This window comes from Methylomonas sp. HYX-M1 (assembly GCF_040741385.1).
Taxonomy (GTDB): domain Bacteria; phylum Pseudomonadota; class Gammaproteobacteria; order Methylococcales; family Methylomonadaceae; genus Methylomonas; species Methylomonas rhizoryzae.
On the sequence record NZ_CP160405.1, the window covers coordinates 403216 to 518558 of the forward strand.

A 115343-nucleotide genomic window follows, 5' to 3' on the forward strand; every position below is an offset into this window, starting at 1 on the left:
CGAGGAGCACAACAATTACGGCGTCGACTTCATCGAAGCCACCCGCATCATCAAGCAAAATCTGCCGCACGCCTTGATTTCCGGCGGCGTATCCAATGTGTCGTTCTCGTTCCGCGGCAACAATCCGGTGCGCGAAGCGATCCACGCGGTATTTTTGTACCACGCGGTGCAGGCCGGCATGGATATGGGCATCGTCAACGCCGGCCAGTTGGCGATCTATGAAGACATTCCGCGCGAATTGCGCGATGCGGTCGAGGACGTGATTCTGAACCGCAACCCGGACGGCACCGAAAGATTGTTGGACATCGCCGAGAAATATCGGGGCAGCGGCCAGGCCGCCAAGCAGGAAACCCTGGAATGGCGCGAATGGCCGGTTAACAAACGCCTGGAACACGCGCTGGTCAAAGGTATCGCCGATTTTATCGAGGAAGATACCGAAGCCGCCCGCCTGGAGGCCGAGAAACCCTTGCACGTGATCGAAGGCCCGCTGATGGACGGCATGAACGTGGTCGGCGACTTGTTCGGCGAAGGCAAGATGTTTCTGCCGCAAGTGGTGAAATCGGCGCGGGTGATGAAAAAAGCCGTGGCCTATCTGATGCCGTTCATGGATGCGGAAGTCGACGGCAGCGAACGGCAAACCAACGGCAAGGTGCTGATGGCCACCGTCAAGGGCGACGTGCACGACATCGGCAAAAACATCGTCACCGTGGTGTTGCAATGCAATAACTACGAGGTGATCGACATGGGTGTGATGGTGCCGGCGGAAAATATATTGAAAACCGCCCGCGAGGAAAAGGTCGACGTGATCGGCCTCAGCGGTTTGATCACGCCGTCGCTGGACGAAATGGTACACGTCGCCAAGGAAATGCAGCGCCAAGGTTTTACCATGCCGTTGATGATAGGCGGCGCCACCACCTCGCGCGCCCACACCGCGGTCAAGATCGAACCCAACTATGAACAGCCGACCGTTTATGTCACCGACGCTTCACGCGCGGTCGGTGTGGTCGGCTCGCTGTTGAGCCAGGATTTAAAGGCCGAATTCGTCGCTAAAACCCGCGAGGAGTACGCGCAGGTACGCGAGCGGCACCAAGGCCGGCAAGCAAAAAATCCGCAGCATGCATTGCCGTCCGCACGCAGCAATAAATTCGATTATGCCAGTCATCAACCGGTTAAACCCTGCTTTTTAGGCACTAAGCTGATAGACGACATTTCTCTGGCAAGTTTGGTCGAATACATCGATTGGACGCCGTTTTTCCTGACCTGGGAATTATCGGGGCGTTACCCGGCAATTCTGCAAGACGTCACGGTAGGGGTCGAGGCGACGAAGTTGTTCGAGGACGCACAAGCCATGCTGCACGCCATCGTCGAAGAGCGCTGGTTGGCCGCGAAGGCGGTAATCGGCTTTTTTCCGGTCAATAGCGACGGCGACGACATCGTGCTTTATGCCGACGACAGCCGCACGCAACAGCGTATGTTGTTGCACCATTTGCGCCAACAAAACGTAAAGGCGCCGGGTAAACCGAATTATTGCCTAGCCGATTTTGTTGCTCCGGTTGAAAGCGGAATTGCGGATTATATCGGCGGTTTTGCGGTGACCTCCGGGATAGGCATCGAAAGCAAGCTGCAGGAATTTGCCGAGGACCACGACGATTACAGTGCCATCATGCTGAAAGCGTTGGCAGACCGCTTGGCGGAAGCCTTGGCGGAATACATGCATCGCAAGGTGCGTACCGAATATTGGGGTTACGCCGCGGACGAAAGCTACGATAACGAGGCATTGATTGCCGAGGAATATCGTGGCATTCGGCCGGCACCCGGCTACCCGGCTTGTCCTGACCATACCGAGAAGGCAAAACTGTTCGAATTGTTGGATGCGACTGCTTTGACCGGAATTAGCTTGACGGAAAGTTATGCGATGTATCCGGCGTCGGCGGTCAGCGGCTGGTATTTTGCCCATCCGGACTCCCGATATTTCAACGTCGGCAAAATCGAGGCGGACCAACTGGAAGATTATGCGCGCCGAAAGGGGATGCCGCTTGAGGTTGCCGCTCGTTGGTTGGCGGCACATTTACAGCATTGAGCGATGAAAAGCGTATGCAAACCCGCATAGAACATTTTTTGGAACGCGTGATGTACGCCAGCCGCTGGATCATGGCGCCGGTATTTTTAGGGATGAGCGTGGTGCTGGTGGTGTTGGCGATCAAGTTCTTTCAGGAGTTGTACCACTTCGTGCCGCATATTCTGGAAATAGACGACGGCCAAATTATCCTGCGTTTGCTGACCTTCATCGATTTGGCCTTGGTGGGCAGTTTGACCTTGATCGTCATGTTTAGCGGCTACGAAAACTTCGTTTCGCGCTTGGACATAGGCGCAAATGCGGAAAAACTGGATTGGCTGGGCACGCACGACTACGGTTCGTTGAAATTGAAGGTCGCCACGTCGATAGTGGCTATTTCGTCTATCCGTTTGCTCCGGGTGTTTATGGAAGTCGAACACACCGAAAACGACAAGATGCTGTGGTTTGTCATCATTCATTTAACCTTGGTGGTTTCCGCTTTCATCATGGGCTATTTGGATAGATTGTCCAAACATTGATGATAGAGTTTTTGTTGTTCGGCACCGCGGGTTGCCATTTGTGCGAGGAAGCGGAAGCCGTGTTGGCCGAGCTGGGTTTGGCTTACGCGTGCCGGGAGATTATGGATGACGAGGCGGCGCAGCAGCTCTACGCGCTTCGGATACCGGTGTTATTGCATATCGAAAGCGCCTCGCAATTGGATTGGCCGTTCGATGCGGGACGGGTAACGGCGTTCGTGCGCCGGCACAAGGCATAAAAAAGCCGGTCCGATCATCGGACCGGCTTTAAAGGCCTAAGCGCTTATACGATTAAGCGTCGTAGTTGGCGTTGGCGAATTCCCAGTTTACCAAGGCCCAGAAGGCTTCCATGTATTTCGGACGGGCGTTGCGGTAATCGATGTAGTAAGCGTGTTCCCAAACGTCGCAAGTCAAAATCGGGGTGAGGCCGGAAGTTAACGGGCAACCGGCATTGCTGGTGCTAACCAATTCCAGCGAGCCGTTGGCATTCTTCACCAACCAAGCCCAGCCGGAGCCGAATGTGGTGACCGCGCATTTGGTGAACTCTTCTTTAAATTTTTCGAAAGAGCCGAAGGTACGCTCGATGGCGTTAGCCAATCCACCGGTCGGTTCGCCGCCGCCGTTGGGCGACAAGCAGTTCCAGTAGAAGGTGTGGTTCCACACTTGCGCGGCGTTGTTGAACATGCCGCCTGACGATTTTTTCACGATGTCTTCCAAAGACATGCCTTCGAATTCAGTGCCGGGAACCAAGTTGTTCAGGTTGGTTACGTAGGTTTGGTGGTGTTTTCCGTAGTGGTACTCGATGGTTTCGGGGGAAATGTGCGGAGCCAAGGCGTCGTTTGCGTACGGTAATGCAGGTAATTCGAAAGTCATCTTAATTCTCCAGAGTAAGTGAACAGCAGCCATAGCCCGAGAGAGGGAGCTCACAGGCTAATAACCCAGTATTATAATAAACAATTATGGCAAATCACTATTTTTAGAATGGTAGTTTTCAGCTGGGCGAGGCTGGGCTTACGCTAAAATCCCGGCGCTGTCGGCCTAGCAAGCGCGGTGCTCACGGCGTGGCCGGCTGCGGAATGTTTTTTCGGAATGTAGAGTTTGGAGGGTAGTGATGCGGTATTTACATACCATGGTAAGGGTGAGCGACTTGAGCGAGTCGCTGGATTTTTACTGTAATAAATTGGGCATGCGCGAGATTCGGCGTATGGAAAGCGAGGCGGGCCGCTTTACCTTGGTGTATTTGGCCGCGCCTGCAGACGGCGGCACTGCCGAAGCCGTCCAGGCGCCGCTATTGGAACTGACCTATAATTGGGACCCGGAAGTTTATAGCGGGGGGCGTAACTTCGGGCATTTGGCGTTCGAAGTCGATGACATTTATAAAATATGCCAAGCTTTGCTGGATCAAGGAGTCATCATAAACCGCCCGCCGCGTGACGGCTGGATGGCATTTATTCGTTCGCCGGACGCGATTTCCATTGAGTTGCTGCAAAAGGGCGCGGCGTTGCCGCCGCAAGAACCTTGGTGTTCGATGCCGAACACCGGTAGTTGGTAAGCCGATTTGCCGCCGCTCAGTCTGTATATTCATTTTCCGTGGTGTTTACAAAAATGCCCTTACTGCGATTTCAACTCGCATGCGCTCAAACAAGACTTGCCGGAAGAGCGATACATAGCGGCACTGCTGGATGATTTACGCGTCGAAATAGCGGCTTTGCCGCAGCCGCGGCGCATCGAAAGCATTTTCATGGGCGGCGGTACGCCGAGTTTGTTTTCCGCCGCGGCGCTGGAGCGCTTGCTGAAAGGCGTGAAAGCCTTGGTTGAATTGGCTGACGATTGCGAAATTACCCTGGAGGCCAATCCCGGAACCTTCGAGAGTGCCAAGTTCAGCGCTTACCGGGAATTGGGCATTAACCGCTTGTCGATAGGCATTCAAAGTTTCGACGACGCGCAACTAGCACGGCTGGGACGGGTGCACAATGCGGAGGAAGCTTTCGGTGCAGCACAAATTGCGCGCGACGCGGGGTTCGATAATCTGAATTTGGATTTGATGTTCGGTCTGCCGGAGCAAACCGAGCACAGCGCAATCGCTGACGTGGCAGCGGCGTTGTCGCTAAAACCTACCCATATTTCTTATTACCAGTTAACGCTGGAGCCGAATACTTATTTTCACCGTTATCCGCCGCAATTGCCCGACGACGAAACTATTTTTACGCACCAGCAGCGTTGCCAAGATCTGTTGGCAAAACAGGGTTATAAGCAATACGAAATTTCCGCTTATGCCTTGCCTGGCTTTCAATGCCGGCACAATCGAAATTATTGGCAGTTCGGCGATTATCTGGGCATAGGCGCCGGAGCGCACGGTAAACTCAGTTTGGCGATGCCGGGGCACATTCTGCGCACAACAAAGCCTAAGAATCCCGAGCAATACTGGTTGAACCCCGCGGGCGGCAGTCGAGCGGTGATAGCGCAGGATCAGTTATCCTTGGAGTTCGTGATGAACGCCTTGCGCTTGAAATCCGGATTTAGCTTGGCCGATTTTCAGGCTGCGACCGGCTTAGCGGTGGATGTATTGCAACCCGCATTGGCTCAGTGTCTTGAGGCAGGGTTATTGGCTCGGCATGGAGAGCGCGTGGCATGTTCCGCAGTCGGTTGGAATTTTCTGGATAGCGTGTTGCAGAAATTCCTTCCTTGAAACATGGGTATAATCCCTCGTCGCTTTATTTCAGATCCTTAACTTATGCTTGACTACCAACAACAATTTATCAGTTACGCCTTGCAATGCGGCGTATTGAAATTCGGAGAATTCCAGCTCAAATCCGGGCGAACCAGTCCTTACTTCTTCAATACCGGCTTGTTTAACACCGGCGCTCAGCTGGATCGTTTAGGCCGGTTTTACGCGCAAACTTTGCTGAGTGCGAATGTGGCGGCGGATGTATTGTACGGGCCGGCATACAAAGGCATACCCTTAGTCAGTACGACGGCAATTGCCTACGCCCGTTTGCATCAAGACATTCCCTTTGCCTTCAATCGCAAAGAAGCCAAGGATCACGGCGAAGGCGGCGTGTTGGTCGGCGCGCCGTTACGCGGCAAGGTTTGGATATTGGATGACGTGATTACCGCCGGCACATCGGTGCGCGAGTCGGTCGAGGTGATAGAGGCCGCAGGGGCAAGCGTGGCCGGAGTGGTAATTGCACTGGACAGGCAGGAAAAAGGCCAAAATGAATTTTCCGCGGTCCAAGAAGTTACCCGGCAATTCGGTATTCCGGTTTTGGCCATCATCGGCTTTCAACACATTATCGAGTATATGGAGCAAGAAAGCGGATACGCGGAGCGCTTGCCGGTGATACGCGCATACAGACAACAATACGGTGTGAACTAGCGCGCACGGCGCGACGCTTACGGGCTAGAGTAATTGGTCTACAATTACGCCTTATCTATAACCGCTTGAACTTTGTGAGTACAGTCAGCACATAGGCTTGCCATGAGAAATTTGGATTTTAAAGAACAACTGCACGAATATTCGAATTGGCGCGAACAGCTGATACAGGCGATTGAAATGTATCGGGAGTGGCGGGAGCGTTATAACTTCAGCGACCCGCAAAGCACGGAAGCGATTTTGAGCATTTTGCACGGTTTGCATAACGATAGAGTGACATTAGCGTTCGTCGCCGAATTTTCGCGCGGAAAAACCGAATTGATTAATGCACTGTTTTTTGCCGAAACCGGTGTGCGTTTGTTGCCGTCATCGCCGGGGCGAACCACGATGTGTCCTACCGAATTGTTTTGGGACGAAAGCGGAGGCAGTTACATTCGGCTGTTAAACATAGAGAGCCGCTTGGAAGAAATCACGTTAATGGATTATAAGCGCAACCCCGAGCGCTGGACGCAAGTGGATTTGAATATCGATTCGCCTACCCAAATGCAAGAGGCTTTCAGAGAATTAGTAGCCACCAAACGGGTAACCAAGGAAGTGGCCGATAAACTGGGGTTGTGGAACGAGCGCGAAGCGGCCGAACAGGGTATCGTTAATCCGGAGTCTGTAGAAATTCCGTGTTGGCGGCATGCGCTGATTAGTTTTCCGCATCCTTTGTTGAAAGAGGGCTTGTGTATCCTGGATACGCCGGGCTTGAATGCGTTAGGTACCGAACCGGAGCTGACGCTGAGCATGCTTCCTAGCGCTCAGGCGATTATCTTCGTGCTGGCGGCCGATACCGGGGTTACCAAAAGCGACCTGGAAATGTGGAAAAGCCATGTTTGCGGTTCCCGTGGGCTGCGGCGTCAAGGGTTGGCCGTCGTAATGAACAAGATTGACTCGATGTGGGACGACTTGGCGGGTGATCAAGGCTATCAACTAGCGATAGAAAAGCAAGTGGAAACCTGCGCGACTATTCTGAACATCGAGAAGCAGGTGATCTTTTCGGTATCGGCTAAACAAGCGTTGTTGGCAAAGGTAAAAGGCGACAACGCGTTGTTCGAAAGGAGCCGTTTGCAAAATTTGGAACAGTATTTGTCCGTGGATATTTTGAGCCAGCGCCGCGAGATTCTGCGAGGGGCCATCGAAAAAGATATCGGCTTTTTGGTCAGTGAATCCATTAAACTGATGAATACCAAGCTGGTAAATGCCTCCAAGCAATGGGAGGAATTCAAACAAATGGATTTTGAAAATCAAGAATTGACCGGTAAGTTGATGGCCGAAACGCGGGATAGGCAAAATGCTTATATGGCCAATATCGAAAATTTTCAAGCCAGTCGCAAGGTGTTTGCCGTGCAGGCCAAAATGTTGATCGATTCTTTCTCTAAGGAAAGAGTGGATGAAATCATCGCACGTACCAAAGAAGACATGCGCAAAAGCTTGACTACCTACGGCATGAAGCAAAACATGCGTAAGCTGTTCGACGAATTACGCGATTTGTTGCAGGATTCGGTGGATATTACCGAGGAAACCCGCCGCTTGATCAAGGCTATCCACAAGAAATTCCAAGAGGAATACGGTTTTAAGGAAATCGAGCCGCAGCTGTTTTCCATCAAACAATATCAATTTGAACTGGAACAAATTTTCGACGAAGGTGAAGCGTTTCGAAGCAGTGCCCGCACCACGATGACTGAACAAAATCTGGTGATCAATAAGTTGTATGGGACGTTGATCGCCAAAGCTCGGACGATTTTGCAACAAGCGCATAAAGATGCGGCGGCTTGGAGCAACAGCGTGCTAACGCCGCTGATGCATCAGATTAAGGATCACAAAAAACAAATCGAAAGTCGGTTGGTGATGTTAAGAAAAATCAACGAATCCAAAGGTGCGGTCAGCGAAAGTATCGCGCAATTGGAAGCGGAATTAATGCCGTTGAAACAGCAGCGCCAAGAATTGCTCGCCATCGTGAAAGCGATGCAAATCAATGTTACCGATTCTAACTAAGCTGAGCTAAGCACGACCGGGCTCTCTGTGAACAGACGGCCCGGTCGGTATTACGAAAAATTGCGGCCGTAAAAAATTTCGGCCATTTCGTCCTGCAGCTGTTCCTGAATTTCCTCTTTTTCTTCTTCCGTAAAATTACTTTCTTTTTCGAACAAGTAATTCTCCAGTTCGGTTTCCTTGAGCATCATCTTGGTGTGGAAGATGTTCTCTTGATAGACATTGACGTCTATCATTTGGTATAGCTCTTTGGTGCTTTCGGCGATGTAGTTCTGGATTGAGTTGATTTTGTGGTCGATATAATGCTTTTGCCCGGAAATGTCGCGGGTGAATCCACGCACCCGGTAATCCATGATTACGATGTCGGACTCGAAGCTGTGAATCAAATAATTCAAGGCCTTAAGCGGGGAAATCTGCCCGCAAGTGGACACATCAATGTCGGCGCGGAACGTGCAAATATCGGTATCCGGATGGCTTTCCGGATAGGTGTGCACCGTGATGTGACTTTTGTCCAGGTGCGCCAAAATCGTATCAGGCAAAGGTCCGGGCGATTCCGAGTTCATGCCGGCCGGAATCACCGCGCCTTCGGAAATCAGCATAGTCACGCTGGCGCCTTGCGGGTCGTAGTCTTGATGAGCGATGTTCAGTATCTGCGCGCCGATGATGTTGGCGACGTCTTTCAGTATCTGAGTTAGACGTTTCGCGTTATACGCCTCGTCGATATATTCGATGTAGGCTTTTTCTTGTTCCTTGGGCGCGTAACAAACGTCGTAGATGTTGAAACTCAGGGATTTCGTTAGGTTATTGAAACCGTGTAATTGTAATTTGCTCAACCGATTAACCCTCGATTATTTCGAAATCATGGCTAATTTCCACGCCGGCATGACTTAGCATAATCGACGCCGAACAATACTTTTCCGCGGAAAGTTTGACTGCACGTTCCACGGCCGATACGGAAAGATTTTTGCCGATTACCTTAAAGTGCAAATGAATTTTGCTGAATACGGCAGGCGTTGCGTCGACTCGTTCTGCCGACAATTCGGTGGTGCAGCCGGTAATTTCATGACGGCCTTTCTGCAAAATATCCACGACATCGAATGACGAACAACCGCCTACCCCTAGTAATAGCATTTCCATTGGCCGAACTCCGATATTTCGTCCGCCGTGTTCAGGCGGGCCGTCCATTATGACCGCATGACCGCTGCCGGACTCGCCGACGAACGCCCTGCCGTCAATCCATTTAACCGTTGCTTGCATGTCAATTCCTTAAAACCAAAATATGAGCAAATTTTACAATGATAACAGTTGAACCAACGTTTTTTTTTGCACAAAAGTACAGTTTTTTGATAGGGTAACCCAATCGTTTGGAAAAAATTATTACAACAATGAATCCGCTACCGATGAGAAAAAACCATAAGATTTCCCAAGCTGCGTTGGATGCGTTTTTGCACGTTTGCCACATTCGCAGTTATCCGGCGAAGTTGACCATTGTGCGGCCGGGGGACGTTGGGGACAAACTGCTGTTCGTCGTGGACGGCTCCGTAAGTGTTAGCGTCGAGGACGACGACGGGCACGAACTGATTTTGGCGTATTTGAACAAACATGATTTCGTCGGCGAGATCGGGGTGTTTAAGAATGCCGAAATTCGTAGCGCGTACGTCAAAACCCGGACTAAATCTCAAATGGCCGAAATCGGTTACGACCGTTTTAAAATGCTGTTGAATAACGAGTTGCGGGAGCACGCTGTAGAAATTTTGACGGTTCTCGGCGAACAGTTGTCGACACGGTTATTGATTACCAGCCGTAAGTTCAGAGACTTGGCATTCATGGACGTGGAGGGCCGCATTGCTCGTACTTTACTGGATCTGGCCAAAGAACCCGATGCGATTACTCATCCGGACGGCATGCAGTTGCATATTACCCGGCAGGAAATCGGCCGTATCGTAGGCTGTTCCAGAGAAATGGCGGGTAGGGTTTTGAAAGAGTTGGAAGACAAAGGCTTGATTACTGCGCACGGTAAAACCATTGTTGTTTTCGGGACTCGCTAAACTGTTCGGGAGTCGCTTTCTAGTATCCCGGTTGCCCGCTTTCCCAGGCGTATTTTCAGGTTAACAGCGCTCCGATGCTCTCTGTCTTACCTCTGGGAAGCGCCCGGATTTCGCTTTCCTGATACCAGACGGGCTGTTTCGTTGACGGAAATCGCCGGTTTTCATTTTTGCGCGAATCGGTTTAATCGGATTGGCGTTACCGCATAAATCAAGCGCCAAGAGTCGGATATATCGCCTCGCCGGTCAGAGCTATCTTTAAGACACTATCCAAATGAATAAACCGCAAATTCCGGGGACGGTTTGGGCTTTAGGTTTTGTAAGTTTGCTGATGGATGTTTCGTCGGAAATGATTCACAGCCTGCTGCCCATCTTTATGCTCGGTAGTTTAGGCGCCGGCGCTACGTTGATAGGGCTGGTGGAGGGAGTTGCCGAGGCTACGGCGTTGATCGTCAAAATATTTTCCGGTGCACTCAGCGATTATTTGGGCAAGCGCAAGCTGTTGGCAATCGTCGGATACGGTTTGGGAGCCGCCAGTAAACCTTTGTTTGCACTGGCGCTCAGTAGCCAAACGGTGTTTGTCGCACGGGTGGTCGATCGCCTTGGCAAGGGCATTCGAGGGGCGCCGCGTGATGCTTTAATTGCTGACGTTTCCCCAATCGAAATTCGGGGGGCTGCATTCGGGTTAAGGCAGGCTTTGGATACCATTGGTGCGTTTCTGGGGCCGCTGTTGGCAGTCGGTTTGATGCTGGTATGGGAAAACGATATTCGTGCGGTGTTTTGGGTTGCCGTTGTGCCCGGTGTGTTGTCGGTGTTGTTGTTGTCCGTCGGCGTGAAAGAGCCTGCGATTACGCGAGGCGGGTGCAGGACTAACCCCATTGGCCGGGAGTATTTGGCTAGGTTGAGCGGCGCTTATTGGCGAGTGGTCGCCGTCGGCGTGATTTTCAGTCTTGCCCGGTTCAGCGAGGCGTTTTTAGTCCTGCGCGCACTGCAATGCGGGGTGTCGCCAGCCTATTCGCCGCTAATTATGGTTGCCATGAATCTCGTTTATGCGGCGAGCGCTTATCCTTTCGGCAAGCTTTCCGATAGGCGTAGCGCAACGTATTTGCTCGTCGGCGGCCTTTGGGTATTGATAAGCGCCGATCTGATCTTGGCAATTGCCGATAGCTGGCAAGCTCTAGTCGTCGGCATTGGCTTATGGGGTGTGCATATGGCTATGACCCAGGGATTGTTGGCCAAATTGGTCGCCGATACTGCGCCCGACTATTTACGCGGCACAGCCTACGGTATGTTTAATTTATGCGGCGGGGTTGCGATGTTGCTTGCCAGTGTTCTGGCGGGTGTACTGTGGGATACATTAGGCGCCGGTGCAACGTTCCTGGCGGGGGCGATGTTTTGCGGTTTGGCATTGCTGCTGATCCGGGTAAGTCGCGTGAGCGCTTGACCGGTTGGACCCGGAAGCTGCGGTCTCGCCTCCAAATAGCAAATCGGTTAGAATTCGCGAGGATTTTACGCAACCGGCCGCAATTAGCCGCAAGCGTTAATCCCAATTACTATCCGAAAACAGGGGCTAAATAATGATAAAAACACTGCTGACCGTTTCTATTTCTCTGGCACTTGCCGCGAGTAGCGGTTTTGCAGCTGCGCAAAGTAAAGCGGGCAAGGAAAAAGCCGCTACTTGCGCCGGTTGTCATGGCGAAGACGGTAATAGTCCGATGCCGTCGTTTCCAAAATTGGCAGGGCAGCATCAAGGCTATTTGCTGAAACAATTGCAAGCGTTCAAAAGCGGCACCCGCTTGTCGCCCATGATGGCACCGTTAGCGACCGGTTTAGACGATAAAAGCATGGCGGAAATCGCTAGCTATTATAGCGAGCAGAAAATAGCCGCAAATTCGGCGCCGGTTCTGCCGGTGGATGATGACGACGATTCGAAGCCGGCAAAAACCGAAGCACAAAAGCAGGCAGAATTGGAAGATTTAATTACTCAAGGCAAAGATCTTTATCGAAACGGAAATATAGCCAGAGAAGTATCCGCGTGCGTCGCTTGTCACGGGCCGTATGCGGAAGGTAATAAACCGGCTTCTTTTCCGGCCTTGCATTCGCAACATGCGGAGTATTTGATCAAAACCCTTACCGACTTCAAAACCGGCGCCCGCAGCAACAATCGGGAAAATATGATGCATATGATTGCAACCAAGATGACCAATGAAGACATTAAAGCGGTTGCATACTACATTTCCACCATCAAATAACCCGGATAGTGCAAGCTGGACGCGCTGGAAACGGCCGGTTTGTCATCGATAGACGGGTGCCTGGCGAATGGCTAGGCACCGCTTGCTACAACGTTTTGCTTGGTTAACAGGACGCCGGCTCTAATAGCCTTCGGGAATTATTAGATAGGCGTGCCAACAACGGAGAAAAAATGCTTAGAAAAATTGCTGCAGTGGGTTTGTTGTGTTGTTCGGTTTTAGCGCACGGCGAATTGAATTACGAATCGGTTTCACCGCCTCAACCGGTCCAAAAACCCGATAAAGTGGAAGTGATCGAATTTTTTTGGTACGGCTGCCCGCATTGTTACAGTCTGGAACCGGAAATGAATAAATGGCTGGCCAAAAAGCCGGAGAACGTTAACTTTATCCGGCAGCCTGCGGTATTCAGCGATCTGTGGGCAAAACACGCGAAAGCTTTTTTTACCGCCGAGGCCCTAGGGATAGTGGAGAAAGTGCATGCGGACTTGTTCGATGCCATCCAGAATAAAAAGCAAAAACTGGCTACGGAAGACGAATTGGCCAAATTTTTCGTGGCGCATGGGGTCAAGGACGAGGATTTTCGTGCCGCCTATCACTCTTTTTTGGTCGATGCAAAAATGCGGCAGGCGGAAACCATGGCGGCCCGCTATGGGATAACCGGGGTGCCCGCGCTGATCGTAAACGGCAAGTACCGCGTGACCGCGACTACCGCCAAGTCACAGGAAAACATGTTGAGTGTGACCGATCAATTGATTCAACAGGAATCTCAAGCCAAATAACGGATATCATTAAACTAATTTTAACCGAACAAGCTAAGCGTTTATTCAGCTTGCGGTTTACGTGTTTTACCGAACGAGGTGTCAGAGAGTATGGGTTTGTTCGGCAATAAACACGATGGTGACGATAAGTGGAAGACTAAGTATTTCGACTTGCTGATCGAGCAAGAAAGCTTTGAAAAAGAACAGCAAGGTCTGCGCGATTTGTTCTGCAAAACGCTCGTACGTTTCGCGTTGGCGGTTAAAGGCTTCGATCCCGGTCTGGATCCGCATTTAGAGCGCTTGCGTAAGTCGCTTAAAGCCGGGATAGCCAATCCCTTGTTGCGGCAGGAATTGGAAGCATTTAGCAAGGCCTTGTATTCGCTAAAGGATTTGCAGCAGACTTCTCATCTGGATGCCAGCCTGCTGTTTGAGTACTTGATACAAACCCATGTCGAACTGGAATCGGCATTGCAGCGGATTCAAGCGAATTACCAAAATCGAGAAATTCCTAATCAGCAGCGGTTATTTCTGGCTTTGGCGGACCTGCTTAAGAACGTCAACGCAAGTGAGGCACTGCAAAATGTTATGGCCGACAATCGGACGGTCGGCGAACAGCTGTTAAATTTGCTCGATAACGTGCAGCTGCCGCCGGCCTTCGCGCAGGATGCGGCAAATCTCAGAGTCCGGCTTAACCAACTACAGCCGCTAGCCCCGATATTCGACGACGGCGTGCGTTTGCTGCTTTCCGTCAAGAAACACATTGATGTCGAGCAGCAGGAAATGGCAACTTTTTTGACGCGCTTGACCGATGAATTGACGGATTTGGGCATCAAGACGGCCGGCATGGGGGTTGCCGCGGAAGACTCCTTCATCAAGCACAGCGATTTCAATCGCACCGTGGAGGCGCAAATCGTTGAGTTGCAACAAAACTCCGCGTCGGCTACTCAGCTGGAGCCGTTAAAGCAGTTGATCGAGCTGCGGGTCCACACGCTCAACCAGCAGTTGCAGCAATCTCGGGCTCAGGAAGAGGCGGAAAGAACTAACGCGCAACAGCAGTTGAATGCCTTGGTGCAAAAATTACAGGCCTTGGAAGAGGAAACCTCTGAACTGAGATCGCATTTAGATGTGGCGCAATACAAGGCTACACGGGATCCTTTGACCGAATTGTCCAATCGATTGGCGTTGGACGAACGCTTGGCTAGCGAATTGGCCCGGTGCAAACGTTACGGTGGTGCATTGTCGGTCGCGGTGTTCGATATCGATTATTTCAAAAACATCAACGACACATACGGGCATAAGTCCGGCGATAAGGTGCTGATAATCATAGCCAAGCTGTTGAGTCAGCATTCGCGAGAGACTGATTTCCTGGCCCGATTCGGCGGCGAAGAGTTTGTGATGTTGTTACCGGAAACAGGGGCGGAAGCCGCGTTCGGCGTTGTGGAGAAAATCCGGCAAGTTGTCGAAAACAGCGGTTTCAATGCCGGCGGCAACCGACTCTCGATCACGCTGTCGTGCGGTTTGACGGAATATGTAGCCGGAGACGACAACGAATCTATCTTCTCCCGGGCGGATGCCGCGTTGTACCAAGCCAAACAACAAGGCCGCAATTGCTGCGTGCCGGCTTGATTGATCAGTAGAGCAAACCGCCGCATTAATTCCCCGAGAAAATTGCCAGGCATTTGTAAAAACTCAGATTCTGGCGGCAAAAACCGTATACGGTTTATAATCGTTTGCTTTGAATTCAATATCACACTGGAAGTATCATGCTGGGTAAGCTGGTTAAATGGGTTATCGGTAGCCGGAACGATAGGCTGATTAAGAAAAAGCGCAAGCTGGTCAAGAAAGTCAATGCATTGGCGGCCGAGTATGAAAAGCTCCCCGACGTTGCGCTCAAAGCCAAGACTCAAGAGTTTCGCGACCGCTTAGCCGCCGGCGAAAAGCTCGATAACTTAATTCCGGAAGCTTTTGCGTTAGTCCGGGAAGCCTCCACCCGGGTATTCGGCTTGAGGCATTTCGACGTGCAGTTGATCGGCGGCATGGTGCTGCACGCCGGAAAAATCGCCGAGATGAAAACCGGCGAGGGTAAAACCCTGATGGCTACCTTGGCGGCTTATCTGAATGCCTTGCCGGGCAAGGGCGTACACGTAGTTACCGTGAACGATTATCTGGCTCGCCGCGACGCCGAAACCATGGGGCGGTTGTACGGTTTTTTGGGGCTGACGACCGGCGTGATCGTGAGCGATCTGAATCACGAGCAACGTAAAGCCTCATATGCCGCCGACATCACCTACGGCACCAACAACGAATTCGGCTTCGACTATTTGCGCGATAACATGGCGTTTAGTCTGGAGCAAAAAGTACAGCGCGACTTGCACTTTGCCATTGTCGACGAAGTCGATTCCATTTTGATCGACGAGGCGCGAACTCCGTTGATTATCTCCGGGCAGGCGGAAGGCAGTACCGACATTTACTTGGCCACCGACCGCTTGGTTCCGTATCTAAGCCGGCAGGAAAAAGCCGACGATCCGGAAATGCAGGACAAAATGCCGGGAGATTACTTCATCGACGAAAAATCCCGTCAAGTCCACTTGACTGAATCGGGCTACGAAAAAGTCGAGCACATGCTGGCTGAAGCCGGCTTGATAGCGGAAGGTTCGACCTTATACGATCCGGCCAATATCCGCTTGATGCATTACGTCAATGCGTCGTTACGCGCGCGCTGCTTGTTTCAAAAAGACGTCGATTATGTGGTCCGCAACGACCAAATCATTATCGTTGACGAATTCACCGGCCGCATGATGAGCGGACGGCGTTGGTCCGAGGGCCTGCATCAGGCCATAGAAGCCAAGGAAGGGGTGACCATTCAGAAAGAAAATCAAACCCTGGCCTCGATTACTTTTCAAAACTATTTTCGCTTGTATGAAAAATTGTCCGGCATGACCGGAACCGCCGATACGGAAGCGTTCGAGCTGAATAAGATTTACGGTCTGGAGGTTGTGGTCATTCCCACTCATAGACCGATGATCCGCAAGGATATGGGCGATCTGGTTTATCTATCGGCACGGGAAAAATACGATGCAGTGATTGCCGACATCAAAGATTGTTATCAGCGCGGTCAGCCGGTGTTAGTGGGCACTACGTCCATCGAAAAATCCGAGTTGATTTCGACGTTGTTAAAAAGCCACGGCATCGTCCATGAAGTTTTGAACGCCAAGCAACACGAGCGCGAGGCACACATCATCGCTAACGCCGGGATGCCGGGGGCGGTAACTATCGCAACCAACATGGCCGGCCGGGGTACCGACATCGTACTGGGCGGTAATTTGGCTGCCGAGCTCGACAGTTTGGGCGAACAGGCTTCCGAAGCGGATAAAGAGCGGGTGCGCGGTGCTTGGCTGGATAGGCATCAAGCCGTGCTGGCCGCCGGCGGTTTGCATGTCATCGGTTCCGAGCGCCACGAATCGCGACGTATCGATAATCAGCTGCGCGGTAGGTCCGGCCGGCAAGGCGATCCGGGATCTTCGCGTTTTTATTTGTCGTTGGAAGACGATTTGATGCGGATTTTCGCGTCGGACCGCGTGGTCGGTTTGATGCAAAAATTGGGCATGCAAGAGGGGGAGGCGATCGAGCATCCTTGGGTAACCCGCTCTATCGAAAGCGCTCAGCGCAAGGTGGAGAATCGCAACTTCGATATCCGGAAAGAAATTCTGGCTTACGACGACGTCGCCAACGATCAGCGGAAAGTGGTGTATGCCCAGCGTAACGAGCTGATGGCGGCCGACGATATCAGCGATATTATTTGCGCCATTCGCGCGGATGTTATCAATGACATCGTCAGCCAATTCATTCCGCCGAAGACCATGGAAGAGCAATGGAATATTCAGGGTTTGGAACACTGTTTAAAACAAGACTTGAATCTGTCCTTGCCGTTGGTCGAAATGATGGCCGCCGACAAATCGCTGAATGAAGCTAAGTTGCGTAAGCTTTTGGTGGAAAAATCCGAACAAGATAGTGAGGCTAAAGCCCGAGCAATAGGTGTGGATGTGGTCAGGCATCTGGAGAAAAGCGTGATGTTGCAAGTGCTCGACCATGGTTGGAAAGAGCATCTCGCCGCTATGGATCAATTGCGGCAAGGCATTCATTTACGCGGCTACGGCCAGAAAGATCCTAAGCAGGAATATAAGCGGGAAGCCTTCCAAATGTTCAACAGCTTGTTGGACCATATCAAACAAGAGGCAGTCACTATCCTAGCCAAAATTCAGGTGACGCGCGAGGAAGACGTGCAAGCGATGGACGAGCAGTTGCAAGCGCCGGTGGACATGCATTTCGAGCACGCCGAGGCCCATTCGGCGTTCGAACTCGAACAACCGGCCGAGCAAGACTCGGGGGCGGCCGCAACTGCCGAGTCGCAAACTTATGTACGGCGCGACCCCAAAGTAGGTAGGAACGATCTTTGTCCTTGCGGCTCGGGCATGAAATATAAACATTGTCATGGTAAATTGAACTAAAGTCGGCAAACCCGCTGTTTCTCCGGTATTCAATCGTTGTCGTAGCGGACTTGACCGGTCAGCGAGCCAAGTAACTTGAGTTAGAGGTTTATTGATGCAGGCAAGGAAATGCTGAAGGTACTTGCAGATATTGCCGTAAGCAAAGCTTGTGATTCGATGACTATGTCGGTGCAGCCGATAGGGCTTGCAGCGGTTGATGGATAAATTCGGTCTTTCTAAATTTCTCAAGGGGTTAGATCATGATACACAAAGTCTTCCGTAAGAGTACCCCTAAAGCCGACATTACCCGGTTACCTAAACTGGGGATGGCGGCTGAGCATATCACTTCGGATTTCAAACGTTATTACAGCCATCGGCTAGGCCGGGACGAAAACTGCCGATCCCCGCACTACGCTTACGAAGCGTTGTCTCTGGCGATATGCGACCGTTTGGCGGAGCGCTGGAAAAAAACCTACAACGTTTATCGGGACATCGATTGCAAGAAAGCGTTTTACCTGTCCATGGAGTTTTTGATCGGACGCTCGCTAAGCAATGCCATGTTGAATTTGGGCATGGACGAGGAAGTGATCAAAGCGCTATACGACTTGGGGCTGGACGCCGAAGAGCTATTGGATAGCGAACCGGACGCCGGTTTGGGAAACGGTGGCTTGGGGCGGTTGGCGGCTTGTTTCATAGATAGCTGCGCCAGCTTGCAATTACCGGTTACCGGTTACGGCTTGCGCTACGAGTACGGCATGTTCACTCAGGAAATCGTCAACGGCGAGCAGGTCGAAAAACCCGATCACTGGTTACGCAACGGCAACGTCTGGGAAATCGAACGGCCGGAGTATATGACCCGGGTTAAATTCGGCGGCCGTACTCAAATGCATATCGACGAAAACGGACACAAGCGCAGCAGTTGGGTGGAGACGCATGACGTGCTGGCTATTCCCTACGATACGCCGGTACCGGGCTATAAAAACGGTACCGTCAATACCCTGCGGTTATGGAAGGCAATTGCTACCGAAGAATTTAATTTGCAGGAGTTTAATGCCGGCGATTACGCCGAAGCCGTGGCGCAGAAAAATACGGCGGAAAACATCACCATGGTGCTGTATCCCAACGACGCCAACGAAAACGGCAAAGTGTTGCGGTTAAAGCAGCAATATCTTTTGGCATCGGCGAGTTTGCAGGACGTTATCGCCAACTGGGTGGGGCGGCACGGCCGGGATTTTTCCAAATTTGCGGAGAAAAACTGCTTTCAACTCAACGACACCCATCCCAGCATCGCGGTGGCCGAATTGATGCGGCTATTGGTCGACATTCACGGGCTATCCTGGAACGAAGCGTGGCAGATTACCCGCAATACCATGGCCTATACCAACCATACATTGTTACCGGAAGCTCTGGAAAAATGGTCGGTAAATTTGATGCAAAGTTTGCTGCCGCGCTTGATGGAGATCATATTCGAAATCAACGCGCGCTTCTTGGCGGAGGTTTCGGCGCATTGGCCGGGGGACGGCGCCAGAATCGCCAGAATGTCGCTGATTGAAGAAGGGCATGAAAAAAACGTGCGCATGGCGTATTTGGCTATCGTCGGCAGTTTTTCGGTCAACGGGGTGGCCGAACTGCACTCCAAGTTGTTGAAAGAAGGCTTGTTTAAGGATTTTTATGAGCTTTGGCCGCACAAATTCAATAATAAAACCAATGGGGTTACGCCGCGCCGCTGGCTGGCGGGTTGCAATCCCGAACTTGCGGAACTGATTACCGCGACAATAGGCGATAGATGGATTATCGAGTTGTCGGAACTGGCCAAGCTAAGACCTCATGCCGAAGATCCGGCGTTTAGGGCAACCTGGCGTGAGCTCAATCAGGCCGCCAAGCAACGCTTGGTCGATTACAAACGCACCGAGTTCGACATCGAAATCGACGTGGAGGCCTTGTTCGATGTTCAGGTCAAGCGCATTCACGAATATAAACGGCAAGTATTAAACGTATTGCACGTCATCCATTTATACGACCGCATTAAGCGGGGCGATACGCAAAATTGGGTTAACCGTTGTGTGTTGATCGGCGGTAAAGCCGCCCCCGGTTATGCGATGGCGAAAAAAATTATTAAGTTAATCAATAATATCGCGAATGTCATCAACGGCGATCCGGATGTCGGGAATAAGCTCAAATTAGTGTTTTTACCCAATTACCGGGTTTCGGCCATGGAAAAAATCTGTCCGGGTGCGGATCTGTCCGAACAAATTTCCACCGCCGGGAAAGAGGCTTCCGGCACCGGCAACATGAAGTTCATGATGAACGGCGCACTGACCATCGGCACTTTGGATGGGGCGAACATCGAAATTCGCGATGAGGTTGGGGCGGAGAATTTCTTTTTGTTCGGACTCACGGAAGCCGAGGTGGAAGCATTAAAACCGCATTACAACCCGCAAGCTTATATCGATCAAGATACCGATTTGCAAGGCGTCATGCGCTTGTTGGAGTGCGGCCATTTCAACCAATTTGAGCCCGGCATGTTCGACGACGTGATTGCGTCGATCAAAAACCCGCAAGATCCGTGGATGACTATTGCGGATTTTCGTAGTTATTTGAACGCGCAAAAGCAAGTCGAAGAAGCTTGGCGCGATCAGGAACGCTGGACAAAAATGAGCATTCTGAATACGGCGGCCAGTGGGAAATTTTCGACCGATAGGACTATTTCCGACTACAACAGAGAAATCTGGAAATTGTCGCCGATAGATGTGGAGCAATATTGATACATGTTGGATGTTGTCCTCTATCAGCCGGAAATTCCGGCAAATACCGGCAATATCATTCGATTATGCGCCAATACCGGCGCGCATTTGCATTTGATTCATCCTTTAGGCTTCGAATTGGACGATAAGCGTTTGCGGCGGGCCGGTCTGGACTATCACGAGTGGGTCAACGTCAGGCAGTATGCGTCGTTGCAGGACTACCGGGAAAGGGCCAAGCCCAATCGCTTGTTTGCACTCACGACTAAAGGCAGTACCCAGTACAGTCGGGTAGCGTTTCAGGTCGGAGACGCGCTGTTGTTCGGCCCGGAAACGCGCGGCTTGCCCGCGGATTTTTTGGAGAGTCAGCCGCGTCAGATGAATTTGGTATTGCCGATGCGCAGGGAAAGTAGAAGCTTGAATTTATCCAATACGGTCGCCGTGGTTCTTTACGAGGCTTGGAAACAGCTCGGTTTTCCGGGTGCGCAGGCGATTTAGCATTGAAATGGTCGTTCAAAACCGGCGAACAGCGTTGCTGTAATACGAATTCGCTATGATGCCGGTTTCGTCGACGAATCCGTTAGATTTAGTTGGTTCAGAGAAAGAGGATATTGAATGAAAAAGCAGGTCGCTTTAATTACCGGCATCACCGGTCAGGACGGTTCTTATTTAGCCGAGTTTCTGTTGGAAAAAGGCTACGAGGTGCACGGCATCAAACGCCGGGCATCGCTGTTTAATACCGAGCGGGTAGACCACATTTATCAAGACCCTCATACCACGGATGCCAAATTTCATCTGCATTACGGGGATTTAACCGATAGCTCTAACCTGACGCGCATCCTAAAAGAAACCCAACCCGACGAAGTCTACAACCTGGGTGCCATGAGTCATGTCGCGGTGTCGTTCGAATCTCCGGAATACACGGCGGATGTCGATGCGATAGGGACTTTGCGCTTGCTCGAAGCCATACGCTTTTTAGGGATGGAGAAAACCACTCGCTTTTATCAAGCCTCCACTTCGGAATTGTACGGCCTGGTTCAGGAAATTCCGCAGAAGGAAACCACGCCGTTTTATCCGCGTTCGCCTTACGCTGTTGCGAAATTATATGCGTATTGGATTACCGTCAATTACCGGGAAGCTTACGGCATGTATGCCTGTAACGGCATCTTGTTTAACCACGAATCGCCGCGTCGTGGCGAAACTTTCGTGACGCGCAAGATCACCCGCGGTCTTGCCAATATCGCCATGGGCCTAGAGCAATGCTTGTACATGGGAAATATGGATTCATTGCGTGATTGGGGGCATGCGAAGGACTATGTGCGCATGCAATGGATGATGTTGCAGCAAGAACAGCCGGAAGACTTTGTCATCGCGACCGGCGTGCAATACTCGGTCCGTCAATTTATAGAAATGTCGGCAAGCGAGCTTGGGATTACCTTGCGTTGGGAGGGAAGCGGGGTCGACGAAAAAGGCTATGTCGAAGCGATTAGCGGGGACAAAGCGCCGCACGTTAAAGTCGGGCAAACTATCGTTTCCATTGATCCGCGCTATTTTCGACCGGCCGAAGTCGAAACCTTGTTGGGCGATCCTAGTAAGGCGAAACAACGTTTGGGTTGGGAGCCGCAAATCACCTTGCAAGAGATGGTTAAAGAGATGGTGGCTGCCGATCTGGAGCACGCCAAAAAACACGCACTGTTACAGCATGAAGGCTATAGCGTTGCGGTAAGCAAGGAGTAGCGGATGTCCGACAGGCAAAAGAAGATTTATGTCGCAGGCCATCGTGGGATGGTGGGTTCCGCCATCGTTCGGCAACTTCAGGCGGCTGGTCACGACAATATCGTGGTCAAAACGCATGGCGAATTGGATCTGACCGATCAAGCCGCGGTGAGCGAGTTCATGCAAGCCGAGAGACCGGACCACGTGATTTTGGCGGCAGCCAAAGTGGGCGGCATCCACGCGAATAACCAATATCCGGCTGAATTCATATACCAAAATCTAATGATGGAGGCGAACGTCGTGCACCAGGCATGGCGTTCCGGCTGCACGCAGCTGTTATTTTTAGGCAGTTCTTGTATCTACCCTAAATATGCCGAGCAGCCGATACAGGAGTCGGCTTTGCTTACCGGGGTGCTGGAGCCGACTAACGAACCGTATGCTGTCGCCAAAATTGCCGGTATCAAACTGTGCGAGTCTTACAATCGGCAGTATGCGACCGATTACCGTTCGGTGATGCCGACCAATTTGTACGGCGAGAACGACAATTTTCACTTGGAAAACAGTCACGTCATTCCGGCGATGATCCGTAAGTTTCACGACGCCAAAGTCGCCGGCGCGGCGAGTGTAACGGTTTGGGGTACCGGCGTGGCGATGCGGGAGTTTTTACACGTGGATGATATGGCTGCGGCTTGCCTGCACGTGATGAGTTTGTCCAAAGCAGCTTATCAACAGGTAACTGAGCCGATGTTATCGCATCTGAACGTCGGGACGGGAGTCGATGTTACCATACGCCAATTGGCGGAAACCGTAGGCAAGGTAGTCGGTTTTACCGGCAATATCGAATGGGATAGCAGCAAGCCGGACGGAACGCCGCGTAAATTGATGGACAACAGCAAATTGCGTGCATTGGGCTGGCAACCGAAAATCGAGCTGGAACAAGGCTTAGCCTCGACCTACCAATGGTTCGTCGAACATATAGCGGAAATTAAAAATCAATAAGGCGATTGCCAAGAATCAGGATATTTCTGACGGGAGATTTCCTAAAGCGCTTTACACGATGGTTATGTTTTGAAAGGCCGGTTTGCGAATGTTAGCAAAACTAGGCAGGCCGCAGCCGGTTTACTTATCCGGTTAGAGTGAAAAGTGCAGATCTCAATTTAGATGGGTTGGAGTGATCATTATGCAAATGGAAGCAATAAAGAGTAAGTCCTATACACCCGGACCTAACCCTTTCTGGGTGTTGTCGTTATGGGGCTTAGCCGTACTGTTATTGACTGGCGTGCTATATGATAGCTTGCGCATGATGGTGGAAGTATGGCTCGATACCGAAGAATACAGCCACGGATTTTTCATACCGCTTATTTCGGCGTATCTAATTTGGATGCAGCGCAGGGAACTGGCGTTCGTTAACGGTTTTCGCGAGTCTTCAATCGGATTGGCCCTGTTGTTTTTTGCATTGTTGCTGGGCGTGTTGGGCGGATTGGCAACCATCAAGACCCTGCAGCAATATGGCTTCATCCTAGGCCTTAGCGGATTGTTCGCCGCGGCATTCGGCACGCGCGGCCTGAAAACCGTTTGGGTTGCCTTGTTGTTTTTGTTTTTCATGGTGCCGTTCCCCAGTTTTATACTCAACAACCTGTCGTCCAAGCTGCAGTTGTTGTCTTCCTGGCTAGGCGTGGAATTCATACGCGCATGCGACATCATGGTGTTTCTCGAGGGAAACGTCATCGATCTTGGCGGCTATAAGCTGCAAGTGGTGGAAGCGTGTAGTGGGCTAAGGTATTTGTTTCCGCTGGCCAGCCTGTCTTTTTTGTGCGCCTATTTATTCAAAGGGCCTTTTTGGCAAAAGCTCTTAGTATTTTTATCGTCGATTCCGTTGACGATTTTTATGAACAGCTTCCGTATCGGTGTGATTGGCGTTTTAGTCAATTATTGGGGTACCGAAATGGCCGAAGGCTTCTTACATGATTTCGAAGGCTGGGCGGTATTTTTGCTCTGTATGGTGTTGTTATTCATTGAAATGTGGCTTTTTGCCCGGCTGAACGGCAGTAACACCGCTTTTTCGGAATTGGTCCAGTTGCCGGACGAATGGTTCGACGGCAAAGCGAATTTCAGCGCCGACGTAAAACTCAACCAATCCGTTTTTGCTTGTATAGCCTTGATCGTATTCATGGGGGCTAGCATGCATGCCATGCGCGCCGGCGAGGACATCATTCCGCCCAGAAAAGTTTTTGCAAGTTTTCCGGTTCAATTGGGGCAGTGGCAAGGGCGGCGAGACTACATCGACGGACGCTACCTCAAGGAGTTGAAGTTGACCGATTACGTGGTAATGAATTACGTCAATCCAAGTCAGCGTAGCAATGTGAATTTCTACACCGCTTATTACGAGTCGCAACGAAACGGCGCGGCCATTCATTCTCCGCGCAGTTGCATTCCGGGCGACGGCTGGCAAATTACCGGCTTCGGGCAAAAGGAGTTTTCCGACATTATGTTCCAAGGCCAACCGTTGCGGGTCAATAGAGCCGTTATCGAGAAAGGCGATTATAAACAATTGGTTTATTACTGGTTTCCGCAACGCGGGCGTATGGTTACCAACGAATATCTTGTCAAATGGTATTTGTTTTACGATGCGATTGCCATGCATCGTACCGACGGCGCCTTGGTCAGATTGGTTACCGGGCTGGAACCCGGGCAAGAATTAAAAGAGGCCGATCTTAGACTGCAAAGCTTTTTGAAAGAGTTAGCGCCCGAGCTTGCCGGTTATTTGCCCGGAGCCGAGCCGCAGACGAGTGTAAATTAGCCGGTCGGGGCTGATGGCTGGATTTCCGATTGAGTTCATCTACACTTCGCCATTAGTCTGTCTAGCATTAACGGTAGGGTATCGATGATTGTTTGGTTGTCTTGGGGATGGCGGGCCTCCCTTTTTTTCGGCGCAATGTTGTTTAGCGCACTGCTTAGCGCCGACACGCTGCAAATCAATCCCAATCACCCCGAGCGATATACTGTCGTGAAAGGTGATACCTTGTGGGACGTCTCGGGTAAATTCCTGCAGCATCCCTGGCAATGGCCGCAGTTGTGGCGCAACAATCCGCAGATTAAAGACCCGCATTGGATCTATCCGGGCGATACCTTGTATTTCGCGTACGTCAACGGGGAAGCCACACTCAGTTTTTCACCGAACGGCCAAGACTATAGCGATACGGAACTAGTGCCTCATGTGCGCGAATCGGAGTTGCAGCAAGCGATCCCGATGATTCCGAACGAAGCGATTTCTCAATTTCTGAGTTCGCCTAGAGTAGTCAACGCAGAAGAGCTTGCTTCCTCGCCGTATGTGTTGGAGATTGTGGACGAACATTTGGTCGGCGGTATAGGCGACCGGTTTTACGTGCGGGCGATTGAGCATCCCGAGGGCCTGTCGTATACCGTATTTCGTCCCGGCAAGCCTTACGTAAGCCCGGAAACCCAAGAAATCCTGGGATATGAAGCGCAATACATTGCCGACGCGGTAATTGAGAGGCCTGGCGATCCGGCGACTTTGCGTATCATGAAAGCGGAAATGGAGGTCCAGCGCGGCGACTTGATCATGTTGAGCGCAAATGGGGAAATGGCCTTGAACTATTTTCCTAAGTCCCCGGAAAGTCCGGTTGCGGGAAGCATCATTCAGGTGTTGGGCGGGGTGTCGCGTATCGGTCAGCACGATATCGTGGTCGTAGACAAGGGCTTGCGGGATGGTTTGACTGTCGGTCATACCCTGGAGATATTTCGACGGGGCAAGATAGTGATTGACAGAACCAGGACTAACGAGCCGGAACCGGTTCAGTTGCCGGACGAACAAGCGGGGCTGTTGATGATCTTTAGGCCGTTCGACAAAGTCAGTTATGCATTAGTCATGAAAGCGGCTTCCGCCATCCATGTTTACGACAAAGTAAAAACGCCGTAAGCGCGACGGATTTAAGTTCGGATTAGATTTGTCCGCGCTCGGTAACTCGCAGATACGCTATTGGCTGGCGCTTTCCCGTACGCCGGGATTAGGTCCGCTTACCGCGCAACGCTTACTGGCTCAATTTTCTGTGGAACGAATTTTTAGCGCGTCGTCCGCCGAATTAAAGCAGGCCGGTTGTCCGGATAAATTGGTCGATTCGCTGCAGGCGCTGGAATGGAGTTTAATCGAGCAGGACTTGCTGTGGTTGGCGCAAACGGAAAACCATGTGGTGGTTTTCGACGACCCGGATTATCCGGATTTGCTGAAACAAATCGCCGATCCGCCCTTCGTTTTATACGTTAAAGGAGATCCCCGCTTACTGAATAGGCCACAGATTGCCATGGTGGGGAGCCGAAATCCCTCGGTTCTTGGGGCAAAAATGGCGCAGGAGTTTGCCGGAGCCTTAGTCGCAGCCGGATACGCGATTACCAGCGGCATGGCATTGGGTATAGATGCGGCGAGTCATGTTGCGGCGTTAAACAGCGGAGGAAAAACGTTAGCTGTGGTCGGCACGGGTTTGGACCGCGTGTATCCGGCTAGACACAGGCAGCTGGCGGTTGAGATAGCCGAGACAGGGGCTTTGATTTCGGAGTTTCCGTTAGGCAGCTCTGCTAAAGCCGGACATTTTCCGCGCCGCAATCGCATCATCAGCGGGATGTGTCAAGGTTTGCTGGTTGTGGAAGCCGCCGCCCAAAGCGGCTCCTTGATCACCGCCAGGCTAGCGCTGGAACAGAACCGGGAAGTCTTCGCAATTCCCGGCTCCATTTACAATCCCCTGGCAAAAGGCTGCAACGCGCTGATTCGGCAAGGCGCTAAATTGGTAGAGTCTGTGGACGACATCTTGGAGGAATTAGGGCAATACAATCAATTGCCTAGGTCTAGCGGCGCACAAATAAATCACACTATGCTTGACCTGGAGCAACAAAATCTATTGAATTTGATTCCGTACAGCCCGATAACAGTGGATGAACTGGTTCGAGCAAGCGGTAGCTCGGCGGAAAATGTATCTTCAATGCTGTTGGTTTTGGAGATGCAGGGCTATATTGCTGCCGCGGCTGGTGGTAGTTATTACCGTATTCAATAAAGGCTCCGATGAAAGAAGATATATTTGATGTGTTGATTTATTTATTCGAAAACTATCTGGACGGGGATAGCGAGAGTTATCCCGATACGGACGTGATTGCCAACGAGCTATTGGATGCGGGGTTTCAGCAACCCGATGTCAGCAAGGCTTTTGATTGGCTCGAGTCCTTGGCTGACATTGAAAGTTTGGAGCCTAGAGCACCGTCTTCTTTTCGAATCTTTAGCGCACAAGAACAAAGCGTATTCGATCTGGAATGCCGTAGCTTTCTGTTGTTTTTGGAACATACGGGCATATTAAGCGCGGCTAATCGGGAAATTGCCATAGATAGGGCGATGGCCTTGAAAGAAGAAGGCATTACCCTGGACAAACTCAAATGGTTGGTATTGATGGTGCTTTTGAGTCAGCCTGGCGATAGCGCGGCGTTCTCCCGTATGGAAGATATCGTTTACGATTTAATACCAACTTCTTTGCATTGATTTAAAAGGTGCTATGACTAAAAGCTTGGTCGTTGTCGAATCTCCCGCCAAATGTAAGACGATAGAAAAATACCTGGGTAAAGATTTTCAGGTATTGGCATCCTACGGTCACGTCAGAGATTTAATCCCGAAAGAAGGCGCTGTCGATCCCGAGCATGGCTTTGCCATGAAATATCAGGTCATCGACAGAAATCAACGCCATTTGCAAGAAATCGGCAAAGCACTTAAAGCGGCCGATACTTTGTATCTCGCTACTGACCCAGACCGCGAAGGCGAGGCCATTTCCTGGCATGTGTTCGAGTATTTAAAAGAAAAAAAACTGCTTAAGGATAAACACGTACAGCGCGTCGTGTTTCACGAGATTACCAAGAAGGCGGTGACCGAAGCCATAGAAAACCCAACCGAGCTGTCTACCACCTTGGTGAATGCGCAACAAGCCCGCCGGGCTTTGGATTATTTGGTGGGGTTTAATTTATCGCCCTTGTTGTGGAAAAAAATTCGCCGCGGCTTATCGGCCGGGCGGGTGCAAAGTCCTGCGCTACGGCTTATCGTAGAACGGGAAATGGAAATCGAGGCGTTCAAGACTCGGGAATATTGGTCGCATACTGCGGACGCTGTTGCGCAAGGCCAGCCGTTTAAGGCCAAGCTGACTCATTTCAACGGAGAAAAGCTCGGTCAATTCAGTTTCACCGACGAAGCCAAAGCTTTGGACGTGAAGCAAGCCCTGCTTGAGGCTGGCGACGGAAAGCTGATCGTTGCCAAATTAGAAAAAAAGCAACGCAGCAAACATCCCGCTCCGCCGTTCATCACCTCTACCTTACAGCAGGAAGCCGCCCGTAAACTGGGCTTTACTACCAAGCGCACCATGATGGTTGCTCAGCAACTGTATGAAGGTATCGACTTGGGAGGCGAGACGGTCGGCCTGATTTCCTACATGCGGACCGATTCGGTCAATCTGGCCGACGAAGCCATCAACGATATTCGTGCGCTGATTGCCGAAAAATACGGGTCGAAAAACGTGCCTAAAGAGCCTAGGCACTTCAAAACTAAATCCAAAAATGCGCAAGAAGCGCATGAAGCGATTCGGCCGACTTCGGTCCAGCGTTTGCCTGAACAAGTAAAAGATCGCTTATCCGCCGAACAATTCAAATTGTACGATTTGATTTGGAAGCGCACGGTGGCCTGCCAAATGTTGCACGCTACGTTAAACCTGGTTGCGGTTGATTTGCATTGCGGCAGCGAATTGAACGTATTCAGAGCGACCGGTTCGACTGTGACCCATCCGGGATTCATGACCGTGTATCTGGAAGGGGTGGACGACAGCAAAGACGCGGCCGACGATCAAGACCGGTTGTTGCCGCCGATGGAGGAAGGCAGGCCGGTCGATTTACTGGATATTGTCGCAGCGCAACATTTCACCGAACCGCCACCGCGTTTTAGCGAAGCAAGTTTGGTAAAAGCCCTGGAAGAATACGGTATCGGTCGGCCGTCGACCTATGCGACGATTATCTCGACTTTGCAAAACAGAGAATACGTCACTCTGGAAAACAAACGGTTTTTCCCGACCGATGTCGGTAGGATTGTTAACAAGTTTTTGACCGAACATTTCACTAAATATGTCGACTACGGATTTACTGCCGATTTAGAAGACGAATTGGACGCCGTGGCGCGGGGCGAAAAGGATTGGGTGCCGTTGATGAACGCATTTTGGCAGCCCTTTAATCAGTTGATCGGTGAAAAAGACGAGACCGTGCAACGCAAAGATGTTACGCAAGAACATATCGATGAAAAATGTCCGGAATGTGCTAGCCCATTATCGATAAGGTTAGGACGCAACGGGCGTTTTATCGGTTGTACTAATTATCCGGCCTGCTCTTACACGCGCAATTTAGGTGACGATAATCCCGGTGTCGGTGCGGAGAATGAGGTCGTCGAAGGCAGGGTATGTCCTAAATGTACCTCACCTTTAGTCATTAAGAGTGGACGTTACGGAAAATTCATAGGCTGTAGCGCTTACCCTAAATGCAAACATATCGAGCCCTTAGAGAAGCCGCAGGATACCGAAGTTGAATGCCCGCAATGCGGAAAGGGCTCGATTTTGAAACGCAAGGCCCGTAGCGGCAAGATATTTTATTCGTGCTCCGAATACCCGAAATGCGATTACGCATTATGGGACGCGCCCATCAAAGAAAGTTGTCCGGCCTGTCAATGGCCTATCCTCACCTTGAAAACCACGAAACGGCGCGGCACCGAAAAAGTGTGTCCGCAAAAGGATTGCAAATATGCGACACCGTACGAAGGTGATCCCGCCGACGTAGACGGGCCCAAGGTGAGGTGAGTGTCGGTTAGTCGGTCGGCATCGGGTGTTGATAATCCAACAAGATTTCTTGGCCGACGCTGAGTTTGTGCTTTTCCGCGCTACCGGCTTGTAATTCCAGCATGTAGTTCGCAGGAGTAGGCGACGAGTAAATCGGACAGGGATGCGTGACACAGGGTTGCCGGTTGGGTAACACACCAACGATGATCGCGTCGGCATTCAGAAAGACCACGTCCAACGAAATTAGCGTGTTCTTCATCCATACGCCGATAGCTTGAGGTTCCGGATAGACGAACAACATGCCCCGGTTTTCCGGAAGAACCGGACGAAACATCAGGCCGGCGGCCCGTTGGCTCAGGGTGTCGGCGATGTCGATTTCCACAACATATCCGTCAGGAAGTGCCGCGTGCCCGCGGGCCGTATCCGCATGGCCGCGAGTCGGACAAAACAATCCGAATACTATAAGAAATGTGGCGAATATTCTGGACATGCTAGCCGGGAAATACTCAAGTGAGTTGTTTTTAAGCGGTTGAATTATTATAATTGTCCGCTATTCGATTTTGCGAGCGTGGCGAAATTGGTAGACGCGCTGGATTTAGGTTCCAGTGGCAACCCCGTGAGAGTTCGAGTCTCTCCGCTCGCACCAACTCCTTCCCTGATTCGCAACCACACAGCGTTTTCCACTTGCTAGAATCCCGCTGATAGGTCTCCCCCTAAATTCCACTGTGTATTAACTGAGGTAATGCAATGCAAGTTTCTGTCGAGAAGACATCAGAGTTAAACCGAAAAATGACTGTCAGCGTGTCGGAGGACGTTTTCCAGGAAAAGCTGGAAACACGCTATAGAAAACTGGCCAAGGAAGTTAGAGTCGACGGGTTTCGTCCGGGTAAAGTGCCGACCAGTATGGTCAAAAAGCTGTATGCCGAGCGGGTAAAGCAGGAAGTTGCCGGTGACTTAATTCAATCGACTTATTATCAGGCTTTGCAACAAGAAGCGTTAGTGCCGGCCGGGCAGCCGCATATCACTTCGAGCGATGATGAAAGCGGTTTTCGATACGTAGCAGAATTCGAAGTCTATCCTGAGATCAGCTTGGCTGCGGCGGAAGGATTGGAAATTCAACGCCCGCAAGCTACGGTGACGGATGCGGACATAGACAAAATGATTGAAAGGCTGCGTCAGCAAAGAAAAGCCTGGAATGTGGTCGAGCGCGAATCCCGGGATGGCGACAAAGTGACGATTCACTTTTCCGGCGTTTCGGAAGGGGAAAACTTTACCAACGGTAAAGCCGAAAATTACGTCGTCGAAATTGGTGCCAACCAAATGATTCCGGGGTTCGAGGATGAATTAAAAGGCCTGAGTGCCGGCCAAAGTAAAACTTTTTCCATTACCTTTCCCGAAAAATACAACAGCGAGAAATTGGCTGGAAAATTAGCCGAATTTGAAATCGAAATGGCAAAGGTAGAAGAATCTGTTTTACCGGAAATCGACGCGGAATTTATCAAGTCATACGGAGTAGAAGAAGGCGATGCGGGGTCTTTTCGCAACGACGTGCAAGCCAATATGGAACGCGAGTTGGCGGAAGGGCTGAAGAGCAAACAAAAAAGCGCCGTTTTGGATGCATTGTACGAAAAAGTTCAAATTGCCTTGCCGAACGCTCTTATCGATCAGGAAATTCAGAATTTAATAAAACCGTACGCCGATAGAGCTGCGAAAGCGGGCGTTAAAGTGGAAGATTTGAATTTGCCTACCCAAATGTTTGAAGAACAAGCAAAACGTCGTGTGGCGCTGGGATTGATATTGGGTGAAATCATCCGTGTAAATCAAATCAAGGTGGATGCCGAGAGGGTACGCGCCGTCATTGAGGAGATGGCTAAAAGTTATGAGAGACCTGAAGATGTTATTAACTGGTATTATGCGGACAATAGCCGTTTAAACGATGTTCAGCAGATGGTTTTAGAAGATCAGGCTGTGGACTGGGTCGTCGAGCGTGCTAGAGTCACCGATCTAAGTGTCGGCTTTGATGATGTCATGGACAGACAACAAGCATAGGAATCCCCCCAACATGTCTAATTTTGAAGGTCTGAAACAAATGGCACCGCAAGCCGCCGGCGGCTTGGTGCCTATCGTGGTGGAGCAAACGGCCAGAGGCGAACGGTCGTTTGACATTTATTCGCGACTGTTAAAAGAGCGCGTTATCTTTTTAGTTGGTCAAGTGGAAGATTACATGGCCAATTTGGTAGTGGCGCAATTACTGTTTTTGGAATCGGAAAATCCGGATAAAGATATACATTTGTATATCAATTCGCCGGGCGGTTCGGTCACTGCCGGCATGTCGATTTACGACACCATGCAATTTATTAAGCCCGACGTGAGCACCATGTGCATCGGTCAGGCGGCCAGCATGGGGGCGTTGTTGTTGGCAGGCGGCGCAGCCGGTAAGCGTTACTGTCTGCCGCATTCAAGGGTCATGATTCATCAGCCGCTGGGCGGGTTTCAAGGTCAGGCTTCGGACATTGCCATTCACGCCAAAGAGATATTATCGATTCGCGATAAATTGAACAAAATCCTAGCCCATCATACCGGGCAGCCGTTGGAAAAAATTCAACAAGATACCGATAGGGATAACTTTTTGAGTTCCGAACAAGCGGTTGAATACGGTTTGGTGGACAAAGTGCTATCCAGTAGAAACGGTTAATTCAATATTCGCCGCATGGCGGCGAATTTCTTGGGAATCTCGTTTATTTTTGGTATATCCTTCAGCCATTGAAGCAATGAAATACCTCGGGGTCTGCTCATGAGTAAAGACAAAAAAGGTAAGGACGAGGATAAGCTCCTTTATTGTTCGTTCTGCGGTAAAAGCCAAAACGAAGTCAGAAAATTAATTGCCGGACCGGCTGTTTATGTCTGTGACGAATGCGTGGAGTTGTGTAACGATATCATCCGCGACGAATTGGCCGAAGATGATAAATCGGTTGGACATGGTGCTTTGCCGAAACCGAAAGAAATCAAATTGGAGCTTGATCAATATGTGATTGGTCAGGAAAAAGCCAAGAAGATACTCGCGGTTGCCGTATATAACCATTACAAGCGCTTGCGTAGCAATAGCAAGAAGAGCGACGTCGAACTGGCAAAAAGTAACATCTTGCTGATAGGTCCTACAGGTTCGGGCAAAACCTTGCTAGCGGAAACTTTGGCTCGGTTGTTGGACGTTCCTTTTACCATTGCCGACGCTACTACGTTGACCGAAGCGGGTTATGTGGGCGAAGACGTCGAAAATATCATTCAGAAAATTCTACAAAAATGCGATTACGATGTAGAAAAGGCTGAAACCGGTATCGTATACATCGACGAAATAGACAAGATTTCCCGTAAATCCGATAATCCGTCGATCACGCGAGACGTCTCCGGCGAAGGGGTGCAGCAAGCGTTGTTGAAACTAATCGAAGGTACGGTTGCCTCGGTGCCTCCACAAGGCGGTAGAAAACATCCTCAGCAGGAATTTTTGCAAGTCAATACTGCAAACATTTTGTTTATCGTTGGCGGTGCTTTTGCCGGTTTGGATCGCGTGATCAAAAGCCGTACCGAAAAAGGTGGAATCGGTTTTTCGGCTGAGGTAAAAGCGAAAGACGATACCCAAAATGTCGGTGAAGTATTCGCTGACGTACAGGCCGAAGATTTGATCAAGTACGGTTTGATTCCTGAGTTTGTTGGCCGCTTGCCTGTTGTGGCTACCTTGGAGGAGTTGGACGAACAAGCGCTGGTGCAGATTTTGACCCAGCCTAAAAACGCCTTGATCAAGCAATACAAACATTTGTTCGAAATGGAAGGCGCGGAGCTGGAATTTCGCGATGAGGCGCTAAGCGCAATTGCTCGCAAATCGATGGAACGAAAAACCGGTGCCAGAGGACTGCGCACTATTGTCGAGAATGTGTTATTAGATACTATGTACGAATTGCCATCCAGCGATAACATCGTCAAAGTGGTTATAGACGACAGTGTGATACAGGGTCAATCTGAGCCGATTTTGGTTTATGAGCCGGAAATGAAGCGCGCTTCGTCCGCCGAGTCGTAACGGGACAATCGAATTTTTGTCGAAGGGGCTTGCAAACCAAGCCCCTTTTTTTTGCCTAAAATCTAAATATTCTTGTTTTCTAACAGTTCGTCCTCATATACGATTGCAGGTACCCCTTTTCGCCCACAGGATATGAACTCATGACTCACGAAAACGCCCAAGATGACCTAATACCCGTGCTACCGCTACGCGACGTAGTGGTATACCCGCACATGGTGATTCCTTTGTTTGTTGGACGAGGGATGTCCATTGATGCATTGGATGCAGCGTTGAAACAAGACAAACAAGTATTGCTGATTGCGCAAAAACAAGCGGAGATTGACGAACCTAAATTCGACGACCTTTACAAGGTTGGCACCCTGGCCAACATATTGCAGCTCCTCAAATTGCCGGACGGTACCGTGAAAGTGCTGGTGGAAGGTACGCAACGTTGTTCGGTATTGCAATATCACGAATTCGAAGGCTATTGCGCCGCCAACGTATTGGAATTGAACGACGAAATCAGCATAGACGAGCAAGAGATGGAGGTGTTGCAAAGAACGGCCATTAGTTCGTTCGATCAATACGTCAAATTGAACAACAAAATTCCCCCGGAGGTGTTGAATTCGCTGTCCGGTATCGACGACCCCGGGCGTCTGGCCGATACCATGGCTGCGCATATGGCGTTGAAAGTCGAAGAAAAGCAAAACATGCTGGAAATGGTGGATGTAGCCCGACGTCTGGAAGGCCTAATGACGTTGATGGAAGGCGAAGTGGATATTTTGGAAATGGAAAAGAAAATCCGCAGCCGGGTCAAAAAGCAAATGGAGAAAAATCAGCGCGAATACTATTTGAATGAGCAAATGAAAGCCATTCAAAAAGAGCTGGGCGAAATGGACGAAGCCGGCAATGAAGTCGACGAGTTGGAGAAAAAAATCGAGAATGCCGGGATGTCTGCGGAAGCTAAAACTAAAGCTAGCGCGGAGCTGAACAAACTAAAAATGATGTCGCCGATGTCGGCGGAAGCGACGGTAGTGCGTAATTACATCGATTGGATGGTGAACGTGCCTTGGAAAAAGAAAACCAAAGTGCGTCACGACCTTAAAGCCGCGGAACAGGTTTTGGAATCCGAGCATTTCGGGCTGGAGAAGGTTAAGGAGCGTATTCTCGAGTATTTGGCGGTCCACCAGCGTGTTAAGCAATTGAAAGGCCCTATATTGTGCTTGGTTGGGCCTCCGGGAGTGGGAAAAACGTCATTAGGTCAGTCGATTGCCCGGGCGACTAATCGCAAATACGTACGTATGGCCTTAGGCGGCGTTCGCGACGAGGCTGAGATTCGCGGTCATAGGCGGACATATATAGGTTCCATGCCCGGAAAAATTCTGCAAAATCTTGCTAAGATAAAAACCCGGAATCCGATGTTTTTGTTGGACGAAATCGACAAAATGGCAGCCGATTTTCGCGGCGACCCGGCATCCGCCTTACTGGAGGTTCTGGATCCCGAGCAAAATCATACTTTTTCCGATCACTATCTCGAGGTCGATTTCGACTTGTCCGACGTAATGTTTGTAGCGACGGCGAATACCTTGAACATACCCGCACCGCTGATGGATAGGATGGAAATCATTCGTTTGGCGGGTTATACCGAAGACGAAAAAATCAACATCGCGACTAGGTTCTTGATTCCGAAGCAAATCAAAAACAATGGCTTGAAAGAATCTGAGATCGAAATTACCGAGGTGGCGATCAGGGATATTATCCGCTATTACTCGCGGGAAGCGGGTGTTCGTAGTTTGGAAAGGGAAATCTCTAAAATCTGCCGCAAAGTCGTTAAAGATCTGTTGTTGCAAGCATCGGAAAGTCGAATCGTTATAAATTCGGAAAACCTCGATAAATACCTGGGCGTTAGGCGCTTTACCTACGGTGTCGCCGAAGACAACGACCAAATCGGTCAAGTAACCGGTTTGGCGTGGACCGAAGTCGGTGGGGAATTGTTAACCATCGAAACGGCAGTGATGCCCGGAAAAGGTAAACAGCAAGCGACCGGCAAATTAGGTGACGTGATGAAGGAGTCCATCGATGCGGCGGTCACGGTGGTTAGAAGCCGGGCAAACGTGTTGGGTATCGATAACGAAGTGTTCCAAAAAAACGATATACACATTCACGTTCCGGAAGGGGCGACACCGAAAGACGGACCTAGTGCAGGCATCGGCATGTGTACCGCCATTATCTCGGCGTTAACCAAAATTCCGGTGCGTGCGGATGTGGCAATGACCGGTGAAATCACCCTCAGAGGCGAAGTTTTGCCGATTGGCGGTTTGAAAGAGAAGCTTTTGGCTGCGCATAGGGGGGGGATTCGAACTGTTGTGATTCCTGCGGAAAACGAGAAAGATTTATCCGAAATTCCGGAAAACGTTAAAAGCAATTTGACGATCAAATGCGTCCGTTGGATAGACGAAGTTTTAGAAATTGCCTTGCAACGCTTGCCGGTCCCTATCGTCGTTGATTCGGCTGATAAAGCTGATGCGCCTGCCAAGGGCGATGTCAAGGCGCAGACTGTGGTCGCACATTAATCTTGCAAATTAGCCGCAAGACCTTGGCTGCCGGGGGATTGCGGCTATCTCTGAACTTGACATTGCTTGTTTCCCGTTGATATAAAGGCCTACCTTCCGTGGGGGAGGCTAGGGTAACGAACGGAAGCGGGGGCGAACCTGTCACTGGTATATCGATTCGCTTTTTCGAGCATAATTAGTACAACGACACATCCAAAGGGGAAATAAATGAATAAATCGGAACTGATTGACGCGATTGCGGCAGCATCACAATTGACTAAAGCCGATGCGGGTCGTGCTTTAGACGGTTTTATCAAATCGGTTGAAGAGGCTCTGAAAAAAGGCGATTCGGTGGCTTTGGTAGGCTTCGGAACGTTCGAAGTAAAAGAAAGGGCTGAGCGCAAAGGCCGTAATCCGCAAACCGGGGAAGAAATTACCATCAAGGCTGCAAAAATTCCTTCATTTAAAGCTGGCAAATCTTTAAAAGATGCTGTAAACTAGCGTTTCTTTAGTCGGGTGCTTAGCTCAGCTGGGAGAGCATCGCCCTTACAAGGCGAGGGTCGGGGGTTCGAACCCCTCAGCACCCACCAGACTTAGGAGCGGTAGTTCAGTTGGTTAGAATACCGGCCTGTCACGCCGGGGGTCGCGGGTTCGAGCCCCGTCCGCTCCGCCAAAACAGAAACCTCGGGCCGAATGGCTCGGGGTTTTTTTTTGCGCATTGTTTGCGGTTCGGAACCAAGTTTCACGCTGTTGAAGGACAGAGCTATGCTATTAGAAATTCGAGAAAAAGTGCAGGGTGTATTCGCGACGATCATTCTGGTATTCATTTGTGTACTGTTTGGATTGTGGGGGATACAAAACTACCTAGGCGGGGGAAAAGAGGCGCCGGTGATCATCGTCGGCGATAAGGAGTTTTTTCAACGCGACGTCAACCAAGCGTATCGGCAGTTCGAGCAGAACTTAGCCGGTATGAAGTTCGACGAAGAAACGCTGAAGCAACAGGTTGTAGAAAAATTGATTCGAGACGAAGTGCTGCTGCAATACGCAGAGTCGCAAAAGCTAACGGTGACGGACGATGTTGCTCGGGACTTCGTTCAGTCTTTGGAGTATTTCCAAAAGGACGGGAAATTCGATAAAAGCCAATATCAAACTTTGTTGAACGCGCAAGGCATGTCTTCCGACGAATTCGTCAGGCGCATTAAAAAAGCGTTGATCATGGAGCAGGTACAGCGAGGCATAGTCGATAGCGGTTTTGTGACGCCGGCCGAAATCGAAAGCTTTTTTAAAATTCAAAATCAACAACGCGACGTCGAATATGTGACGTTGCCGTTGAAAGTTGACGCTACGCAACCGACTGAGGAAGACGTTAATGCCTACTATCAACAGCATTTGGATCGCTTTCAAACCGAAGAACAAGTTGCTATTCAATACGTCGAGTTGGCCTTGTCCAAACTGGCTGCCGGCGTCAAGGCAACGGACGACGAGTTAAAAGCGTTCTACGAGGAACAAAAAGCGCAATACACCACGCCGGAACGCCGAAAAATTAGCCACATTCTGTTTGCGTTCGGCAAAGACGGAAACCAGAGCGAAGCGCTGCAACGCGCGCAGCGCGCTAAACAAGAGTTAGCCGGCAAAGACTTTGCTAGCTTGGCTGCCGAAGTATCCGACGATAAGTTGACTGCTAAAAACGGTGGAGACCTTGGGCTTTTTAACGTCGGCGTGATGGAAAAAGACTTTGAAGAAGCGGCTAGTCGCCTAAAGCAAGGCGAAGTTTCCGATCCGGTTAAATCGGCGTTCGGATATCACTTGATTAAGGTAACTGAACTGGTAGCGGGAGAAATAAAGCCGTTTGCCACGGTTAAATCCGAACTATTGCCAGCCTACCAAAAAGCTCAAGCGGAAAGCCGTTATAACGAATTGGCCGAAAAGCTTGCGGAAGTGAGTTATGAAAACCCTGGTAGTCTGGAAGCAGTCGCTCAATTGTTAGGGGTTGAAATTCAAACCACACCTTTGTTTACGCGAGTGCGTGGCGAAGGGATTGCCGCCAATGACAAGGTTAGGCAGGCCGCATTTTCGGAAGACGTGTTGAAAGGCAACAATAGTGAGCCGCTGGAACTGGCAGGCGATCAGGTTGTGGTATTGCGTATGCTGTCGCACAATCCGGCAGCTACCAAGGATCTGAATTCGGTCAAAGATCAGGTCATAGAAGCACTGCTCAACGAGCGCGCGGGCCTACGCGTCACGGAGCTCGCCGATAGCTTGAAAAAGGAGTTGCAATCGGGAAAATCGTTTACGGAAGTTGCGCAGGCTGCGGGATTGACAGTCAAAAAATTATCCAGTGTGACGCGTACGGCTAAAGACATCGATCCTGGCCTTGTGCAAGCCGTGTTTCGTGCAGCAAAACCGCAAGCCAATCAAGCTAGCGTAGTCGTAATAGATAACGTAGGGGGTAGTAAAACGGTCGCCGCCATCAGTCGTGTTATCGAAGGAGCGATGACGGAGGCCGATAAGGCCCAGCAAGCAGGTTTGGCAAAGAACATGGCCGCGGCATTCGGCAGAGCGCAATTCGAAGCAGTTTTGAATCAGCTGGAGACCGAAGCCGACCTTACCGTTGCCAAGCCGTAATCGGCAACGTTTGCTCAACACTGAATGGAAACGATTTTGCGCATGGACGCGCGCACCTAACGCACCTTAAATGTTAGTGGCACCAATTTCTTAAGGTCTGCTCCTTAACTTCCTTCAAAGCGTTTTCATTTTCTTGCTGCGCGGAAATGTGCGTACCGGTTTTGCTGTCGATGTGTATTATTGATAGTCGATGCTCTCACCACTACCGCCTCAATTGACTGGGGCGTTAGCTGCCTTCTTTGGTCTGTAAGATACCGTTCGATTGTTCGCCTTGCGTTGTTTGCCTTTTTAAGTGGGCTCTGTTTCGATGCCGGATTCGAAATGGCTTGTCATAAAAAGGTAATATGGCGTTGTTAGATTTGCAGATCGATTAGGCTGAACCGTAAAATGATTATGTCGAATTTGAATGCCCTGGTTGTGGAAGACGACGATGCCATTCGGGAAATGTTGCTCATGGTATTGGAACAGGCCCAATTGCAGGTTACCGCGGTCGGTAGCGCGGAGCAGGCACTGCAAGCGCTTGCGGAACATAGAGTCGATTTGTTGCTACTGGATTGGATGTTGCCGGGTATCAGCGGAGTGGAGCTGGCTCGTCGCCTGAAACGGGAGCCCGGCTACAAAGACTTGCCGATTATTTTGCTTACCGCGCGGGGAGAGGAAGAAGACAAGATTCGCGGATTGGAAATCGGTGCCGATGATTACGTCACCAAGCCGTTTTCACCTAAGGAGTTGATTGCCAGAATTAAAGCGGTGATGCGGCGCAGCGGTAAGCTGACCGAAACCGGGCAATTGAAGATAGGCGATTTAACGCTGGATGCCGATCAACATCGCTTGACCATTGCCGGAAAGACGGTGGATGTTAGTCCGACCGAGTTTCGGCTTATGCAGTTTTTTATGGCCAATCCCGATAAAGTCTATAGCCGCACCCATTTGCTCGACCAAGTTTGGGGGCGTAGCGTCTACATAGAGGAGCGTACGGTCGATGTGCATATCCGTCGCTTGCGGAAATTACTGGCCGAATTCGGCCGGGAAGATTTGATCCAGACAGTACGCGGATTCGGCTACCGCTTTTCCATTGCGGGGTAACCAATGGGGCGTTGGAAGCGAGAGATAGGGATAGCCATCGCAGTGATGCTGCCGCTTTTGGTATTGGGCTGGTTTATCGGGCACACCAGTCAGATGATGCTGACGGCAACCTGGTTAATGCTGATCAAGCAATGTTTATCGATAAACGAATTGGAGCAGTGGCTGGCACGCGGGAACTTCCGCGACCTTAAAAATCGAAAAGGCATTTGGTCGGACATTTATTACCATTTATGGAAAATCAAAAAAGCTGAGAAAAAGCGTAAAAAGAAATTCGGGCGGGTGATCGACCAATTTCGGACATCTACCGATGCGCTGCCCGATGCGGCCGTGGTGTTGGGCGAGTTTGCCCAAATCGAGTGGACCAATAAGGCGGCGCGCGAAGTGTTAGGTCTTAAGAAATCCGACAAAGGCCAAAGGATTCCTAATTTAATCCGAAGTCCGCAATTCATCCAGTTTCTAAAGTCGGAGGATTATCAACAAAAGATCTGTATCGCCTCGCCGATTAACGACAGCATCATGTTGCAAATCAGTATCGTACCGTACGGCGAAGGCTTGCGGCTGATGTTGGCGCAAGACGTCACGCAAATTAAGAGCATGGAACGCATGCGTACCGATTTCGTTGCCAACGTTTCGCACGAACTGCGTACCCCCATCACGGTATTAAAAGGCTATTTGGAAACGCTGCAGGAGGTGGACGAAATACCGACGCCCGTGGCGCGTTCGTTGGCGCAAATGTCCGCGCAAACCGAACGCATGCAGCATTTGATCGACGATCTGCTAATGCTGACGAAATTGGAAACCAAGCCCAGAAAATCCGAATGCGTCAAGATGCGCGAGCTTTTGGAGCAAATCTGTAAGGAAAGCGATTTATTGGAGAAAGACGAACGCCGCATCGAATTGAAGGTCGATAGCAATGCCGATTTGGCCGGAGACATACAGGAGCTGCAGAGCGCATTTTCCAATTTAATCGTCAATGCGATGAAATATTCGCCGGCGATTTCCCCTGTCAAGGTTACTTGGTTCGCCAGGAGCGACGGGATGTTATGTTTAGAGGTGGAGGACTTTGGCGAAGGTATCCCCGCTCTCGACATCCCGCGCATCACCGAGCGGTTTTACCGGGTAGATGTTAAGCGCAAACACAAGGTGACCGGTACCGGTTTGGGCTTGGCTATCGTTAAACACGTGATGGCGCGCCACGACGGCAAATTGGAAATTGAAAGTCAGTTAGGCAAAGGTAGCCGCTTTCGCTGTTTGTTTCCGGCGCAAAGAGTTTATTGCGCTTGAGCTTCCGCGTTTCCTCAATAATACCGCGTAAATAAAAACGCGCTCGATAGCGCGGCATTTTTTATAATTGCAGCCTTTTTGAAATTCTTGCGAAGAGGCTGAAATGCTTGCCGACACCGTTATCGAATTGTCGCGTTGGCAGTTTGCCGTCACGGCACTATTGCACTTCTTGTTTATACCGTTCACCCTGGTGTTGGCGCTGTTGCTGGCTGTCACCGAAACCTTGGCGGTTTTTAGCGATGCGTCTGCGTACCAACGCACGCTAAGGTTTTGGCGGCACATTTTCGCTATCAATTTCTTGCTGGCTCTCGCCACCCGCTTGTGGGTGTTATGCGAGTTCGGAATGAACGGTTCCTATTTTTCCCATTATGTAGGCGATATCGTGGCCTTGCCGTTGGCGATAGAGGCTTTTACCGGCCTGGCTGCGGGCGTTGCCTTGTTCGTGCCGTATTGTTTTGCCTACCATAAGTTGTCTAAGTTTCAGCGCTGCTCCGCGATTTGCCTGCTGGCGCTGGCGGTACACAGCTCCGCTTATTGGGTGCTGGTTGCCAATGCTTGGTTGCAGCAGCCGATAGCCGCGGCTTTCGATTATCAGTCTTACCGGATGGTGTTGCAGGACGGCCTAGGTATGTTGTTCAACCCGGCAGCGGCGGATACATTTATCCATGTTTTGGCGGCGAGCTATCTGGCCGCCGTAGCGGTGATCTTGGCAGTTAGTGCCCGCCAGTTACGCCAAGATCCGCAGGACTCTGCGGCCCGTTATATGTTTAAGTTGGCAGCCCCGTTCGGGCTCGTTGCCGTTGCGGTTTTGCTGTGGCAGAACGGTTCATCGCCCGACGGTGCTAACTTGGTGCAACGGGCAAAATATTCCGTTTTACAGCAAGCTGCAGACGCAACGCTTTTGACCGATTTTCAAGCGCGCATACGTAGCGGCATGGAAACTTATAATTTGTTGCAGCAACTGCGCGACAGCGATAACGATAAGCAGCTCTTGTCTGACTTCAACGGCCGTCAACAGGATTTGGGTTACGCCTGGTTGTTAAGCTCTTGGCACAAGCCCATAGTTGGTGCTAGCGCGGGGCAGATAGAGTCAGCAGCACAATCCGCGTTGCCGGCGTATCGATTATTATTTTACGGGAGTTATTATTCGATGATCGCCGTTGCATGGCTTAGCGCCGTTTTAATGTTAGCAGCGGTTTGGAAGGCTTTTGCCGGGGCCGGTTTGCCTGCTTGGCTGATCACGTGTTGCTGCTACGGCTGGAGTTTGCCTTGGCTCGCCAGCATATCCGGCTGGTTTTTTGCGCAAGGAGGTTTGCAGCCATGGGTTGTTGCAGGGGTGTTGCCGATCCGGTTGGCAGTGTCTTCGTTAAGCGTTTCCCAATTGGCGGTGAGCAGTGGCGGATTCGTACTGCTATGCGTAATTCTGTTAATGGCCGGACGATATGGCTTGCAGCAAGCCAATCGGCAGGCGGCGACGGAGAGGTCGGTATGACGATGGATCTGGAGTCGTTACGCTTGATCTGGTGGTTAATTTTGGGCGTTGTTGTCGTTGTATTTACCTTGTGCGAAGGTTTAGCCTTGGGCGTGTTTTTGCTTCTACCGCTTGCGAGCCGGCAGCCAAGCCATAGCCGGCAAATGTTGCAGTCGATCGCACCGACCAGCTTGCTCGGCCTGCTTTGGCTATTGGTTTTGTTGGCGACCTTATTTGCCGTATGGCCCATCGTCTACGCAGTGTCCTTGGCCGGTTTTTATACTTTACTGGTTCCCTTGCTTACGGTGCTGTGCGCGCGGACTGCCGCGTTGCCGCTAAGATTGTTTGAATTAGCAGCTTGGGAGAAATATGAAAACCGGATTGCGTTGGCCTGCGGTTACCTGCCGGCGATCACATTAGGAATCATTGCCGGCAATCTGCTGAAAGGTATCCCGTTTCATTTGGAAAGCGATATGCGTATCCTGTTTTTAGGGGATACCATTGGCTTGTGTAATCCGTTTGCGCTGTTAGTGGCGGCTACGTTTACGGCGCTACTCGCTTTCTACGGCAGTTTGTGGGTACAGTTAAATACGGAGGGTCAGCTAAGGCATGAGGTGGCTGCGCTTTCCATGCGTTTGGCGCTGGTGTTTGTCGTGCTGTTCGTGCTGACCGGGTTATGGTTAAGTCATTTGGAAGGCTATCATATTACCTCCGAACTGCTTCCCAACGCAGCGTCCAATCCGTTGGCGAAATTCGTCAAACGCGCAGAAGGCCTGTGGCTGGACAACTACGAACATATCCCGGTTTTGTGGGGGTTGCCGGTATTCGTCGCAGTCGCCGCGCCGGCCGCCGCCGCCCTTGCACTGAGGGGTAAGGCTTATTACGCGATGTTGACGGGCGTGTTGACGGTTGGCGTAGCGGTTTTGACCTTCGGGGTTTCTATGTTTCCGTTTTTGTTGCCGTCGAATATCTCGTTGAATACCTCGCTGAGCATTTGGGACAGTAGTGCCAGCCAAACCAGCGCCGGCTTGTTGCTGCCGGTCGGCTTGATCGCGGTTCCGCTAATAGCCGTTGTTACTCGATGCTTGTTCGGATTTTTTAACCGGCAAGACTTGGCAAAGGATTGATTTTTGCCGCTAGATGCCCCAAGCTAACTCGGCCTGGGGCGTGTATTTGCCATTGACAATAATAATAAGGAAACCCGTATGAAAAAGCTTTTGAATTACGCCTTGATCGGTATCGTTGCCTTGATCCCGGTCGTGGTGATATTGCAAATCGTCTTGTTCGTCAAAGACCGTTTTACCGATTTGTTCCGGTTCGTTTACGGATATTCCGATAATTACTTTATTACTTTTTTGTTGTTCGGCGCTAGCTTCGCCGTTATCACTTATATAGGTCACAGAGTCAGCTTGGGCCGATTCTCGATTATTGCGGCGTTCGAAAAGCTGGTCGAGCGCATTCCGCTATTAAGCACGATATACCGAGTAACCAAGAAGTTGGTGCATATGATTGCCGGCCACGAATTGCAAGAGCCGCGCGAAGTGGTTTATATAGAATATCCGAAAGAAGGTGTGTGGGTGCCGGCTTACGTCACTAATAGAATTCAAGACAGATACATACTTTTCGTGCCGACTTCGCCTAATCCCACATCCGGTTTCGCGGTCATCGTGCACGAATCCAAAGTCATTCGTTCCGAGATGAGCATAGAACAAGTGACCAGTTTTATCATCAGCGTGGGTGCCGATTTCGAGAAACCAAGCGAAGTTGACAAGTTGCCTAAATAGGCTAATCGTGGGCAACTCTTATTTAAAAGATTCCGGCTGCAACTAGTCGGAATCTGTCGTTAACAGTCGTATATCCACCTTGTGAACGTCCTATCGTATTACATCATCCGCGAAGTCACTAAAGGGGCTTTGCTGGCTTTGCTGTTATTGCTTACCTTGTTTAATTTATTCACCTTCAGCGACGAATTGAAGGATTTGGGCAACGGCAACTATGGCTTGAAACAAGTCCTATGGTATTTAGTACTGACCTCTCCCAGGGTGACGTTCGAATTGATTCCGTCTGCGGCTCTACTCGGCAGTTTGTTCGTGGTCGGTGCCATGGCCAACAATCGCGAAATTGTGGCGATGCGGGCAGCCGGGTTTTCTACCTTTTGGATTATTCGTAACATTATGCTGGCCGGCCTGATATTGGTAGTGCTGGCGGTAGCCATCGGCGAATTGGTGGCGCCGGCCAGCGAGCGCACGGCGCAAGTGTTGAAAACCACCGCTCAAAATAATGGTGTGGTGCTACGCTCGCAATACGGGATGTGGTTGCGCGAGGGTAACCGTTTCATCAATGTGCGTAAGATTCTGGACGACGGGTCGTTGGGCGACGTGCGCATATTCGAAATCGACGAGCAGCACCGTTTGATTAGCGCAACCCGCGCCGCGCACGGTATATTTTTAGGCGAGCAACGTTGGACTTTGCAGAATGCGGCGGTTTCGATTTTTAATCCGGACCGCGTCGATGTCAAATCTCAGGCCGAAATGCCGTGGCAATCCGGCATAGATGCCGATTTGCTCAAAGTGGCGGTGGTCAATTCGGACAATTTGTCGTTATACGATCTTTATATGTATATCGATTTTTTGAACGCCAACCAGCAAAAAGCCCAGCGTTACGAACTGGCGTTTTGGAGCCGCTTGATTAATCCTTGGGTAACCTTCGTGATGCTGATGGTCTCGGTGCCTTTGGTGATCGGCATAGGCCGCGGCATAGGCGCCGGAGGGCGCATTACCTTGGGCGTACTCATCGGCATGACTTTCAATATTCTGGACCGCATCGTCGGACACATGGGCTTGATTTACGACGTCAATCCCATGTTGATAGCGGTCATGCCCAGCTTGACGGTGTTTTTGATCGCCACGGCGACCGTGTGGCGTTTAAGTTAACTGGCGAGCCGCCAGGGGTTTGCCGCCGAATGCCTGGTTGCGCCCGGTATATTTGGCTTGATACAGCATGGAATCGGCATGGTCCAGCAGCAATGAAGACGCTTGTTCGGATTGAGGTACTAATGAGGCATAGCCCGCGCTGATTGTAATCCAGCGCGAGACTTTGGACGAGGCGTGCGGGATTTGTTGGGCCTCGATTCGCCGGCATAATTGTTCGGCAATCAGCCACGCGCCGTCGCTGTCTGTTTCCGGAAGTAAGATCACGAACTCTTCCCCGCCGTAACGGGCAACTAAATCGCCGGGCCTGCTGACCAGCATCGATAGCTGCGAAGCGACCCGCTTTAGGCACATATCGCCAGCGCCGTGCCCGTGGAAATCGTTATAACTCTTGAAGTAATCCACGTCCACCATGATCAGCGCCAGCGAAATTTGGTTGCGTTGCGCGCGCCGCCATTCCTGTTCGAGGACTTGATCGAAGCGGCGCCGGTTCGGAATGCCGGTCAAGCCGTCTATCCAGGCCATGCTTTCCAATAAATCGGTCATTTGTTTTAAGCGGATGTAGTTGCGGATCCGCGCTTTGACCACCGGTAAATAAAACGGCTTGGCGATGTAATCCAAAGCGCCGAGATTCAAACCTTTCTCCTCGTCGTGCACGTCGCTCATCGCAGTGACAAAAATGACCGGAATGTCGCAGGTTTTGGGGTCGGTTTTTAAGATGCGGCACACCTCGTAGCCGTCCATGTCGGGCATCATCACGTCCAGCAATATCAAATCCGGAGCGCCTTGTTTGGCAATGGTTTCCAAGGCTGCGGTACCGGTGGCGGCGACCTTGATCCGGTAATCCTGAATCAAATTTTCGGCGAGCACCTGAATATTGGTGGGGGTATCGTCGACGATCAAAATTAACGGTTTAGGTACTTCGGGGTTCATGACGGGTCTCCTGCGCTATGACTCGCTATGACGGATTCTAATTCGTTTAGCGTGTCGGTTGCACGCGGGTAGTCGATATTGCTTACGTGTCTCTCAATTTGCCGCAGCAGCTGATGGGCGTGCGGCGCAGGTAGGGCATGGTGCAATTTGCCGAGCAATTCGTTAGGTACGAAATCGCAGCCTTCCAGTAACTGGCGCAGCTCCCGGGTCAAGGCCCGCGCGGCGGACCAGTCCGTTTGCCGCGCGGGCGGTTGATCGGCAACAACAGGGACGGCATATTGCCGGAGGGTGGTCATTACTTGCTCGAAACAGCGGATAAATTCACTATCGTCGGCGCCGGCGTCGGCGACCAATGCTTGCTCCAGCGCGGCGGCGGCTTGACTGAGCCGGATAGCGCCAACCATCCCGGCAGCGCCTTTAAGCGTATGCAGCGAGGTGAGTGCTTGATCGATTTGGCCTAAAGTGCGTTGTTCTCGTAAACGCCGGGCGAAGTCTGCAAAGCGGTCCGCGAAATGGCTGAGAAAACGACGCAGTTTGGCTTCGTCTTTACCCAGGGTCTCCAAAATATAGGCGCGGTCGAAACCGGGCAAATCCTCGGCGGGTTTGGAAACGGGTTTATAGCTTAGCGGGGCGGGTTTGTGATGCGGTTTTATGCAGCGTATTAACTCGGATAACAATACGTGCGGCAAGATCGGTTTGCCGACGTGGGCGTTCATGCCGGCCGCCAAACAATCGTTGCGGGCCGGCTCTTGCACGGCGGCGGTCATCGCGATAATCGGCAGGTTTTTAAAGCGCGGGTCTTGGCGAATGACGGTAGTGGCTTCGATTCCGCTCATTTCGGGCATTTGCAAATCCATCAGCACTGCGTCGAAATTTCCGCGCCGGACGGCTGCCACTCCTTCCAAGCCATTGTTGGCCACGGTAACGCTAAGCCCGGCGTCGTGCAAATATTCACAGGTGACCATTTGATTGATTTCGTTGTCTTCCACCAAGAGAATCCGCGCCCCGCGGATAGGTGCGGCTAATTCGGCTAAGTTCGGACCGGAATAACCGGTATCGTCGGCGATAATGTGTCCGCCTTGTAGACGGGTCATGGCATCCAGCAAGGTAGAGGGCATAACCGGTTTCAGCAAAATATCGTCCGGCATGGCGTCTCTGGCCGCATTGAGTACATTTTCCCTATTGGCGGCGGTTACCATAATGACCACCGGCGCATGCTGAATTTCGCCGCGTGCGACCATGTCTTTGATTTTACGGTTGACCTCCACGCCGTCCATGCCGGGCATCTTCCAATCGAGTAATACCATCTCGAAATCGCGGCTGTCGTGTTTGGCGTTGCGCAAACGGAGCAAAGCGTCCGGACCGGATGCGACTTCTTCGGCTTCGAAGCCCCAGGATTGTAATATATCCCTTAACATTTGCCGGGACATTTCCAGGTCGTCGACTATCAGTACCCGCAGCGGGCGTAGGTCGGACGATAGTTGTTTGGTGTTCGGCCGCACCTGGCACTTTAAGGTCAGGGTAAATTCGAAAATGCTGCCGATCCCCGGCGTGCTTTGTACGATCAATTGGCCGCCCATCATGTCGACCAGGCGTTTACTGATGGTGAGCCCCAAACCGGTACCCCCGAAACGGCGGGTGATGGAGCCGTCGGCCTGGGTGAACGGTTCGAATAAATGAATGACTTGTTGCGCGGTCATGCCGATGCCGGAGTCGCGTACCGAGAAATGCAGAGTCACTTGGTGGGCATCGAAATCCCGGCGACCGATTTTGACGTGGATTCCGCCGTTTTCGGTAAACTTGACCGCGTTTCCGACTAGGTTGTTCAGCACCTGTCCCAAGCGCAAGGCGTCGCCGATTAGATGGTGCGGTGCGTCCGGATCCAGGTCGAATACCATCTCCAGACCTTTCTCTTCGGCGCGGACGATGAATAGGTTCAGCACGTTTTGCAAGACTTCTTCCAGGTCGAAAGGCTCGGATACCAGTTCCATGCGGTCGGCTTCGACTTTGGAGTAATCCAGAATGTCGTTGGTGATGGCCAGCAAAGCCAGCGACGAGGTATGAATTTTCTGCAGGTAGTCGCGTAATTTTGCCGGTGGATCGTTTTTCAGGGCCAAGTCGGATAAACCGATCAGCGCATTCATCGGGGTGCGAATTTCGTGGCTCATATTAGCCAAGAACATGCTCTTGGCTCGCGAGGCCGCCTCGGCTTGTTCTTTGGCCTGCAGCAGCTCCGAGGTGCGTTGCGCCACTTCTTCTTCCAAGCGGTCGCGATGAGTCGTCAGATCCATGTCGCGCGTTTGAATTTCTTCCAGCATGCTATTGAAGTCCTGTACCAGCGAACCGATTTCGTCGTCACCGTGCCGGCTTACTCGCAAAGTGTAATTTTTTTGTTCGGCGATGGTTCTTGCGGTTTGGGCCAGTTCTTCTATCGGCTTGGAGATGACTCGTTGCAGCCGAACCACCAGTAGGTAGACCAGTAACAACGACGAGCTTGCGGCGGCTAAACCCTTGCTTAAATCGGTGGCTTGATCGTTCCACAATGCCGTGAAGTTGGCCTGGACTAATACGGTGCCTACGCGTTCGGTGTTTTTGACGACAGGGGTGATGAGATCGGCGCGGCGGCTCCAAAAATCGGTGCGTAGTTCGCGCGAGTCGACATGGTAGTCCGGCGGTAAGCCGTAGTCGTGCCGGTTGCGGCTCCAATGCGCCAGAATGCTGTCGTTTTCGGATAGCATCCACGCGGCTTCGATTTCGGGGTGGTCCTTGAGCGATTCCAGTAAGCGTTGCGCTTCGATTTTATCGGAGAATACCAAGGCCGCTTGACCGTTTTGCGCCAACACGTCTCCCAGCCCGGCGATTTCGGTCAAGGTACTCTGGTAGCGGCTGACGGCGGAACTGACCACGATTGCGGACATGCTGACCAACAAGCAAGTCGTGCAGCTGAGCATGATGATGGAGACCAGTTTTGTCTGTAACGACCAGTTGGGAAAGTCCGGTAACAAACGCATCGGTCTATCTCCCATAAACATAAGATGCAATATTCAGCAATTGACCCGGCAGCCTAAGTCCGGCGTTGTTGATCGATTCCAAGTTAACTTCGAACACGACTTTGTTGTCCAGAAAACGCAAGCCGATACCGCCGCCTTTTTCGGCGAAGTCGCTGATGTCCGACAAGGTTAATACCGGGGAATTTGCCAAGGCTTTGAGCAGCGAAACGAAACGGCCGGCTTCCGAATTACCGATGAATACCATGTGGCAACCGGTTAACGATGGGTCGGAAAAGCCGTGGGTTTCGACGGTCATGACATGTTCGCCGGCTTTGCGCCCTTCGAAATCGTGCAAGGCGCCGTCCAGTGCGTCGGCGCCGACTACGCATAGTTTCAGGTTGGCGTCGCTAGGCAGGGCTTCGGCCGGCCATTCGACGAATTTGGCGAAATTGTACAAATAAGCGGCTTTAATTTGGTTTTCGGAAAATCCATTGGCGGCGGCGATTTGCCAGCCGGCTAGGAGGACGAGTAGCCGGCTGCCGTAAAAGGCGACTTGCGCCATGAACCGCAAGCAATATAACCGGCCTAGCAGGCTTGCGTTTGCCGATTTCAACAGATGGCCGGCGCGAACCAGAAGCGAGCTTAATCCTTCATGCTTATTCTGTTGCGCCATGAGCGGGTAATTGCTGATAAGGGTCCGAGCGGCTGAATTAGAAAGTTACTGCAATTAAATCATCGGGACAGATATTAGTGGAATTATCAGCGTAGGTAAAACACTAGAAATAGACGGACGCAAATCGTCCGTCTATAAGAGGTATGGATTAAACGCCGAGTTTTGCCGCGCAACGGCAAAATCCGTTCAACTCTACATAGGCGCTGCCGGTTTGCGCACCGTCTACGCTGCATGCGCCTTCCCAATAGACCGGGCCTATCCATAAGGTGTGCTTGGCGTGTAGCTCTTGATCTTTCAGCAACGGTTGTACCGTAAATTTTTCCCCGCGTACTTCGAGCGCCCAGCCTGACGGATACGTACAGCCGGTGTTGGGGCTGGTCCATTCGCCTAACACCGTGACTTCGAATTCGTGTGCGGCCAGCGTGACGGTGCGGCCTTCGGCGTCGGTAATGGAGCCGGATTTTTCGACCGATGCGTCGTTGCCTTGGAAATCGAACAACATGATTTGCCGGTTGTCGTCCAATTCGAGCGCAAACCATTGCCAGCCTTGATTGATGGCTTGATAAAGTTCGCCGTATTGCCGGTCGAACCAGCTGTTTCCGGTTACTGAAAAGGTTTGGCCTTTGATGCTCAAGCTGCCTTTGGTCGCCATTCTGGGGCGCGAATAATAATAGGTATAACCGCCGAAACGATAGGGATGCGCGTCGCCGCCGTAATGCATGGCGGCCGGCAAATCGGTATCGAGTTGCAAGTCCAGCACATAATCGCCGATTTCGGCGTGCAAACGGTCGTGGCCGCCGCCGCCGACCGCGGTGACTTTGTTGCCGATGCCGGAGCTCAGGTTAAAACCGTTTTTGGTGCGGTCGGGTAAGTGGAATTCCAGAAATTCCTCGAAGCTGAAGGTTTGGCCGGCAACGTCGGTGATGGCTGCCTGCACCAATTGATCGCGCATGATCACAAAACTGTCGAAAGCGAAAAACACGATTTCGAATCCGAACCGGCGTCCGTCTTCGGTATGCAAATGACCGGTCCAGTACCACCATTGCACTTGTTCTTGAGGCAGGAAGGCGTCGTCCGCCGGCAATTCGACCGGACCGATCAGGCCGCGCTTGGGAAGAAACATACAGACGATGACCGCAACCGCCAGTAGCGCCCACGGTAACCAAGCAGGGTTGATCAGAGCGATGATGGCCACGATGCCGCCGACTATCCAGGGCAGTTTTTTCCAGATTTCACGCATTGTTATACCTCGCGGTTTTTTCTTAGGATTAAAATTCCCAGCTGATTTTGCCGTAAATCGATCGCGGTACTTCCAGGGATGTAGCGGGTAGCGAAATAGAGGACGAATCGCGGTATTCCAGATGGGTTGGAGAAAACAGGTTTTGGGCGGTGACCGACAGCTCGAGGCCGGAAACCGGCTGAAAGGCTAGTCTGGCGTCGAACGTGGTATAGGCCGGTACGCTTTGCGTGACCGCGCTCAGCTTGCTGACGTGGCGCAGGGTAAAGTCCAGTTTGGCGTGATCGGCAACGTCTATTTGCCAGCGTAACGAGGCCCGGTGCCGCGGGCTCAGGCCGGCAATGTCCGGGTTATTAACGTCGTATTGACGTTCCATTTTCAGGTGGGTGTAGTAGCCGGTCAAGCGCATCCAGTCCAATGGCGCCCAATCGGCGGAAATTTCTATGCCGCGGGTGGTAACCTCTTGCTCGGAATTGAACCAATGTAACGGCAAGGTGAAGGTCGCCGGGTCGAAGGCGCCGCGCCTGAACATGATTAAATCGGTGTAATGATTGCTGAATGCCGTTATATCGGTGGAAAAATGTTTATACCATTGAGCGCGGTAGCCGATTTCGAAAGCTAACACTTTTTCGGCTTTCAGGTCTGCGGTCGGAAAAGCGCGGACCTGTGCTTGATCGAACGGCGGCGGAGCACCGGTGGGTACGGTGCCCAAAGCGATATTGGCTTGCGATTCGCCCTGGGTTGGGTTGCGCGACGCGCGGGACGCCGAAGCCCACACGCTGTGGTAGCTGTTCGGCGTCCACAGCATGCGGATATTGGGCTGCACCTGGGTATTGCCGAAATGGCTTTCCTCCAGCTTGCTGCCCAAGGTTAGCTTTAATACGTTGTCTATTAAATTGATTTCGTCTTGCAGGAACACGCTGCCGTTGTGATAGCCGAAGTCGCTTTCGGTGTAGGCTATGCCGTTGGTATTGGTTGCCGCATTGTGGATGTAGCGGTAACTGGCGCCCCACATCAGGTCGTGGTCCGGGTTAGGGTGCAGACGGTGCTGAAAGTCGACGTCGAACATATCCTGGGTATCGGACAAAATCGGCGAATTGAAGCTGACCCGGTCGTAATAACTTTGCAGCATGAACTCGGAGCCGTCGTCCAAGTTTCCTTCCCAACGCGCCAGCAGATTGGCGCCGTCCGCTTTGTCGTCGCCGAAATTCAACACATTAAAAGGGGGGGCGACGGTCAAAGGGTAAGTGGTGCGGCCCACGGATTTTCGGTAAACGTCGCCTTGTACGGTAAAGCGATGGTCGTTGGAAATTCTTTGATCGTAGCGGAATCCGCCTTGTGCCGAGCGCCAGTCATCGTGCGCGCGCTGGCCGTCGGCGCCGATGTTGGCGGCGCGTTCGAAGGCTTTGCCGTAAACCCGGTAGCTGCCGTCGTTATCGAGTTGGCCGCCGTGACGAAAGCCGGCGAAGCCTTGTTCCTGGTTGCCGCCGCCGGCAACGAACAAATCGCCTTGGGTGTCTTTGGCTTTTTTGGTAATGATGTTGATGACGCCGTTAACCGCGTTGGCGCCCCACATCACCGCGCCCGGCCCGCGTATGACCTCGATACGTTCTATATCTTCCATCAGCGTGTCCTGCAAATTCCAAAATACCCCGGCAAACAGCGGGGTATACAGGGTGCGGCCGTCCATCAATACCAAGAGTTTGTTGGCGTAGCGGCCGTTGAATCCGCGGGCGGTGATAGCCCAGGAGTTCGCGTCGATTTGGGCGACTTCCAGGCCAGGAGCCAGGCGTAAGGCTTCCGGGATACTGGTGGCGCCGGAGCGGCGAATGTCTTCCTGGCTAATGATGTAAGCGGCTGCGGCGGTGTTGGACAGCGATTGGGTTTTGCGGCTGACCGACGACACTTGCATTTGCATCAAGTCGGTAATGGAAACGTCCTCAATGGCCGCCGGGGTGTCTGCAAAAGCCGCCTGTTCTATGCCAAGCGATAAAACGAAGCAAGGTAGATAGCCGATTAGATTGCGGTACCCGCGTTGGTTAAAAGGAAACTGCTTGCAAAAAACCGGTGGTTTCATAGTCGTTATTTAGTCTGACGCATATCTCGAACGAAGGTGAGATTGTCCGTCGCGTTGCCGAATTCTTAATGAACTATTCAAACTAAAGGGGAAGATTTACAGCATGCTTTTTCCCTTTGCTTGGGTTTGTGCCGAAAGCGCATGTAAGAATAGACAACAAGTCTGAAAAATCTATAGAAAACTATTGACAAATCGTGTTGCAAAGGTGTTTGACTTTCGGCTGCGCTAAAGCGCCTCCCTACGAATTTAGGCGATAAATATCGAATTTTTTCAGGAGGAACAAGTGTTTGTATCCGCCTAAGTTAACGCCGTGTTGGTACGGTAATTTACTTTACCGTTAGGGCCGGTCTCGTACAAACCGCGTCGAGAATGTGTCAAACTGCTTGTCGAGTTAAAAGCAGCCTAAAGGCGGTTGGGGTAGAGAATTTGATGTGCTTGCGTCCGGTAAACATCCATCCAAGTTTTTTTGATGCGCGCGTTTGCGTACCAGGCGTATGACAAGCAGGCGTTCATCCGGCATAGTGCTCTGCCTGCTGGCGCCGGCTGTGGGCTTGTTCGCTTGCGAAGCGGCGGCGGAATGGCACGCCAACGTGAAATTATTGAGCGATTACCTCTATCGCGGTTATTCGAAAAGCCGGGGCAACCCTGTTGCGCAAGCAGGGCTGAATTATTCGGCGGAATCGGGCTGGTATGCCGGCTTAGGCTTGTCGCAAGCACGCTTCGACGATCAGCTTAATCCCGATAGAGCCGAATTGGAATTGACGCCGCAATTGGGTCGGACTGTTCCGGTGACAGACGCATGGCGGGCGGATTTGTCGGTTTTAGGTTATGTGTTCGACAACAAGGTTTTCGGTTTGACCTCCGATTACGCGGAGCTTGCAGCCGGCTTGCATTATCGAGACTGGTTCAGTGCAAGAGCGTCGTTTGCTCCCAATGCCTATAACCGCAGCGTCGAAATCTTTAATTACGAGACGATCGCCCGCTATGATATCCGCGATGATTTACAAGTGTCCGCCGGCTTAGGGTTTCATCAAGCCGGGGCTTTGCTGGGTAAGGATTATTTTTTCTGGAATGCCGGCTTGACTTGGCATCTATCCGCGAATTTAGCGGTCGATATACGTTACGTCGACGTTGCGTTGCAGGACGAACAGCACGCCGACGCGCATTACGACGGTTTTTATCCGCGCGTGCAGGAAAACAAATTTTTGTTTGCGGTCGCGTTGGGATTTTAGCCGCAAATAATTCGCTTCCGGTTTGAACCTTGGGCCCTGTTGCCGGCATTCAGCAGTGATAGCCGTTTACTGGCGAAGAGGATAATGTGTGTGCCCTTGCGATTAGTCTATAACCGAAGCCCGGATATGTTGCTACCGTTGTCACCGGATCACGACGAACACGCCTTGTTGCAACGGATCGTGCAAGGAGACGCGCAGGCGTTCGAGCGGTTTTATACCCTGTACTATCCGCGTTTGTTCCGCTTTATTCTACGGGTTACCCGACAAGCGGACCTCATCGAGGAATTAATCCAGGAAACCTTGTTGTTGGTTTGGGAACAGCCGCAGCGCTTCAACGGCCAAAGCAAGATATCCACGTGGGTGTTGGGTATCGCCTACCGAAAGTCGCTGAAAGCTTTGGCTAAATCGGCCAGACAACATCACGACCTGGATTGGCTGGAATTTAGCGAAACCACGGGAGATCCGCTGGAAAACTTGGCTATCCGTATCGAAACCAGCGATTGGTTGCATCGGGCTTTAGCGTCTTTGTCGGCCGAACAGCGGGCGGTGATCGAATTGACGTTCTATCACGGCTTGTCTTATCTGGAAATCGCCAAGATTTTGGATTGCCCGGAAAATACCGTTAAGACCCGGATGTACCACGCGCGCAAGAAATTACAGGCTTTAGCCGACTCGGAGGGGCAGTAAGCATATGAGTCGAAGTTCGGATACCTTTATGTCGGGGCACCAACAGGTTGTGTTGTTGTTGCCTTGGTACGTCAACCGTAGTTTGGCGGACGCCGAACGGCGGCAAGTCGAGCGGCACGTTAAAGAGTGCGTGCTGTGCCGAAAGGAAATCAGTCGCTTGCAAAATCTGGCAAAACTGGTGCAACAGCCGACGGAACTGGACTTGGCCGCGCGCAATTCCTTCGCGGCGTTGCGCGGCAAATTGCAGGTGCCGGCGGACGCGAATCGGCAAGGTGCCGGTAAGCAAGCGTCTACCGTGCGGTGGCTTAATCGCTCCCGCCTGTACCGTATAGGCGCAGGTCTAGCGGTCGCGGCTTCCTTGTTTTTGGCGTTGTTGCCTGTGCTGCCGCCGCGTCAGCCGGCGGATGTTTACCTGACTTTGGCCTCCCCGCTTAAAGCGTCGTCCGCTCAAGTAAAGCTGAAAGTGGTTTTCTCTCCATCCTTGCCCGACTCGCAAGTGGATGCCGTGCTGCAGCATCTCGGGGCCGTTCGCGTGGGCGAGCCGAACGCGGCCGGCGCGCTGACTGTAGAGCTGAGTCAAGACCCCGGCCAGGCTTTGACATGGTTGCGCGCACGTCCGGACGTGGTATTTGCGGAGTTTGCGGTGCAACCATGACGCTTTGGCGATACCGGTTTTGCTTGCTTTTGAGCCTAGTGCTGGCGGGATGCACCGGCCATCAGGTGGTGCGCTTGAGCGACGTGCCGGCGCACGCAGAGCGCCGGCTGCTGGTGACATTCGTGGACCGCACCATTAATCGTACGTTGTCGGCTAATGCCTTGGACAGCTACGCGTGGCACGCTAGCTACGGGAATTCGGATTGGAGCGAACGCTTGGCCCGGCGCTTGGCGGAACGGCACAAGCTGCAGTTGCTTGCGCAATGGCCGGTGACCGAATTGGGCGTCAGTTGCGTAGTCTACGAAGTGCCTGAAACGGACAACATCGACTTTGCGTTAAAAGAGTTGCAACAAGATAGCGAGGTACAGTCGGTCCAGCGCATGCAGCAGTTCGATGTGCTGGGCGACGAAGCGCCGAAGGCGTACAGTGATCCGTACCTCGGTTTGCAAACCAGCTTTAACGCCTTGGGCATTGCCCATTTGCATAAAGTCACCACCGGCCGGGGAGTACGCATTGCTTTGATCGATACCGGGGTGGATGCGGAGCATCCGGATTTGCGGGGACAAATCGTTCATGCCGAAAATTTGGCGCCTCTGGGTAACGAACAACATGCCGCAGATATGCACGGTACCGCCGTCGCAGGAGTATTGGCTGCGCAGCCGGGCAACGGCGTAGGAATAGTCGGCATTGCGCCCGATGCGCAAATCCTGGCGTTCAGGGCCTGCTGGCCGCAACAAACCGGTAAACTTGCCGCACGCTGCAATAGTTTTACCTTGGCCTTGGCTTTGAATCAGGCCATCCGTATGCATAGCCACATCATCAATTTGAGCCTTAGCGGGCCGCAAGACCCGCTATTGCAATTATTGATAGAAAAAGCGTTGCAACAGGGGATCTCCGTCATCGCTGCGCTACCGGAACAAGATCAGGGCGGTGGTTTTCCGGCTAGCGTACCGGGGGTGTTGGCCGTCGGTTACGGCGACGTCGAGCATAGCGCCGGACTGACGGCGCCGGGCAAAGACATTTTGACGACCTTACCCAACCGGGCCTACGAATTCATGACCGGCAGTTCGTTTGCCGCTCCGCACGTGGCCGGAGTGGCCGCTTTATTGTTGCAACTGCATCCCGATTGGCGAGCGCAGGACATCGGGCGGGTATTGCACGCCAATATGCGCTTAAGCGCCGAGCAACTGAACCGCTTGTTCGATTCGCAAACGTTTATCGCCGAACAGCGCTGAACCAAGCGCTTGCCGTTTTCGGCGAGCGCTCCACGGTGACGGCTATTCGCGGCTATTGTCGCCGTCTTTCAATCCGAAACTTCATCGCAGTTTAATGTTGCTTGATGAACCTTTAGCGATTCTCGGGCATTTACGAACGTTGCAACAACAAAAGCACGGCGTCCGCGGATTTTCTCGAAATGTCCGGCGGCGAGACCATCCACTAAAAGATAAAGGTTCGTACTATGAAACAAACGACAAAATTTAATTTAAGCCTACTGTTGCTCACCTGTGTCGCTTTGGCCAATCCGGCCTACGCCAGAAAAGGAGCGGACGACGTTACCCCGGAAGCGCCGGAATCGGCTGCGGACGATCATGGCGGCGGACACGAAGCCGGCGACGACCACCCGAAAGCGGCAAGCGGTAATGTGCGCAACGCTAAATCAGGCGTGGTAAAAGGCCGGTTTACTTCGCTCATCGACACGGTGACAGTTAAAGGCAGTTTAAAGCACGTGGTTAAAAAAGCCGGCGACAAACAAGATTTCGTCATTAAACTCAAAGTCGGCAAGTCAGGGCCGATTACCGCGGAAAATTTCGATACTGCGGTGGTTAGGGCAATTTTTCCGGACGACAGCGTTTGCGAGTTGGAAGCGGACGATACCGTCGGGCGTTTTTACGAATATGCGTTGAAATTGCGGGTGCGCAAAGGCGAGTTCGACGAAAAGGACGGTTCCTGCGATAGCGCGGCGATTCCGGATTATTCCGGCGGGGCCGTGGTCATCGAATTGGACGAGGACGACGATACCGGTACCGCTAATCAGGCCATCGCTTCCGGCAGCTTTTGATTGCTAACCGGCATAATTGCAGGCCGCCGCCGCCAGTCGCGTCCGGCGGCGGTTGGCCGCTCTTTTATCTCAATGATTTGCGATTTTTATCAGTAACAACAGGACGGTGATGGCCAAAAGAGCGCTTAAACTCTGCCAAAACAGCAGGGGCCTGCGTTCCAATAACGGCGGCCTGACTTTTTGCAGCATGGCTTTGTTGGGTTGCCGCAAATCGAATAAGAATTCCGACAATTCCTCGTAGCGTCGGTAGGGATTGATGTGGACCGCTTTTTTAAGCACCTCGTCTATCCAGGCCGGAATTTCCCGCTTATCGTCCAATACCGTTCGGTAGGTCAGCTTACATTGCGCGGCGCGGGAGGTGCATTTGGCGATGTCCAAGCCGTAAGGCAAGCGTCCCGACAGCATTTGGTAAGCCAGCACCCCTAAGGAAAAAATGTCCGAACGATTGCTGCCGCTCTCGCCGAGAAAATATTCCGGGGCGGTGTATTGCGCGGTACCCAAAATTTCCGTGCGGGTAGCCGGCGCCAGGGCTTCGATTAAACCGGCGACTCGGGTGGAGCCGAAGTCTATGATTTTTATGCTGCCGGTTTTATCGATCATGATGTTTTCCGGGCGAATATCCTGGTGCAGCATTTCCAAACGGTGAAAGGCTTGCAAGCCTTTGCCGATTTGTTCGATGATGGACCTGACGGTCGCCAAATCGGGCTTGGGATTGTCTATCATCCATTGTTTCAGCGTTTGACCGTCGATGAATTCGCTAACCAAATACAAATAATGGGCTTTGCGGGTCTGCGGGCAAGGTTTCAGCACGTGCGGACTGTTGACGCGCCGGGCGATCCAGTCTTCCATTTGAAAACGTTCTAAATAAGCGGCGTCGTGACGCAAGTCGGTGGCCGGGGTTTTGATGACTACCGGTTGCTCGCCGTCCATCGCTAAAAAAACGTGACTGCGGTTGCTGGTGTGCAAGCTGCGGACGATGGTATAGCCGTCGAAGTTCATCCTCGCTTGCAACGGCGGCGGAAACGGTAGTTCGGTTAATTGCCGGTAGGCCTCCGCGGCGTCTTTGTCCGGTAATTCTTCGACCCGGACGATTTGTATGGTCAAGTTATCGTCGCTTTGCCGATGCATGGCTTCGGCGATGATTACAATCGCGGCTGCGTCCAGATCGTTGGCGTATTCCCTCAATGCGTTGACGATAAAACTTTCGGAGGCGAATTCGTAGACGCCGTCGGTCGCTAAAATGAACGTATCGCCCGCTTCCACTCCTAAGGCCTGGTAATCGATTTCCAAGTGCGAGTCCATGCCCAAGGCCCGGCTTAAATAGCTTTGCTGCTGAGATACCCGTAAACGGTGGTCCTGGGTCAGTTGTTCCAAACCAGCGTTTTGCAGCCGGTAAATGCGGGTGTCGCCGACGTGAAACAGGTGGGCGGTAGCGGATTTCAGCACCAAGGCGCTGAAGGTGCAGACGTAGCCGCGCTCGGTATCGTAGCGATATTGGCTTTGCCGGGTATGGGCATACAGCCAGGAGTTGGTCGCGGTCAGCACCCGCTGCGCGGATTTTTTTACCGACCAGGCTTCCGAGGTACAGTAATAGTCCTCCAGAAAGCCGATCACCGCGGCTTTACTGGCTATTTGGCTGACGTCGCTACTGCTGATGCCGTCCGCTAACGCAACGGCTATGCCTTTGCTGCCGAGTTGCGGCTCTTTGGGGGCGTAACAGCCGTAGAAATCTTGATTGACGGGCTTACGGCCTTTGTCGGAATGTTGCCCTATGGAAACGCGCAGTTGCTTAGCCATTGTTTAGGATTCCACCAAAAATAACGTCCTGAAATGCATTCGCCGTGAGGCGAGCTCGGCAATTTCAGGTAGAGAAAATCATCAAGCACGATGCACAGGTTTTCGGGGAAATCGGCGGTGCCTTTTAATTTTGCCGTCACCTTTACCGTTTCCATAAGCTGCTTGGCAATATCGCGCGTATGCAGCCCCACATTCCGGCAGGCTGAGTGGAAAGTCAAAGCGCAAGGACTCAAAAGTCCTTGCGCTGAAACTCTGTCGTGCGGATTAAATTCGTTTGATCGTGGCTTCAACTTTTTTGAGTTCGAGACGTGCCATTGCCAAATTGGCGCGTGAGCGGTCCAGGGCGAGATAAATGAAAATTTCGCGGTTGGATGCCAACGGCCGTAATAAGTGGTACTGGGTTCCTAAGCTGATCAAAATGTCTTCGATGGTGTCGTCGCCTAAATCGATGGCGCTCATGGCTTTGAGTTTTGCTTGTAATACTTCCGTATTGGCGGCCGCAGCAATTTCGACCGGAAAATTTCCGACTACGAAGGATTCGAGCATCATGCCGCTGCTAGAGTCCACTAGTGCGGATGCGATAAAACCGTCCAATTTTTTGAGGGTTTCGACGGTATTTGCCATAAAGATTCTCCTGAGTTTTTGCGGCCGCGGACAGGTTGCCGTCGCCAATGCGGCCGGGATTGGCGATGGGTGCTTAACCGTATTTCATCGTGGTTGCCAGCAAGGCATGCACAAGCTGCATGAGGTCTTCCTGCTTGCGTGCGTCGATCTTGAACACCGGCCACGCATCGCCCCGGTTTTTGAGGTAATGGGTGTATTCGTTTAGCGATGGGTTGGGGCGGATGTCGTTGTGTGTGACTCCGATTACCGCGTGATGCTTCGCCAAGTAAGGCTTGAAGCTATTGAGGTAGTAATCCAGCTCGTTCAAAGAATCGCTTGATTCGTTGCTGACCAAAATGATGAGACCGAGTGCGTTGTTTAGCAGTATCTCGCTCATAAAATCGAACCGGCGTTGTCCCGGTGCGCCGTAAACGTGCAGCTGCGTTTGTGTGTCGATGGCGAGAGAGCCGTAATCCATGGCAACCGTAGTCGATTTTTTTCTGAGTTGAGTATGGTCGCTCGGTGCGGCTTCAGTGGAAATGACGTTGCCGTCGCAAAGTGTCCGGATGGCTGTTGTTTTGCCGGAACCGACGCTGCCGACGATGAGTAGTTTTAGTTTTTCTTTCCAGTTGAATTGAGAGGATGGCCCTTTCGGTTTGCTGTGAGAGGTTTGAAGCCATGGTTGCTTCGATAAATGGGTCGCGATTTCTTTTAGTAAAATCGTAAACTCAAGTGGCGAAGGGAGTTTGCCGTTGGCCGGACGGTGCAGATACCATTTCGCTTCTTTGAAGGGTTGGCTGGAATAGGCGATAAGGTGTTCGCGGGAAAAGCGATGCTCGAAGTCATGCCAAGCTTGCAGGTCCCGGGCATCGGCGGTTGCTATCATCAGGATCTGCGCGTCTTTAAGTTCGTTAACGACTTGCCAGGGTTGTTTCCAATGATGAGCGCGCGCAAAAAAGGCTGTCATGCGGTTGGCTTCCGATTGATTGGCGAATCCGTAGAAGCCGATACGGATAGGTGCGATGAACGGCATCGTCGGATGGAGAGAGGCGTCGTTGGATGAATGGTTCATGTCGAGAGTGGTTGCGTTGCAATTCGAATAGTCGCGCGCAAAATGAGTTTTGAAGGGGGACCTAACGTATTAGCTACTGTTTTGGGTCTGCTACGGGATATTGCTGGAATCTGCTGTGACTGGCGCCATCTTCTTTATGATCCGGTAGCATGTTGGGGGACAAGGCTATCAGAAAATAAAAAAAACGCAGGTAAATATTCAGCATATTTAAAAAAAGCTAGCAATTCAGCGGGAAGCGCAAATCCCTTCCTGCTGTAGAGGGAGCAGCATCTTAGCCGGTCGGGTAGAGACGCTAACGGTTTAGCCCGGATTTTCCCCTGGGCTGTGGCAAGCGGGAAAATCCAAGCCTATCAAAACAGGGATGTGATGTTTGCCAAAATTCTTAGAGTGCTCGTTTGGGCGCGGTTCTCAGGTGAGTGGTGTACAAGGTTAAGCCGGTAAACGCCAAGCCGCCGACTAAATTGCCCAGCACGGTAGGGATTTCGTTCCAAACAAAATAGTCCATGATGGAAAAATTACCGCCCATGATCAGACCTGACGGGAATAAGAACATATTGACGACCGAATGTTCGAAAGTCATGCCGAAGAACAGCATGATAGGCATCCACATCGCGATGACTTTGCCACTGACCGAGGTGGAAATCATCGCGCCGACTACCCCGGTGGACACCATCCAGTTACACAGCATGCCACGGATGAATATCGTCATCCAGCCGGCCAAACCGTATTTGGCGTAGCCTAGGGTTCTGGCTTCGCCTATTCCGGCCAGTTTTTTGCCGACCGCGTCCGGTTCTACCGAGAACCCGTAGGTAAAAACAATGGACATCATCACCGCAACCGTCAATGCGCCGAGAAAATTGCCGACGAAAACCAGGCCCCAGTTGCGCAATATGCCGCCTATGGTAACCCCCGGCCGTTTATCCAGCCATGCCAGTGGGGTCAGCACGAAAACCCCGGTCAACAAATCGAAACCCAGAAGGTACAGCATGGAGAAGCCGACCGGGAACATGATAGCGCCAAAAATGGGCGAGCCGGTTTGCACGGTAATGCTGACGGCAAACACTGCGGCTAAGGCCAGGATGGCACCGGCCATGTAGGCACGGATCACCGTATCTCGGGTGGACATATAAATTTTCGATTCGCCGGCATCGACCATTTTAGTGACGAATTCGGCAGGGACTAAATAAGACATAATTCACCTTAAGTATTAAGTGGGGAGTGCAATGAATTAAGACGTTCACGGGGAAAACGCGCTAATTCCTTGGAAAAACCCGGATATGGGCAAGGATTTCCCTGTTAACGAGCGTTTAGCTCGAATACCTAGGCGGCCTCGCGAAGTTCGAGGCAAAAACAATAGACGAGCAAAAACCGAGCGCTTAACGGTTAAGCGACACTCAACGCCATTGTTGAAGGGAAATGCGATGCGACGTTGCATCGCAAAGATAGCAGCACGCAGCATGCCAATCGCAAAAAAATGAGACAATTCGTAGTTTTTATTCGGCCGTAGTTTGCCGGTACAGCAGGCATTGCACTGAGTTGCGAGGTGTTTGCACTATTTTGGTGCTATTGTCGGCGCGTGCTGCGGTCGGAGCGGAAAGGCGTTGCGAGCCGGTTAACCGGACGCGGCGATGCGGCCGTCGACGATGCGGATTTGCCGCTTGGCCCGTTTGCCCAGCTCAGGATCGTGGGTAATGACGAACAAAGTTACTCCTTGCTCGTTCAACGTTTCCAACAGCCCGACAATCTCTAGGCCCGATTGGCTGTCCAGATTGCCGGTGGGCTCGTCGGCCAACAAAATCGGCGGCCGCATGATCATCGCTCGGGCAATGGCGATGCGTTGCAGTTGTCCGCCGGATAGTTGATTCGGTTTATGATCGGCCCGGTCGGACAAGTTCACGGCAGCTAAGGCTTGGTCGACCTTACGTTGCCGTTCGTTTCTCGAAATCCCGGCTAATAGCAACGGCATTTCGATGTTTTCCGCCGCGGTGAGGCGCGGGATCAAATGGAAAAACTGAAAGACGAAGCCGATGTTGTGGCGGCGGATGCGGGCGAGTTCGTCGTCGCTTTGACGGGTGACGTCGTTGCCGTTCAAGCGATAACTGCCGGATGAAGGTTGATCCAGCAGGGCGATAATGTTCAACAGCGTCGATTTGCCGGACCCCGACGGTCCCATCACCGAAAGGTATTCGCCGGCCGCCACCTGCAAATCGATGCCGTTCAATGCGCGCACCGTTTGTTCGCCGACTTGAAAATGCCGATGAATATTGCACAACTCGATCACGGTTTAACGCTAACCTTGGCGCCTGCCGCCACGCCGTCTTTCCCGATCGACAACACCACTCGCTCGCCGGCGTTCAAGCCGGAAACGATTTCGACGTAACTCCAATTGGACAAGCCCGGCTGAAAGCGGCGCTCGCGTAGCGTGTTGTCGGCCTCTATCAACAATACCCGGTTGTTTTCCAATACCGCTTCGGTCGGCAAGCGGAGTGCGCTGTCTTTTTGCGCGATCAGAACTTCGATGTCGGCGCTGTATCCGGGCAGCAATTCGGTTAAATCTTGCGGGTCTTTCAAGGTGACTTCCACTTCAACCGTGCGGGCCTGCTTTTCCTTTTCCAGCACGTAGGGCGCGATGCGGGTAACCTCGCCGGAGCAGCGTTTATCGGCAAAGGCGTCCAGCGACACGCAAGCCTTCATCCCGGTTTTGATCGCCGCGGCATCGACTTCGTCTATCGGTGCGGAAACCGTCAGACAACTGAGGTCCAATAAATCGATGGGCGGCAAGGTGGGTATGCCGGGCGGCGATGGGGTGACGAATTCGCCCAATTCGGCGTTGACTTTGGCGACTCGTCCGTCGAAAGGCGCCAATACCAAGGTGCGGCGCACCGCCGCTTCGGCAACGGCTAGTTGGGCTTCGGCGACTTCCACCGCCAGATTGGCCGCTCGGCAAGCTGCTTGTTGCGATTTGCTGCCCGTTACCGACTTGTCGACTTGTTCGACCGAAACGATTTGTTTGTGTTGTTGCAGGCGGGATAAGCGAGCCGCTTCGCGTTTTGCGCCGCCGGCCAGTTGGCAGCTTTGTTCTGCGCTGGCGCGTTTGCTTTTGATCTCGACCTTTTGCAATGCTACTTGCGCTTTGAGGTCTTGGTTCCAGACTTCCAGCAATAATTGCCCGCGTTGTACCGAGTCGCTTTCGCGCACGTGCAACGCGGCGACTTGTCCGCCGGTAGCGGGCGCCAAATAGGCCCGTCTACACGCTTTCACGGTCCCGACCCGAGTGTTGGAGACGGTGGCGCGGACTTCTCCTGTGCCGACGTTGTAGGCTTCGACTTCTATCGGCGCAGGCCGTCGGCTGTAAGCGACGGCCGCGGCAATCAGCATCAAAGCTGTAATCAGTAGTACCGGCTGTTTGCGCATGGTTTGCGGATTCGGGGTTGCAATTGCGACTAGGCTAACCCGAAGCGTGCGGTTTATCAAAAAGCAATGACGAAAACTGTAGGGCGCGTGCTGCCGTCAAGCGACGCAGGGTAATGGCGGGCGAGTAATGCGACTAATCCGCCAGCAGAGCCGCAACGGCGCCGATCAACGACAAGCAAGCGGCGGATAAGGATAGCCATTGATGGCGGCGAGCCTGTGTCAGTTCTTGGTGAATAACGCGTAATGCCAGCTGTTCGCCGCGGTCGTATAAGCTGAATACGGCGCTGATGGTCGAAGTGGCGGTTTCGAAATAGTGGCCGGGATCGATGTTGCTGATTGCGTCGCCGATAAACTGCTTCTCGACGGTCTCTAGCAAATGCTGAATGTTGGTGTGTAATTTTACCGACACCGGCTGAAATTCGCCGTCCGCGCTTAAGTAGGTTTTGCTGGCGAAAATACCGGTTTCGGCTCGTTTCAAGGCTTGCCGGATGCGTTTGACCAAAAAGCCGAGCTTGATCCGTTCCGTGGTTTTGCTGCGTCCGGTTGCGGCAATGCCGACACCGATGGCGCGCGCTTGGCCGATGGCTTCCGCGACGTCGGGCAAAAGGTGCCAAATAGTTTCGGTAAAGCTGTAAGGGCAGCTGCTGTCCCGGTGCAGGTGTGCCTGTTCAGCTATATCTTGTAGCAGCTTCAAGATGTCGGCAATCACGATGCAGTGGCGCTCGAAACTGTATTCCTTTCCGGAGCTGCACGCGTTGTTCTGTAAGTCCTGCCAGCTTTGCCGTATGCGGCCGAATGCCGAAGCGTGCTCGCTAAACTCCGCAAGCAGTTCGGCGAGCGTGTCGCTGTTACGGGCTATTTCGGCCTGCAGTGCCGGAATTTTGTATTTGAAGCTTTGGTCGCCGTTCAGGTAACCGCTAACCATACCGCGATGTTGTTGGGCTTGGGTTAACAGTTGTTTCAAGCGGGCGGTCAGTTCGATGCTGCGTTGTTGGCTGCGTAAATTAGCCAGGCGTCCGCAATGGTTTTTGTAGAGCATAGACGCGGCGGCGAGCATCGAGAATGCGAGAAAAGCGGCGAAATAACTGATCATCGGAGTAAGTGTGCGGGTTAATGCATTGCCACCTGAGCCAATCGGGTGAGGTGATTGGCAACCGAGGCCGATTCTTGAGCGGCTATGCTGTTTTGTTCGACCCCGGCGGCGATGGTTTCTATGTTCCGGCCGATTTCCCGGCTGGCTTGCGATTGCTGATCGGTACTGGCCGCAATCGCCGATACGCTCATCAGGGTTTGGTCCGCGTATTCGCAAATGTTGCTTAACGATTGTTCCACGTCTAAGGCGCGGGCAATTCCCTGTTCGGTATGCGTTTGCGTGTTGGTGATGGACTGGGCTGCCAGATGGATTTTTTGCCGGACGGTTTCGGTCGTGCCGGTGATTTCTTCTGCCGATTGTCTTACCCGATAGGCCAAGGAGCGGACTTCGTCGGCTACTACGGCGAAGCCGCGGCCGTATTCGCCGGCGCGGGCGGCCTCGATGGCCGCATTCAATGCCAGCAAATTAGTTTGATCCGAAATATTTTTGATCACTTCCGAGATGTTGGAGACCTGTTGAGACAAGACTTCCAGGGTTTGCATCAGTGTCGCCATATCCTGAATCTCTTGAAACAGTTTGCGCATTTGTCCAATAAAACTGTCTACGGCTTGATGGCCTTCCGAGGATAGTTGGTGTGTCGTGGAGGAAATTTGTTCGGCGTCGCGGCATTGGTCGGCGACGTGTTGAATGCTGGCGGACATCTGTTCTATCGCCGCCGCCATGGTTTCGGTACTCTGTCGCTGGTGTTCAAGTTTCCGGGCGACGGCGCCGGCGCTATGGTCCAACTGCTCGGCCGCGTAGGTTACTTCTTGCATGGAAGCGCGCATGGCTTCCACTTGTCGCCCCAGTTCCAACGCCATGTCGTTAAATGCCGAAAAGGTTTGGCTGGTCTCATCCTGCCCCTGACAGGTCAGCCGGGTATCGAAGCGATTTTGCGCCAATCCCTTTATCGCGGCAGTCAAGGCGTCGTTGTCCCGCTTTAACCCGGAAAATAAACCCGCCAACGCCAGCATCCAGGGGATGTTGCTTACCAGTAGCGTCAAGCCTTCGGCAGTCATCGGAGAATTCAGCAAGCGGGCGGCTGTCAGCGCCGGCGATAAGCAACACAGTGCGAATAGCAACAGAAATTTCTGCCGGTAAGGGAGGGAGTCCAAAAAACGTCTGATCAATCCCATCTATGCAATCTCCGGATGACATGTCAAGCTCGAATGAAAGCAACATATGGGCCAGATGGGAAGGCCTTATTTTCCCGGGGGCAATAAAGCTATTAATGCCATTATGGTGCAGCTTGATCGCTAGTTTGCACTCTTTTGGATAGTTTTTTCGGCAAGGACGGATGGGGAAAATGGCTGTGTCAAAATGGTGCGTGCGGGTGGCTTGACTATGCAGTGACGCTTACGAGTCGGCTAACCAAGCGTCCACTAAATCGGTAAAAATTGCCGGTTCCTCCACGTACAACCAGTGCCCCGTGTTGGCGATGGTTTCAATCCGGGCTAACGGAAAATGCCGAAGGATCGCATCGGGGCGGACATAGGCGGAGCGTTCTCCGGCAATAAACAAGGCGGGGGCGGAATACGCAGCCGCTTCGGGTTCCGGAAAGGCAACGATATTGTGTCCGGTTGCGGCAATGATGTCCAAGTTGATGCGCCAGAAATAGCGTTCGTTTTCGAACAGCAAATTTTGTAACAAAAACTGGCGAAAACCGAGTTCGGGGATTGCACTTTCCAAATGCCGTTCCGCGTCTTTACGGTTGCCCAGGCTATGCAGCGGCAATTGGCGTAGTGCCTGGATCACGGGGTCGAAACTATGCTGATAGCTGACCGGCGAGATGTCGGCGACGATCAAGCGGCGCACTAGATTCGGCCGGTGTAAGGCCAGCCACATCGCGATTTTTCCGCCCATGCTGTGCCCCAAAACATGGGCGCGGTTAAGGTTGCGATTCTCTATGAATGCGGCAACGTCCATTGCCATGCTGGGGTAGTCCATGGCCGCATGGTGCGGCGAGGCGCCATGGTTGCGCATGTCGAGCACGTAGACGCGGCGCTGTGCGGCGAGGCGCTTGGCAACGGAGCGCCAATTGCGCGACGACGCTAAAAAGCCGTGTAAGATGATCAACGGATCGCCCGCCGCGTCGCCGAATTGTTCGTAAGCTAATTCAATGGTTTGCATGATGATCGCTGGGTAATGGCAGTGGGAGGGAGCATTCGGTAGTGGTTACGCGCGCGCATTGTTTGGTTAACAGGTCGTTAAATTTTGCGTCTCGCTTCTATAACGTTGCTTAACTGGCCGATTTGTCCGAGGATTTGGCTCAATTGCCCGGTACTTTCCACCCGAATTTGCATCTGTAAGGTTGCGGATAAGTCTGAGCGGGTTTTCAGCGTGGCCTCGCTGACATGTATCTTGGCTTGTCTCAACAACTGCGATACGTCGCCCAGCAGATGATCGGCTTCCAAAGCCTCAATGATGATGGTTACGGTGTGGTGCGCTTTGTGGTTGCCGCTCCATTCCGCTTCCAGTAAATGCTTGCGCTGTTCGGCGTTCAGCAGGCGAATGTTTTCGCAATCCCGGCGGTGGATGGTGATGCCGCGCCGATGCGAAACGTAGGCGACGATGGGGTCGCCGTTAACCGGGGTACAACAGTGTGCCAAGCTGGTGACGACGTTGTCCAGATCCGCGACGGTTACCGTCGATCGGTCGTTGCGGCGGGGTTGCGCCAATTTAAAAGACAGCGGGGCCAACTCCGGAATTTTCAGCGCGCCGGCTAATTGCCGAGTGTTAATGTCGCCCCGGCCCAAGGCTTGATAAAAATGTTCGGCGTCCGCCATTTTGAAATGCTTGAGCAAATCGGGCAAATCCGGTTGCTTGATGCCTAACCGCTTGCATTCTTTATCCAACAGGGATTTTCCGGCGGCTATGTTTTCGCTGAATTCCTGTTGTTTGAACCAGGCTTTGACTTTGCTGATTGCGCGCGGGGTTTTCAGATAGCCAAGGTTGCTATCCAGCCAGTTGCGATTGGGATGGCCGTTCTTTACCGCGATGATTTCCACTTGCTCGCCCGACTGTAAGGGGTAAGTCAACGGCTTGATGTGGCCGTTGACTTTTGCGCCGCGGCAACTATGACCGACCTCGGTATGGATGGCATAAGCGAAATCCAGAGGTGTGGCGCCTTTCACCAAGTCTATCAACTGGCCGGAGGGGGTCAGCACGAAGACGCGGTCGGAAAACAATTCGGTGCGGAAATTGGCCAGTAAATGGTCGTTATTGCGTTCTTCCAGCAGCATGCGCAACGAGGCGATATTGCGTTCGGAGGCTAGGTTGTGCTTGCCGCCTTCCTTGTAGCGCCAATGCGCGGCCACCCCGAGTTCGGCAAATTCGTGCATGGCTTTGGTGCGAATTTGAATTTCAATGCGGTTGCCTTGTTTGTCCAGCACGACGGTGTGCAAGGATTGATAGCCGTTTTCCTTGGGATTGGCGATGTAATCGTCGAATTCTTTGGGTATGGTTTGCCATTGGCTGTGTGCCACGCCCAATGCGGCGTAGCAATCGGCCAAACTGCCCACTATGACTCTCACGGCCAGCAAATCGTAAAGTTCTTGTATCGGCAGACGTTTGCGCAGCATTTTGCGCCAAATGCTGTAAATGTGCTTAGGTCGGCCGTAGACCTTGGCCTCGATCTGATGCTGGCGTAGCGATGACTCCAGTTCGCTTAAAAATGCTTGAATGCAAGACTCCCGTTGCCCGCGCTTTTCCGCCAACGCCGCAGCGATTTCTTTGTATTGCTCCGGTTTTAAATAGCGAAAAGCCAGATCTTCGAGTTCCCATTTGAATTGGCTGATGCCCAAGCGGTTGGCTAACGGCGCGTAAATGTCCAAAGTTTCGGTGGCGATGAAGCGGCGTACCTGTTCGCTTTCTCTGGCCAGTCCGCGCAGGCGCTGGATGCGATAGGCCAATTTGATCAACACCGCCCGCACGTCGTGCGTCATGGCCAACAGCATGCGGCGCAAAATTTCCGCTTGGTCGGGCTGCTCGGCCATGTCCAATTTATAAATGCTGACGGTGTTTAACCAACGCACGTCTTTAACGAGTTGCGCCACGGTTTGATCGAATTCCGTCTCGATGTCGGCTTCGCTCAACTTGTTTTCCAGCTGCGAATCGCTCAGCAGCGCCGCCAAAATAGTCGGCAAGTCGATGTGGACGGCCGATAAAATCGCGGCAACGTCGATGCCGCGCGGGCGCAAGTTAACATCGGCTGCACTTGCTTCGGTTTGGCCGGTCAAGGCCAAGGCGCGCTTGATTTGTGCGAGGTCGGGGGCGGATAAGTCCGGAAATAAGCGGGTTACGATGTCGGGGATGTGCATGCCGATATTGTAATGCAGGGCATAGTGCTACCGTTGAGAACGGTATCGCTTACAGAAAAAATCGATGCGGATATAAAGTCGCGTAGCCTGCCGGGGCGGCAACGGATGCCGGGTTAAAGGTTTTTTGGCGGTAGTGGAATGTGCGGGGAACGCGCCACGATGGGGAGCATGCGCTCCCCGCTGGATTCATGTTTGGCTTTTAAACAACCGATTAAGAAAATGCGGAATCCACATCGGCATTTGCTTAGACGGCTAATGCGTCATGAAGAAGAGTTGGCGACTTCCACGGTAATCTTTAATTTGGAACCGGGTTTGAGTTCGGAACGGTTTTTCGGCACGTTGTTCCATTTGCGCAGGTCGGTGACGTTGACCTTAAATTTTTTGGATATCTGCGCCAAGCTGTCGCCCGGCTTGACCGTGTAGCTGATGTGTTTGAACGTCGGTCCGGTGGAGGCTACGGCTATCGCGTCGCCGGTTTTCAGGATTTTCAATTTTTGTCCGGCTTTCAGCGGCTTTTTAGCCGAAAGCTTGTTCCAGTTGACTACGTCTTGTTGGTCTACGTTGAATTTTTGCGATACCGCCCATAAGGTGTCGCCCTTTTTAACCGTATACAGTTGTTTATTGGGACGTTCTTTGGCGGCGGTGGCCTGCTGCGCTTCTTGGCCGGTATCTGTAGAGGCGACTTCGGTATCTTCGCGGCCTTTGATGGATTTGAAGGAAACCGGAATCAACAAGGTTTTGCCTTGTTCGACGGCGTTGTCGTCTAAATGGTTGACCTCCTTGATTTGCTGCAAACTGGCGTGGTGGTGTTTGGCAATCGATTTGAGCGATTCTTTTTTTCCGACCGTGTGATATTCCCATTTGATGCGCGCGTCACTGGACAAGCCGGCCAGTTTTTCTTTGAAAGCATCGGCTTTTTCCACCGGTACCAACAAGTGATGAGGGCCGTCGGGGGCGGTGCTCCAGCGGTTGAAGGCCGGGTTCAGTTTCAAGAAGTCTTCGAGCGAGGTTTGCGCCATTTCCGCAGCTTTAGCCAGATCGATTTGCGATTTGACGTCTACCAGCTCGAAATAAGGTGCGTTGGCGATTTGCTGCAAACTCAAGTTGTATTTTTCGGGATTTGCAAAAATTTTTGCTACCGCCAATAAGCGCGGAACATAGGTGGCAGTTTCGTGGTTAAGATCCAAAGACCAAAAGTCGGCGGGTTGGCCGCGGCTAAGGTTTCTCTCCATGGCATGGCGAATATTGCCTTTGCCGGCGTTGTAAGAAGCCAGCGCCAACAGCCAGTCATGGTCGAATTCTTCGCTGAGCTGTTTTAAAAAGGTAGTCGCGGCCTGGGTGGATTCCACGATGTCCCGCCGTCCGTCGTACCAGCTGTTTTGCTCCAAGCCATAGAGTTTTCCGGTCGGCGGGATGAACTGCCATAGACCCGATGCCTTGGCCGGCGATTCCGCATCCGGGCGAAACGCGCTTTCTATGACGGGCAATAATGCCAGTTCGCCGGGAATGTTTTTCGCTTCTATTTCGTTCAATATGAAATACAAGTAAGGTTCGGCACGTTGTTGTACCCTGGCCAGATAATTCGGATTGCGCAGATAAAAGTTTACTTCCCTGTCTATGCGCGAATTTTCGACCTCGGGCAGTGCATACAGCGATAGCATGCGGTCCCAGATAGTGGCATTTTCTTTCGATTCGTCGTCCTTGTCGTCGAAACGCAATTTGCCGTGATGGCTACGAGTAAATACCGAAAACTTACTGGTAGACGTCGGTGTCAATGAGGTTTTGTGACCGGTTTGACTACAGCCGGTAGCCAGTAAAATAGGCAACAGATAGGACAGATGTCGGGCCGATTTTTTCGAAATTGAGCGAGGCATTGTCTTTACTCTTAAAATCAAAAAACTTGATGCTACCATGGCTTACCGGCAAAACACAACAAACCCTACCCTTTCGGGCAGTATTCGATGAAAAGAACATTCCTATTTTCACTTTATCAAACCCCGCGGGGCAAGCTGTTGCAAGCCATGGAGGCCAAGTATATCAAACGCTGCCTTACCGTTAGTTGCAAGCAGAAACAATTGCAAATCGGTGGTTTGGGGTGGGAAGATGAGTTTGTGGATTGCAGTTTGTACAGGAATTACCTGATTTTGGACGGCAAGGCCCTGGGACATGCGGCTGCCCTAAAGGTCAGTGCGAAGTCGTATAGCCTGCCGATTCAATCCGAATCGATGGATTTGGTCATCATCCCGCATATGTTGGAGTTCGACGCTTTTCGATTTCGGACGATGCGCGAGGTACACCGCGTGTTGAAGCCGGGCGGTGAGTTGGTGGTTTTGAATTTCAATCCCTTGAGTTTATATGTCTGGCTGCAGTTCTTTTTGGATAAAAAGTTCCGCGATCCCTGGCGGTCGCATTTCATATCGCGCGGGCGAACCTCGGATTGGCTGAAATTGTTGAATTTCGAATTAATGAATACCGCCGAATTCGGTTTGGATACGTTTACGATTACCATAGGCCGATTTTCCCCAATCAGTAAACGCATGTTTTCCATGGCTTACGGGGTAAAAGCGGTGAAGCGCCAGTATTCCTTGATCCCGCTCGAATCGGTCGCGGCGCCGGTAAACCGTTTGTCGGCGGCCGGGATTGTCGCTAAGGCAGAACCGCAAGTATTTAGAGATTTTTATGAATGACATCGTAACGGTTTACACGGACGGTGCGTGTAAAGGTAACCCCGGTCCCGGCGGCTGGGGTGTTTGTTTGCACTACAAAGACAAAGAAAAGCAGTTGTGCGGCGGGGAGGCCGAAACGACCAATAACCGCATGGAGTTGATGGCGGCGATTCAAGCCTTGGAAGCCTTGAAGCGTCCTTGCGCGGTAAAATTGCACACCGATTCCAAATACGTGTTGCAAGGCATTACGGAATGGATGGTCAACTGGAAAAAACGCGGCTGGAAAACTGCGACCAATAAACCCGTCAAGAACGAAGATTTGTGGCGACGACTGGATAATGCTTTATTGCCGCATGAGGTGGAATGGGTGTGGGTTAAGGGTCATGCCGGCAATGCCGGCAACGAAAAAGCCGACGAATTGGCGAATCGCGGCATTGCCCAAATCAAACAATAACAACAAACGGTCAGGGGGGCGGTATGTTAGGGGTAGTAGCGGCTTTGGCAATCGGATACTGGTTTTACAGCACGGCCGACCGATCCGGCAGGGCGCCGGTATCTTGGGGCATATCCGGCGTGGTGGTGTATTTTCTAGCGGCTTTGATTTGGAGTTTAACGGTGACTCCCGGTATCAAAGACGCGGCTACCCATAACCCGAGCGGCATGCTGATTTTTATCGTGCGTTATGCGTATGTAGGCGTTGGAGTGTTGGCCGCCGCGGCGGTCAATTTGTTGCTAAACAAGGCCGGCGATTGAGCGAATCGCCTAAGGCTTGGTCGGTTTATATCGTGATATGTAGCGACGGTGCTTTATATACCGGCATTAGTACCGACGTGGACCGGCGCTTTCGGCAACACGCGAGCGGCAAGGGGGCAAAATTTTTCAGAACTCGCCGTCCGCTGCGGATTGCCTATATCGAAAACGGCTACGACAAGTCGCAAGCCAGCCGCCGCGAGCGTGCGATCAAGCGGTTAAAGTCGGAACAAAAGCGAAGTTTAATTGCGCAGGCGCCGGTCGCTACTTCAATCGGTATCGCTGGCCGGCGCGATCAGGCATGTTAGGGCAGATTTCCGGCGAAAACTATGTTCACCCAAGCGACCGGTCCAATGGCTGAATAAAATTTCGGCGCGAATCGGGTGAATTCACGCTTGGCCATCGCCTTAATTTTCCACCAAACACAAGCGACGTTCCTTTACGGTTGAACCGTCTATGTTGAACGCGCGTAACTCCAACACGCCTTTGGTGCCCATGGAGATGATTAGATAGAGCGTTTGCGGGTAATTCGCCTGGGCAATGTCGGTGGCTGAGGGTATTGCGGGTGTTTCCGGGTGCGAATGGAAGATGGCGAACAGGGTTTCCTGTTTGTCGCGCATGGCTTTCATTGCCGCGATTTGCTGGCCGGGTTCCATACAATAGCGGTTTTGCGGATGTTCCGCGCTGTTGGCGACCGGATAGCAGCTAACCGGCTTGCCGAAGGCGTTGGCGCCTATCAAACCGCAAATTTCCTGCTGAGGCGAGGCCTGCGCCAAATGCAGCAATTGGTTGGTTAATTTTCGCGGTAGGCAAATTTCTTGTTCGATCATGTAAAGCTCCTTATCCCTGACGTGACGCGCGGGTTGCCGGCTAGGTCGGCATGGTTGCGGATGTTGCGATACCCGTAGTGTTGAAAGAGTTGCCGCACGGCTTCGGCTTGATCGTAACCATGCTCTACCAGTAAATGCCCGCCGGGTTTCAGACGCTGGCCGGCTTGTTCGGCAATTGTGCGGATGTCGCGTAGTCCGTCCTCGCCGCCGATCAGCGCGGATTGAGGTTCAAAGCGCAGGTCGCCGAGCCTTAGATGCGGGTCGCCGGCTGCGATATAAGGCGGATTGCTGACCACAATGTCGAAATCGTAGTCGACAATGTTTTCGAACCAATCCGATTCTAAAAAACGGGCGTTTTCGACCCCGAGGCGGCTGGCGTTTTGTTTGGCTATTGCCAGCGCTTTAGGACTCATGTCGACAGCAAGCACGACACTCTCGGGGCGTTCTGCAGCCAAGCTCAGGGCGATTATGCCGGAACCCGTACCCAGATCGAGCAGTTTGCCTGGCGGTTGCTTGGGTAGGCGCTCCAGCGCCAGTTCCACCAAGAGTTCGGTATCGGGACGGGGAATCAGTACCGCGTCGGTTACCAGAAATTCGCGCGACCAAAACTCTTTGGTTTGGGTCAAATAGGCAACGGGTAGGCCTTGGCGTCTATGTTCGATCAAGTCTAAGAAACATTCGACATCGGCCTGCGCAGGACAATTGTCCGGCCAGGCGCGCAGATAGGAACGTTGCTTTTGCAAGCAAAAGCATAACAACACTTCGGCGTCCAGCTCCGGCGTTTCACTGGTTGGCGCAAGCTGCATCGCGGCCGATTGCAGCAGTACGGTAATGGAAGAGGACATAGTGGCGGCCGCAGACCTCCGTGCCGTGCAATTAGGCATTGCCCAGCTGCGTCAGTAATTCAGCCTGATGTTCGTGGATCAATGGCTGAATCACAGGCTCAAGGTCGCCTTCCATGATGTCTTCCAATTTGTAAAGGGTCAAATTGATGCGGTGGTCGGTCAAACGGCCCTGCGGAAAGTTGTACGTGCGAATCCGCTCCGAGCGGTCTCCGCTGCCGACTTGTAATTTACGGCTTTCGGATTGTTCGGCCTGTTGCTTTTCCTGTTCGGCAGCCAACAGGCGTGCTTGCAACACCGACATGGCTCTGGCCCGATTCTTGTGTTGCGAACGTTCGTCTTGACATTCCACGACTACGCCGGTCGGTATATGGGTGATCCGAATGGCCGAATCGGTCCGGTTGACGTGCTGGCCGCCGGCGCCTGACGCGCGATAGGTGTCTATGCGCAGATCGGCCGGATTGATGTCGATTTCGTCTACGCTGTCGACTTCCGGCATGATGGCCACCGTGCAAGCGGAGGTGTGCACCCGGCCTTGCGATTCGGTTTCCGGAACGCGCTGCACGCGATGGGTGCCGGATTCGAATTTAAGCTGCGAATACACGTTCTGACCGCTGACGCGCATGATGATTTCTTTGTATCCGCCGTGTTCGCCGCGGTTTTCGTTAATGATTTCCACGTTCCAGGCTTTGCGTTCGGCGTAGCGTTGATACATGCGTGCCAAGTCGCCGGAGAAAATTGCAGCTTCGTCGCCGCCGGTGCCGGCGCGAATTTCCAAGAATACGTTGCGGTTGTCGTTTGGATCCTTGGGCAATAGCAAAATTTGTAAGTCTTGTTCGAGTTGTTCCTGCTTTTGCTCCGTCTCTGCCAGTTCTTCCTTGGCCATATCGCGCAGTTCCGGGTCGCTGTCTTTGGCCATTTCCTTGGCGGATTCCGAGTCCGCTTCGTTGTCTTGGTAGGCTTTGTAGCAGGCAACGATGGGCTCCAATTGCGCGTACTCTTGGCTGAGGCTGCGGAATTGGTTTTGGTTGCTTTGCACTTCCGGTTGGGTCAAAAGGGCGGTAATCTCTTCGAAACGTTCGGCTAGATTTTCCAGTTTGGTGCGAATTGAGGGCTTCATTCGGGATTAACGTAATTTGAAAATTTCTCGCGATGCGGCGATTAAGTCGTGGCGCTCATTCGAGCCGGCTTCCCGCAGCTGCGCGCACGGAGTATGTATCAGTTTGTTAGTCAAGCTATGGGCCAGACGTTGCAATACTTCTTCCGCCGAGGCGCCGCCTTGTAATTGCGAGATGGCTTTGGCCAGCACTTCGTCGCGAGTTTGTTCGGCTTGTAAGCGGAAATCGCGTATGGTTTCTTGGGCGCCTTGCGAACGCAGCCAAGCTAAAAAGTGTTCAACCTGAGTGTCTATGATTTCTTCGGCTTGCTCGGCTGCCCGGCGACGCGAATCCATGTTTTGATTGACGGTGTTTTGTAAGTCGTCCACCGTGTACAAATATACGTCGCGCAATTGCTCCACCTCGGCTTCAATGTCGCGCGGCACGGCCAAATCGACCATGAACATCGGCTTGCGTTTGCGTTTTTTCAGCGCGCTTTCCACCCGGCCCTTACCCAAAATCGGCAATTGACTGGCTGTGGAAGAAACGACGATATCGGCTTCGGCCAAATGATCGGGAATTTCGGACAGGGCAATCGCGTATCCGTTAAACTGCATAGCCAGACTGTGGGCTTTGTCGAAGGTTCGGTTAGCGATGATAATCCGGCCTATGCCGTGCTGGAAAAGATGCCGGGCGGTCAGTTCTATGGTTTCTCCGGCACCGATCAGCAATGCGGTTTGATCGCTGAGTTTGTCGAAAATTTGCTGGGCGAGTTGAACTGCGGCGAAGGCGACCGATACCGGGCTGGAGCCGATCGCTGTGTCGGTCCGCACTTTCTTGGCGGCCGAAAACGTATGATGAAACAACTTGCTGAGGTTCTTGCCTAGCGTTCCGGCTTGGTTTGCGGCGTGGTAGGCGGTTTTCATCTGCCCGAGGATTTGCGGTTCTCCCAAAATCATCGAATCCAGTCCGCAAGCTACGCGGAACATATGCCGGATGGATTGGCTGTCTTTGTAGCTGTATAGGTACGGGGTGAATTCCCCAGGTTGGATGAGTTTGGTATCGGCTATCCATGCTATCAAAGGGCTTTGATCTTCACTTTGACTGTGGCAATAAAATTCGGTGCGATTGCAAGTGGAAAGGATCGCGGCCTCGCTGATGTCGCGCACGTTGCGCAACGTTTTTAGGGTGTTGTCCAAGATATCCGCAGGAAACGCCAGGCGTTCGCGAATTGCGACCGGCGCAGTATTGTGGTTGATCCCTAAGGCGAGTAACGTCATCGTTAACAATCTAAGGCATTGTGAAAGTACGCCATTTTAAGTAAAGCGTTGTTTTTATCCAAATCTAATACAAGCTTAAACTGAACTACGAGTATTTTCTGATACTCTATATCTGTAATTTACACGTCGGGATATTTGAATTGCATGAATAAATGGATCGGTATTGCCATGGCTTTGTGTGCGTCGGGCTGTGCTATGGCGCCGGAGACTACGCCGGAAACTGCGACGACGATAAGCTCGCAAGAAGCCTTGGCGGCTAGGCCTAACCAAAACACGGTTATCGACGAAGAAGTTCTCTATTTGCTGATGGCGGCGGAGTTGGCCGGTCAGCGTGATCAGTATGATTTGGCGCTGGATGCTTATTTGCAAGCCGCCAAACGGGTGGAGGATGCGCGCATCGCCGAGCGAGCCGTGCGTATCGGCATGTTTTTAAAAGACGGTAAGCGCACCCGGGAAGCGTTGGATATTTGGTTGTCCAAGGACGAAAAAAATCTGCCGGCCCGAAAGTTTGCCGTGTTGCTTGCGGTAAAAAGCGGCGATAGGGAAAGTGCAGTCGAGAATCTCGATGCTATTTTGTTGGAAGACCCGGCGGGTTTCGAAACCGGCATGTTGGAGATGGTCAAGGGTTTGGAAAAAGAGGGGAGATTGCCCTTCATGGACGACGTGCTCAGTGATCTGGCGTTAGCTCACCCTGACGATACCGGGGTTTTATTTCTGCAAGCCGTAGTCGCCTCCTTGCAAAAAAACAACGAAGTCGCACAGCAAAAAATCGGCCGAGTGCTGGAGTTGCAACCGGATTGGAATAAAGCCATCATTTTTCAAGCGCAACTTGCCGGCCGCTCCGGGGATATGGATAAGGCCCGCGAATATTTGCAGAAGGCTTACAAACAAGCGCCGGACGACAAGCAGCTGCGAAAAATGCTGTTAGAGGTATTGATGAACACCGGGGCGTTCGATGACGCAATTCGCTTATGTCAGGCGTCTTTAGACGAAAACCCGGAGGATGGCGAAATGTTGTTTATGTTGGCCATGATCAGTTTGCAGCAAGCGCAAGTGGATAAGGCTGAAAGCCATTTGGAAAAATTGCTGGGCAATAAAGAGTGGGAGGCTCAGGCCAGCTTTTATTTAGGAAAAATAGAGCTGGATAAACAGCATGCCGATAAGGCCTTGCAATGGTTTGATAGGGCCGGAGCGAAAGGATTCGGATTCGATGCCGATCTGGCGGCTATTTCGCTGTTGTTATCGCAGAAAGACATGGATGAGGTCGAGACTAGAATGGGGCGTTTGAATAGTAAATATCCGGACAAGCATTTGCGCATTTTGCTGATGAAGGCCGAGCTTTACAATCAGACCGGTCGCTATCAAGAAGCTTACGATATGTTAACTGAAGCGTTAAAAGAGGCGCCGGAGTCGCGTGACGTGTTGTATGCCAGAGCTTTAGTGGCTGAAAGACTGGGACGGTTGGATGTGTTGGAGGCGGATTTAGGCAAAATTTTGCAAAGCAATCCGGACGACGTTGGCGCCTTAAATGCAATGGGATATACGCTGACCGATAAAACCGAACGCTATGACGAAGCGGAAAGGCATTTGCAAAAAGCGTTGCACTTGAAGCCGGACGAAGCGGTGATTATAGATAGTTACGGTTGGTTGCAATTCAAGCGCGGAAAATACGAATTGGCGCTGGAATATTTACGCAAGGCCTACGAAAAACAACCGGAAAACGAAATAGCGGCGCACATAGCCGAAGTGTTGTGGGTGATGGGTAAAACGCAAGAGGCGAAAGATTTTTTTATCGGTGTGTTCAAGCGCTTTCCCGACGACGAGTATTTGTTGAATTTTAAGAATCGTTTTCTTCCCGAATAACGATGGCTTATTACTGTTCGGCTTTGGTTTTGCTCGTTTTGTTAACGGCTTGTGCGCCCATGTCGGCGAGTAGGGGCGGTTTGTTGTCTGAGTTTGCAGGGATTTCGGAACGGCATGAAAATTGGGTTTTTCAGGGGCGCTTGGCGGTTGCCGACGATCAGGATTCGGCTTCCATGTCGATAGAATGGCAGCATAACGGTAACAAGGACCAGATTGATTTGTCCGGTCCCTTGTCGCAAGGTCGGGTGATATTGATCGTCACGCCGGAGCAAGTGATCGTCGATGATGGTGAAAGCCGCACCACTTATGACGGTTCTCCCGAAAATGTGATGCGAGAGCAATTCGGCATGGAAATACCAGTGGATTCTTTGCGCTATTGGGTGTTAGGCGGCGCGGATCCTAATCTTCAGGCCGTTTCGCAAGAGGGAGGCTTTTATCAGGCCGGTTGGTTGGTTCGTTATTCGGAGTTGCAAGCGGTAAGCTCAGGTGCGTTACCGCGGAAAATATCGGCGGTTAGGGATAAAACAAGAATAAAGTTGGTTATCGATCAATGGAATCTGCTGTAAACATAAACGATCAGATGGCGGGGTGGGGCTGTAAATGGCCGGCGCCGGCAAAAATCAATCTGATGTTACGCATCACCGGGCGGCGAGCCGATGGTTATCACAATTTGCAAACCGTCTTCCAATTATTGGATTTATGCGATTGGCTAACGTTTTATCCGGATGAAAGCGGGCGGGTCAGATTGCGAACGCCTACGCCTAATGTGCCGGAAACCGAAGATCTCACTGTGCGAGCCGCGCAATTGTTAAAATCGCACACCGCTTGTCGGCACGGGGTAGTTATCGAACTTGAGAAGCATCTACCAATGGGTGGCGGTTTGGGCGGCGGAAGTTCCGACGCAGCCACCGTGCTGGTAGTTTTGAACCGATTGTGGGGGGTGAATTTGCCGCAGGAAGAGTTGCAGGCGTTGGGTTTGCAGCTTGGGGCGGATGTGCCTATCTTCGTGTACGGTCATTCGGCCTGGGCGGAAGGGGTTGGAGAAAAGTTGGCTTATATCGATGTCCCCGAAAAGTGGATGGTCATCATAAAGCCGGATTGTCATGTCAATACGGGGCAAATTTTTTCCGCAGAAGAGTTGACAAGAAATAGTAATTCAATCACAATGCAGGACTTCATTGCAGGGGATGAATGCAATGATTGCACTGCGGTAGTGAGCAAGCTGTATCCTCCTGTTCAAAGTGCAATCGATGCTCTGTCCGTATATTCGAAGGCAAGACTAACAGGGACTGGAGCTTGCGTTTTTGCATTGTTCGACACGGAGCATGATGCAAGAGCGGCTTGTCAATCCCTTAGTAAAGATTGGTCTGTCTTCTTGGCAAAAGGGATGAATCAATCATTGCTTTATAAGCAATTAGGACAGGGAAATGTTGAGTTCAGTAATTGGGCTGTCGCCAAGCGGTAAGGCACGGGGTTTTGATCCCCGCATACCTAGGTTCGAATCCTAGCAGCCCAGCCACATCATCTTAGCTTATATCCTCGAGGTCCTTTGAATGCGCGATGCTTCGATTATGGTATTTTCGGGTAATGCCAATAGGGCACTGTCCGAAGGTATTGTTAGGAAGCTGAATATGCGTTTGGGCATGGCCACGGTAGGTCGTTTCAGTGATGGCGAGATCTTTGTAGAAATCGAGGAAAACGTTCGCGGACGGGATGTGTTCGTGGTGCAGCCGACATGCACGCCTACGAACGAAAATTTAATGGAACTATTGGTCATGATCGATGCTTTGCGTAGGGCATCGGCAGCGAGAATTACCGCTGTTATTCCGTATTACGGATATGCGCGCCAAGACAGGCGTTCACGTTCGGCCAGGGTGCCTATCACGGCGCGGTTGGTGGCGGATATGATCGGGCATGCCGGTGCGGATAGGGCTTTGACCGTAGATTTGCATGCCGATCAGATACAAGGTTTTTTCGGTATTCCGGTCGACAATGTGTATGCTTCGCCCATTTTGTTGGGTGACGTGTGGAAGCAAGAATACGAGAATTTAATCGTCGTCTCCCCGGATGTGGGCGGAGTTGTAAGGGCACGCGCGTTAGCGAAGCGTCTTGGGGATGCTGACTTGGCCATTATCGATAAGCGCAGGCCTAGGCCGAATGTGTCTGAGATTATGCACATCATCGGCGACGTCGTTGGCAGAACGTGCGTCATGGTCGATGATCTAGTCGACACCGCCGGTACGCTTTGCCATGCAGCCGCAGCGCTGAAAAAGCATGGTGCGGTCAAGGTAGTGGCGTATTGTACGCATCCGGTGCTTTCCGGGAAGGCTGCCGAGAACGTGCGGAATTCCGTATTGGACGAGCTGGTAGTGACTGATACTATCCCGTTGACGGATGAATTGAAAGCAATCGGCAAAATTCGACAGTTGAGCGTTGCTGAAATGTTGGCTGAAACGATAAGGCGGATTGCGGTGGGCGAGTCTGTAAGCTCGCTTTACGTAGATTAAGTAACGTTTAGAGAGTGCTGGTAAAGCAGATTTTGGAGAATTAAACATGGCTAACGTATTTGAGTTTGTTGCAGAGGTACGCGGTGCGGCCGGCACAAGAGCGGCGAAAGCGATTCGTCGTCAAGGCAAAGTTCCTGCAGTGCTTTACGGCGGGACAGCAGTACCGGAAATGTTAACTTTAGATCACAATGATCTTTTAAAACACTTGGTTCACGAAGCGGTTTATTCGCACGTTTTAGATATAAAGGTCGATGGACGTACCGAGAAAGCCGTTCTCAAACAAATTCAGCGCCACCCTGCAAAGCCGCAGATTCTGCATATCGATTTCATGCGTGTCGACGAGACGCACAAATTGAAAGTCAGAGTGCCTTTGCATTTTGTCAATGAATCGACTTCAGTCGGGGTCAAAAAAGGCGGGGTGATTAACCATGCAATGGTCGATGTCGAGGTGGTCTGTATGCCATCCGCTTTACCCGAATTCATTGAAGTCGATTTGGCTAACGTTGACTTGGGTGAAACCGTGCACTTGTCTAATTTGGTGTTGCCGGCTGGCGTAGAGATTCCCGAGTTGCAGCACGGTCCGGAGCACGATCATCCGGTTGTGCAGGTTGCGAAAGGCAGAGGCGGCTCTGACGAGGGTGTTCAAGCCTAGAAGCGGATCCTCTGCATGATTAAGTTGATTGTGGGACTGGGAAATCCCGGCCCCCAATACCAAAAGACCCGGCATAATGCCGGGTTTCTTTTTTTGGACCACCTGCTTTCTACGTCATGCGGTAAATGGAGTCATAACGCCCAATTCTCGGGTGATGTCGCAACCTACCTTGGTTTCGGCTGTAATGTGTTATTACTGAAACCTATGACTTTCATGAATAAAAGCGGAATTTCCGTTACGAAAATGCTGCATTACTACAAACTGAAACCGGAAGAATTGTTGGTGGTACACGATGAATTAGAGTTGGCGGAAGGCTTGGTGAGGTTAAAGCGGGACGGCGGGCATGCCGGTCACAACGGTCTAAGAGATATAATTGCTCATCTGAATACCAGGGATTTTTTCCGGCTTAGGGTTGGAATCGGTAGGCCAAATTCCGGTGCCAATATCGCCGATTACGTTTTGTCGAAGCCTTCTAGTCAGGCACTAGAGGCTTTCGATGAATTATTTGCTAGGCTTGCGGCCGAAATTTCCAGTTTGGTTTCAGTGGATATCAATACGATTAATACGAAATTTGGCTCGTAAGCAACTCGCAATGAGTTGAAGCAGGTGTTGATGTTTCCCGGAAATTTGACAGCACTAATAGGTTGTATCCATTGTAATGGTCTCTGCGCTGTACGCGGAAAACCCTTCAAATCCGTTCTATCTACCTGCGCATTCCTTTTAATGCTGTGAAACTTCTAGTTTAATTCGAGGGGTGCAATAAAAAAGGGGCGCTACTTGCGCCCCTTTTTTTGCGAAAACGTCTATCGCAGCTCAACGGATTACAGGAAGTTTGCCAGCTTGGCGAATCCTTCTTTAGCGGCTTTCAGTTCTTGTTCAGCACCGGCTAAGTCGGATTTTTTAGAAGCCAATCTAGCGGCTTTCAAACGTTGTCTCACTTTGTCGCGCTCGAATTCGAATTTATAGTTGGCACTGGCTTCGCCCGCCAATTCGTTAATTTCCGAAATTTTTGAAGTCAATTCTTGGGCGTTTCCGGCGGCAACAGAAGCCAAGGCTTCTTGAATTTTAGCATCGACTTCTTTCAAGACTTCAGGAGCTTTACGCTTGGCGCCTTCCGCGAAGGCGGAGCTATTGAAACCCAGCAAAGTGAACAACAATGCGAAAGCAATAATAATTTTTTTGGTCATAATATTCCTAAGGTGTTTTTAAAGAAATTGTCTTAATGACTAAGGTGATATCAAGATTCGGGACAATAATGCGATTGGTAATATAGAGGTGGTCGAAACTGCGCCTTTGCAATTTGCCATCTACACGTGATTAATACCCCGAGCGCCTTACCCTCGGGAGGAGGGGCTTGATCACGCCGCTATCGAAACAGTAGTCGTGTAAAGCGAAAGAATTATACCAGACAACAGTGCCGGGTATGTTTCAAGCGCGTGACAAAACTTGCCGCAGTCATATGGAAGGCAGGCGTAATTTTCCGTACCTGCGGGTTTTCCAGCAAACAATCCTGTCGTGTTCCAACTGATCAAATTAAGCCGTGCTCGGCAAAGGAAAACGGTGCTCCGTCCCCGACGATAAAATGGTCCAGCACGCGAATGTCGAACAATTCTAAGGCTTGTTTCAGCCGGTCGGTTATGTGTCGGTCCGCCTGACTGGGTTCGTTGATGCCGGATGGGTGATTGTGCGCAAAAATGACGGCAGCCGCGTGGCAGCTCAAGGCTTTTTTAACCACTTCGCGCGGGTAAACGCTCGCATTGTCGATGGTGCCTCTAAACATTTCCTCCCATTGAATGACGCGGTGTTGGCTATCCAAAAATAGGCATGCGAAAACTTCGTAGCTATAGTTGCGCAATTGGGCGTGTAGATAGGCGCGAGTTGCATCAGGGCTGGTCAACGCGTTGCCGCGGGTAATCGTTTCCGCGAAATAGCGGCGCGCCATTTCTAAGACGGCTTGCAATTGTGCGTATTTTGCATCGCCTAGTCCGTGACATTGACAAAAACGTTCATGTTCAGCGGCCAATAGAGCTTGCAAGGAACCGAATTCTTGCAAAAGCGATCGTGCCATTTCTACGGCGGATGTTCCGGCGGTGCCGGTACGCAAAAAAATCGCCAATAGTTCGGCGTCAGTTAGAGAATTCGCGCCTTTGCGCATCAACTTCTCTCTGGGGCGTTCATCGGCGGGCCATTCTTTAATGCTCATAGCTACTCCTGCTGGCGCGACGATATAAAAATAGAAGGATGTAAATGAATTTGCCATAATTTGCAATTAACTACGGAGGCTGGTCATTAGTTCTAAAAATATATTGCTTGGAGTGTGTGGCGGTATCGCAGCGTATAAGTCCGCCGAATTGATTCGCTTGTTGCGCAAGCGCGGCTATGCGGTCAAAGTGGTGATGAGCGCGAACGCAGGTGCGTTTATCACGCCGCTGACGTTGCAGGCGTTAAGCGGACAGCCGGTTCATAATGAGCTGTTCGATCCGGCACAGGAGCGGGCCATGGGGCATATCGATCTGGCTCGCTGGGCGGATTTGTTGCTGATTGCACCTGCCAGTGCCGATACTCTTGCAAAAATGGCTCACGGTATTGCCGACGATTTACTGTCCACGATTTATCTTGCTGCCGAATCTCGGGTTATTGCGGCGCCGGCTATGAACCAAGCGATGTGGAATAAAGCAGTTACGCAAGAAAACATTGACACATTGCGACGGCACGGGGTCCAGCTAGTGGGGCCGGAACCCGGCGAGCAAGCTTGCGGAGAAACCGGATTCGGCCGTATGAGCGAGCCCGAGCGGATTGTCGAATGTGTAGAGGCTGCGTGCGTTAGCGACCGGTCGCTGGCAGGGGTTAAAGTTGTGATTAGCGCCGGACCGACCCGCGAGCCCCTGGATCCGGTGCGATTCATCAGCAACCGTAGCTCCGGAAAAATGGGTTATGCCTTAGCGGAAGCGGCTGCGGCCATGGGCGGGGAAGTGGTTTTAGTCAGTGGCCCGGTGCAATTGCCGCCGCCGAAATCGCTACGTTTGGTGCCAGTCGAATCGGCGTTGGAGATGTACGATGCGGTGCTGCGCGAGGTCGGATGCGCTCATCTCTATATCGGCGCCGCTGCGGTGGCCGATTATCGGCCTGTGGCTGTAGCCCCTGCTAAAATCAAGAAGCAGCAAGAGGTCGGCAGCATAGCGTTAGTGCAAAACCCGGATATTATTTCCGCAGTAACGGCATTGCCGGCCAAGCCCTTTGTCGTCGGTTTCGCTGCGGAAACCGACGATCTGGAAGCCTATGCGCTAGACAAGTTACAGCAAAAAAATTTGGACATGATTGCTGCCAATTGGGTAGGGCGCAACGAAGGCGGATTCGACAGCGATCACAATGCGCTGCAAGTATACTGGCGCGGGGGGAGCAGGCTGTTGCCGCTGGCGACCAAGCGTTGTTTGGCGAAACAGCTTTTAAGATTAATCGAAGAGAAGATGCATGAAAAAAATCCGCTTGAAAATCCTTGACGCTAGGCTAGGCCGCGAAATTCCCCTGCCTAGTTACGCTACGGTAGGATCTGCGGGAATGGATTTACGCGCATGTCTGGACCAAGACATCGTCATAGCGGCGGGAGAAACGGTTTTAATTCCGACCGGACTGGCCGTGCATATAGCGGACCCTGGGCTAGCTGCGGTCTTATTGCCGCGCTCAGGCTTAGGGCATAAGCACGGCATAGTGCTAGGTAATTTGGTGGGATTGATCGATTCGGATTATCAGGGGCAAATCTTTGTGTCTTGTTGGAATCGTAGCGAACAGGCATTTACGGTACAGATCGGCGAACGCATCGCCCAAATGGTGTTTGTGCCTGTCGTGCAAGCCGAGTTCGACTATGTCGAAGAATTCGACGTGAGCAGTCGCGCTAGCGGCGGTTTCGGTCACAGCGGGCGGCACTGACCTTTAAAAGGTGACATATGGGCCGGGTTTTTACCGTAATTGCTTCACTGGCTGCGCTAATGGTGGTATTGGCGGGCGGGGTTTCGCATTGGTTTTCCTCTCTTAAAGTCGATACGGCGAAAGAGGCGGCCGCGATGACGGTCGCAGCCAGTTTGGCCGGCGCACTTTCGCAACAGTTGGAGGCGTTGCAGCAAAGCGTGGACGGAGTGGCGCAGCTGCCTCAAGTCCTGCAGGCGTTTGCCGGCCAATCTCCGCAACAATTGGAGCAAACGGCGAACGATTTGCAAACCGCCATCCCTTTTAACTTGCGCTTGCGATTACTGTTGCCGAATGTCAACACATTAGATCAAGCGCATAATCCGCCTATGAGTTTTGGCGACTTGGATATGGTTAGAGCAAGCTTAGTCGCTAAGCAAAAGCCGGTGATCCAAGGAGAGGCCGGGCAGCGCCATTTGGCTTTTACCAGTGCGGTTCGCGACGGCGATAAGGTAGTCGGAGTCGTATTGGCGAGTTTGAATGCCAATATCCCGCAAAATTTTTTGGCAAAAATCCCCTATACCGGCGGCAAATTAACGTTGAGGCAAGAACAGCTGACGCTTGCTTCGGTGGGTGATTTAGCGGATGACGAACAGGACATAGAGCCACAATCGATTTCGATTCCCAACAGCCGTTGGACGATAGACGTGCAGGTACAGGTAAAATCCGATATAGCCGACACGGGGTTATCGTTCGCGATTATTTGCCTGCCGGCATTGCTTGCTTGCTTGGGGTTTTTTATGGGCTATAGAAAGCTTTCGGATAGTCTGCGTCAGGACCAAAGTAGTATTCTTAAAGCGGCAAAAGACATGATGCAAGGCAAGATCGCCGGCAATTACCCGATGCAATTGCCGGAAATGCAGCCCATCATCACGGCTATCGCTCAATTCAAGCGGGTTTTGGATCAAGAACAGGCGGTTGCCGGCAAAAGCCCCGTATTGGTCGAAGACGAGGATTTTTTCGACGAGTCCTTCGATATGGATTTTTTGGAGCCTATCGGTGAAAAGCCGCAACCGTTGCAAACTCCGGAAGTATTAACTTCCGTGCCGATCAGCATGCCGGATTTAACGATTCCGCTGCCCGTCGCGCAGGCAAAAGAGGCGCGAGCTATCGGCGGTCAAGGAATGGATGTGGTCGAATCGTTTTTGCCCCCCGACCAATTCGAGCAATTGGCGAAATCCGTTACCCCTCGGACGGCGGAAACGACGGTAACCGAAAACATCCCCCCTAGTAACGACCGATATGCGAACTATTTCCGATTTGGCCGTGTGGTGGGGCAACATTTCCCCACAGATTTTTGCTTTGCAATCGGTCAGGCCTTCGCCAGCGAGGCGAAGGCCCACAACGTTAATACTATCGTTTTGGCGCGCGATAGCCGGGAAACCAGTCAGGCGTTGGTGGAGGAGTTGACGAAGGGCCTATTGTCGGCAGGATGCGACGTATTGAATATCGGCATGGTGCCGACGCCGATATTGGCGTTTGTCGGCCACCATACTGACGGCCGTAGTGCGGTGATGGTTTCCGGTGGAAATTTGCCGGCGGCGTATAACGGCTTGAAAATGATCTTGTCCGGCGAGCCCGGATCGCAGAAGTTAACGGAGCGTTTGCAAGCTAGGATGCGGTCGGGCGATATCTCGCGAGGTGTTAGCGGGTCGGTAGAAAAGAACGGTTTATTCATTAACGAATACATCGGCATCATCTCCGAAGACATCCATATCGTTCGACCTATGACGGTCGTATTGAATGCCGGTAGCGATGTAGTCGGGCAAATAGCGCCACTATTGCTGCGCACCATCGGTTGCGATGTGATAGAGCTCGGCGACGGCCGGATTTTCGATCCGGCCGAGCCGGCTGCTTTCGAGGCTTTAAGTAAAGCGGTTGTCCTCAATAAGGCCGACGTTGGATTGGCTTTCGGCGGTGATGGGGACACTCTGGTGGCGGCAGTCGATTCCGCCGGGGAAATCCGTTGGCCGGATGCTTTGTTGATGTTATTTGCAGCCGACGTATTGGCAGTAAAACCGGGCAGTGCCGTGGTATTGGATTCGGCTTGTTCCAGGCATTTGGCGCACTACATCACGCGCAAGGGCGGACAGCCGGTGTTGTCCGCCGAGGGTATTCCCGGATTTTTCTCCGCGGTCAAACAACACGGCGCCGCATTGGCCGGAGACTTTGCCGGGCATTTCGTATTTAACGATCGCTGGCTGAATTTCAGCGATGCGCTGTACGCCGCTGTCCGATTGGTGGAGATTCTTTCCTCGGACTCGCGGGTCAGCACCGAGCTGTTCGCCGCACTACCGCATGGCGTGGCAACGCCGGAATGGCAGATTTCGGTAACGCCCGGAACGCTGGAGCCGCTATTGGCCGCGATGCGCTCGACCGGCACGGCCGACGGTAGCTTAGTCGATGCGGACGGCGTGCGGGTGGAGTTTGCGGATGGCTGGTGGTGTCTGCGTCCGGGATTACTCGATTCGGTCTTGGGTCTTCGTTTCGAGGCCGATAGTGCGGCGGCGTTATCGCGTATTCAAACCCTATTTAAACAACAATTGCTGAATATCAGACCCGATATCAGCTTGCCTTTTTAGCGCTGTTACACATGAAAGAAAAAACCGCTCACCAAATCGCTCACGTATTAATCGAGGCTCTGCCTTATATTCAAAAATTTAAAGGTAAGACTGTCGTCATCAAATACGGCGGTAATGCGATGATAGACGAAGGCTTAAAACACAGTTTCGCTCGCGATATCGTGTTGATGAAGCTGGTCGGCATCAACCCGATTGTCGTGCACGGCGGCGGCCCGCAAATCGGCGAGTTGCTAAAACGCTTGGGCAAAACCTCGGAATTCGTCGACGGTATGCGGGTTACCGATAGCGAGACCATGGATGTGGTCGAGATGGTCTTGGGCGGTTTGGTTAACAAGGAAATCGTTAATTTGATCAATATGCATGGCGGTAAAGCGGTCGGTTTGACCGGAAAGGACGGCAATTTCATCCATGCCCGCAAAATCAATATTACCAAAGCGGGTGCGTCGCTGGACGATGCGCCGGAAATTATCGATTTAGGTCATGTCGGCGAAGTCGGCAGCATCGATCCTGCCGTGGTGGAAATGCTGGGCAACAGCGATTTTATTCCCGTCATCGCGCCGATTGGCGTGGGCAACGACGGCCATTCTTATAACATCAACGCCGATTTGGTCGCAGGAAAGGTGGCGGAGGTGCTAAGGGCCGAAAAGCTGATGCTGCTGACTAACATTCCGGGCATACTGGATAAAGACGGCAAGTTGCTGACCGGTTTGCGTTTAACCGACATCGATAATTTAATCGCCGACGGTACGATTTACGGCGGGATGCTTCCTAAAACCCGTTGCGCGACCGATGCGTTAAAAGGCGGGGTGAACAGCGTGCACATTATCGATGGACGCATAGAGCATTCGGTACTGTTGGAATTATTTACCGATCAAGGTATCGGCACCTTGTTGCTGCGTAGATAAGCGCAGTTGTATATAGCCCACGAAGTTCTTGCGAATGGTTTGCGCCCTATCGCTGGCGCAAAGTTCTTTGCCGACCGTGGAGTTTTTACAGCGGACATCCAGAAAAATTTGCGGTTTGTCGGGTTCTTGTCCCAATCGGGATACGGACAAGCCAATGTCGTTGTCATTGATAGGGGGAGCCGACATGATTAATAGCTCGGTATCGACATCGGGACCGGTCGTTGCAAATTCGCGGACAAACTGACCGGCGATTGCCCAGGCGTTCTCGCATATTTCGGTGTTCTCGCAGCTGAAAAGCCCGAGTTCGTCGTTGCTGTGTACTGCGGCGTTTGCAGCGTCGTTGACTCCGCCGCTTTCCGAGCGCGTGAGTATTTCAAAGCGGGCGATGTCGGCGCGGAATTCTTTTTCAGCCGCTTGCCTGTCTACGGCATGCCTTTGCAAATCCAGGTCGGCTTGCTTGATTTGTTGTTCGGTCGAGGCGATATCGGCGATTAATTTTTCCGGGATCGTCCGCCCGTTGCGTTCGTTTTCCGCTGCTTGCTGCTGTTGCTGAAGCAGTTGTTGTTCCAGTCGCTGTTTATTACCTTCTAATACGCGTTGTTTGCCGTCCATTAACGCCATTTTGTTTTCGAAAGCGCGGTTTATATCGTCCAAGGTACGGTAAGTGGCCAACAGTACCTTGTCGCTAGCCGCCTGTTTTTCGATGAGTTTGTTTTGCTCTCGGCGTAAGCTCTGCAAGCGCTGTTGCTGGGAAAGTTCTTCCGCCGATTTGGCTTTGTCTACGGAATCCAGGATGCGGGCATCCTGGTTTAAGGTTTCCCGTTTATGTTTGACTTGATCGGGCGGTACTTGGTCGGAAAAATACACGTTGCCGTTTTCGTCGACCCAGCGATACATTTTTTTTGCATACGCGGCGGGTGCGGCGACGAGCCAATAAGCTACCGCTAGCGGCAGCAACCAGACCAGCTTGCCAGAACGTACACTCATCGCCGGGATTTAGCTCAACATGCCGGCCAATTCCTGCAACGGCGGCAGCAGCATCATTTTGGCAAGCTGCAGCAGCACTAATGCGACCAGCGGCGATAAATCGATGCCTCCTAAATCAGGAATCATGCGGCGGCAGATCGACAATACCGGTTCGGTCAAACTGTACAGCAAAGACGCTGCGCCGCTGTAGCTCATGGGCGCGAACCAGCTCAGTATCGCACCGGCAAAAATGGCGTACACGAAAATGTCCAGCAACATTTTCAACAAGGCCGTGAATGACAGCACCGTCAGGGCGGCTATGCCTATGCCTACGCCTTTGATGGACAAAATCGCTAGATTGGCCAAGAGTTGCAACAGCAGGGCCAGCAATAAACAGGAGGTGTCGATGCGGCCTACCGCCGGCACGAAGCGGCGGATGATGCGAAGCGGCGGGTGGGTGATTTTGACCAAGAATTGCGAGACCGGGTTGTAAAAATCCGCCCGCGTCCATTGAAACAAAAATCGTAACATTACCGCCAAGATATACAGCGAGGTGATGGTGTCGATTAAAAACACCAGCGGATCGGTCATATAGTTGGATCCCATTTATTCGGCTCCCAGTTGTTTGGACATTTCTATAGAACGATCGCGGGCCGCCTGCAAGGCCTTAGCGACCAAGGCTTCGAAGCCGTTTTGCTGAAACGTTTCGATTGCTTGCTGTGTGGTTCCACCCGGAGAAGTCACTCTTAGCCGCAGTTCGGCGGGCGATTCGCTGGATTCCAAGGCTATTTTAGCCGCACCCAATGCGGTTTGCTGAGTCAACAAGCGCGCGGCTTTTTCGTCCAATCCCATGGATATTGCTGCGGCTTCCATGGCTTCCATCAACAAGAAAAAGTAAGCCGGGCCGCTACCCGATACTGCGGTAACGGCATCCATCTGACTTTCGTCGGCCACCCACAAAGTTAAGCCGACCGCGCGCAGGATGTTTTCGGCCAGATCTTTTTGTTCGTCGCTGACGTTCGGGTTAGCGTGCAGCGCGGTGGCACCGGTTAAGACTAATGCCGGAGTGTTAGGCATGCAGCGCACTATGGCGGTCGAATGTCCCAACCAATGCGCCAAGCTGGCTTGCGAAATGCCGGCGGCTATCGAAACCACCAGCGAATGCCGTTGTTGGACCAGGGGAGCAATTTGCAGGGCAACATCGCGCAATATTTGCGGTTTCACGGCCAGAACAATGACGTCGGCTGCTTGCACGATAGCGTTGTTGTCGGCCGAGACATTCACTTTCAAGCGTTGTTGATGTTCTTCCAATAGGAGGGGGGCTGGGTCGGACACCCAAAGCTGTTGAGGGGAGTGGCCGCTGGCAATCAAACCGCTCAGCAAACTACTAGCCATGTTGCCGCCGCCGATAAATCCGATCGTTCGAGTTTTCATAACTTATCGTTCTGAATCCATTGGTTAATAATTAAAGTTGACGCATTTTACATGACTATAGCGTCGCGCCGTTAAATCTAAAGGCCGGCGCCGTCGGCCTGCAAATGCTGCGGGCGAATCCCGCCCAGCCATAGCGCGGCAGCGTAGACTCCCATCGCGATGCCGACGGTGCCGGACAGATGCAAAGCGCGTTGTGCGGCGGACCAATCATGCCAGACGGGCAGTTTGACAAAATACATCAAAAACAGTGCCATCGCCGTGCTGGCAAACGCTATTCTCAATCCGAAGCTTTGCCAGCCGGGGCGCGGGCGATAGACGCCTTGCCGGTATAGGGTAAAAAACAATAATCCGGCGTTGAGATAGGCCGCTAAGGTTGCCGCCCAAGCAATGCCGGCGTGCGCGAAAGGCCAAGCCAACATTACGGATAGCACCGCGTTGCCTATGATCGAATAGAGGCCGAAGCGCACGGGAGAGCGGGTATCCAGACGGGAAGTAAAGCCGGGTATGAAAACCTTGATTAAGGTGAATGCCAACAATCCGAACGCGAAGGCAATTAAACTTTCACTGGCCATCAACACGTCGTGGCGATCGAATTCGCGATATTCGAATAGCGTTGATAGCAGTGGATCGGCTAACAGCACTAAGCCCAATGTCGCCGGTACACCGACCAACAACACAATTTTTAGGCCCCAATCCAAGGACGCGGAAAATGCGACCGGATCTTCCGCGGCATGATTGTTCGATAGGCTGGGCAAAATAACGGTTGCGACGGCAACGCCTAAAATGCCCTGGGGGAATTCGACCAGCCGTTCGGAATAATATAGCCAAGATACGCTGCCGGTTTCCAAGCATGAAGCGACTAAGGTGCCGAAAATTTGATTCAATTGGGTGACCGAGATGCCGAAAATTGCCGGCAGCATCAAATGCAGCAGGCGGCGTACCTCGGGGTCGCTTGCACCCCAGCGTAAGCGCGGCAGTAGGTTTAAGGCATGCAAGGCAGGCAGTTGCAGCGCAAGTTGCAACACGCCGGCTATCACAATACCCCATGCCAGTGCAGTGACAGGCTCTCGGCACAGCGGCGCAAGCCAAAGCGCCGCGGCGATCAAACAAATATTCAAGACGACGGGGGTAATCGCGGGTAAGGCAAAACGGCCTTTTGCGTTTAACAAGGCTCCGGCCAAGCCGGTCAAGCTGATGAAAAATAAGTAAGGAAACGAAATTCGCAGCAGTTGCACCGCCAAATCGAATTCGCCGTCTGCGTTTAAAAAGCCCGGGGCCAGTAGTGTTACCAAGGCCGGGGCGGCGAGCATGCCTACCAATGTCAATAGCAATAACAAGGCCGTTAGCGTGCCGGCGGCGTTGTCGATAAAACGTTTTTGCGAGAGGGAGTCGGCCTTTTGCTGTTGCTCCGCAAGCAGCGGGATTAGCGCATGGGAATACGCGCCTTCGGTATAAAGACGGCGCAGTAAGTTGGGTATCTTGAACGCGGCAAAAAATGCGTCGGTGGCGGCGCTGACGCCGAAAATATTAGCAATCAACATGTCGCGTACGAATCCTAAAATCCGCGACAGCAAGGACATGCTGCTGACCGTCGCAGTCGATCGATAAAGTTGTTTGCTCAAGCAGGCTCCGTTGAGTCGCGATTATCCGGTGGCGATAAAAATTTGACAATCATAGCATCCAAAAAGATAATACGCCGTTTTCTAATTACTCGAATAATCTGATCCCTTATGGCTAATTCACCACAAGCTAGAAAAAGAGCGCGTCAGGCAGAGAACAGCCGTATTCGCAATGCCGGGCAGCGCAGCAACCTTCGCACCTTTATCAAAAAAGTAATCGCTGCAGTTAGAGCGGGCGACAAGGACCAAGCGCAAGCGGCCTTTAAAGCAGCTGTGCCGGTGATAGACTCCGCAGTGAACAAAGGCTTGATTCATAAAAATAAAGCGGCTCGCAGTAAAAGCCGGTTGAACAGCAGGCTGCGGGCAATGGCTTAAGGCTTATTGTTTGAAAGAATAATTTGCGAGGCTGGCGCCTTAAAACGCCAGCCTTTTTTATGCGCCGAATTCACGATTGTTGCGGGCTTCCGGCGGCTTCGCGATAATAAAACGCCCATTGCCGGACATGCAGATGCTTACGTATCGGTGACTTTATGACCGAGACGCATAAGGCGATAGAAAACAGACACCACACTGCGCAATATTCGTTCGGGTTGTCAGTGGTCAGATCTGAAATCAGCGGACCCAGCAAATAATGAAATCCGACGAAACGCCAAGAGCCGTAAAGTATCGGCAGGTAAAACGCGGCAGCGATATAAGCTAAGGCGTGTAAACCCCAATCGAAGCCGAACAGCCAAGCTATCGGTTCCGACAATAAGCCGTTCAGCGGCATTTGCCAAGCAATATGCCAGTTGCCGGATACCGAACATATTTCCGGTCCGCAAAACCCCTCCACGCCCTCGGCACAGGCGCCGGCCCAGGCAAACGGAAACATCTTGATGATAATTGCCAGGGCGCTAATGGCGCATATGCCGTATACCGTGATGCGGATTTTGTGTTTTACACTTTCCGGTATGAAATACATCGCCACCATATTGACGAAGAACGGTTGAAACGCGATATGCAGGTAGCCCAATAACGTGAGCACCTGATTGTTGGGATTGTCGCAAACATCGATATAAATATACGTTATGGCCTGTAATAACTCCATCAATGCGAAATACGTCAGCGGTAACCATAATTCCCTGGATTCGCCTTTGTAAGCCACATAGACGGCAGTTGTCAGACCGGCGGCGGCCAGCACGCCGGACGCTTCTCCACTCCAACACATTGCATTACCCTCTGTAATTGTTATGATTTCGATGCGGGTAAACCCCGCAGCTAAACATTATTACATAGGCAATATTGCATTTTAATGGCCGGGATCAAGCCGGTTTGCGTTGAAATTTCGGGCGACGCAATACGATAGTTGCCCGGCGGCGAGGGAAATTTGTTGCAGCGGTATGCGGTTTAGACCGCCATGGTGGCGGTTAGCGGTGAATGGTGGGTATAGCCTTGTAAAACGAAATCGTTCGGTTCTATGCGCTCCAGCCACTCGGGTTCGTAGCGTCGTGTTTCGCGGTAAGCCGGTATCCTGGCGGTAAGCGCAAGCTGGGGTAGCGGTAAAGGCGCTCTGGACAGCTGAGTTTGCAGCATGTCCAGATGGTTTTCGTAAATGTGGGCGTCGCCGATGAAATAGTTAAACCAGCGCGGCGTATAGCCGGTCAAGTGGCCGACCAAATGCAATAGGGCTGCGCCTTCGGCTAAGTTAAAGGGGGCGCCGAGACCGATGTCGTTGGAGCGAACGTAAAGGCACAGCGAAATCTCCTGCTTCACCGTGTTGACCAAAAATTGATACAGCAAATGGCACGGCGGCAGTGCCATTTCGTCCAGCTGGGCCCAGTTCCAGCCATGAAACAGGATGCGCCGATTTCCCGGGTCGCTCATGATGGTGTCCAAGCAAACGCGTAATTGGTCGATCGCCTTATAAAGTAATAGACCGGGTTCGCCGTTATCTTCCACTTCGCCCAGAATGCGATAGCCGAGAGTTTGCGCGTATTCGACCTGCTTGTCGCTTTGCGGGCTAGCGGATTTGATAAGCTTATAAGCGGGCCATTGCCGCCACTGCACGCCGTAAATCGGCCCCAAGTCGTCCGGTTGCAACCGATAGGGGTTGGCCAACCATTGGCTGTTCTCGTTAGCGTTTTGGTCCCATACTTTGCTGCCCAAGGCCCGAAAATCGGCGGCATTGCGGGATGCACGCAAAAATCCGACCATCTCTGCCATTGCCGATTTGAACGCCAATTTTTTAGTGGTGATCGCCGGAAAACCTTGTTGCAAATCGAAGCGCAACATGGCGCCCGGCAGGCTGCAAGTGCGTATGCCGGTGCGATTTTGCTGCCAAGTGCCGTGATCGAGAATTTGTTGAACCAAGTCAAGGTATTGGCGCATGTTGGCAGGGGGCGAGGAAAGATGCGAAATGATTGGGAAAAGTGGCTAAACAACCGGTCGGGCGTATTACCACATTAAATCGTCGGGGACTTGGTAGGCCGCGTAGGGGTCTTCTTCCGAATGGTCATGTTGAGAAGCATCGTTTAGTACCAGTACACAGGCGGCGTCGCGCGACTGAATTTTGCGGGCGATTTCGGCCGGAACGATCTCGTAGCGCTGGTCCACGTTGACAATTCCCGCTCTGCCGTTGGCCAGAGCACTTCTAAGTTTTTCGTCGACTAATACCGTTTTGACTTTGTTTTGATGGTTGAATTGATAGCTCAGGCCGTCGGCCGTTTGCGAAATACGATTCAGATCGACGATTTGCTTGATTTGCGCAGCCAAGGCTTTTTGCTCTTCCGCCAGTTTACGTTGTAAGTTTAGTTCCCGGTCGCGTTCGGCTTGCTGTTGGCGAGTCTGCTCCGCGCTTAATTTAACCTCGTCGACCCACTCGACACCGGTGTTGCGTTGCAGTTTCTGTTGCTTGCGTTTTTCGGCTTTGACTTGTTTGGCTTGATTGCTGTTGGCCAAGCCGGCTTTCAGTAATTGCTCTTGTAAAGAATGGAGTTGCGTTTTTTTCATGATACTAGCCTGCCGGTGCGAAGCAAGGAGGGTAAGGATTCCTGTAGTCTGATCAGTCCGGGGTAGGGGTGGCTGTCAACGGCCTAAAATTTTACCACTGGCGTATTGTTGCCACCACGATAAGGGGCGAATTACCGGCTGCGGGCAACTGTCGTAACCTTGATATTCGATGTCGCGAAACACCTCGTGGCGCAGCCATTGATACGCTTGCGGCGCACTGATTTTTAGTCTTTCCGGAATCAGGATGTATTGGGCGACTAATTCCGCCAGCTTTTCCTGAACGCTTCCGTCATAGCGGCCGGCGTTGACTTCGTGCAGGTACTCGAACGCTTCGAACCACTTGGAGGGCCACAGGGCCAATTGAGCTGCGGAAACGATTTGCATGATTTGTTGGTCGTTGGACATCTTGTGGTACTTGTAGAAAAAGTACAAGTCGTCCGTGCCGTTCCAGAAATGAAAATTGTCTATGGTATGGGCGATTTCGTGTACCGCGATAGGCAGGCGAAAGTCGACCAGATATTCGGCGTTTATGTCGCGGTATACCGTACCTTCTTTACCTTTGTCGAAGGCGGAGACCGTGAAAACGATCAGGTTTTGCCCACTGAATACTTGGGCTACGGTCTGTGAACGAAAGCCTATGCCGGGTACCAGAGTTAAGGGGTGAGTGTAATCCTGCCAGATGCTGGTGTCGTAATCGTCCTGATAGGCTTCCCGAATCAAGTTTTGTACTGCGCGTGGTTTATCGGCGATTTCCTGCGCCAGTTTGTCGATGGGTTTGGCTTTGCTGATGCTTTGCCGTAAAAATCCCGGAATTTTGCGGACGGCTTTTTCGAATGCGCGAATATGATCCTCGCTGAAGCGTTTGATTTGATAGCGGTAGTCTTCGCTATGTTTCACGATGGTTTTGGTATCGTAAAACAAGGCTAAGGCCCGTAATGCCGCATCGGTATCGCCCCAATATTTTTCCAGGACACATAAATCCGGCGATTCGTTGGATTGGCAGTCGGCGCGGTAATCGGCCAAATCCTCCAGATGCTGAGGATTTTTATGGTCGGTCAGAACCGCTACCGCTTGCGCGCGCAGATGCGGACGGCCGCGTTCGTAAAACTGCAGCGAGGCGCGTAAAACCGAAGGCGGCAGAAAGGCCTGTTCGCTGGTCGCGCATAACAGCTGGTTGTCTTTAGACAGCGTGAAAAAACGGTTTTGGAACAGGGTTTCGGCTTGGTCTTGCGCCAAAGCCGCTCCATTCAGCAGCCCAACAGCGGCCGACAGGAGGATGAGATGTTTCAAGCGTTATTTATCCATGCCCATGGCATCCCAGGCTTCTTCCATCATGGTTCTTTCCTTGTAATCGACTGTGGGTGCGCCGTTGGGATAATTCAGTTTATAAATGCGCTCGGCGTCGGCGGCCAGATCGTTGAGGCCTAAGCTTCGGTAGCCTTCCTGCATGATTTCCAAGGCATGCGGAACCGCCGGGGTGCGTTGATATTCCTTGATGATGTGATTCGCCCGGTCCACTGCGGCGACGTAAGCCTTGCGGCGCATGTAAAAATCCGCCACGTGCAGCTCGTACATCGCCATGTTGTTGCGTAAGGCGACCATCCTTAGGCGGGCGTCCGGCACGTATTTGCTGTTAGGAAAGCGTTGTATCAGTTCCTGGAAATTGTCGAAAGCGTCTTTGGCATTGCCCGGGTCGCGCTGAGTGGAATCGGTCGGCATAAATCGGTCGATAAAGCCGATGTCGCGGTTGTAATTGATCAAGCCTTTCAGATAATAAGCGTAATCGACGTGAGGATTGCGCGGATGGACTTTGATGAAGCGGTCCGCGGCCGCCAATGCGGCTTCCGGCTCGTCGTTTTTATAATAAGCGTAGGCGATGTTCAATTGCGCCTGAGCGGCGTAATCGCCGAACGGATAACGGGCCTCTAAGGCTTCGTACAGTTTGATGGCTTTCTGGAAGTTTTTCTCTTCCAACGCCGCTTTGGCTTGTTGGTGAAATTTCGCGTCGTCCCAGCCCACGTACTCGTCTTGTTGTTCCGAACCGTCCCGTTTGCCGCCGCCAAAGAGTTCGCATCCGGACAGAAAACAGCTCAAACTGACGAGAATGACGGTTTGTACTAAAAGTAATCGCATAGAAAATACAACACGTTGTAATATTGCAAGATTTTGCAGCAGGTTCGGACAGAATCAAAGGCTGCGAGTATAACGTAAAAAACCATTATGACGACATTAATAGCAACAGTTCCCGAAGAGTTGGCAGGCATGCGCTTGGACCAAGGTTTGGCGGAAATCTTTCCCGATTATTCGCGCAGCAAGTTGCAAACCTGGATCAAGGCCGGCCGGGTATTGGTGGACGGCGAGCAAATGCAAGCGCGCCACAAATTGGACGGCGGTGAGGAAATCGAACTGGATGCCGAAGCCGAACAGGTTGTGGAATACGACGCGGAAGACATTCCGCTGGACATCGTTTACGAAGACGATGCGTTGTTGATCGTCAACAAGCCGGCCGGATTGGTCGTACATCCCGCGGTCGGCAATTGGCACGGCACTTTGGTGAATGCATTGCTCCATCACCAGCCGGCGTTGGATACCTTGCCGCGAGCCGGAATTGTGCATCGGATCGATAAAGAGACCAGCGGCTTGTTGATGGTTGCCAAAACCTTGGCTGCGCATACCAGCCTGGTCGAACAATTGCAGGAGCGGGCGATTGAGCGCGAATATTTGGCATTGGTGAAAGGCTGGATGACCGCGGGCGGTACCGTGGACGAACCGATAGGCCGGCATCCGACGGATCGTAAGCGCAACACGGTGCGACGGGACGGCAAAGAAGCGATTACCCATTACCGATTGGAGCAGCGTTTCAAACGTCATACGTTGATTCGGGTGAAATTGGAAACCGGGCGTACCCACCAAATTCGGGTGCATATGGCGCACATCAATTACCCTTTGGTTGGCGATCCGGTATACGGTGGCCGATTTCAAATGCCGGCCGATTGCAGCCCGGCCTTGGCGGAAGCGCTGCGCAATTTCAAGCGGCAAGCGCTGCATGCGGCCAAGTTAGGCTTGGAGCATCCGGAAACCGGCGAATATATGGAATGGGAACAAGCCATGCCGGACGACATGCGGTATTTGCTTGAGGTATTGACCGAAAATGAATTGGATCCGACCTGACTGGCCGCTACCGTCGACGGTGCAGGCCGCCACGACTTTGCGGGACGGCGGCGTAAGTCTGGGGTGCTACGCTAGTCTGAATCCGGCCGATCATGTCGGCGATAATCCCGAACATGTCGCTCGCAATCGTGAATTGATCCGAGAGGGGCTTGGTTTGCCCGGTGAACCGGTTTGGTTACAGCAAGTGCACGGCGTTCGGGTTGTGAAAGCGGATCAAACCATTGGATTGGAATGTGCCGACGCCAGCTATACCGACCGGGCCGGGGTGGTTTGCGCGGTTTTGACCGCCGATTGTCTGCCGGTGTTGTTTTGCGGCGACCGGGGCGAGGTGATTGCCGCCGCTCATGCCGGTTGGCGGGGCTTGCAAGCAGGCGTGATCGGGCAAACCTTGCTGGCCATGCAGTGCCGGGACGTCTCGGTGTGGCTGGGGCCGGCGATAGGGCCAGCGCATTTCGAAGTCGGCGACGAGGTTAGAACGGCGTTTGTCGACAGCGATCCCGTGCATTCGGCGGCGTTTCGCGCGGTAGCACCGGGTAAATGGTTGGCAGACCTCTACGGTTTGGCGAGACAGCAGTTGCGGGCGCTCGGTGTCGATGCGGTATACGGCGGAGGGGATTGCACGGTGGCGGACGGCAGTCGATTTTTCTCCTACCGCCGGGACGGTACGCGTACCGGGCGTATGGCTAGTCTGATTTGGAGAAATTGATTTTGGATGTTTTGTTACTGATCGTTATTTTTACCGCGATTGGCGGATTGCTCAGCGTATTGGCAGCCGGGGTGTTTTTGCTGTTGCCGGAACATTACCGGGAAAGTGCGTTGCCGCACGGGATCAGTTTCGCGATCGGCGCGTTACTCGCCGGCGCCTTTTGCGGGTTAATCCCGCATGCATTCGAGGATGTGGCGGCCAGCGATATTCCGGTTTTGTCGGCCACTTTGATGGCCGGCATTTTGGTTTTCTTTGTTTTAGAAAAGTTGCTGGTTTGGCGGCACTGCCATGCGCACGCCTGTGAAATGCACGGAGAGGATGCGCATCATAGCCACAATAGCGCTGAGAACAGCCATCAGCACGGGCGGCGGGCTGCCGGTACCTTCATTATTTTAGGCGACGGCATTCATAACTTCGTGGACGGTATTTTGGTCGGTGCCGCGTTCCTGACCGACGTGCATTTGGGAATGGTGACCAGTTTGGCGGTGGCTGCCCATGAGATTCCGCAAGAAGTCGGCGATTTCGCCATATTGCTGCATAGCGGTTACGAAAGGCGCAAGGCCTTGTTATATAACGTGCTGGCTAGTTTGACCACGGTTGCGGGCGGGGTTCTGGCGTATTTCGGTTTAGGTGACATGCAAGCGTCATTGCCGTACTTTCTGGTTTTGGCGGCATCCAGTTTTATTTATATCGCCGTCGCCGACTTGATTCCGTCATTGCATGTTAAAACCGATATCAAAACCTCTTTGCAGCAAATAGGGTTTATTTTGGCCGGCGTCGCTCTCATCGTCAGTATGCAACATTTGGCGCACCGTTACGAAGCGGCCGATTACCGGGCGATTGGCGCGATCGAGAAGTAGCTTGGCGCTTAGTGCCACAGGCCGCCGATCCGCCAGCGGGGAGGGGTTGTGCAATGGCGGCCCAGCAGTTCTAGCGGAATCCCGGTTTCGTGCGGCCAGAGCTCGGCGTGTTGGGCCCGGGCGTATCGGGTCAGTCGTTCGATGCGCGCTTCAGTGGCTGGGTGGCTTCTAAGCCAAGACGGTTCGGGATTTCCCCAACCGGGCAATAGCACCGACAGCCACGAGCGTTGGGCGCGCTCTATCTTTGCCAGCGCAGAGGCCAACCCCATGGGGTCGCCGGTGAGGCTGGCCGACTTCAGGTCGGCGTCGAACTCCCGGACGCGGGATAAGCCTAGTTGCGTCAATAAAGCCAAATGTGGAGAAAAAACCAACAGTAATATGGCTAGCGGGTTGATATTCACGCTGTAGCCTTCTGTTAGCAGCAACGGCAGGGACAGCATAATTAGAATCTGGCCTACACCCGAAAACAAATTAGTCAAGCGGCTGATGTAATCGGCCAGTCCCATTACTTTCAAGTCTCCGTTGGCGATATGGCTGATTTCGTGGCCCAATACGCCGGCGAGTTCCCTTTGGGTTAGCTGGCTCAATAAGCCGTCGGTCAGGGCGATGGCGGAATGCTTGCGGTTTCCGACCGCGAATGCATTGATCACTGCGCTAGGTAGGTAGTACAGCACCGGCGTCGCCGGTAGCTCGGCGCGTTGGGCCAAGCCGTAAACCATTTGCCATAGCAACGGGGCTTGATCCGGATAAATCGGCCGGGCGCGATATAAGCGCAAGGTTAGCCGCCACGCCGCAACCGGCTCGAACAGCAGGGCGAAACCGGCACCGAATAAAGCGGTCCAGAAGCCGAGTTCGCCTAAGATCAAACTGCCGGTCAGGCCGCTGATGGCCAACAGCAAGGCCATCAGCAACACGGTTTGTAGCCGGTTGCTCCAGGCGTGTTGCTGGGCAAATTCGCGGCTCACGTTACCTCCTGGGCTAGTTGCCGGGCTGCAAGGTGACGGTGAGCTCTGTAGCCGTACCGTCGCGTAACACTGTCACGTGGACTGTGTCGCCGACTTGTCGTTCGTCCAAAATGCTTAATAGCTCATTGGTGGAATTCACCGGTTTGGCGTCTATGGCGGTAATGATGTCGCCGGGGATAATGCCGGTATCGTTCACGCTAGCGCCGAGTAGGCCGGCTTTCTCCGCCGCTGATCCGGGTTGTACACGTAATATCACAACCCCGTTTACCCCCAACGCTTGAACCAGACGTTCGTTCAATGGTTGATTAATTTCTATGCCCAGAGTCGGCCGAATGTATCGGCCATTTTTGATGATTTCGGGTACGACTCTGGCGACGGTATTTACCGGCACAGCAAAGCCAATGCCTGCGGAGGCACCGCTCGGGCTATAAATTGCTGTGTTGATGCCGATCAGGCGGCCGGCGGAATCCAATAGCGGCCCGCCGGAGTTGCCCGGATTGATTGCGGCGTCGGTTTGAATCAAGTGTTCCACCGCAGGCCCTTCGCCGCCGCCCAGCGATCTATCCAGGGCCGAAACGATGCCGGTGGTCAGCGTCCAGTCCAAACCGAAGGGGTTGCCGATGGCGAAGACTTTTTGCCCTACCTTTAAATCATGGCTGCTGCCGATAGGAACCGGCGGCGGGCGCTTGAATCCGACTCCGATTTTAAGGACAGCGATGTCGTGTACTTGGCTGGCCCCTACCAGCGCGGCTTTGTAGTCGCGGCCGTCCGCTAATTTGACGGTGGCTTCGTTGGCGCCGGCGATCACGTGAAAATTGGTTACGACGTGGCCCGCTTCGTCCCAAATAAAACCGGAGCCCGAGCCTTTGGGCACGCTGAAGACGTCGCGGGTCCAAATGTTTTGAACCAGCGATGCGGTGGTAATGAATACGACCGTATCGCGCGACTTTTCGAACAATTCGATGGTGCTTTTCTCGTCTGCCGCCAAATCGCCTCTGGCCGTTACCGTGCGGACCGGGGTCGACGTCGGCGTGAAAGCCGCTTCCAGCGCCGGTAACCATTTCCACAACACGATCAAGCCCGCGAGCACCAGTCCGAGTGTGACGATTCTTTGCGTAGTGGGGTCGGTGGATTGAGGGATTGGCATGCTGAATCTCTAGCAGTGAAGACGAGCGGGAGCGGTTAAAGGCCGGCGGCTGATTGACCAAACCGCCGCCGGCGCGCTGGGATTACATGGCGGATTGCAGGTAGTTTTGTATGCCGATTTGTTCGATCAGGCCTAATTGGGTCTCTAACCAGTCGACATGTTCCTCCTCGCTTTCCAAAATATGCTCGAACAATTCGCGGGTGATGAAATCGTTGATCGATTCGCAATAGGCGATGGCTTCCCTCAGTAGTGGTAGGGCTATATGCTCCAGTTTCAAGTCGCATTCCAGCATTTCTTTGGGATTTTCGCCGATCAATAATTTACCCAGGCTTTGCAGGTTGGGCAGGCCTTCTAAAAATAAAATACGTTCGATGATTTTATCGGCGTGCTTCATCTCGTCGATAGATTCGTGATACACCTTCTCGTTGAGTTTGTGATAGCCCCAGTTTTTGTACATGCGGGCATGTAAAAAATATTGGTTGATTGCGGTAAGTTCGTTTTCCAATACTTGGTTCAGATATTCGATGACTTTTTTGTCGCCTTGCATGGGGGGATCTCCTTAAACGGGTTTGACAGGAATAGTTTAGTCGGACTGGCAAGTGGTGAACACGTTATCACAGTCGCAAGCAGTTAACTACCGAATGCTCGCGGACCTCAGGGTAGAGAACACGCTGAACGTCACGGACTTGCGATACCGGCTTTGCCAGGTTTTTATGGTTGCTCCGCACGTGGAGGCCGTATCCAGTTCGTTAGAAGTGTGTTGTTGGCTTGCCGGCTACATCAGCGGCACTATTTGCGGCAACAAATGGCCGTTGGTAGCGAGTATTTGTTTCGGATACACGCCCGGCACACCGCCGAAATCGGTAACCGTTCCGCCGGCTTCCATGACTATCAGCGCTCCGGCTGCCACGTCGTACAGATTTAATTCCTGTTCCCAGTAAGCATCCACTTGACCGTCGGCCACGGTACATAAATCCAGCGCGGCCGAGCCGAAACGACGTTGCCCGGTAGTCACTTGGGCGATTCGACAAAACCTGGCCAAATTATTGGCATCCAGATAGTCCCGCAAACAAGCGAAACCGGTAGAAACCATGCTGTCGGCCAAATTGACCTCCGTGGACACCGTGATCGGCCGTGCGTTTTTCCATGCGCCTTTGCCTTTTTCCGCGCAGTAATAATCGTCTAAGGCCGGGCCGTAAACGGCCCCCATCACCAGATCGCCGGCCAGTTCCAAAGCGACGCTAATACCCCAGAAATACTGACCTTTAGCGAAAGAATGCGTACCGTCGATAGGATCGACAATCCAGCGGTTCAGTTGATTGGCCGACTGGCCGCTTTCTTCCCCCCAAAACCCGTATTCGGGACATAATTCCGTGAGAGATTGCTTCAGAAAGTTTTCGACCGCGACGTCCGCTACGGTCACCAGATCTCTGGCGCTTTTTTTGTTTACCGCCAGTTGAGCGACATTTCCAAAATGCTCCATCGCCAAGCTGCCTGCTTGGCGAACGATATTTTCCAACGAATTCAAGCTTATCGGCATGTTGCTTCCTTAAGGTTATGCGGTTGCGGCGCAATCTCGGCAATCGAGACTTGCCGAGATTGGAATTTCGGCAGCAGAGGGCACAGGTCTTGGCGGCATGGGTTGCACGGATTTATCTGTACCTGTGTCCTCCGACAGAGACGGCGCTGCCGAATATCAAGGTGCGGAGAGTAATCAGGGCGTTACAAGTTGTGGTATCCGGTTTCCTCGTGCAAGCCGATGTCGAGGCCTTCGACTTCGATATCTTCGCTGACCCGCAAACCTATGGCCATATCGATCACTTTAAGTGCTAAATAGCTGAATACAGCGCTCCACGCCGCTGTAGCCAATACCGCTAAAGCTTGCACCCCGACTTGTTCTTGCATGCTAATGCCGGCAAGACCCAAGCCGCCCAAGCTGTCGGCGGCAAAAACACCGGTCAATATCGAGCCTATGCAGCCGCCGACGCCGTGCACCGGAAAGACGTCCAAGGAATCGTCGATTTTCAAACGGCGCTTAACGTATTGCGTGGCGTAAAAACATACCGTACCGGCGATGATGCCGATTACCAAGCCACCGAACGGGCCAACGAATCCGGACGCCGGGGTGATCGTCCCCAGGCCGGCCACCATCCCGGTAACGATGCCTAACACGCTGGGTTTGCCGAAGCGTAGCCACTCGATAGACATCCATGTCAACGAGCCTGCCGCGGCCGCGATGTGGGTAACGGCGATAGCCATACCGGCATTGCCGTTGGACGTCAAGGCGCTGCCGCCGTTGAAGCCGAACCAACCGAACCACAGCATACCGGCGCCGGTCACCACCATGGTCATGTTGTGCGGAGGCATGGCCGTCGTCGGAAAGCCGCGTCTTGGACCCATGACCAAAGCGGCGACCAAAGCGGCGACGCCGGCATTCACGTGAATGACGATTCCGCCGGCAAAATCTTTGGCTCCAAGTTGGGCCAGCCAGCCGCCGCCCCATAGCCAATGGCAAACCGGGGTGTATACCAAAATCAACCATAATGCGCTAAACCACAACATCGAAGAAAACTTCATGCGCTCGGCAAAACCGCCGACGATCAGCGCGGGCGTGATAATCGCAAAGGTCATCTGAAACATGAAATATACGGTTTCAGGAATATCGCCTGTCAGAGAGGCAGTGCCCATGTCCGGCACGAACATTTTTTCCGCTCCGCCGATAAAACCTTGCCAGTCTCCACCGTCGGCGAAAATAAAGCTGTAAGCGCCTGCCAACCAGAGGATGGATACCAAGCAGGTAATGGAAAAGCATTGCATTAATACGGACAAAACGTTTTTGCTGCGTACCAAACCGCCGTAAAACAGCGACAAGCCGGGTATTGTCATGAACAACACCAGGGCGGTAGAGGTTAACACCCAGGCCGTATTTGCTTGATTGAGGGTGGCCGCCATTGCTGAATTCGGCAGCAAGAAAGCCGGTAAAGCCGGCAATACGATTTTTATTATTCTTGTCATGGTGGTGATTGGTGGATGGTTAGCATGATTATTGCCGCCGATTAAAACAACAAAATCGCCTGGGCCTTACGGCCCGGCGATTTTGTGGTGATCGAAACGGCTGCGTTAGCGCTAAATAGCGTCCGGCCCGGTTTCTCCGGTACGGATACGGATAACTTGTTCCAGGTTGGTTACGAATATTTTGCCGTCGCCGATTTTCCCGGTGTTGGCGGATTTGACGATAGCTTCGACCGCTTGGTCAACGATGGCTTCCGTTACAGCGATTTCCAGTTTGACCTTAGGTAGAAAATCGACCACGTATTCGGCCCCCCTATAAAGTTCCGTATGCCCTTTTTGCCGGCCGAAACCTTTAACTTCCGTGGCGGTTACCCCGGCTACACCGATATCCGACAACGCTTCGCGTACATCGTCCAATTTAAACGGCTTGATAATCGCGGTTATTAATTTCATCGCTTCCCCAAAAAATGAATTGTAAAAATGCCACTTATCGGCTTGATTTTAGTACTAGATGATAACGTAGAGATAGCAATCAAACAGAAAGTAGGCACGCTATCAAAACTTATGGGAATGATAAAAAATTCTAGGTCAACATACAATTTTAGTTGCGGAAACAATGTCTAGTGAGATTCGGCAATCCGGAGCGGACCTCCCCAGTGAGGCGGTCCGCTTTACAGTGTTTAAAATTGCTGCAACTAGAGGTTGTATGAGGATTCGCCGTGCGTGGTTATATCCAGGCCCTCGCGCTCGGAAGCCTCGTCGACGCGCAAACCCAGCATGATGTCGGTGAGTTTGAAGGCTAAAAACGATACGCCTCCCGACCATACAATCGCCGTCATCACGCCCCATGTCTGACTGCCCAATTGTGCAGCCATGTCGTACTCGGCGACAGAGTTGGATACATAATCCCATACGCCTGAGCCGCCAAGAGCCGGACTCGCTACGATTGCGGTTCCCAGTGCGCCTATGATGCCGCCTATGCCGTGGACGCCAAAGGCATCCAAGCTGTCGTCATATCCTAAAGAGTGTTTCAATCCGCTTACGGCCCAGAAACAAACAGCCCCGGCTATCAAACCCAAGAAGATTGAGCCCATTGGTCCGGCCCATCCGCACGCCGGCGTGATGGCTACTAAACCGGCGATTGCACCGGAAGTGGCGCCCAGCATGCTGGGTTTGCCGCGGGCCATCCATTCCACGCCCATCCAGCCCAGTGTGGCGGCGGCGGCGGCCAGCATGGTGTTTAGAAAAACCATGGCTCCCAGTCCGTTTGCTTCCAGGTTTGAACCCGCGTTGAATCCAAACCAGCCGACCCACAGCAAAGAAGCTCCCACCAAGTTTAAGGTCAAGCTATGCGGAGCAATAAACTCCTTGCCGTAGCCAATGCGCTTGCCGATCATTAAGCAGCCAACCAGACCGGCGATGCCGGCGTTAATGTGGACTACGGTGCCGCCGGCGAAATCCAGTGCGCCTTTTTGAAATAGGAAGCCTGCGGTACTTGCTGCGGCATCCGCGGCCGCTTGATCGGTATAGGCGTCCGGACCGGCCCAATACCAAACCATGTGAGCCATGGGTAAATAGCAAAATGTAAACCAGAGGACGGTAAACATTAGAACTGCCGAGAATTTAACCCTTTCGGCAAAAGCGCCAACAATCAATGCAGGCGTTATGGCCGAAAAAGTCAATTGGAATGCAATGTAAACATATTCGGGGACGTACACGCCCTTGCTAAAAGTGGCGGCAAGAGACTCGGGTGTGACGCCGCTTAAAAATGCCTTACTAAAACCGCCAAAAAAAGCATTTCCTTCCGTAAATGCGACGCTGTAGCCGTAGGTTGCCCACAAAATGGCAGACAAAGAAAAAATTACGAATACTTGCATCAGTATCGAAAGCATATTTTTTGCCCGTACCATGCCTCCGTAAAACAGCGCCAGCCCCGGAATGACCATCAGAGTAACCAGCAAAGTCGATACCAGCATCCAAGCGGTATCGCCTTTATCAACTGTTTGCTCTGCAACTTCCTGGGCATAGCTAACCCCGCAAAACCCCGCAAGCACGAGCGACGCAACAGTTAGGTAAATTTGTTTCATTGTTTTATCCTCGCTAATGGTTTAAAGGGCTTCTTCGCCGGATTCGCCGGTTCTAATTCGCACAACCTGCTCCAAATTGGCGACAAAAATCTTGCCATCGCCGATTTTTCCGGTATTGGCCACTTTGACTATGGCTTCTACCGCTTGATCGACCAGATTATCCGCTACGGCTACTTCGATTTTTGCCTTGGGCAGGAAGTCCACGACGTATTCCGCGCCACGATATAATTCGGTATGGCCTTTTTGACGCCCAAAACCCTTTACTTCAGTCACGGTAACACCCGATACACCAATGTCGGACAGTGCTTCGCGCACATCGTCCAGCTTAAATGGCTTTACTACCGCTGTTATAAGTTTCATAAATGCATACCTCTTAAGTTCATGGCCAAATTACCCCTGGGGTTTCGTAAATAACGCTATTCTCAAAAGCAAAGAGCATACCAGTATTGAAGCAGCTGTTTTATAAAGGCTTTTGTCTGGGAGGTTCAGAATTTTCCATTTCAAAGCACCAAAATGGTACGTTTTGCTTTATTTTGGAGCTAGTGTCCGGGTTTTGTGCTCAAGCACTGTTGTTTTTTGTCGTTTTTAGGCTAATTTGCTTAAAATTCTTGTTGCGCAACAACAAAAAATTGGTTTTTAGCAACAAAAGTGGTGCACTTGATGCACTAAGTTTGTGCGATCAGAATGGATTGAGTAGGGCTTATATCTTCAAGCTATTGATAAATATAGTCTTTGTCTTTGGCATGGTAAATGCTGCGTTTATGGGTGAGCATTTACCGGAGAAAATTATGATAAAACCACCTATTACCTTTCCCCGCACATATCTGGCAATCGCATTAACGCTAGCGGCAAATACCGTTTATGCCGGCGATAATTGGATGGAGGCTCCGGGTCTTCTGGGCGCGTTGGGCGCGGATCCGAATGAGCTCGGTTTCATGAAAAACAACAATCTGAAATTCGGCGGCTGGGTTAACAGCAGTATCAGTGCAAACATGAGCGGCAGCCACAGCGATGGTTTCAACGGACCGATCACGTTTAACGATCGCACCGGCGAAGTGCAGATGAATCAGCTGTATTTGTATTTCCAAAAAGAAGTGAATGTAAGCGGCGATCAATTTGATTTTGGCGGTCGGTTCGACTTCATGTACGGTACCGACGCCATTTTCACCCAAGCCTACGGTAACGCTTATGTGAACCGCGGTAACTGGGACTTGCACATCAACGGCCGCGACGAGCGCTTTTACGGCATTGCGTTTCCGCAAGCCTACGCCGAATTCAATTTGCCGATAGGTACCGGGGTTGACGTAAAAGTCGGACACTTTTACACCATCATCGGCTACGAAGTCGTAACCTCGCCGGACAACTTCTTCATCACCAAGCCCTACACCATGCAGTACGGCGAGCCTTTCACCCACACCGGTATCTTGGCCAACTACTCGATAGACGATAATTGGAACATCTCCGCTGGCGCGGTAACCGGCAGCAATACCGGCGGTTGGGACGGCAACTTCGATCGTGGCTTGGGCAACTGGGCATTCTTGGGCGGCGTAACCTGGACCAGCAACGACGCGGGAACGTCTTTGGCGGTTACCTCTACCGCAGGCGAAGTGGCGGAGAATAACAGCGGTGCTTGGAATATGTACAGTGTTGTCGGCAAACACGATTTCAAGGACAACCTGCATTACATCATCCAGCACGATCATGGTTTTGCCGATAACGTAGGGGCTTTGTCCGACAATGGCGACGCCGAATGGTACGGCATCAACAACTATCTGATTTACGACGTCAACGACAAGCTGTCCGCCGGTTTACGGGCGGAATGGTTCCGCGACCATAACGGTTATCGCATCAACGGACCCGGCCGCTGTTTTGCGGCTGCGGGAAACATCGGCAGCAATTATGCCTGCCCCAACGCTACCAGCTACCCGCTTGCCGGTAGCAGTTATTATGGTATTACTGCAGGGTTGAGCTATAAACCGATGGCGTGGTTGAATCTACGTCCTAACGTTCGCTATGACTTTACCGACGACGTCAAAGCTTTCGACAACGGCAACGGCCGTAACCAGCTTCTGGTTACCGCCGATTTCATCGTTACATTCTAATTAGCCCGCCGCTTTAGAAATCAAACCAAGCCTCCCGTTCGGTCAGCCGAGCTGGAGGCATTGATTTCTATAGCTCTTTCCACTGATTGGTGCTATCGTAAGCATCGTTTTTTAACCATCACTAATAATTAAACCAGTAGGAGATTTTGGCCGATGTCAGTAGATAGCGCACTCAAACTTATGCAAGAAAACGACGTGAAATTCGTTGATTTTCGTTTTTGCGACTCCCGCGGCAAAGAGCAACACGTGACTTTTCCTGCTCACGCCGTAGACGCAGACACTTTTGAAGAAGGCAAAATGTTCGACGGTTCTTCCGTTGCCGGTTGGAAACACATCAACGAATCCGACATGATTCTGATGCCGGACGCCAGCACCGCTAAAATCGATCCATTCTTCGACGACAAAACAATGATTTTGCGCTGCGACATCATTGAGCCCAAAGACATGCAGGGCTACGGTCGCGATCCGCGCTCCATCGCCAAACGCGCCGAAGCCTACATGCAATCTACCGGTATTGCCGACACCGCCCTGTTCGGCCCCGAAAACGAATTCTTTATTTTCGACGACGTACGTTGGAGTGCCAGCATGGGTGGTTGCTCTTACCAAGTCGACTCCGAAGAAGCCGGTTGGAACTCCGAAAAAGTCTACGAAAACGGCAACATTGGCCACCGTCCGGGCGTAAAAGGCGGTTATTTTCCCGTTCCGCCGGTCGACTCTTTTCAGGACATGCGTTCAGCGATGTGCTTGGTCTTGGGCGAAATGGGACAAACCGTTGAAGTGCATCACCACGAGGTGGCGACTGCCGGCCAATGCGAAATCGGCTCCAGATTCAACACCTTGGTTAAAAAAGCCGACGAAGTATTGGAATTGAAATACGTCATCGCCAATATCGCGCACGCTTACGGCAAAACCGCTACCTTTATGCCGAAACCTTTGGTCGGCGACAACGGCAACGGCATGCACGTGCACCAATCTCTGTCCAAAGGCGGCGTCAATCTGTTCTCGGGCAATCTGTACGGTGGCTTGTCCGAAACCGCTCTGTACTATATCGGCGGCATTATTAAACACGCCAAAGCGATCAACGCCTTGACCAACGCCTCCACCAACAGTTACAAGCGCTTGGTACCGGGGTTCGAAGCACCGGTAATGTTGGCTTACTCAGCGCGTAACCGCTCTGCGTCCATCCGTATTCCTTACGTCACCAACCCGAAAGCGCGGCGTATCGAAGTGCGCTTCCCGGATTCGACCGCCAACCCATACTTGGCTTTCTCTGCCATGTTGATGGCCGGCTTAGACGGTATTCAAAACAAAATCCATCCGGGCGACGCGATGGACAAAGATTTGTACGACCTACCGCCGGAAGAGGAAAAAGCCATTCCGCAGGTATGCTTCTCGCTGGACGAAGCCTTGAAAGCCTTGGATGCGGACCGCGAGTTTTTGACCCGCGGCGGTGTATTCACCGACGATGCCATCGACGGCTATATCGATCTGAAATCGCAAGACGTACAGCGTTTACGCATGAGCACTCATCCGATTGAGTTCGACATGTACTACAGCCTGTAACCGCCTCCATCTAGCCTTAATACGTTAGAGGTTGAAAACCCCGCAAGCCTTCTAGGCTTTGCGGGGTTTTTTGTGCGGGAGTTTAGGCCTTTCTTCACTTAAGGGAGCGTGGTCCCTTGCTTATAAGGCGTCGTTTATCGTGATGTTTACTGCTCGGGTGGCCGAACGATAGGAGGTTGCTCGAAATAAGCGAGTAGAAAATCGATGAAACTGGTCAATTTAGCCGGATAAAAACGCCGTTGTAGGTAGGTTGCGTATATGGAAACTGCTGGTCGGCGGTAGGCTCGCAGTATTTCGACCAACTCGCCGTTGTCCAGATACGATACTACCGACAAGCGCGGCGCTTGTACTATGCCCATGCCCAAGGCTGCAGCTTGACATAGGGCGCGGCCGTTATTGGAGGCCAATAGCCATTGCGTTTTAACCCGACGAGTTTCGCCGGCTACGTCGAAAAGCCAGAAATCCCCGTGCGGGGTGTCCAGGTAATGCAAGCATTGGTGTTTGGTTAATTCATCTATGCTGGTCGGTTCTCCTTTCAACTTAAGATAAGCCGGCGAGGCGAAGGTGCATAACTCTGTTTCGGCAATCTTGCGTGCTACGACGCCCGGGTCCAGTTTGTCGGTTACCAAAAGAGAAACATCGAAGCTGCCGTCGCGTAGATTGGGTGGCTTGTTATCCAGCGTCATTAAGATACTGACATCCGGATAACGGCGTAGATAATGTTCGATAGCAGGCACCATGTAAATGCCGCCGAAGTCGATAGGTGCGCTGATTTTGAGTTGGCCGCTGATTCTTTCTCCCAGACGTGCGGTTGAGGCTTCCAATTCCGCCAAATCTTCCAACAGTTGCTTTCCGCGGTTGTAAAAGGCTTCGCCGGCACTGGTCAAACTGAGGCTGCGGGTGGTTCGGTTTAACAAGACCACACCTAGCGAAGCCTCCAATTGTGCGATGTATTTGCTGATCATCATCGTGGAGACTTTCAACTCTTTGGCTACAGCAGAAAATGTGCCTAGCTCGACTATGCGGCAGAAAACGTGCATGTTGTTGAATTTGTCCATGTTAATAATATAAACCAAAAGTTTATATTTTATAAACCTTGTCGTGTCTTTAAACCAAAATAAAGTATGTATAAAATCTGCGTCGGAGATAGTCCTTACTACGTCCGGCAGTAATATTGGGAGCCGGACGCTTTTTCACACCAGGGGATAATAATTATGAGCAAGATACTGAACGAAGTATTAATGGCGAACCGTGAGTACGTAGCTGGGTTCAACAAAGGCGACTTGGCAATGCCTCCGGCACGTCAATTTGCTATTTTGACTTGTATGGATGCACGATTGGACCCGGCAAAATATGCCGGGCTATCCGAAGGAGATGCTCACGTCATTCGAAATGCCGGCGGCCGTGCCAGCGACGATGCAATCCGTTCGTTGGTGATTTCATATAAATTGCTGGGGACCAAGGAGTGGTTCGTCATTCACCATACTGATTGCGGCATGGAAACCTTCACGAATGAAATCATGGGCGACTTATTGGCTAGCAGTTTGAAGACCGCCAGTATCGATGCGTCCGGCTGGCACGACGGTGGGGAAGGCCCGGGTTCCACGGACGGTAAGTTTATCAACTGGTTGACAATCAAAAATCAAGCGCAGAGTGTATTGGAAGATGTAAAGCGGATCAAAGCGCATCCCCTTGTGCCGGCTAACATTCCGGTATATGGCTATGTATACGACGTTAAAACCGGTAGCTTGATAGAAGTGCCGGAAGCTAGCGCAGCTGGCGCAGCCGGGTAAGGAAGATAAGCGAAACCGGTTTAAGATCGGTTTCGCGCTTTCAGCTGTCAAACATCGAAGCTGAACAAGTCGAACTGGTGAGGCGCAGAATCGTGGTGTTCGTTGCCATGGCGGTTGATGCCGTTCTCCAGCTCCCGTTGCAGCCAATGCATGAGTACCTCGATAACATAACTTTGTTCGTCGGTGTTTAAGGCGGATCCGCAAGCGATGCCATGCCATTTTTGTAAACAGCCGCGGCAACAACAGGCAGTAGCATG

The 115343-nt window shown here is 52.1% G+C and carries 106 protein-coding genes and 4 tRNA genes (2 of these 110 only partly in view); 64 read left to right on the forward strand and 46 right to left on the reverse strand.

Features of this window, described 5'->3' with window-relative positions; all coding sequences use genetic code 11:
• The 3 genes in view from metH to AB0A83_RS01805 are tightly spaced (at most 26 nt apart) and all read left to right on the forward strand, a layout consistent with a single transcriptional unit that may run on beyond the window.
• Nucleotides 1–2080, forward strand: the 3' portion of a protein-coding gene (metH, locus tag AB0A83_RS01795; RefSeq protein WP_367155283.1) for a methionine synthase. Its footprint begins 1592 nt before the window's first position; the window shows 2080 of its 3672 coding nt (coding positions 1593–3672); its start codon lies beyond the left edge, outside the window; its stop codon occupies nt 2078–2080.
• 26 nt (nt 2081–2106) lie between these two features.
• Complete coding sequence (locus AB0A83_RS01800) at nt 2107–2595, forward strand: TIGR00645 family protein (RefSeq protein ID WP_150051730.1); 489 nt, start codon at nt 2107–2109, stop codon at nt 2593–2595.
• Nucleotides 2595–2831 (forward strand): glutaredoxin family protein, encoded by a 237-nt coding sequence (locus AB0A83_RS01805; RefSeq protein WP_190303222.1) that lies wholly within the window; start codon nt 2595–2597, stop codon nt 2829–2831. The genes AB0A83_RS01800 and AB0A83_RS01805 overlap by 1 nt, the downstream gene beginning before the upstream one ends.
• A gap of 52 nt (nt 2832–2883) precedes the next feature.
• On the opposite strand, the gene sodB is transcribed toward AB0A83_RS01805, so the two are convergent.
• Complete coding sequence (sodB, locus tag AB0A83_RS01810; protein WP_150046267.1) at nt 2884–3465, reverse strand: superoxide dismutase [Fe]; 582 nt, start codon at nt 3463–3465, stop codon at nt 2884–2886.
• A gap of 238 nt (nt 3466–3703) precedes the next feature.
• Here sodB and AB0A83_RS01815 point away from each other — a divergent pair, with 238 nt between their 5' ends.
• From AB0A83_RS01815 to AB0A83_RS01830, 4 genes are all read left to right on the forward strand, one after another.
• Complete coding sequence (locus AB0A83_RS01815; RefSeq protein WP_150046268.1) at nt 3704–4144, forward strand: VOC family protein; 441 nt, start codon at nt 3704–3706, stop codon at nt 4142–4144.
• Nucleotides 4145–4150: 6 nt separating this feature from the next.
• Nucleotides 4151–5281, forward strand: coding sequence for a radical SAM family heme chaperone HemW (gene hemW, locus AB0A83_RS01820; protein WP_367155284.1), 1131 nt, complete (start codon nt 4151–4153; stop codon nt 5279–5281).
• Between the two features lie 45 nt (nt 5282–5326).
• Nucleotides 5327–5968 (forward strand): orotate phosphoribosyltransferase, encoded by a 642-nt coding sequence (pyrE, locus tag AB0A83_RS01825; protein ID WP_150046270.1) that lies wholly within the window; start codon nt 5327–5329, stop codon nt 5966–5968.
• Nucleotides 5969–6070: 102 nt separating this feature from the next.
• Nucleotides 6071–8005: a dynamin family protein gene (locus AB0A83_RS01830; RefSeq protein WP_150046271.1), complete on the forward strand. Its 1935-nt coding sequence runs from the start codon at nt 6071–6073 to the stop codon at nt 8003–8005.
• 50 nt (nt 8006–8055) lie between these two features.
• Here AB0A83_RS01830 and speD read toward each other — a convergent pair whose 3' ends face one another.
• Nucleotides 8056–8835, reverse strand: coding sequence for an adenosylmethionine decarboxylase (gene speD / locus AB0A83_RS01835; RefSeq protein WP_150046272.1), 780 nt, complete (start codon nt 8833–8835; stop codon nt 8056–8058).
• A gap of 4 nt (nt 8836–8839) precedes the next feature.
• Complete coding sequence (locus AB0A83_RS01840; protein ID WP_150046273.1) at nt 8840–9259, reverse strand: OsmC family protein; 420 nt, start codon at nt 9257–9259, stop codon at nt 8840–8842.
• A 143-nt stretch (nt 9260–9402) separates the two neighbouring features.
• Here AB0A83_RS01840 and crp point away from each other — a divergent pair, with 143 nt between their 5' ends.
• From crp to topA, 15 genes are all read left to right on the forward strand, one after another.
• Nucleotides 9403–10050: a cAMP-activated global transcriptional regulator CRP gene (gene crp, locus AB0A83_RS01845; RefSeq protein ID WP_150046274.1), complete on the forward strand. Its 648-nt coding sequence runs from the start codon at nt 9403–9405 to the stop codon at nt 10048–10050.
• Nucleotides 10051–10321: 271 nt separating this feature from the next.
• Complete coding sequence (locus tag AB0A83_RS01850) at nt 10322–11491, forward strand: MFS transporter (RefSeq protein WP_150046275.1); 1170 nt, start codon at nt 10322–10324, stop codon at nt 11489–11491.
• A 133-nt stretch (nt 11492–11624) separates the two neighbouring features.
• Nucleotides 11625–12299 carry a cytochrome c gene (locus AB0A83_RS01855; RefSeq protein WP_367155285.1) on the forward strand — a complete coding sequence of 225 codons (675 nt, stop codon included), beginning with the start codon at nt 11625–11627 and terminating at the stop codon, nt 12297–12299.
• Nucleotides 12300–12469: 170 nt separating this feature from the next.
• A complete protein-coding gene (locus tag AB0A83_RS01860; protein WP_367155286.1) occupies nt 12470–13075 on the forward strand; it encodes a thiol:disulfide interchange protein DsbA/DsbL in 606 nt (201 codons plus the stop codon).
• A 90-nt stretch (nt 13076–13165) separates the two neighbouring features.
• The gene (locus AB0A83_RS01865) at nt 13166–14680 is read left to right on the forward strand and encodes a GGDEF domain-containing protein (RefSeq protein ID WP_150046278.1); all 1515 of its coding nucleotides are present in this window, start codon (nt 13166–13168) and stop codon (nt 14678–14680) included.
• A gap of 137 nt (nt 14681–14817) precedes the next feature.
• Nucleotides 14818–17562, forward strand: a complete 2745-nt coding sequence (gene secA / locus AB0A83_RS01870; RefSeq protein WP_367155287.1) for a preprotein translocase subunit SecA — start codon at nt 14818–14820, stop codon at nt 17560–17562.
• A 239-nt stretch (nt 17563–17801) separates the two neighbouring features.
• Nucleotides 17802–20306 (forward strand): glycogen/starch/alpha-glucan phosphorylase, encoded by a 2505-nt coding sequence (locus AB0A83_RS01875; protein ID WP_150046280.1) that lies wholly within the window; start codon nt 17802–17804, stop codon nt 20304–20306.
• Nucleotides 20307–20309: 3 nt separating this feature from the next.
• Nucleotides 20310–20780, forward strand: a complete 471-nt coding sequence (gene trmL / locus AB0A83_RS01880; RefSeq protein ID WP_150046281.1) for a tRNA (uridine(34)/cytosine(34)/5-carboxymethylaminomethyluridine(34)-2'-O)-methyltransferase TrmL — start codon at nt 20310–20312, stop codon at nt 20778–20780.
• Between the two features lie 117 nt (nt 20781–20897).
• Entirely contained in the window at nt 20898–22019 is a 1122-nt protein-coding gene (gene gmd, locus AB0A83_RS01885) for a GDP-mannose 4,6-dehydratase (protein ID WP_150046282.1), read from the forward strand.
• Between the two features lie 3 nt (nt 22020–22022).
• Entirely contained in the window at nt 22023–22997 is a 975-nt protein-coding gene (locus AB0A83_RS01890) for a GDP-L-fucose synthase (RefSeq protein WP_150046283.1), read from the forward strand.
• Nucleotides 22998–23178: 181 nt separating this feature from the next.
• Entirely contained in the window at nt 23179–24798 is a 1620-nt protein-coding gene (gene xrtD / locus AB0A83_RS01895; protein WP_367155289.1) for a VPLPA-CTERM-specific exosortase XrtD, read from the forward strand.
• Nucleotides 24799–24933: 135 nt separating this feature from the next.
• Nucleotides 24934–25938: a LysM domain-containing protein gene (locus tag AB0A83_RS01900; RefSeq protein ID WP_150046284.1), complete on the forward strand. Its 1005-nt coding sequence runs from the start codon at nt 24934–24936 to the stop codon at nt 25936–25938.
• Between the two features lie 28 nt (nt 25939–25966).
• Complete coding sequence (gene dprA, locus AB0A83_RS01905; RefSeq protein WP_367155290.1) at nt 25967–27064, forward strand: DNA-processing protein DprA; 1098 nt, start codon at nt 25967–25969, stop codon at nt 27062–27064.
• Nucleotides 27065–27072: 8 nt separating this feature from the next.
• Nucleotides 27073–27540: a DUF494 family protein gene (locus AB0A83_RS01910; RefSeq protein WP_150046286.1), complete on the forward strand. Its 468-nt coding sequence runs from the start codon at nt 27073–27075 to the stop codon at nt 27538–27540.
• 13 nt (nt 27541–27553) lie between these two features.
• Complete coding sequence (gene topA, locus AB0A83_RS01915) at nt 27554–29878, forward strand: type I DNA topoisomerase (RefSeq protein WP_150046287.1); 2325 nt, start codon at nt 27554–27556, stop codon at nt 29876–29878.
• Between the two features lie 7 nt (nt 29879–29885).
• On the opposite strand, the gene AB0A83_RS01920 is transcribed toward topA, so the two are convergent.
• Nucleotides 29886–30239, reverse strand: coding sequence for a DUF192 domain-containing protein (locus AB0A83_RS01920; protein ID WP_190303223.1), 354 nt, complete (start codon nt 30237–30239; stop codon nt 29886–29888).
• Nucleotides 30240–30419: 180 nt separating this feature from the next.
• Here AB0A83_RS01920 and AB0A83_RS01925 point away from each other — a divergent pair.
• The 15 genes from AB0A83_RS01925 to lptG all read left to right on the forward strand — a co-directional run bounded on the left by AB0A83_RS01925 (nt 30420) and on the right by lptG (nt 45859).
• Nucleotides 30420–30503: transfer RNA gene (locus AB0A83_RS01925), tRNA-Leu, on the forward strand.
• Between the two features lie 101 nt (nt 30504–30604).
• A complete protein-coding gene (tig, locus tag AB0A83_RS01930) occupies nt 30605–31906 on the forward strand; it encodes a trigger factor (RefSeq protein WP_150046289.1) in 1302 nt (433 codons plus the stop codon).
• Nucleotides 31907–31919: 13 nt separating this feature from the next.
• The gene (clpP, locus tag AB0A83_RS01935; RefSeq protein ID WP_150046290.1) at nt 31920–32552 is read left to right on the forward strand and encodes an ATP-dependent Clp endopeptidase proteolytic subunit ClpP; all 633 of its coding nucleotides are present in this window, start codon (nt 31920–31922) and stop codon (nt 32550–32552) included.
• A gap of 99 nt (nt 32553–32651) precedes the next feature.
• Nucleotides 32652–33929 carry an ATP-dependent Clp protease ATP-binding subunit ClpX gene (clpX, locus tag AB0A83_RS01940; protein WP_150046291.1) on the forward strand — a complete coding sequence of 426 codons (1278 nt, stop codon included), beginning with the start codon at nt 32652–32654 and terminating at the stop codon, nt 33927–33929.
• 140 nt (nt 33930–34069) lie between these two features.
• Nucleotides 34070–36481: an endopeptidase La gene (lon, locus tag AB0A83_RS01945; protein ID WP_150046292.1), complete on the forward strand. Its 2412-nt coding sequence runs from the start codon at nt 34070–34072 to the stop codon at nt 36479–36481.
• Nucleotides 36482–36688: 207 nt separating this feature from the next.
• Nucleotides 36689–36961 (forward strand): HU family DNA-binding protein, encoded by a 273-nt coding sequence (locus AB0A83_RS01950; protein ID WP_013820824.1) that lies wholly within the window; start codon nt 36689–36691, stop codon nt 36959–36961.
• A 13-nt stretch (nt 36962–36974) separates the two neighbouring features.
• Nucleotides 36975–37050: transfer RNA gene (locus AB0A83_RS01955), tRNA-Val, on the forward strand.
• A gap of 6 nt (nt 37051–37056) precedes the next feature.
• Nucleotides 37057–37133, forward strand: a tRNA-Asp gene (locus AB0A83_RS01960).
• 92 nt (nt 37134–37225) lie between these two features.
• Nucleotides 37226–39085, forward strand: coding sequence for a SurA N-terminal domain-containing protein (locus tag AB0A83_RS01965; RefSeq protein WP_367155291.1), 1860 nt, complete (start codon nt 37226–37228; stop codon nt 39083–39085).
• A gap of 393 nt (nt 39086–39478) precedes the next feature.
• Complete coding sequence (phoB, locus tag AB0A83_RS01970) at nt 39479–40171, forward strand: phosphate regulon transcriptional regulator PhoB (RefSeq protein WP_150046294.1); 693 nt, start codon at nt 39479–39481, stop codon at nt 40169–40171.
• 3 nt (nt 40172–40174) lie between these two features.
• Nucleotides 40175–41455, forward strand: a complete 1281-nt coding sequence (gene phoR, locus AB0A83_RS01975; RefSeq protein WP_150046295.1) for a phosphate regulon sensor histidine kinase PhoR — start codon at nt 40175–40177, stop codon at nt 41453–41455.
• Between the two features lie 103 nt (nt 41456–41558).
• Entirely contained in the window at nt 41559–42947 is a 1389-nt protein-coding gene (locus AB0A83_RS01980) for a cytochrome ubiquinol oxidase subunit I (RefSeq protein WP_367155292.1), read from the forward strand.
• The gene (gene cydB / locus AB0A83_RS01985) at nt 42944–44053 is read left to right on the forward strand and encodes a cytochrome d ubiquinol oxidase subunit II (protein WP_150046297.1); all 1110 of its coding nucleotides are present in this window, start codon (nt 42944–42946) and stop codon (nt 44051–44053) included. The genes AB0A83_RS01980 and cydB overlap by 4 nt, the downstream gene beginning before the upstream one ends.
• Before the next feature lie 78 nt (nt 44054–44131).
• Complete coding sequence (locus AB0A83_RS01990) at nt 44132–44710, forward strand: DUF502 domain-containing protein (protein ID WP_150046298.1); 579 nt, start codon at nt 44132–44134, stop codon at nt 44708–44710.
• Between the two features lie 81 nt (nt 44711–44791).
• Nucleotides 44792–45859: an LPS export ABC transporter permease LptG gene (gene lptG, locus AB0A83_RS01995; protein ID WP_367155293.1), complete on the forward strand. Its 1068-nt coding sequence runs from the start codon at nt 44792–44794 to the stop codon at nt 45857–45859.
• Here lptG and AB0A83_RS02000 read toward each other — a convergent pair.
• The 5 genes from AB0A83_RS02000 to AB0A83_RS02020 all read right to left on the reverse strand — a co-directional run bounded on the left by AB0A83_RS02000 (nt 45851) and on the right by AB0A83_RS02020 (nt 53766).
• Nucleotides 45851–46789, reverse strand: a complete 939-nt coding sequence (locus tag AB0A83_RS02000; protein WP_150046300.1) for a diguanylate cyclase — start codon at nt 46787–46789, stop codon at nt 45851–45853. The genes lptG and AB0A83_RS02000 overlap by 9 nt on opposite strands.
• The gene (locus AB0A83_RS02005; RefSeq protein WP_367155294.1) at nt 46786–49800 is read right to left on the reverse strand and encodes a response regulator; all 3015 of its coding nucleotides are present in this window, start codon (nt 49798–49800) and stop codon (nt 46786–46788) included. The genes AB0A83_RS02000 and AB0A83_RS02005 overlap by 4 nt, the downstream gene beginning before the upstream one ends.
• 4 nt (nt 49801–49804) lie before the next feature.
• Complete coding sequence (locus AB0A83_RS02010) at nt 49805–50341, reverse strand: YfiR family protein (protein ID WP_367155295.1); 537 nt, start codon at nt 50339–50341, stop codon at nt 49805–49807.
• Nucleotides 50342–50600: 259 nt separating this feature from the next.
• Nucleotides 50601–51692 carry a lipocalin family protein gene (locus tag AB0A83_RS02015; RefSeq protein ID WP_150046303.1) on the reverse strand — a complete coding sequence of 364 codons (1092 nt, stop codon included), beginning with the start codon at nt 51690–51692 and terminating at the stop codon, nt 50601–50603.
• Between the two features lie 28 nt (nt 51693–51720).
• Nucleotides 51721–53766, reverse strand: a complete 2046-nt coding sequence (locus AB0A83_RS02020) for a TonB-dependent receptor (RefSeq protein WP_150046304.1) — start codon at nt 53764–53766, stop codon at nt 51721–51723.
• A gap of 494 nt (nt 53767–54260) precedes the next feature.
• Between AB0A83_RS02020 and AB0A83_RS02025 the strand changes: the two genes are divergently transcribed.
• From AB0A83_RS02025 to AB0A83_RS02045, 5 genes are all read left to right on the forward strand, one after another.
• On the forward strand, nt 54261–54998 hold the full coding sequence (locus tag AB0A83_RS02025) for a TorF family putative porin (protein WP_367155296.1): 738 nt from the start codon (nt 54261–54263) through the stop codon (nt 54996–54998).
• 126 nt (nt 54999–55124) lie between these two features.
• Nucleotides 55125–55685, forward strand: coding sequence for a sigma-70 family RNA polymerase sigma factor (locus tag AB0A83_RS02030; RefSeq protein ID WP_150046306.1), 561 nt, complete (start codon nt 55125–55127; stop codon nt 55683–55685).
• 28 nt (nt 55686–55713) lie between these two features.
• Nucleotides 55714–56340: a zf-HC2 domain-containing protein gene (locus AB0A83_RS02035; protein WP_190303224.1), complete on the forward strand. Its 627-nt coding sequence runs from the start codon at nt 55714–55716 to the stop codon at nt 56338–56340.
• A complete protein-coding gene (locus AB0A83_RS02040) occupies nt 56337–57575 on the forward strand; it encodes a S8 family serine peptidase (RefSeq protein ID WP_150046308.1) in 1239 nt (412 codons plus the stop codon). Before AB0A83_RS02035 ends, AB0A83_RS02040 begins: the two co-directional genes overlap by 4 nt.
• Before the next feature lie 224 nt (nt 57576–57799).
• Nucleotides 57800–58399, forward strand: coding sequence for a hypothetical protein (locus AB0A83_RS02045; protein ID WP_367155297.1), 600 nt, complete (start codon nt 57800–57802; stop codon nt 58397–58399).
• Between the two features lie 69 nt (nt 58400–58468).
• Here AB0A83_RS02045 and AB0A83_RS02050 read toward each other — a convergent pair whose 3' ends face one another.
• From AB0A83_RS02050 to AB0A83_RS02105, 12 genes are all read right to left on the reverse strand, one after another.
• Nucleotides 58469–60196, reverse strand: coding sequence for a protein kinase (locus AB0A83_RS02050; RefSeq protein WP_367155298.1), 1728 nt, complete (start codon nt 60194–60196; stop codon nt 58469–58471).
• Nucleotides 60169–60387 (reverse strand): hypothetical protein, encoded by a 219-nt coding sequence (locus AB0A83_RS02055; protein WP_367155299.1) that lies wholly within the window; start codon nt 60385–60387, stop codon nt 60169–60171. The genes AB0A83_RS02050 and AB0A83_RS02055 overlap by 28 nt, the downstream gene beginning before the upstream one ends.
• Nucleotides 60388–60460: 73 nt before the next feature.
• Nucleotides 60461–60820 carry a roadblock/LC7 domain-containing protein gene (locus AB0A83_RS02060; RefSeq protein ID WP_150046312.1) on the reverse strand — a complete coding sequence of 120 codons (360 nt, stop codon included), beginning with the start codon at nt 60818–60820 and terminating at the stop codon, nt 60461–60463.
• A gap of 73 nt (nt 60821–60893) precedes the next feature.
• Nucleotides 60894–61832 carry an ATP/GTP-binding protein gene (locus tag AB0A83_RS02065; protein ID WP_190303225.1) on the reverse strand — a complete coding sequence of 313 codons (939 nt, stop codon included), beginning with the start codon at nt 61830–61832 and terminating at the stop codon, nt 60894–60896.
• Between the two features lie 421 nt (nt 61833–62253).
• Nucleotides 62254–63063, reverse strand: a complete 810-nt coding sequence (locus AB0A83_RS02070) for a formate/nitrite transporter family protein (RefSeq protein WP_150046314.1) — start codon at nt 63061–63063, stop codon at nt 62254–62256.
• A gap of 420 nt (nt 63064–63483) precedes the next feature.
• Nucleotides 63484–64152 (reverse strand): ABC transporter ATP-binding protein, encoded by a 669-nt coding sequence (locus AB0A83_RS02075; RefSeq protein WP_367155300.1) that lies wholly within the window; start codon nt 64150–64152, stop codon nt 63484–63486.
• Nucleotides 64149–65285 (reverse strand): efflux RND transporter periplasmic adaptor subunit, encoded by a 1137-nt coding sequence (locus AB0A83_RS02080; RefSeq protein ID WP_150046316.1) that lies wholly within the window; start codon nt 65283–65285, stop codon nt 64149–64151. Before AB0A83_RS02080 ends, AB0A83_RS02075 begins: the two co-directional genes overlap by 4 nt.
• 133 nt (nt 65286–65418) lie before the next feature.
• A complete protein-coding gene (locus AB0A83_RS02085) occupies nt 65419–66378 on the reverse strand; it encodes a nitrate- and nitrite sensing domain-containing protein (RefSeq protein ID WP_150046317.1) in 960 nt (319 codons plus the stop codon).
• 17 nt (nt 66379–66395) lie between these two features.
• Nucleotides 66396–67553, reverse strand: coding sequence for a methyl-accepting chemotaxis protein (locus tag AB0A83_RS02090; RefSeq protein ID WP_367155302.1), 1158 nt, complete (start codon nt 67551–67553; stop codon nt 66396–66398).
• A 220-nt stretch (nt 67554–67773) separates the two neighbouring features.
• Nucleotides 67774–68547 (reverse strand): alpha/beta fold hydrolase, encoded by a 774-nt coding sequence (locus AB0A83_RS02095; protein ID WP_150046319.1) that lies wholly within the window; start codon nt 68545–68547, stop codon nt 67774–67776.
• Nucleotides 68548–68624: 77 nt separating this feature from the next.
• Entirely contained in the window at nt 68625–70736 is a 2112-nt protein-coding gene (locus AB0A83_RS02100) for a bifunctional (p)ppGpp synthetase/guanosine-3',5'-bis(diphosphate) 3'-pyrophosphohydrolase (RefSeq protein WP_150046320.1), read from the reverse strand.
• A gap of 260 nt (nt 70737–70996) precedes the next feature.
• Nucleotides 70997–72610 (reverse strand): LysM peptidoglycan-binding domain-containing protein, encoded by a 1614-nt coding sequence (locus AB0A83_RS02105; RefSeq protein ID WP_367155303.1) that lies wholly within the window; start codon nt 72608–72610, stop codon nt 70997–70999.
• An 87-nt stretch (nt 72611–72697) separates the two neighbouring features.
• Between AB0A83_RS02105 and AB0A83_RS02110 the strand changes: the two genes are divergently transcribed.
• Genes AB0A83_RS02110 through AB0A83_RS02125 form a run of 4 tightly spaced genes read left to right on the forward strand, consistent with a single transcriptional unit; the run spans nt 72698 to nt 74460 of the window.
• On the forward strand, nt 72698–73423 hold the full coding sequence (locus AB0A83_RS02110) for a class I SAM-dependent methyltransferase (RefSeq protein WP_367155304.1): 726 nt from the start codon (nt 72698–72700) through the stop codon (nt 73421–73423).
• Nucleotides 73416–73856 (forward strand): ribonuclease HI, encoded by a 441-nt coding sequence (gene rnhA / locus AB0A83_RS02115; RefSeq protein ID WP_150046323.1) that lies wholly within the window; start codon nt 73416–73418, stop codon nt 73854–73856. The genes AB0A83_RS02110 and rnhA overlap by 8 nt, the downstream gene beginning before the upstream one ends.
• A gap of 23 nt (nt 73857–73879) precedes the next feature.
• Complete coding sequence (locus AB0A83_RS02120) at nt 73880–74155, forward strand: hypothetical protein (RefSeq protein ID WP_367155305.1); 276 nt, start codon at nt 73880–73882, stop codon at nt 74153–74155.
• Entirely contained in the window at nt 74152–74460 is a 309-nt protein-coding gene (locus tag AB0A83_RS02125; protein ID WP_150046325.1) for a GIY-YIG nuclease family protein, read from the forward strand. The genes AB0A83_RS02120 and AB0A83_RS02125 overlap by 4 nt, the downstream gene beginning before the upstream one ends.
• A gap of 99 nt (nt 74461–74559) precedes the next feature.
• Here AB0A83_RS02125 and AB0A83_RS02130 read toward each other — a convergent pair whose 3' ends face one another.
• From AB0A83_RS02130 to hemA, 4 genes are read right to left on the reverse strand one after another with little or no spacing between them, the layout of a single operon-like run.
• On the reverse strand, nt 74560–74982 hold the full coding sequence (locus AB0A83_RS02130; protein WP_150046326.1) for a M67 family metallopeptidase: 423 nt from the start codon (nt 74980–74982) through the stop codon (nt 74560–74562).
• The gene (gene prmC, locus AB0A83_RS02135) at nt 74979–75827 is read right to left on the reverse strand and encodes a peptide chain release factor N(5)-glutamine methyltransferase (RefSeq protein ID WP_367155306.1); all 849 of its coding nucleotides are present in this window, start codon (nt 75825–75827) and stop codon (nt 74979–74981) included. The genes AB0A83_RS02130 and prmC overlap by 4 nt, the downstream gene beginning before the upstream one ends.
• A 31-nt stretch (nt 75828–75858) precedes the next feature.
• Entirely contained in the window at nt 75859–76944 is a 1086-nt protein-coding gene (gene prfA / locus AB0A83_RS02140) for a peptide chain release factor 1 (protein WP_150046328.1), read from the reverse strand.
• Nucleotides 76945–76950: 6 nt separating this feature from the next.
• Nucleotides 76951–78201 (reverse strand): glutamyl-tRNA reductase, encoded by a 1251-nt coding sequence (hemA, locus tag AB0A83_RS02145; protein WP_150046329.1) that lies wholly within the window; start codon nt 78199–78201, stop codon nt 76951–76953.
• A 144-nt stretch (nt 78202–78345) separates the two neighbouring features.
• Here hemA and AB0A83_RS02150 point away from each other — a divergent pair, with 144 nt between their 5' ends.
• From AB0A83_RS02150 to pth, 7 genes are all read left to right on the forward strand, one after another.
• On the forward strand, nt 78346–80064 hold the full coding sequence (locus tag AB0A83_RS02150; RefSeq protein ID WP_367155308.1) for a tetratricopeptide repeat protein: 1719 nt from the start codon (nt 78346–78348) through the stop codon (nt 80062–80064).
• 59 nt (nt 80065–80123) lie between these two features.
• Complete coding sequence (lolB, locus tag AB0A83_RS02155) at nt 80124–80630, forward strand: lipoprotein insertase outer membrane protein LolB (protein ID WP_190303226.1); 507 nt, start codon at nt 80124–80126, stop codon at nt 80628–80630.
• Complete coding sequence (gene ispE / locus AB0A83_RS02160; protein WP_232056747.1) at nt 80615–81529, forward strand: 4-(cytidine 5'-diphospho)-2-C-methyl-D-erythritol kinase; 915 nt, start codon at nt 80615–80617, stop codon at nt 81527–81529. Before lolB ends, ispE begins: the two co-directional genes overlap by 16 nt.
• Nucleotides 81509–81583 (forward strand) — tRNA-Gln (locus AB0A83_RS02165). The genes ispE and AB0A83_RS02165 overlap by 21 nt, the downstream gene beginning before the upstream one ends.
• Nucleotides 81584–81617: 34 nt before the next feature.
• Nucleotides 81618–82571, forward strand: a complete 954-nt coding sequence (locus tag AB0A83_RS02170) for a ribose-phosphate diphosphokinase (RefSeq protein ID WP_150046332.1) — start codon at nt 81618–81620, stop codon at nt 82569–82571.
• 46 nt (nt 82572–82617) lie between these two features.
• On the forward strand, nt 82618–83223 hold the full coding sequence (locus AB0A83_RS02175; RefSeq protein WP_150046333.1) for a 50S ribosomal protein L25/general stress protein Ctc: 606 nt from the start codon (nt 82618–82620) through the stop codon (nt 83221–83223).
• A 15-nt stretch (nt 83224–83238) separates the two neighbouring features.
• Nucleotides 83239–83805, forward strand: a complete 567-nt coding sequence (gene pth, locus AB0A83_RS02180) for an aminoacyl-tRNA hydrolase (protein WP_150046334.1) — start codon at nt 83239–83241, stop codon at nt 83803–83805.
• 239 nt (nt 83806–84044) lie between these two features.
• On the opposite strand, the gene AB0A83_RS02185 is transcribed toward pth, so the two are convergent.
• On the reverse strand, nt 84045–84410 hold the full coding sequence (locus tag AB0A83_RS02185; RefSeq protein WP_232056748.1) for a hypothetical protein: 366 nt from the start codon (nt 84408–84410) through the stop codon (nt 84045–84047).
• Nucleotides 84411–84751: 341 nt separating this feature from the next.
• Nucleotides 84752–85426 carry a DNA repair protein RadC gene (gene radC, locus AB0A83_RS02190; protein WP_150046336.1) on the reverse strand — a complete coding sequence of 225 codons (675 nt, stop codon included), beginning with the start codon at nt 85424–85426 and terminating at the stop codon, nt 84752–84754.
• 103 nt (nt 85427–85529) lie between these two features.
• Between radC and coaBC the strand changes: the two genes are divergently transcribed.
• Genes coaBC through argB form a run of 4 tightly spaced genes read left to right on the forward strand, consistent with a single transcriptional unit; the run spans nt 85530 to nt 90673 of the window.
• A complete protein-coding gene (coaBC, locus tag AB0A83_RS02195; protein WP_367155310.1) occupies nt 85530–86723 on the forward strand; it encodes a bifunctional phosphopantothenoylcysteine decarboxylase/phosphopantothenate--cysteine ligase CoaBC in 1194 nt (397 codons plus the stop codon).
• On the forward strand, nt 86695–87150 hold the full coding sequence (gene dut / locus AB0A83_RS02200) for a dUTP diphosphatase (protein WP_150046338.1): 456 nt from the start codon (nt 86695–86697) through the stop codon (nt 87148–87150). Before coaBC ends, dut begins: the two co-directional genes overlap by 29 nt.
• Before the next feature lie 17 nt (nt 87151–87167).
• Nucleotides 87168–89768 carry a phosphomannomutase/phosphoglucomutase gene (locus AB0A83_RS02205; RefSeq protein ID WP_367155311.1) on the forward strand — a complete coding sequence of 867 codons (2601 nt, stop codon included), beginning with the start codon at nt 87168–87170 and terminating at the stop codon, nt 89766–89768.
• A gap of 11 nt (nt 89769–89779) precedes the next feature.
• Nucleotides 89780–90673, forward strand: coding sequence for an acetylglutamate kinase (argB, locus tag AB0A83_RS02210; protein ID WP_150046340.1), 894 nt, complete (start codon nt 89780–89782; stop codon nt 90671–90673).
• On the opposite strand, the gene AB0A83_RS02215 is transcribed toward argB, so the two are convergent.
• The 4 genes from AB0A83_RS02215 to murJ all read right to left on the reverse strand — a co-directional run bounded on the left by AB0A83_RS02215 (nt 90629) and on the right by murJ (nt 94695).
• Nucleotides 90629–91660: a DUF4124 domain-containing protein gene (locus AB0A83_RS02215; protein WP_367155312.1), complete on the reverse strand. Its 1032-nt coding sequence runs from the start codon at nt 91658–91660 to the stop codon at nt 90629–90631. The two genes, argB and AB0A83_RS02215, sit on opposite strands and share 45 nt — an antisense overlap.
• A gap of 9 nt (nt 91661–91669) precedes the next feature.
• Nucleotides 91670–92245, reverse strand: coding sequence for a YggT family protein (locus AB0A83_RS02220; RefSeq protein ID WP_150046344.1), 576 nt, complete (start codon nt 92243–92245; stop codon nt 91670–91672).
• Complete coding sequence (gene proC / locus AB0A83_RS02225; protein ID WP_150046346.1) at nt 92246–93073, reverse strand: pyrroline-5-carboxylate reductase; 828 nt, start codon at nt 93071–93073, stop codon at nt 92246–92248.
• A gap of 77 nt (nt 93074–93150) precedes the next feature.
• A complete protein-coding gene (gene murJ, locus AB0A83_RS02230; RefSeq protein WP_367155313.1) occupies nt 93151–94695 on the reverse strand; it encodes a murein biosynthesis integral membrane protein MurJ in 1545 nt (514 codons plus the stop codon).
• A gap of 108 nt (nt 94696–94803) precedes the next feature.
• Here murJ and rpsT point away from each other — a divergent pair, with 108 nt between their 5' ends.
• A complete protein-coding gene (rpsT, locus tag AB0A83_RS02235) occupies nt 94804–95067 on the forward strand; it encodes a 30S ribosomal protein S20 (protein ID WP_150046349.1) in 264 nt (87 codons plus the stop codon).
• Between the two features lie 70 nt (nt 95068–95137).
• Here rpsT and AB0A83_RS02240 read toward each other — a convergent pair whose 3' ends face one another.
• From AB0A83_RS02240 to AB0A83_RS02260, 5 genes are all read right to left on the reverse strand, one after another.
• On the reverse strand, nt 95138–95899 hold the full coding sequence (locus AB0A83_RS02240; RefSeq protein ID WP_150046351.1) for a DUF5765 domain-containing protein: 762 nt from the start codon (nt 95897–95899) through the stop codon (nt 95138–95140).
• Between the two features lie 179 nt (nt 95900–96078).
• Nucleotides 96079–97059 carry a thymidylate synthase gene (locus tag AB0A83_RS02245; protein ID WP_150046353.1) on the reverse strand — a complete coding sequence of 327 codons (981 nt, stop codon included), beginning with the start codon at nt 97057–97059 and terminating at the stop codon, nt 96079–96081.
• 66 nt (nt 97060–97125) lie between these two features.
• Nucleotides 97126–97680 carry a DUF2058 domain-containing protein gene (locus tag AB0A83_RS02250; RefSeq protein ID WP_150046354.1) on the reverse strand — a complete coding sequence of 185 codons (555 nt, stop codon included), beginning with the start codon at nt 97678–97680 and terminating at the stop codon, nt 97126–97128.
• Between the two features lie 75 nt (nt 97681–97755).
• A complete protein-coding gene (locus AB0A83_RS02255) occupies nt 97756–98970 on the reverse strand; it encodes a hypothetical protein (RefSeq protein WP_367155314.1) in 1215 nt (404 codons plus the stop codon).
• Nucleotides 98971–98973: 3 nt separating this feature from the next.
• The gene (locus AB0A83_RS02260) at nt 98974–99813 is read right to left on the reverse strand and encodes an outer membrane protein assembly factor BamD (RefSeq protein WP_367155316.1); all 840 of its coding nucleotides are present in this window, start codon (nt 99811–99813) and stop codon (nt 98974–98976) included.
• A gap of 87 nt (nt 99814–99900) precedes the next feature.
• Here AB0A83_RS02260 and rluD point away from each other — a divergent pair, with 87 nt between their 5' ends.
• Genes rluD through AB0A83_RS02275 form a run of 3 tightly spaced genes read left to right on the forward strand, consistent with a single transcriptional unit; the run spans nt 99901 to nt 102417 of the window.
• On the forward strand, nt 99901–100851 hold the full coding sequence (gene rluD / locus AB0A83_RS02265) for a 23S rRNA pseudouridine(1911/1915/1917) synthase RluD (RefSeq protein ID WP_150046360.1): 951 nt from the start codon (nt 99901–99903) through the stop codon (nt 100849–100851).
• Nucleotides 100832–101557: a peptidoglycan editing factor PgeF gene (gene pgeF / locus AB0A83_RS02270; protein ID WP_150046362.1), complete on the forward strand. Its 726-nt coding sequence runs from the start codon at nt 100832–100834 to the stop codon at nt 101555–101557. Before rluD ends, pgeF begins: the two co-directional genes overlap by 20 nt.
• A gap of 2 nt (nt 101558–101559) precedes the next feature.
• Entirely contained in the window at nt 101560–102417 is an 858-nt protein-coding gene (locus AB0A83_RS02275; RefSeq protein ID WP_367155317.1) for a ZIP family metal transporter, read from the forward strand.
• 8 nt (nt 102418–102425) lie between these two features.
• Here the strand turns inward: AB0A83_RS02275 and AB0A83_RS02280 are convergent, their stop codons facing one another.
• The 8 genes from AB0A83_RS02280 to glnK form a co-directional block, all read right to left on the reverse strand.
• Entirely contained in the window at nt 102426–103322 is an 897-nt protein-coding gene (locus AB0A83_RS02280; protein ID WP_367156149.1) for a zinc metalloprotease HtpX, read from the reverse strand.
• 73 nt (nt 103323–103395) lie between these two features.
• Complete coding sequence (locus AB0A83_RS02285; RefSeq protein WP_367155318.1) at nt 103396–104529, reverse strand: S1C family serine protease; 1134 nt, start codon at nt 104527–104529, stop codon at nt 103396–103398.
• 82 nt (nt 104530–104611) lie between these two features.
• A complete protein-coding gene (gene bfr, locus AB0A83_RS02290; RefSeq protein WP_150046368.1) occupies nt 104612–105076 on the reverse strand; it encodes a bacterioferritin in 465 nt (154 codons plus the stop codon).
• Nucleotides 105077–105304: 228 nt separating this feature from the next.
• On the reverse strand, nt 105305–106069 hold the full coding sequence (locus AB0A83_RS02295) for an inositol monophosphatase (RefSeq protein WP_367155320.1): 765 nt from the start codon (nt 106067–106069) through the stop codon (nt 105305–105307).
• 182 nt (nt 106070–106251) lie between these two features.
• Complete coding sequence (locus AB0A83_RS02300) at nt 106252–107481, reverse strand: ammonium transporter (RefSeq protein WP_232056848.1); 1230 nt, start codon at nt 107479–107481, stop codon at nt 106252–106254.
• A 174-nt stretch (nt 107482–107655) separates the two neighbouring features.
• Nucleotides 107656–107994 (reverse strand): P-II family nitrogen regulator, encoded by a 339-nt coding sequence (locus tag AB0A83_RS02305; RefSeq protein WP_150046373.1) that lies wholly within the window; start codon nt 107992–107994, stop codon nt 107656–107658.
• Nucleotides 107995–108236: 242 nt separating this feature from the next.
• Nucleotides 108237–109628 carry an ammonium transporter gene (locus AB0A83_RS02310; RefSeq protein WP_150046375.1) on the reverse strand — a complete coding sequence of 464 codons (1392 nt, stop codon included), beginning with the start codon at nt 109626–109628 and terminating at the stop codon, nt 108237–108239.
• 21 nt (nt 109629–109649) lie between these two features.
• Nucleotides 109650–109988 (reverse strand): P-II family nitrogen regulator, encoded by a 339-nt coding sequence (gene glnK / locus AB0A83_RS02315; RefSeq protein WP_150046377.1) that lies wholly within the window; start codon nt 109986–109988, stop codon nt 109650–109652.
• A 428-nt stretch (nt 109989–110416) separates the two neighbouring features.
• Between glnK and AB0A83_RS02320 the strand changes: the two genes are divergently transcribed.
• Both AB0A83_RS02320 and glnA read left to right on the forward strand, forming a co-directional pair.
• Nucleotides 110417–111730, forward strand: coding sequence for a porin (locus AB0A83_RS02320; protein ID WP_150046378.1), 1314 nt, complete (start codon nt 110417–110419; stop codon nt 111728–111730).
• 153 nt (nt 111731–111883) lie between these two features.
• On the forward strand, nt 111884–113293 hold the full coding sequence (glnA, locus tag AB0A83_RS02325; RefSeq protein WP_150046380.1) for a glutamate--ammonia ligase: 1410 nt from the start codon (nt 111884–111886) through the stop codon (nt 113291–113293).
• A 146-nt stretch (nt 113294–113439) separates the two neighbouring features.
• On the opposite strand, the gene AB0A83_RS02330 is transcribed toward glnA, so the two are convergent.
• Nucleotides 113440–114351: a LysR family transcriptional regulator gene (locus AB0A83_RS02330; RefSeq protein WP_150046381.1), complete on the reverse strand. Its 912-nt coding sequence runs from the start codon at nt 114349–114351 to the stop codon at nt 113440–113442.
• Between the two features lie 156 nt (nt 114352–114507).
• Between AB0A83_RS02330 and AB0A83_RS02335 the strand changes: the two genes are divergently transcribed.
• The gene (locus tag AB0A83_RS02335) at nt 114508–115086 is read left to right on the forward strand and encodes a carbonic anhydrase (RefSeq protein WP_150046383.1); all 579 of its coding nucleotides are present in this window, start codon (nt 114508–114510) and stop codon (nt 115084–115086) included.
• A gap of 47 nt (nt 115087–115133) precedes the next feature.
• On the opposite strand, the gene AB0A83_RS02340 is transcribed toward AB0A83_RS02335, so the two are convergent.
• On the reverse strand, nt 115134–115343 hold the end of the coding sequence (locus AB0A83_RS02340) for a DUF4186 domain-containing protein (protein ID WP_367155322.1). The gene runs 219 nt beyond the window's last position; the window shows 210 of its 429 coding nt (coding positions 220–429); its start codon lies off the right edge, out of view; it ends in the stop codon at nt 115134–115136.

Bases quoted from the DNA above. Each gene is read 5' to 3' on its own strand.
- AB0A83_RS01805 (WP_190303222.1), top strand. From the start codon at position 2,595: ATGATAGAGTTTTTGTTGTTCGGCACCGCGGGTTGCCATTTGTGCGAG.
- sodB (WP_150046267.1), bottom strand. From the start codon at position 3,465: ATGACTTTCGAATTACCTGCATTACCGTACGCAAACGACGCCTTGGCT.
- AB0A83_RS01815 (WP_150046268.1), top strand. From the start codon at position 3,704: ATGCGGTATTTACATACCATGGTAAGGGTGAGCGACTTGAGCGAGTCG.
- pyrE (WP_150046270.1), top strand. From the start codon at position 5,327: ATGCTTGACTACCAACAACAATTTATCAGTTACGCCTTGCAATGCGGC.
- AB0A83_RS01830 (WP_150046271.1), top strand. From the start codon at position 6,071: ATGAGAAATTTGGATTTTAAAGAACAACTGCACGAATATTCGAATTGG.
- AB0A83_RS01840 (WP_150046273.1), bottom strand. From the start codon at position 9,259: ATGCAAGCAACGGTTAAATGGATTGACGGCAGGGCGTTCGTCGGCGAG.
- crp (WP_150046274.1), top strand. From the start codon at position 9,403: ATGAGAAAAAACCATAAGATTTCCCAAGCTGCGTTGGATGCGTTTTTG.
- AB0A83_RS01850 (WP_150046275.1), top strand. From the start codon at position 10,322: ATGAATAAACCGCAAATTCCGGGGACGGTTTGGGCTTTAGGTTTTGTA.
- AB0A83_RS01855 (WP_367155285.1), top strand. From the start codon at position 11,625: ATGATAAAAACACTGCTGACCGTTTCTATTTCTCTGGCACTTGCCGCG.
- AB0A83_RS01860 (WP_367155286.1), top strand. From the start codon at position 12,470: ATGCTTAGAAAAATTGCTGCAGTGGGTTTGTTGTGTTGTTCGGTTTTA.
- AB0A83_RS01865 (WP_150046278.1), top strand. From the start codon at position 13,166: ATGGGTTTGTTCGGCAATAAACACGATGGTGACGATAAGTGGAAGACT.
- secA (WP_367155287.1), top strand. From the start codon at position 14,818: ATGCTGGGTAAGCTGGTTAAATGGGTTATCGGTAGCCGGAACGATAGG.
- AB0A83_RS01875 (WP_150046280.1), top strand. From the start codon at position 17,802: ATGATACACAAAGTCTTCCGTAAGAGTACCCCTAAAGCCGACATTACC.
- trmL (WP_150046281.1), top strand. From the start codon at position 20,310: ATGTTGGATGTTGTCCTCTATCAGCCGGAAATTCCGGCAAATACCGGC.
- gmd (WP_150046282.1), top strand. From the start codon at position 20,898: ATGAAAAAGCAGGTCGCTTTAATTACCGGCATCACCGGTCAGGACGGT.
- AB0A83_RS01890 (WP_150046283.1), top strand. From the start codon at position 22,023: ATGTCCGACAGGCAAAAGAAGATTTATGTCGCAGGCCATCGTGGGATG.
- xrtD (WP_367155289.1), top strand. From the start codon at position 23,179: ATGCAAATGGAAGCAATAAAGAGTAAGTCCTATACACCCGGACCTAAC.
- AB0A83_RS01900 (WP_150046284.1), top strand. From the start codon at position 24,934: ATGTTGTTTAGCGCACTGCTTAGCGCCGACACGCTGCAAATCAATCCC.
- AB0A83_RS01910 (WP_150046286.1), top strand. From the start codon at position 27,073: ATGAAAGAAGATATATTTGATGTGTTGATTTATTTATTCGAAAACTAT.
- topA (WP_150046287.1), top strand. From the start codon at position 27,554: ATGACTAAAAGCTTGGTCGTTGTCGAATCTCCCGCCAAATGTAAGACG.
- tig (WP_150046289.1), top strand. From the start codon at position 30,605: ATGCAAGTTTCTGTCGAGAAGACATCAGAGTTAAACCGAAAAATGACT.
- clpP (WP_150046290.1), top strand. From the start codon at position 31,920: ATGTCTAATTTTGAAGGTCTGAAACAAATGGCACCGCAAGCCGCCGGC.
- clpX (WP_150046291.1), top strand. From the start codon at position 32,652: ATGAGTAAAGACAAAAAAGGTAAGGACGAGGATAAGCTCCTTTATTGT.
- lon (WP_150046292.1), top strand. From the start codon at position 34,070: ATGACTCACGAAAACGCCCAAGATGACCTAATACCCGTGCTACCGCTA.
- AB0A83_RS01950 (WP_013820824.1), top strand. From the start codon at position 36,689: ATGAATAAATCGGAACTGATTGACGCGATTGCGGCAGCATCACAATTG.
- AB0A83_RS01965 (WP_367155291.1), top strand. From the start codon at position 37,226: ATGCTATTAGAAATTCGAGAAAAAGTGCAGGGTGTATTCGCGACGATC.
- phoB (WP_150046294.1), top strand. From the start codon at position 39,479: ATGTCGAATTTGAATGCCCTGGTTGTGGAAGACGACGATGCCATTCGG.
- phoR (WP_150046295.1), top strand. From the start codon at position 40,175: ATGGGGCGTTGGAAGCGAGAGATAGGGATAGCCATCGCAGTGATGCTG.
- AB0A83_RS01980 (WP_367155292.1), top strand. From the start codon at position 41,559: ATGCTTGCCGACACCGTTATCGAATTGTCGCGTTGGCAGTTTGCCGTC.
- cydB (WP_150046297.1), top strand. From the start codon at position 42,944: ATGACGATGGATCTGGAGTCGTTACGCTTGATCTGGTGGTTAATTTTG.
- AB0A83_RS01990 (WP_150046298.1), top strand. From the start codon at position 44,132: ATGAAAAAGCTTTTGAATTACGCCTTGATCGGTATCGTTGCCTTGATC.
- AB0A83_RS02000 (WP_150046300.1), bottom strand. From the start codon at position 46,789: ATGAACCCCGAAGTACCTAAACCGTTAATTTTGATCGTCGACGATACC.
- AB0A83_RS02005 (WP_367155294.1), bottom strand. From the start codon at position 49,800: ATGCGTTTGTTACCGGACTTTCCCAACTGGTCGTTACAGACAAAACTG.
- AB0A83_RS02010 (WP_367155295.1), bottom strand. From the start codon at position 50,341: ATGGCGCAAGTCGCCTTTTACGGCAGCCGGCTACTCGTCCTCCTAGCC.
- AB0A83_RS02015 (WP_150046303.1), bottom strand. From the start codon at position 51,692: ATGCGTGAAATCTGGAAAAAACTGCCCTGGATAGTCGGCGGCATCGTG.
- AB0A83_RS02020 (WP_150046304.1), bottom strand. From the start codon at position 53,766: ATGAAACCACCGGTTTTTTGCAAGCAGTTTCCTTTTAACCAACGCGGG.
- AB0A83_RS02025 (WP_367155296.1), top strand. From the start codon at position 54,261: ATGACAAGCAGGCGTTCATCCGGCATAGTGCTCTGCCTGCTGGCGCCG.
- AB0A83_RS02030 (WP_150046306.1), top strand. From the start codon at position 55,125: ATGTTGCTACCGTTGTCACCGGATCACGACGAACACGCCTTGTTGCAA.
- AB0A83_RS02035 (WP_190303224.1), top strand. From the start codon at position 55,714: ATGTCGGGGCACCAACAGGTTGTGTTGTTGTTGCCTTGGTACGTCAAC.
- AB0A83_RS02040 (WP_150046308.1), top strand. From the start codon at position 56,337: ATGACGCTTTGGCGATACCGGTTTTGCTTGCTTTTGAGCCTAGTGCTG.
- AB0A83_RS02045 (WP_367155297.1), top strand. From the start codon at position 57,800: ATGAAACAAACGACAAAATTTAATTTAAGCCTACTGTTGCTCACCTGT.
- AB0A83_RS02050 (WP_367155298.1), bottom strand. From the start codon at position 60,196: ATGGCTAAGCAACTGCGCGTTTCCATAGGGCAACATTCCGACAAAGGC.
- AB0A83_RS02060 (WP_150046312.1), bottom strand. From the start codon at position 60,820: ATGGCAAATACCGTCGAAACCCTCAAAAAATTGGACGGTTTTATCGCA.
- AB0A83_RS02065 (WP_190303225.1), bottom strand. From the start codon at position 61,832: ATGCCGTTCATCGCACCTATCCGTATCGGCTTCTACGGATTCGCCAAT.
- AB0A83_RS02070 (WP_150046314.1), bottom strand. From the start codon at position 63,063: ATGTCTTATTTAGTCCCTGCCGAATTCGTCACTAAAATGGTCGATGCC.
- AB0A83_RS02080 (WP_150046316.1), bottom strand. From the start codon at position 65,285: ATGCGCAAACAGCCGGTACTACTGATTACAGCTTTGATGCTGATTGCC.
- AB0A83_RS02085 (WP_150046317.1), bottom strand. From the start codon at position 66,378: ATGATCAGTTATTTCGCCGCTTTTCTCGCATTCTCGATGCTCGCCGCC.
- AB0A83_RS02090 (WP_367155302.1), bottom strand. From the start codon at position 67,553: ATGGGATTGATCAGACGTTTTTTGGACTCCCTCCCTTACCGGCAGAAA.
- AB0A83_RS02095 (WP_150046319.1), bottom strand. From the start codon at position 68,547: ATGCAAACCATTGAATTAGCTTACGAACAATTCGGCGACGCGGCGGGC.
- AB0A83_RS02100 (WP_150046320.1), bottom strand. From the start codon at position 70,736: ATGCACATCCCCGACATCGTAACCCGCTTATTTCCGGACTTATCCGCC.
- AB0A83_RS02105 (WP_367155303.1), bottom strand. From the start codon at position 72,610: ATGCCTCGCTCAATTTCGAAAAAATCGGCCCGACATCTGTCCTATCTG.
- AB0A83_RS02110 (WP_367155304.1), top strand. From the start codon at position 72,698: ATGAAAAGAACATTCCTATTTTCACTTTATCAAACCCCGCGGGGCAAG.
- rnhA (WP_150046323.1), top strand. From the start codon at position 73,416: ATGAATGACATCGTAACGGTTTACACGGACGGTGCGTGTAAAGGTAAC.
- AB0A83_RS02120 (WP_367155305.1), top strand. From the start codon at position 73,880: ATGTTAGGGGTAGTAGCGGCTTTGGCAATCGGATACTGGTTTTACAGC.
- AB0A83_RS02130 (WP_150046326.1), bottom strand. From the start codon at position 74,982: ATGATCGAACAAGAAATTTGCCTACCGCGAAAATTAACCAACCAATTG.
- prmC (WP_367155306.1), bottom strand. From the start codon at position 75,827: ATGTCCTCTTCCATTACCGTACTGCTGCAATCGGCCGCGATGCAGCTT.
- prfA (WP_150046328.1), bottom strand. From the start codon at position 76,944: ATGAAGCCCTCAATTCGCACCAAACTGGAAAATCTAGCCGAACGTTTC.
- hemA (WP_150046329.1), bottom strand. From the start codon at position 78,201: ATGACGTTACTCGCCTTAGGGATCAACCACAATACTGCGCCGGTCGCA.
- AB0A83_RS02150 (WP_367155308.1), top strand. From the start codon at position 78,346: ATGAATAAATGGATCGGTATTGCCATGGCTTTGTGTGCGTCGGGCTGT.
- lolB (WP_190303226.1), top strand. From the start codon at position 80,124: ATGTCGGCGAGTAGGGGCGGTTTGTTGTCTGAGTTTGCAGGGATTTCG.
- ispE (WP_232056747.1), top strand. From the start codon at position 80,615: ATGGAATCTGCTGTAAACATAAACGATCAGATGGCGGGGTGGGGCTGT.
- AB0A83_RS02170 (WP_150046332.1), top strand. From the start codon at position 81,618: ATGCGCGATGCTTCGATTATGGTATTTTCGGGTAATGCCAATAGGGCA.
- AB0A83_RS02175 (WP_150046333.1), top strand. From the start codon at position 82,618: ATGGCTAACGTATTTGAGTTTGTTGCAGAGGTACGCGGTGCGGCCGGC.
- pth (WP_150046334.1), top strand. From the start codon at position 83,239: ATGATTAAGTTGATTGTGGGACTGGGAAATCCCGGCCCCCAATACCAA.
- AB0A83_RS02185 (WP_232056748.1), bottom strand. From the start codon at position 84,410: ATGACCAAAAAAATTATTATTGCTTTCGCATTGTTGTTCACTTTGCTG.
- radC (WP_150046336.1), bottom strand. From the start codon at position 85,426: ATGAGCATTAAAGAATGGCCCGCCGATGAACGCCCCAGAGAGAAGTTG.
- dut (WP_150046338.1), top strand. From the start codon at position 86,695: ATGAAAAAAATCCGCTTGAAAATCCTTGACGCTAGGCTAGGCCGCGAA.
- AB0A83_RS02205 (WP_367155311.1), top strand. From the start codon at position 87,168: ATGGGCCGGGTTTTTACCGTAATTGCTTCACTGGCTGCGCTAATGGTG.
- argB (WP_150046340.1), top strand. From the start codon at position 89,780: ATGAAAGAAAAAACCGCTCACCAAATCGCTCACGTATTAATCGAGGCT.
- AB0A83_RS02215 (WP_367155312.1), bottom strand. From the start codon at position 91,660: ATGAGTGTACGTTCTGGCAAGCTGGTCTGGTTGCTGCCGCTAGCGGTA.
- AB0A83_RS02220 (WP_150046344.1), bottom strand. From the start codon at position 92,245: ATGGGATCCAACTATATGACCGATCCGCTGGTGTTTTTAATCGACACC.
- proC (WP_150046346.1), bottom strand. From the start codon at position 93,073: ATGAAAACTCGAACGATCGGATTTATCGGCGGCGGCAACATGGCTAGT.
- rpsT (WP_150046349.1), top strand. From the start codon at position 94,804: ATGGCTAATTCACCACAAGCTAGAAAAAGAGCGCGTCAGGCAGAGAAC.
- AB0A83_RS02240 (WP_150046351.1), bottom strand. From the start codon at position 95,899: ATGTGTTGGAGTGGAGAAGCGTCCGGCGTGCTGGCCGCCGCCGGTCTG.
- AB0A83_RS02245 (WP_150046353.1), bottom strand. From the start codon at position 97,059: ATGCGCCAATACCTTGACTTGGTTCAACAAATTCTCGATCACGGCACT.
- AB0A83_RS02250 (WP_150046354.1), bottom strand. From the start codon at position 97,680: ATGAAAAAAACGCAACTCCATTCTTTACAAGAGCAATTACTGAAAGCC.
- AB0A83_RS02260 (WP_367155316.1), bottom strand. From the start codon at position 99,813: ATGCGATTACTTTTAGTACAAACCGTCATTCTCGTCAGTTTGAGCTGT.
- rluD (WP_150046360.1), top strand. From the start codon at position 99,901: ATGACGACATTAATAGCAACAGTTCCCGAAGAGTTGGCAGGCATGCGC.
- pgeF (WP_150046362.1), top strand. From the start codon at position 100,832: ATGAATTGGATCCGACCTGACTGGCCGCTACCGTCGACGGTGCAGGCC.
- AB0A83_RS02280 (WP_367156149.1), bottom strand. From the start codon at position 103,322: ATGGCCTTGCTGTTGGCCATCAGCGGCCTGACCGGCAGTTTGATCTTA.
- AB0A83_RS02285 (WP_367155318.1), bottom strand. From the start codon at position 104,529: ATGCCAATCCCTCAATCCACCGACCCCACTACGCAAAGAATCGTCACA.
- bfr (WP_150046368.1), bottom strand. From the start codon at position 105,076: ATGCAAGGCGACAAAAAAGTCATCGAATATCTGAACCAAGTATTGGAA.
- AB0A83_RS02295 (WP_367155320.1), bottom strand. From the start codon at position 106,069: ATGCCGATAAGCTTGAATTCGTTGGAAAATATCGTTCGCCAAGCAGGC.
- AB0A83_RS02300 (WP_232056848.1), bottom strand. From the start codon at position 107,481: ATGGCGGCCACCCTCAATCAAGCAAATACGGCCTGGGTGTTAACCTCT.
- AB0A83_RS02305 (WP_150046373.1), bottom strand. From the start codon at position 107,994: ATGAAATTAATAACCGCGATTATCAAGCCGTTTAAATTGGACGATGTA.
- AB0A83_RS02310 (WP_150046375.1), bottom strand. From the start codon at position 109,628: ATGAAACAAATTTACCTAACTGTTGCGTCGCTCGTGCTTGCGGGGTTT.
- glnK (WP_150046377.1), bottom strand. From the start codon at position 109,988: ATGAAACTTATAACAGCGGTAGTAAAGCCATTTAAGCTGGACGATGTG.
- AB0A83_RS02320 (WP_150046378.1), top strand. From the start codon at position 110,417: ATGATAAAACCACCTATTACCTTTCCCCGCACATATCTGGCAATCGCA.
- glnA (WP_150046380.1), top strand. From the start codon at position 111,884: ATGTCAGTAGATAGCGCACTCAAACTTATGCAAGAAAACGACGTGAAA.
- AB0A83_RS02330 (WP_150046381.1), bottom strand. From the start codon at position 114,351: ATGGACAAATTCAACAACATGCACGTTTTCTGCCGCATAGTCGAGCTA.
- AB0A83_RS02335 (WP_150046383.1), top strand. From the start codon at position 114,508: ATGAGCAAGATACTGAACGAAGTATTAATGGCGAACCGTGAGTACGTA.